Annotated in this window: 92 protein-coding genes and 1 riboswitch (1 of these 93 running past the window's edge); of the genes, 21 read left to right on the plus strand and 71 right to left on the minus strand. The window is 41.0% G+C overall.

Going from position 1 to position 115,343, the window contains the following annotated elements:
• Positions 1–293: 293 nt before the first annotated feature.
• The 16 genes from E0E36_RS00005 to E0E36_RS00080 form a co-directional block, all read right to left on the minus strand.
• Positions 294–695: a hypothetical protein gene (locus E0E36_RS00005; RefSeq protein ID WP_130854309.1), complete on the minus strand. Its 402-nt coding sequence runs from the start codon at positions 693–695 to the stop codon at positions 294–296.
• Positions 692–1,135: an RHS repeat-associated core domain-containing protein gene (locus tag E0E36_RS00010; RefSeq protein ID WP_130854310.1), complete on the minus strand. Its 444-nt coding sequence runs from the start codon at positions 1,133–1,135 to the stop codon at positions 692–694. The genes E0E36_RS00005 and E0E36_RS00010 overlap by 4 nt, the downstream gene beginning before the upstream one ends.
• A gap of 30 nt (positions 1,136–1,165) precedes the next feature.
• The gene (locus tag E0E36_RS00015; protein ID WP_130854311.1) at positions 1,166–1,450 is read right to left on the minus strand and encodes a hypothetical protein; all 285 of its coding nucleotides are present in this window, start codon (positions 1,448–1,450) and stop codon (positions 1,166–1,168) included.
• Positions 1,451–1,580: 130 nt separating this feature from the next.
• Complete coding sequence (locus E0E36_RS00020) at positions 1,581–1,916, minus strand: hypothetical protein (RefSeq protein WP_130854312.1); 336 nt, start codon at positions 1,914–1,916, stop codon at positions 1,581–1,583.
• Entirely contained in the window at positions 1,906–2,370 is a 465-nt protein-coding gene (locus E0E36_RS00025; RefSeq protein ID WP_130854313.1) for a hypothetical protein, read from the minus strand. Before E0E36_RS00025 ends, E0E36_RS00020 begins: the two co-directional genes overlap by 11 nt.
• Complete coding sequence (locus tag E0E36_RS00030) at positions 2,367–6,086, minus strand: DUF6443 domain-containing protein (protein WP_130854314.1); 3,720 nt, start codon at positions 6,084–6,086, stop codon at positions 2,367–2,369. Before E0E36_RS00030 ends, E0E36_RS00025 begins: the two co-directional genes overlap by 4 nt.
• Positions 6,064–9,027: a hypothetical protein gene (locus E0E36_RS00035; RefSeq protein ID WP_165446888.1), complete on the minus strand. Its 2,964-nt coding sequence runs from the start codon at positions 9,025–9,027 to the stop codon at positions 6,064–6,066. The genes E0E36_RS00030 and E0E36_RS00035 overlap by 23 nt, the downstream gene beginning before the upstream one ends.
• 77 nt (positions 9,028–9,104) lie before the next feature.
• Positions 9,105–10,061, minus strand: a complete 957-nt coding sequence (locus E0E36_RS00040) for a hypothetical protein (RefSeq protein WP_130854316.1) — start codon at positions 10,059–10,061, stop codon at positions 9,105–9,107.
• 33 nt (positions 10,062–10,094) lie between these two features.
• The gene (locus E0E36_RS00045) at positions 10,095–11,045 is read right to left on the minus strand and encodes a hypothetical protein (protein ID WP_130854317.1); all 951 of its coding nucleotides are present in this window, start codon (positions 11,043–11,045) and stop codon (positions 10,095–10,097) included.
• A 60-nt stretch (positions 11,046–11,105) separates the two neighbouring features.
• Positions 11,106–11,930 carry a hypothetical protein gene (locus E0E36_RS00050; protein ID WP_130854318.1) on the minus strand — a complete coding sequence of 275 codons (825 nt, stop codon included), beginning with the start codon at positions 11,928–11,930 and terminating at the stop codon, positions 11,106–11,108.
• A gap of 28 nt (positions 11,931–11,958) precedes the next feature.
• Complete coding sequence (locus tag E0E36_RS00055; protein WP_130854319.1) at positions 11,959–12,909, minus strand: hypothetical protein; 951 nt, start codon at positions 12,907–12,909, stop codon at positions 11,959–11,961.
• A gap of 1,047 nt (positions 12,910–13,956) precedes the next feature.
• Positions 13,957–14,172, minus strand: a complete 216-nt coding sequence (locus E0E36_RS00060) for a hypothetical protein (protein WP_130854320.1) — start codon at positions 14,170–14,172, stop codon at positions 13,957–13,959.
• 187 nt (positions 14,173–14,359) lie between these two features.
• Positions 14,360–17,806 carry a DUF6443 domain-containing protein gene (locus tag E0E36_RS00065; RefSeq protein ID WP_130854321.1) on the minus strand — a complete coding sequence of 1,149 codons (3,447 nt, stop codon included), beginning with the start codon at positions 17,804–17,806 and terminating at the stop codon, positions 14,360–14,362.
• A gap of 17 nt (positions 17,807–17,823) precedes the next feature.
• The gene (locus E0E36_RS00070) at positions 17,824–21,357 is read right to left on the minus strand and encodes an RHS repeat domain-containing protein (protein ID WP_130854322.1); all 3,534 of its coding nucleotides are present in this window, start codon (positions 21,355–21,357) and stop codon (positions 17,824–17,826) included.
• Between the two features lie 12 nt (positions 21,358–21,369).
• Positions 21,370–22,083 (minus strand): hypothetical protein, encoded by a 714-nt coding sequence (locus E0E36_RS00075; protein WP_130854323.1) that lies wholly within the window; start codon positions 22,081–22,083, stop codon positions 21,370–21,372.
• A 478-nt stretch (positions 22,084–22,561) separates the two neighbouring features.
• Positions 22,562–23,509, minus strand: a complete 948-nt coding sequence (locus tag E0E36_RS00080; protein ID WP_130854324.1) for a tail fiber protein — start codon at positions 23,507–23,509, stop codon at positions 22,562–22,564.
• A gap of 195 nt (positions 23,510–23,704) precedes the next feature.
• Here E0E36_RS00080 and E0E36_RS00085 point away from each other — a divergent pair, with 195 nt between their 5' ends.
• Positions 23,705–24,850, plus strand: coding sequence for a type II secretion system F family protein (locus E0E36_RS00085; protein ID WP_130854325.1), 1,146 nt, complete (start codon positions 23,705–23,707; stop codon positions 24,848–24,850).
• Positions 24,851–24,869: 19 nt separating this feature from the next.
• Here the strand turns inward: E0E36_RS00085 and E0E36_RS00090 are convergent, their stop codons facing one another.
• Both E0E36_RS00090 and E0E36_RS00095 read right to left on the minus strand, forming a co-directional pair.
• Positions 24,870–25,772 (minus strand): hypothetical protein, encoded by a 903-nt coding sequence (locus tag E0E36_RS00090; RefSeq protein WP_130854326.1) that lies wholly within the window; start codon positions 25,770–25,772, stop codon positions 24,870–24,872.
• Between the two features lie 11 nt (positions 25,773–25,783).
• A complete protein-coding gene (locus E0E36_RS00095) occupies positions 25,784–26,533 on the minus strand; it encodes a hypothetical protein (RefSeq protein WP_130854327.1) in 750 nt (249 codons plus the stop codon).
• Between the two features lie 382 nt (positions 26,534–26,915).
• On the opposite strand from E0E36_RS00095, the gene E0E36_RS00100 reads away from it, so the two are divergent.
• A complete protein-coding gene (locus tag E0E36_RS00100) occupies positions 26,916–27,638 on the plus strand; it encodes a hypothetical protein (protein ID WP_130854328.1) in 723 nt (240 codons plus the stop codon).
• A 38-nt stretch (positions 27,639–27,676) separates the two neighbouring features.
• Here E0E36_RS00100 and E0E36_RS00105 read toward each other — a convergent pair whose 3' ends face one another.
• From E0E36_RS00105 to E0E36_RS00145, 9 genes are all read right to left on the minus strand, one after another.
• Complete coding sequence (locus tag E0E36_RS00105; protein WP_130854329.1) at positions 27,677–28,276, minus strand: toxin-antitoxin system YwqK family antitoxin; 600 nt, start codon at positions 28,274–28,276, stop codon at positions 27,677–27,679.
• 135 nt (positions 28,277–28,411) lie between these two features.
• The gene (locus E0E36_RS00110) at positions 28,412–28,897 is read right to left on the minus strand and encodes a hypothetical protein (RefSeq protein WP_130854330.1); all 486 of its coding nucleotides are present in this window, start codon (positions 28,895–28,897) and stop codon (positions 28,412–28,414) included.
• A gap of 5 nt (positions 28,898–28,902) precedes the next feature.
• The gene (locus E0E36_RS00115) at positions 28,903–29,856 is read right to left on the minus strand and encodes a fibronectin type III domain-containing protein (RefSeq protein ID WP_130854331.1); all 954 of its coding nucleotides are present in this window, start codon (positions 29,854–29,856) and stop codon (positions 28,903–28,905) included.
• A gap of 37 nt (positions 29,857–29,893) precedes the next feature.
• Positions 29,894–30,430, minus strand: a complete 537-nt coding sequence (locus tag E0E36_RS00120; RefSeq protein WP_130854332.1) for a hypothetical protein — start codon at positions 30,428–30,430, stop codon at positions 29,894–29,896.
• The gene (locus E0E36_RS00125; protein ID WP_130854333.1) at positions 30,427–31,653 is read right to left on the minus strand and encodes a hypothetical protein; all 1,227 of its coding nucleotides are present in this window, start codon (positions 31,651–31,653) and stop codon (positions 30,427–30,429) included. The genes E0E36_RS00120 and E0E36_RS00125 overlap by 4 nt, the downstream gene beginning before the upstream one ends.
• Before the next feature lie 72 nt (positions 31,654–31,725).
• A complete protein-coding gene (locus E0E36_RS00130; RefSeq protein ID WP_242627096.1) occupies positions 31,726–33,699 on the minus strand; it encodes a type II secretion system protein GspD in 1,974 nt (657 codons plus the stop codon).
• A 4-nt stretch (positions 33,700–33,703) separates the two neighbouring features.
• On the minus strand, positions 33,704–35,149 hold the full coding sequence (locus E0E36_RS00135) for a GspE/PulE family protein (RefSeq protein WP_130854334.1): 1,446 nt from the start codon (positions 35,147–35,149) through the stop codon (positions 33,704–33,706).
• Positions 35,127–35,660, minus strand: coding sequence for a hypothetical protein (locus E0E36_RS00140; protein ID WP_130854335.1), 534 nt, complete (start codon positions 35,658–35,660; stop codon positions 35,127–35,129). The genes E0E36_RS00135 and E0E36_RS00140 overlap by 23 nt, the downstream gene beginning before the upstream one ends.
• A gap of 16 nt (positions 35,661–35,676) precedes the next feature.
• Entirely contained in the window at positions 35,677–36,099 is a 423-nt protein-coding gene (locus E0E36_RS00145) for a type IV pilin protein (RefSeq protein WP_130854336.1), read from the minus strand.
• A 317-nt stretch (positions 36,100–36,416) separates the two neighbouring features.
• Here E0E36_RS00145 and E0E36_RS00150 point away from each other — a divergent pair, with 317 nt between their 5' ends.
• From E0E36_RS00150 to E0E36_RS00160, 3 genes are read left to right on the plus strand one after another with little or no spacing between them, the layout of a single operon-like run.
• The gene (locus E0E36_RS00150; protein WP_130854337.1) at positions 36,417–37,703 is read left to right on the plus strand and encodes a hypothetical protein; all 1,287 of its coding nucleotides are present in this window, start codon (positions 36,417–36,419) and stop codon (positions 37,701–37,703) included.
• Entirely contained in the window at positions 37,691–38,074 is a 384-nt protein-coding gene (locus tag E0E36_RS00155; RefSeq protein ID WP_130854338.1) for a hypothetical protein, read from the plus strand. The genes E0E36_RS00150 and E0E36_RS00155 overlap by 13 nt, the downstream gene beginning before the upstream one ends.
• Entirely contained in the window at positions 38,061–38,561 is a 501-nt protein-coding gene (locus tag E0E36_RS00160; RefSeq protein WP_130854339.1) for a PulJ/GspJ family protein, read from the plus strand. Before E0E36_RS00155 ends, E0E36_RS00160 begins: the two co-directional genes overlap by 14 nt.
• A gap of 165 nt (positions 38,562–38,726) precedes the next feature.
• Here E0E36_RS00160 and E0E36_RS00165 read toward each other — a convergent pair whose 3' ends face one another.
• Both E0E36_RS00165 and E0E36_RS00170 read right to left on the minus strand, forming a co-directional pair.
• Positions 38,727–39,140: an OsmC family peroxiredoxin gene (locus E0E36_RS00165; protein ID WP_130854340.1), complete on the minus strand. Its 414-nt coding sequence runs from the start codon at positions 39,138–39,140 to the stop codon at positions 38,727–38,729.
• 79 nt (positions 39,141–39,219) lie between these two features.
• Positions 39,220–39,804 carry a TetR/AcrR family transcriptional regulator gene (locus E0E36_RS00170; protein ID WP_242627097.1) on the minus strand — a complete coding sequence of 195 codons (585 nt, stop codon included), beginning with the start codon at positions 39,802–39,804 and terminating at the stop codon, positions 39,220–39,222.
• A 242-nt stretch (positions 39,805–40,046) separates the two neighbouring features.
• Here E0E36_RS00170 and E0E36_RS27960 point away from each other — a divergent pair, with 242 nt between their 5' ends.
• Entirely contained in the window at positions 40,047–40,322 is a 276-nt protein-coding gene (locus E0E36_RS27960) for a hypothetical protein (protein WP_242627098.1), read from the plus strand.
• The gene (locus tag E0E36_RS00175; RefSeq protein ID WP_242627099.1) at positions 40,319–40,825 is read left to right on the plus strand and encodes a phytanoyl-CoA dioxygenase family protein; all 507 of its coding nucleotides are present in this window, start codon (positions 40,319–40,321) and stop codon (positions 40,823–40,825) included. Before E0E36_RS27960 ends, E0E36_RS00175 begins: the two co-directional genes overlap by 4 nt.
• Before the next feature lie 178 nt (positions 40,826–41,003).
• Here the strand turns inward: E0E36_RS00175 and E0E36_RS00180 are convergent, their stop codons facing one another.
• From E0E36_RS00180 to E0E36_RS00340, 33 genes are all read right to left on the minus strand, one after another.
• On the minus strand, positions 41,004–41,888 hold the full coding sequence (locus tag E0E36_RS00180) for a DUF4886 domain-containing protein (RefSeq protein WP_130854342.1): 885 nt from the start codon (positions 41,886–41,888) through the stop codon (positions 41,004–41,006).
• A 221-nt stretch (positions 41,889–42,109) separates the two neighbouring features.
• Positions 42,110–42,862 carry a tyrosine-protein phosphatase gene (locus E0E36_RS00185; protein ID WP_130854343.1) on the minus strand — a complete coding sequence of 251 codons (753 nt, stop codon included), beginning with the start codon at positions 42,860–42,862 and terminating at the stop codon, positions 42,110–42,112.
• Between the two features lie 261 nt (positions 42,863–43,123).
• Positions 43,124–45,034, minus strand: a complete 1,911-nt coding sequence (locus E0E36_RS00190) for a polysaccharide biosynthesis protein (RefSeq protein ID WP_130854344.1) — start codon at positions 45,032–45,034, stop codon at positions 43,124–43,126.
• 433 nt (positions 45,035–45,467) lie between these two features.
• Positions 45,468–46,601: an aminotransferase class I/II-fold pyridoxal phosphate-dependent enzyme gene (locus E0E36_RS00195; RefSeq protein ID WP_130854345.1), complete on the minus strand. Its 1,134-nt coding sequence runs from the start codon at positions 46,599–46,601 to the stop codon at positions 45,468–45,470.
• Between the two features lie 11 nt (positions 46,602–46,612).
• Complete coding sequence (locus E0E36_RS00200; RefSeq protein ID WP_130854346.1) at positions 46,613–47,266, minus strand: NeuD/PglB/VioB family sugar acetyltransferase; 654 nt, start codon at positions 47,264–47,266, stop codon at positions 46,613–46,615.
• Positions 47,244–47,975 carry an SDR family NAD(P)-dependent oxidoreductase gene (locus E0E36_RS00205; RefSeq protein ID WP_130854347.1) on the minus strand — a complete coding sequence of 244 codons (732 nt, stop codon included), beginning with the start codon at positions 47,973–47,975 and terminating at the stop codon, positions 47,244–47,246. The genes E0E36_RS00200 and E0E36_RS00205 overlap by 23 nt, the downstream gene beginning before the upstream one ends.
• A 4-nt stretch (positions 47,976–47,979) precedes the next feature.
• Positions 47,980–48,210, minus strand: coding sequence for a phosphopantetheine-binding protein (locus E0E36_RS00210; RefSeq protein ID WP_130854348.1), 231 nt, complete (start codon positions 48,208–48,210; stop codon positions 47,980–47,982).
• A gap of 18 nt (positions 48,211–48,228) precedes the next feature.
• On the minus strand, positions 48,229–49,242 hold the full coding sequence (locus E0E36_RS00215) for a 3-oxoacyl-ACP synthase III family protein (RefSeq protein WP_130854349.1): 1,014 nt from the start codon (positions 49,240–49,242) through the stop codon (positions 48,229–48,231).
• Between the two features lie 37 nt (positions 49,243–49,279).
• Positions 49,280–49,882, minus strand: a complete 603-nt coding sequence (locus E0E36_RS00220; protein ID WP_130854350.1) for a sugar transferase — start codon at positions 49,880–49,882, stop codon at positions 49,280–49,282.
• A gap of 7 nt (positions 49,883–49,889) precedes the next feature.
• Positions 49,890–51,125, minus strand: coding sequence for a glycosyltransferase family 4 protein (locus E0E36_RS00225; protein ID WP_130854351.1), 1,236 nt, complete (start codon positions 51,123–51,125; stop codon positions 49,890–49,892).
• Between the two features lie 4 nt (positions 51,126–51,129).
• Positions 51,130–53,013: an alginate lyase family protein gene (locus tag E0E36_RS00230; protein WP_207303704.1), complete on the minus strand. Its 1,884-nt coding sequence runs from the start codon at positions 53,011–53,013 to the stop codon at positions 51,130–51,132.
• 166 nt (positions 53,014–53,179) lie between these two features.
• Positions 53,180–55,297, minus strand: a complete 2,118-nt coding sequence (locus E0E36_RS00235) for a bi-domain-containing oxidoreductase (protein WP_130854352.1) — start codon at positions 55,295–55,297, stop codon at positions 53,180–53,182.
• Complete coding sequence (locus tag E0E36_RS00240) at positions 55,294–56,169, minus strand: glycosyltransferase family protein (protein ID WP_130854353.1); 876 nt, start codon at positions 56,167–56,169, stop codon at positions 55,294–55,296. Before E0E36_RS00240 ends, E0E36_RS00235 begins: the two co-directional genes overlap by 4 nt.
• Positions 56,170–56,301: 132 nt before the next feature.
• Complete coding sequence (locus tag E0E36_RS00245; RefSeq protein WP_130854354.1) at positions 56,302–57,327, minus strand: glycosyltransferase; 1,026 nt, start codon at positions 57,325–57,327, stop codon at positions 56,302–56,304.
• 66 nt (positions 57,328–57,393) lie between these two features.
• Positions 57,394–59,133, minus strand: a complete 1,740-nt coding sequence (locus E0E36_RS00250) for a DUF4838 domain-containing protein (protein WP_130854355.1) — start codon at positions 59,131–59,133, stop codon at positions 57,394–57,396.
• A 41-nt stretch (positions 59,134–59,174) separates the two neighbouring features.
• Positions 59,175–60,449, minus strand: a complete 1,275-nt coding sequence (locus tag E0E36_RS00255; protein ID WP_130854356.1) for an oligosaccharide flippase family protein — start codon at positions 60,447–60,449, stop codon at positions 59,175–59,177.
• A 7-nt stretch (positions 60,450–60,456) separates the two neighbouring features.
• Positions 60,457–61,605: an EpsG family protein gene (locus E0E36_RS28290; RefSeq protein WP_130854357.1), complete on the minus strand. Its 1,149-nt coding sequence runs from the start codon at positions 61,603–61,605 to the stop codon at positions 60,457–60,459.
• Between the two features lie 46 nt (positions 61,606–61,651).
• The gene (wecC, locus tag E0E36_RS00265; RefSeq protein WP_130854358.1) at positions 61,652–62,878 is read right to left on the minus strand and encodes a UDP-N-acetyl-D-mannosamine dehydrogenase; all 1,227 of its coding nucleotides are present in this window, start codon (positions 62,876–62,878) and stop codon (positions 61,652–61,654) included.
• A gap of 14 nt (positions 62,879–62,892) precedes the next feature.
• Positions 62,893–64,011, minus strand: a complete 1,119-nt coding sequence (gene wecB, locus E0E36_RS00270) for a non-hydrolyzing UDP-N-acetylglucosamine 2-epimerase (protein WP_130854359.1) — start codon at positions 64,009–64,011, stop codon at positions 62,893–62,895.
• Between the two features lie 7 nt (positions 64,012–64,018).
• Entirely contained in the window at positions 64,019–65,344 is a 1,326-nt protein-coding gene (locus E0E36_RS00275; protein ID WP_130854360.1) for a nucleotide sugar dehydrogenase, read from the minus strand.
• Positions 65,345–65,364: 20 nt separating this feature from the next.
• A complete protein-coding gene (locus E0E36_RS00280; RefSeq protein ID WP_130854361.1) occupies positions 65,365–67,737 on the minus strand; it encodes a GumC family protein in 2,373 nt (790 codons plus the stop codon).
• Between the two features lie 8 nt (positions 67,738–67,745).
• On the minus strand, positions 67,746–68,516 hold the full coding sequence (locus tag E0E36_RS00285) for a polysaccharide biosynthesis/export family protein (RefSeq protein WP_130854362.1): 771 nt from the start codon (positions 68,514–68,516) through the stop codon (positions 67,746–67,748).
• 178 nt (positions 68,517–68,694) lie between these two features.
• Complete coding sequence (locus E0E36_RS00290) at positions 68,695–70,374, minus strand: capsule assembly Wzi family protein (protein ID WP_130854363.1); 1,680 nt, start codon at positions 70,372–70,374, stop codon at positions 68,695–68,697.
• A gap of 42 nt (positions 70,375–70,416) precedes the next feature.
• Positions 70,417–72,114: a capsule assembly Wzi family protein gene (locus tag E0E36_RS00295; RefSeq protein WP_130854364.1), complete on the minus strand. Its 1,698-nt coding sequence runs from the start codon at positions 72,112–72,114 to the stop codon at positions 70,417–70,419.
• A gap of 109 nt (positions 72,115–72,223) precedes the next feature.
• Positions 72,224–73,132, minus strand: coding sequence for a glycosyltransferase family 2 protein (locus tag E0E36_RS00300; protein ID WP_130854365.1), 909 nt, complete (start codon positions 73,130–73,132; stop codon positions 72,224–72,226).
• A 5-nt stretch (positions 73,133–73,137) separates the two neighbouring features.
• On the minus strand, positions 73,138–74,208 hold the full coding sequence (locus E0E36_RS00305) for a GumC domain-containing protein (protein WP_130854366.1): 1,071 nt from the start codon (positions 74,206–74,208) through the stop codon (positions 73,138–73,140).
• Between the two features lie 78 nt (positions 74,209–74,286).
• The gene (locus E0E36_RS00310) at positions 74,287–75,102 is read right to left on the minus strand and encodes a glycosyltransferase family 2 protein (protein WP_130854367.1); all 816 of its coding nucleotides are present in this window, start codon (positions 75,100–75,102) and stop codon (positions 74,287–74,289) included.
• A 20-nt stretch (positions 75,103–75,122) separates the two neighbouring features.
• The gene (locus E0E36_RS00315; RefSeq protein WP_130854368.1) at positions 75,123–75,713 is read right to left on the minus strand and encodes a DapH/DapD/GlmU-related protein; all 591 of its coding nucleotides are present in this window, start codon (positions 75,711–75,713) and stop codon (positions 75,123–75,125) included.
• 1 nt (position 75,714) lies between these two features.
• Complete coding sequence (locus tag E0E36_RS00320) at positions 75,715–76,560, minus strand: glycosyltransferase family 2 protein (RefSeq protein WP_242627100.1); 846 nt, start codon at positions 76,558–76,560, stop codon at positions 75,715–75,717.
• Positions 76,554–77,735 carry a glycosyltransferase family protein gene (locus tag E0E36_RS00325; RefSeq protein ID WP_130854369.1) on the minus strand — a complete coding sequence of 394 codons (1,182 nt, stop codon included), beginning with the start codon at positions 77,733–77,735 and terminating at the stop codon, positions 76,554–76,556. The genes E0E36_RS00320 and E0E36_RS00325 overlap by 7 nt, the downstream gene beginning before the upstream one ends.
• Positions 77,728–78,837, minus strand: a complete 1,110-nt coding sequence (locus E0E36_RS00330) for an EpsG family protein (RefSeq protein WP_130854370.1) — start codon at positions 78,835–78,837, stop codon at positions 77,728–77,730. Before E0E36_RS00330 ends, E0E36_RS00325 begins: the two co-directional genes overlap by 8 nt.
• On the minus strand, positions 78,834–80,036 hold the full coding sequence (locus E0E36_RS00335; protein ID WP_130854371.1) for a glycosyltransferase: 1,203 nt from the start codon (positions 80,034–80,036) through the stop codon (positions 78,834–78,836). Before E0E36_RS00335 ends, E0E36_RS00330 begins: the two co-directional genes overlap by 4 nt.
• Positions 80,037–80,058: 22 nt before the next feature.
• Positions 80,059–81,519, minus strand: a complete 1,461-nt coding sequence (locus E0E36_RS00340; protein WP_130854372.1) for a flippase — start codon at positions 81,517–81,519, stop codon at positions 80,059–80,061.
• A gap of 233 nt (positions 81,520–81,752) precedes the next feature.
• On the opposite strand from E0E36_RS00340, the gene E0E36_RS00345 reads away from it, so the two are divergent.
• Positions 81,753–83,393 (plus strand): gliding motility protein RemB, encoded by a 1,641-nt coding sequence (locus E0E36_RS00345; protein ID WP_130854373.1) that lies wholly within the window; start codon positions 81,753–81,755, stop codon positions 83,391–83,393.
• A 379-nt stretch (positions 83,394–83,772) separates the two neighbouring features.
• The gene (locus E0E36_RS00350; protein WP_130854374.1) at positions 83,773–85,050 is read left to right on the plus strand and encodes a glycosyltransferase family 4 protein; all 1,278 of its coding nucleotides are present in this window, start codon (positions 83,773–83,775) and stop codon (positions 85,048–85,050) included.
• A 124-nt stretch (positions 85,051–85,174) separates the two neighbouring features.
• Here E0E36_RS00350 and E0E36_RS00355 read toward each other — a convergent pair whose 3' ends face one another.
• The gene (locus E0E36_RS00355) at positions 85,175–87,700 is read right to left on the minus strand and encodes an SLBB domain-containing protein (RefSeq protein ID WP_130854375.1); all 2,526 of its coding nucleotides are present in this window, start codon (positions 87,698–87,700) and stop codon (positions 85,175–85,177) included.
• 169 nt (positions 87,701–87,869) lie between these two features.
• Positions 87,870–88,040 (minus strand): hypothetical protein, encoded by a 171-nt coding sequence (locus tag E0E36_RS27625; RefSeq protein ID WP_165446889.1) that lies wholly within the window; start codon positions 88,038–88,040, stop codon positions 87,870–87,872.
• Between the two features lie 314 nt (positions 88,041–88,354).
• On the opposite strand from E0E36_RS27625, the gene E0E36_RS00360 reads away from it, so the two are divergent.
• The 6 genes from E0E36_RS00360 to E0E36_RS00385 all read left to right on the plus strand — a co-directional run bounded on the left by E0E36_RS00360 (position 88,355) and on the right by E0E36_RS00385 (position 96,743).
• A complete protein-coding gene (locus tag E0E36_RS00360) occupies positions 88,355–89,902 on the plus strand; it encodes a lipopolysaccharide biosynthesis protein (RefSeq protein ID WP_242627101.1) in 1,548 nt (515 codons plus the stop codon).
• 141 nt (positions 89,903–90,043) lie between these two features.
• A complete protein-coding gene (locus tag E0E36_RS00365; protein WP_130854376.1) occupies positions 90,044–90,622 on the plus strand; it encodes an RNA polymerase sigma factor in 579 nt (192 codons plus the stop codon).
• Between the two features lie 61 nt (positions 90,623–90,683).
• Positions 90,684–91,667: a FecR family protein gene (locus tag E0E36_RS00370; RefSeq protein ID WP_130854377.1), complete on the plus strand. Its 984-nt coding sequence runs from the start codon at positions 90,684–90,686 to the stop codon at positions 91,665–91,667.
• Between the two features lie 21 nt (positions 91,668–91,688).
• Positions 91,689–94,802, plus strand: coding sequence for a SusC/RagA family TonB-linked outer membrane protein (locus tag E0E36_RS00375; protein WP_130854378.1), 3,114 nt, complete (start codon positions 91,689–91,691; stop codon positions 94,800–94,802).
• A 13-nt stretch (positions 94,803–94,815) separates the two neighbouring features.
• Positions 94,816–96,255 (plus strand): RagB/SusD family nutrient uptake outer membrane protein, encoded by a 1,440-nt coding sequence (locus E0E36_RS00380; protein ID WP_242627102.1) that lies wholly within the window; start codon positions 94,816–94,818, stop codon positions 96,253–96,255.
• Positions 96,256–96,266: 11 nt separating this feature from the next.
• Positions 96,267–96,743, plus strand: coding sequence for a DUF4843 domain-containing protein (locus tag E0E36_RS00385; RefSeq protein ID WP_165446890.1), 477 nt, complete (start codon positions 96,267–96,269; stop codon positions 96,741–96,743).
• Between the two features lie 40 nt (positions 96,744–96,783).
• Here E0E36_RS00385 and E0E36_RS00390 read toward each other — a convergent pair whose 3' ends face one another.
• The 4 genes from E0E36_RS00390 to E0E36_RS00405 all read right to left on the minus strand — a co-directional run bounded on the left by E0E36_RS00390 (position 96,784) and on the right by E0E36_RS00405 (position 102,588).
• Positions 96,784–98,274 carry a RagB/SusD family nutrient uptake outer membrane protein gene (locus E0E36_RS00390; protein ID WP_130854380.1) on the minus strand — a complete coding sequence of 497 codons (1,491 nt, stop codon included), beginning with the start codon at positions 98,272–98,274 and terminating at the stop codon, positions 96,784–96,786.
• 143 nt (positions 98,275–98,417) lie between these two features.
• Positions 98,418–101,555 (minus strand): SusC/RagA family TonB-linked outer membrane protein, encoded by a 3,138-nt coding sequence (locus E0E36_RS00395; RefSeq protein WP_013665058.1) that lies wholly within the window; start codon positions 101,553–101,555, stop codon positions 98,418–98,420.
• Positions 101,556–101,652: 97 nt separating this feature from the next.
• A riboswitch (SAM riboswitch) is annotated at positions 101,653–101,758 on the minus strand.
• A gap of 109 nt (positions 101,759–101,867) precedes the next feature.
• A complete protein-coding gene (locus tag E0E36_RS00400; protein ID WP_013665057.1) occupies positions 101,868–102,143 on the minus strand; it encodes a hypothetical protein in 276 nt (91 codons plus the stop codon).
• Positions 102,144–102,261: 118 nt separating this feature from the next.
• A complete protein-coding gene (locus tag E0E36_RS00405; protein WP_013665056.1) occupies positions 102,262–102,588 on the minus strand; it encodes a hypothetical protein in 327 nt (108 codons plus the stop codon).
• A gap of 221 nt (positions 102,589–102,809) precedes the next feature.
• Here E0E36_RS00405 and E0E36_RS00410 point away from each other — a divergent pair, with 221 nt between their 5' ends.
• Entirely contained in the window at positions 102,810–105,347 is a 2,538-nt protein-coding gene (locus tag E0E36_RS00410) for a phosphocholine-specific phospholipase C (RefSeq protein ID WP_130854381.1), read from the plus strand.
• Here the strand turns inward: E0E36_RS00410 and E0E36_RS00415 are convergent.
• Positions 105,308–106,693, minus strand: a complete 1,386-nt coding sequence (locus tag E0E36_RS00415) for an alpha-L-fucosidase (protein WP_130854382.1) — start codon at positions 106,691–106,693, stop codon at positions 105,308–105,310. The genes E0E36_RS00410 and E0E36_RS00415 overlap by 40 nt on opposite strands.
• Positions 106,694–108,776: 2,083 nt before the next feature.
• On the opposite strand from E0E36_RS00415, the gene E0E36_RS00420 reads away from it, so the two are divergent.
• Complete coding sequence (locus E0E36_RS00420) at positions 108,777–109,844, plus strand: hypothetical protein (RefSeq protein WP_130854383.1); 1,068 nt, start codon at positions 108,777–108,779, stop codon at positions 109,842–109,844.
• On the opposite strand, the gene E0E36_RS00425 is transcribed toward E0E36_RS00420, so the two are convergent.
• Both E0E36_RS00425 and E0E36_RS00430 read right to left on the minus strand, forming a co-directional pair.
• A complete protein-coding gene (locus E0E36_RS00425; protein ID WP_165446891.1) occupies positions 109,845–110,957 on the minus strand; it encodes a polysaccharide pyruvyl transferase family protein in 1,113 nt (370 codons plus the stop codon). It lies immediately after the preceding gene.
• Between the two features lie 10 nt (positions 110,958–110,967).
• A complete protein-coding gene (locus E0E36_RS00430) occupies positions 110,968–112,482 on the minus strand; it encodes an oligosaccharide flippase family protein (protein ID WP_130854385.1) in 1,515 nt (504 codons plus the stop codon).
• 391 nt (positions 112,483–112,873) lie between these two features.
• Between E0E36_RS00430 and E0E36_RS27630 the strand changes: the two genes are divergently transcribed.
• The 4 genes from E0E36_RS27630 to E0E36_RS00445 all read left to right on the plus strand — a co-directional run.
• Positions 112,874–113,026 carry a hypothetical protein gene (locus tag E0E36_RS27630; RefSeq protein WP_165446892.1) on the plus strand — a complete coding sequence of 51 codons (153 nt, stop codon included), beginning with the start codon at positions 112,874–112,876 and terminating at the stop codon, positions 113,024–113,026.
• A 588-nt stretch (positions 113,027–113,614) separates the two neighbouring features.
• Positions 113,615–114,127, plus strand: a complete 513-nt coding sequence (locus E0E36_RS00435; RefSeq protein WP_013665051.1) for a GNAT family N-acetyltransferase — start codon at positions 113,615–113,617, stop codon at positions 114,125–114,127.
• Positions 114,128–114,405: 278 nt separating this feature from the next.
• Positions 114,406–115,302: an outer membrane protein assembly factor BamD gene (locus tag E0E36_RS00440; RefSeq protein ID WP_013665050.1), complete on the plus strand. Its 897-nt coding sequence runs from the start codon at positions 114,406–114,408 to the stop codon at positions 115,300–115,302.
• Positions 115,303–115,308: 6 nt separating this feature from the next.
• Positions 115,309–115,343: the beginning of a DNA-directed RNA polymerase subunit omega gene (locus tag E0E36_RS00445; RefSeq protein ID WP_013665049.1), read on the plus strand. Its footprint extends 298 nt past the window's final position; 35 of the gene's 333 nt are visible here — the first part of the coding sequence; it begins with the start codon at positions 115,309–115,311; its stop codon lies off the right edge, out of view.

The following is a 115,343-nucleotide window of genomic DNA, read 5'->3' on the forward strand; positions in this document are numbered from 1 at the left end:
AACAGGTTTAGTTGTTCGATGTAAAAGTATTCAACAGTTTTGATATTAAAAAATTTATTTTAATTATTGGTAGTTTGATTGTTTAAAAGTGACGGAAAAGTTTAAACAAAGCCCAATTACATTGTTCCAGCAAGTGCTGGATTGTAACAAGAGGCTAATTTTCCGTACGGTTTAGTGCTGGCTTTTCAGAAAAAGATTAAGCGAGTTCCTTTCAAGAGTCGATTTATTAATATTTTGTAAAGAATGAAAAGAACAGGGCTTTTAGAAACAGTAATATTTCCTATCGCCTCTCTTCAATTAGCATAGCCCGTGAAAAAGGTTATCCCGACAAAAAACATTAGCACGAAGCAACCTAGAAACATAACTAATCCATATATTCTATGTGATACTTTTTCCTTATCGCTAAGCTTTGAATACTCTCTAGAATAATCAAGGATTTCTATGGCAGTCTGAACTTTAGACTGTAGGCCGTACATAGTCAAAAGCATCAAACCACATAATATTGCTATAGCAAGACCTATACCAAATCTAAACGGCAAAAGTGTCAAAACAACAAAATAAACCGCAGTTATTAAAAAAGCTAATTTATTCAAGAATAAATTAGCTGCTCCTGGGATGATTGTCTGCTTGGTTTTCGGGAACCAAGCAGACAGACTATAATCGATTTTTAAAATACTATTTACGAATCGCATCATTCATCCTGTTTCCATATATTCGAGTTTCGCCCAATCTGAGAATCAATTGTACCTCCTATATCAAAAAAATAATCTGCTACGCCATAAGCAGCACCGACTACACCCAAACTTCCATTAAAATGTCTTTCACTTTCCGCAAAATAGCCCCAAATGTCATTACTTAGATTTGAACTATTGCTATTTATCTGAATCGAAGCTGTAACATTGACCTCGCTTAATCCCATTATATCTTCATTTGTTCTAAAGTTATGCCAAGTGTTCGGATCAATATTGTTTGCGTTTAATGTATCCAAACCAAATGGATCAATATAACTTGGTGGGTTATTTAACACATAATTGTATGGAGTAACGTTGAAATGCCTTTCTACAAAAGGATCCACACTGCCCCATCTACCAACCACCGCGTCATAGAACCTCGCTCCGTAATCATACAGCTTCAGCCTAGTTCATAGTACTCCTTGTTAGTAAATTTACATATTACATTTCTTTAAAAGAAGCGTGTCCTTTGTTGAAGTTACGATACCGACTTGTTTCGATAACAAATTTTCAATGCTATCCTCTGACAATAATCTATTTTCAATATAATTTGTATTGACCGTTAATAACAATCGATGATCCGAAAGAGGTCGTACACTCCACAAATCGAAGAAAGATCTGTCTTTGATTTCTACATTCTTAAAAACGACATCTTCGATTGTCTTTTTTTCCACCGTATCAAAACCGCTCACATAAAGTTCAATGTAATCTGGAGCCAATAGACTATCATTAGGATGAAAATTTAATTCGGAGAAACATACAGTTCTACATGGTGAATTGCATTTTCTTTACGCCGATGCTCAGAAGAACAGGAAATAAAAAGAAAAACTATTATAATTGCATATCTGATCATCGCTTAAAATATTTATTTAATTGGTCATCCTTTAAGTATTTGCCTTGATAAGTTCTAATGTGTTGTTTGAATTCAGGTGAAATATTTCGCCATTTGAATGATTCATTTGAAAGTAAAGTAGCACTTCCTTCCAACTCGTATTTTCTTCCACTTATACTAGGGTTGGACATCATATCCGTTATATGGCCTCCGTATTCATGAACAAATAAGTTTTTGATATCCGCTGCATTTCTCAAAGTTGAGCCTATCGAACCATAATTTACCTCAACAGCTGCCCTATAAAACAACAAAGCCCGGACATGCCGGGCCTTGCTGTATTTATTATATACCAAACATTTGCCAGCTCCAATACTTCCCGTAAATAACAATATACAATATTGAAAGTAATATTGGGACACCTATCATAGTAATTCTCACAATATTACTTAAGGCTTGTTCTCCTTTCACCTTAAGCTCCTTTACAGTATAAAACAAACTTAGTAAAACCAAGATTATAGGAACAAACCCTAATACTACACCCCAGTTAAAAAGACCGTCTTCAAAAACCCCGGCAGTAAACCCAATATCAAAAGGCAAGATCAACAAGCCCCCAATTAATCCAAAGACCAGCCCTAATCTCTTTTTTATGACAAGTAAAGGAGAAGCAATAGAAAAAAGTAATACAGTGCCCAACATCGCAATTATCGGAGCATAATTGGCAAAACCGGCAGAAACGCCAAACAAGAACAGCACAACCCAAAAAGTAATTAAGCTGGTAACAATATACATCAAATAAGTTCTTATCATTGCTGAGTAGGTTTTGAAGTAAATAATTTATTCCAATCTTCTATTGTATAATTTGTTTTACCGACCTGAACACCCGTGAAATTACCTTGCTGATCGGTCGTAATCGTAAAATTGAAACTAGTGATAGGTCTTTTATTCGTTCCTGGAAGTTCAGTAAATGGTCCCATATTCTTACCAACCCCCGAAGCTATCTGACCGACACCAACAAACACATTATTTCCATTTGGATCCGTAATAAACGCTTCCGTACTTGGAAAGTTATCACCTTTTAAATTTCCACTAACAGATAACGTTCCTGCTTTCTTATTCTCAGTAATAGAAAAATCAGAAAAAATATCAATATCAGGTGTTCCAGGGGGAGTCTTTGGATTTCCAGCTGCAACATGAGTGCCGAATTCAAATGTTTTAGAATCACCGTTACCAGCAATAGACATGTCCTTTGTAAACCACAAATCAGGTGTAGCAGTTTTAGCACCAGCTGGATTATTTGTTTTAAATGTTGGTGAGCTCCAAGCTTTAGCAGTCAATGATGTTTTATCAGTATCAAAATCTATTCGCTGATGCACCCTTGCTGACACATTGCCCGTAGAATATCCCCTACCATCGCCATGAAATCCGAAACCAAACTCTTTAAATGGAGCAAAAGCCCTTATGGTTATCGGATAAGGTATCATTCCCCCTATATCAATGAACCGAAGGGGATTGTCAAAAGCATAAGTATAAGGAGACCATGTTGGCATTTTCTCCGCCAACGGATCCACCGTTACCCACCTGCCGATCACCGGATCATAGAACCTTGCACCGTAATCAAGGGTCTTTAACTTATCCTGCCATTCCTTCCCGTTGTAAAGATAGTTGTTTTTTGGACTTGGCTGTGCAATCCTCAATTGATATGGTAATCCGAACGGGTAATAATCCGTACCAAAGTTAACAGCGGTAGCCGGAGCATTCGTTCCTTTGAAGCCGGAGCGGCTATTGCCCAGATGGTCCTTCAGTATATATTCGTAGGTGTAGCCACTCGTACCCTTCAGTATCCGGCCCTCTTCCATATGGATCAGCTCCAGTGCCGTGCCGCTGTACTCGATCCCGTCTATATAGTCCCTCGTCTGCCCGTTTACCGCATTCACGCTCCGCAGTTTTTTACCGCTGCCATCGTAAATGAAACTTACCGTGATACCGTTTGCCGTAACTGTCTGTGCCAGATTCAGGTAATTGTAAGTAGTTGCCGTGATGTTGTTTGCCGGGTAAGCCGTGTTTACCCGTGTCAGCATGTTTCCGTTGGCATCATACGTGAAGACGGTAGTCCCCGGCAGCTGATAGGGATTAAGATTGGGGTTGGCCGTTACCGCATCTACTATTTTCGTCAACTTTCCGCCCGCATATGTGTAGGCCAGATCGTCCACCAGTGCAGTTGTTGTCGAGTTTCTTTTCAGGCTCAGGATGTTCCCGAGTTTGTCATAACTGAGCTGCTCCTTCCCGAGATCGCCGGTCAGGTACCCATTCGTCAACCGGTTCAGTGCGTCGTATTTATAGGCATAGGTCCCGGCCGCCGAAGAGCCGTCGGTATGTTTACGGGTGAACACCTGGTATCCGATATTACCATTGTAGAATTTATCGGTGCCTGTATTGTAATGCAGCTCCATGTCGAAGAGTGTGCCATCGGTCCTGGCCGTGCGAAGCCAGCCCCGCTCATTATATGTATAGTTTACTTTCTGCCCGTATACACCTCCCCGGTCCTCACTGTGCAGGTTCTTTGCCTTCAACTGCCCCACTTCATTGTATTCATTCCGGGCAACCAGTGTTTTTGCCCCGCCCGTTACCGTCTTCCAGGTATCGATCGGGCGGTCGCGGTGATCATAGGTATATTCCGTGGTCACCGTTACCGCAACCGTGGTAGTTCCTGCATAATGGTTGCGGGTGCTCTTCTTCAGCTTGTGCGTAAAGGTATATTCGTTGATGATATCGTCATAATTGTTCAGGTTATAGGCCCCGCCCTTATAGTGCTGGCTCAGGGTCCGTACGTTGTCGCCCCGCTCGTCATAGTAGTACACCGTCCAGAGGTAAACGTTGTTTGAGGCCATCACTTTCGTCTTTTTGGCAACCAATAAACCCTGGGTCTTTGCCGAGTACTGCGAGCGTTTGTCCAGGTTGGACGGAAAGCCCGGTATACTGCCGTAATAGTCGTAGTAGTTCACCTCCAGCACATCGAAATTCGCCGAGGCCGTCGGGATGCTTACATTGGTATAACCGTGCAGGCTGCTGCTCCCGTCGGTCCGTGTCTCCCACTGTGTATTCGCCCTGCCAGGTTCTTTGATATAACCCTCGATCTCTTCCTGTGTGCCCGTCCGCCCCCATTCCATACCGGTCATGATCAACCTGCCCAGCCCGTCGTATTTGTAGAAATGGTGATTCCTTCCGGCATGGCCGTTATAGGTTTCCGCCGAATCCTTCGCCGTTTCGTGCAGGATCAGCTGGTCCATCATATTGTAATTAAAGCTTTCCCAGCGGCTCCTTCCGGGTAAATGCTTCCGTTTCATCCGGTTACTGCCGTCGTACTGGTACATATAGCACAGATCTTTCAGTTGTTGCTCTGTCGGCCGTGCGGTATCGGCATTCACTCCAGGCGTCAGCACGAAGCACAGGTTCCCGAAGTTATCGTATACATAATAGGTGCTCAGGATCTCGTTTACATCCGTCGTCCCGCTCTTATAGGTATTAAAGGTCCGTTTCAGTACCACCCTGCCCTGTTTATCCGTATATTCCTCCGTGGTGTTCAGCCGGGAGGCAAAGGTGCCGCTGCCACCTGCCCAGTTTTCGTCCTTCGTTACCGTTACATACAGCTGGTTCGCTCCGTAATTGCCCGAAAGGTTCAGCTTCGGAACTCCCGCGTCATAGGTGACCGTATACAGTTTGGCCAGCCGGGTATTAGCTAAGTCGGTAATGGCCGTTGTATTGTTGGTGGTATATTCCGTTACCACGGTACGGCCTGTATTGGTGCCTCTTGTGCCCGGTTGCCAGGCAGCGCCCGCAAAGCCCTGTTCCAGTACCCGGTTCAACGGACTGGCCTCGTATACCGGACGGCTGAATGAAGGGGTGGTGCCGCTTGCCGGTTTGGCGATGGTCACCACTCCTGTCGGCGGCGTATTATAGAAAGTAGCCTGTTCGGTTACCGCGGCCGATCGGTAGGCACCGTTCCCCGTTGCCGCCGTGGCATAGGGCAGGTAGCTCCGGTCTTCCCGGCCGAAGGCATCATAGCTCTGGGCACTGATGATATCCTTATAGCTCGGGCTTGCCTTGGTGCCGATTGTCAGAACAAGCCGCCCGAGCCCGTCATAGTAGCTGATATCCTCGATAATCTCACTGGTCTGCGGTGTTGCCGACACAGCGGGGCTTAGGTAGGTCCGCGTCCGGATATAGTTCTGGTTTGCACTGGGGCTGCTGCCCAGCGCCATGGGAGGTAATATACTCGTGATATAGGCATGGAAGTCCGTCGTGCTGAAACCCGGTTTCAGTGTAATGCTCACCAGGTCCGTCTTTACACCTGTTGTGGGCGTGCTTAGCACCAATTGTGCGGATACGGACAATGGTAGGGTCAGCGTTACAATTGCCCCGACGAAAAGCTTTTTGATCGCCCCCAAATTGATACGTTTTAGGTCAATATATGGTGTATGTTTATTTCCTGCTTTCATAGCTCTATTGCCTGTAGTGGTATTCATAGGTATCCGTTGTCTTGCTCTGGGTGTCTTTTATCTCTTCCAAGCGCCCAAAGCTGTCATAGTTGTAATAGGTAGTTCTGCCAGAAGGGTCGATGTTACTGCTTATGCCGAAAAGTGGTCTATAGGTGTAGGAATTCATAAGTCTTCCTCCGGTTGATATAGTCGACCGCAAAGGCAACAAGAAATTCGTGACTTCTGCATCCGTTGGATTAACTTTATTCCGGAAAGTTTCTATGGCAGAGTTACCGTTTAGAGCCGCTTCTACCGCACTGTATTCCAGGTTCTCGATCTTTGCTATCGGATACAGCCCGTTATAGCCATACACATACGATATATGTGGTGCTCCCGGCTTTGAAACACTTAAAACATTACCCAGATTGTCGTATCGCAAATAGTTTAATTTAGCTTCCATTATAGTGCTGCTACCCAGCTGAGTGTATTGTGTTTCGGGCAGAAAAAAGAAGTCTGACAATTTTTTGTAACCAACAAGATTACTGAACACACGTTTTCCTCCCTTTTCGAGAGTCTGCTGGATAACCGTCGTTTTATAGTTCGCTTGATCCATTTGTGCTATAACCTGGTTTTGGGCCGTAGTAAGAGCAGACCTATTAGGAATCGTATTGTTGGTATAATAATAGCTTTCCTTATAAGTTCCCTCATCGCTAGTCAATGTTGTTTTCTCTGCCAGATTGTAAGGTCTTGCAGCATCGTATGTATAAACTATTTTTTCAACTGTACTATCAGCTGCACTATAAGTTGCGGTGAGCGTCTCGGTCAACGAGGTATTGTCAGTAGTGATATAATACGCACTATATGCTATTGGAGAACCAAAAACATTTAATAGTGTACCCGTTGTAGTGGAAGGTCCCGATGCTGTAAAATCAGAATTCCGCTCGTTATCGATCGTCTTAAAACGTTTAAATGGCACTGCAATGTATCCCTGGATATTAGATACGTATGGTTGTGCGGGAGAATAAATATTATTGATTGATTTTACAGGTTCATAACCGCTTCCAACTCGCTTGAAAATCTGTTGCCGAAGGAGTCGTGGAGCTGAATATACAAGTCTATTTACACGCAGTACGTGAAATTCCGATATTGGTACAAGACTTAACCGATTGTTGTTTGCATCGGGAAAATACTCGTAATGGTATTCGGTTTTACCTTCATTGCTGAACTCTATTACTTTCCCATACCAGACGGGTGTACTGTTGTTCGATATATTCGCATTGGGGGAAAACGTACTAATCGTACGCGAACGTATCGAAAAATCCAGTCGATCAACAAACGGGTCCGGCTCGCGATAACATAATTCCGTTTCCTTAATAAAATCGTTCCCAATTGGATAGTTACCTGCTGTATAATGTGCGTCTTCGTATTGGTAGCTCTTTACAATCGTTTGTCCAGCGACAGGGTCAAAGGATTCTGTTGACGTAACCCGTAAACCGGCGCCGATTTTTTCAGTTCCGTTTATGATAAACTTATGAGGTTCGTATTTTAAGGTGAAAATACCGCCCGTGGGATAGGTGATAGATTTAAGCGATTTGGCCTCCATACTTGTCGCACTTGGTTCGCGAAAAGCTCCACCCACCATCGTGGTAAAACTCGTACTTCCAAGCGTTCGCATTTGCAATTGAAAGCGTGGTATATTATTCTCGTTCCCGGCATTATTAAAGAATCCCCACCAATCAATGGACGTTTGTGAAAACTGAGAGGGTTGGTTATAATAGTCTAGATTATAGGCTCCTTCTCCACTGATAGCAACCTGTCTGAGAAAATTAGACGCATCGTTCGAGAGCGTTACAGTTCGGTTTGTTGCCGGTATCGCAATAGAAGACAGCCGCTTTCTGCTTCCAATATCTGTATAGTTGAATGTTATGGTTTGATCTTTTGATCGAATAACCGATGGCACTTTCAGTTCCCTGGCCGGGTCAGCGGAAGGCGAAATGTTATATGCAACATTATAGCCCGCCCCTCCTGTTTTTTGATTGACTTTGGTACGTATTTGAGTAAGGTCTCCGAAATAGACCTTTCCATTATCCAAAACACTACAATAGGACGGAGTAATTGTCGGGTACTCCAGTATAGTCGTATACTCTATGGATATCTTCTCCCCATTCGGTAGAAGGATCTCCTTTAGCATCCAACCTGTTATTACATTTGTAGTACGGGCATCCGAGAATTCTTGAAAGTTTGCTTCATTTCCAAAAATATACTTCACACCTTTATCATCCATTACCTCAAAACCCGAGAAAAGAGCACTTGTCCCTGAATTCACATTGACGACTATAGGCTTGATAGCTAGCGGATTGTCCGGTATACTTTTAGCTTGGAAAACGCCATTAATGTATTGAACGATGAAAGAGCCATCCAGATTTGGCAAATGGATCGAAAAAATATCATATTGCCCGTCTTCGGTAGTATTCACATCCAGATAAGACGCCGGAAGGGCTAGATTTACCAATCTTTGTTGAAGCTGATCAAATGTTAAATTACCAGGATCAAACCCACCCTTTACCGGATATTTATCATCTGGCTTTCCCATAATGGTTCTGGAAATTTTGAATCCGGGAAATAATGACCAGCCATAGCCAACTATACCCGGATGATCCTGTATTTTTATACCTGACGAATGGTATCGCAACGAAATAGGGATTGATAGATTTCTCAACTTCAATTCATAGAGCGGTATGGTTATATCGACCAGACCAGTTGCATGGGAAACAGGATATCCTAAAAACTTTTGCAACGCCTTGGAGGTGGGCGCAGGCTCGATAACATTGGGAAACAAGGATTTATACGGATCAACTACACTTTGGGCTACAGCGTGTAACAGCGTAAACCAAGTTAGAATAACCGTTAAAGACCATCGGCTTAATGCTCTCTTTTTCCTTTTTCTACCTTTCGGCGGTAAATTGGTATCTATTAAGCTAGTTAACATATTTAATATATTATGTTTTGATATTATTTGGTATTGCATTCGATCATTTTTAATTGCGAATCTGCCCATTTCGCTCGCTATTTGATCAAAATGCTTTTCAATGCGTTCACTTCCCGCCGCAGCGTTTCCTGCCTGCTAAGCAACACATCAATCTTCTTCTGTTGTTCGATAAGGTGTAAAGTCTGTTCTTCTACCTTTTTAAGAAGAGCCAAGTTCATCGCTGCCAAATCCAACCCTTCCTCTCCAATTTCCTTCGCTGAGGGAATTTCAGGTAAATGCTTATGTTCCTTTACATAATTTTCAATTTCGGAGAGCGATCGCATTTTATAATCCGGTTCAAAGACATAATCCGGAACGGAGATATCGGTTTTTACCTTGATTTCTTTAGCGAGGATATTACCATTTACGGCTAGTTTGGCTTGGGGATTTGTTGTGCCTATGCCGACATTACCCATGAAGTTGCTAGTTCTTAAGAATTGCGTAGAGTGCATCGTTCCCTCGTAATCTGCCAGATTGGATATCAACGATTGATTTACGGCCTGGCCATTCGTTTCATAGGCCACATAAAGCATATTTTCGCCTGAAGAAATAGTCCATCCACTGAATTTATAGCTCTCGAAGCGAGGTGCAGCATACGGAACATCTACAGCTAAATATTTTTTTCCGCTATATATACACGTCTTCAATTTCCAAACAGCTCCATCTGTTTGTGATGTTAAAGCGGCGGCAGTACTTTGATAAGCCGATGAAGTATTAAGTTCCGCTACGGCGATTCTATTTACAGAAGCGACCGTCCCCCTCCGGGCGGTCAATGTACCAATGGCATAATTATTGGCAAGATTGACTCCGTTATACATTTCATGTAGCAAAATGACTCCTCGGGTATAGTCGTTACTGCCATTCATGTTAATAACAATACTTTTATGGTCTCCAGGCGCTAATGTGGTGACCGTTTGTGACAGTGCGTTCTTTTTTAGCAGCAACAGACATATAGCGGTAACCATTAAAATCTTTGCAATAGGATAGGTTCTCATATATGCGTAATTAGGTACCTGATTTTTCAAATTTTATTTATAATCCGGTTCGTCAGCTGATAGATTTTTCAACTTCTCTTCCAAAACCATTATACGTTGGTTACAATATCTTGCCAGCTCTTCTCGCCCTTTTCTCTCTTCTATCAAATGTAAAGTCAACTCCTCCACTTTTTTCAAAAGCAGCAGGTTCATTTCTGCTAAATCCAACCCCTCTTCACCTATTTTTTTCGCTGATGGAATTTCAGGAAGATGCTTATGCTCCTTGACATAATTTTCGATTTCGGCAAGCGATCGCATTTTATAATCGGGTTCAAAAACATAATCCGGAACGGATATATCCGTCTTTATCTTGATTTCTTTAGCTAAAATGTTTCCTTCAACAGCCAATTTTGCTTTAGGCGTAGTGGTACCGATTCCCACGTTACCATTCCCTGCTATGCGTATCCTTTCCAAAGCGCTTGAATAAAGCGCCAGTCCTGTTGAATTACTATGGAGGTCTTCGGCCGTCGCCACTACAGCAGCCCATTTGTTGGTATCATTTGGATAACCCGTAAGTAGTTTAATACCGTTATATTCACCTGCGTTCGTGACCGTCGCTTTACTTGACAATACCCATCCATTTGTAGGAGTATTTAAGCTTAAATGCCCTTCTTTCAATGTCATATACGTTTCTGCGCCTGATCCCCATGATTGTATACCGAGGTAAGGATTACGTTCCCACCAAGTTTTTGACGTGGACATTGGAACATGAAAAGATCCGTCTATGGCTATACCATCATGCAAGCTTGCTGTAAGCCAATCCGGGCCTGCCGCATTCCTTACGAGCCATTGTTTATTATAAAATGTATTACCACCGGCATTCCCCGTGAAAGCATTGATCTGCAGATAATTTCCTTTTACTGCTCCAAGCGTTTGCCCGTAACTGATTCTCTGGACAAGAATAAATAGCAAGCTGAGGAGTATAAATTTTATAAATTGCTTCATATTTGGAGTACTTTTGTTTTCATTATTATGGTTCGACCACAACAGGCTATTAAAACTATTTCATTGCTGTTCTATTTTTTGCAATCGCTTCAACACGTCATCCAATAGACTTTGCTGATTTTCTAAAGCTTTATCTTTCTCGATTAAATGTAACGTGAGTTCCTCTACCTTCTTAAGTAGTAATAGATTCATCGCGCCCAGATTCAATCCTTCTTTACTTATTTCTTTGGCAGACGGTATCTCAGGAAGATGTTTATGTGTTTTTACATAATCTTCAACTTCAGATAATGAGAGCATTTTATAATCCGGTTCAAAAACATAGTCGGGTACGGAGATATCTGTCTTCACTTTGATCTCTTTAGCCAGAATATTGCCTTCGACGGCTAATTTTGCCTGTGGGTTAGTCGTGCCTATACCGACATTATCCAGAAACACTGATTTTCCCCTTACGGCTATACCGGCGCCACCCACTTTAATACCATAGGCAGCGCCCGAATGCGGGTCCACAAAGCTTTGGTAAGAAAATCTGGATTCACTGCCTAGGGCATAAATATTACCATCGATATGCAGTTTTGCTTCCGGAGTAAGGGTGCCCAGGCCAATTTTTCCACTAACCAAAAGATTGTTTCCAATCGGCGCATTGTTGGGGCCATATCCAACCATCAGGTTTGTATTCCGAACCCTAACCGGTCGTCCGGCATCACCATAGATATTTATGCCGAAATTCTCCTGAATTGAAGTGTTCTGATTCCCCGATTGAAAGAGGATCCATGAACCGGCCCCCGCAGGCCCTCCGTTTGATACCATGGGTATATTTACCTGCGTGTACGCCGTGAATGTCGATAGGAGCATCACCGCCAATAGTGTGTAAAAATTCCTTATCATATCTAAGAATTGAATTTGATCGTATTCGTTACTGTTTTGAAAAGGCTTTCTCTAAGAGAAGCAGCCGATCCTTTACATCAGTAAGCTCTTTATCCTTCTCAATTAAGTGCAAAGTCAATTCTTCTACTTTTTCCAACAGCTTACGGTTCATGTCACCCAGATTAACACCTGCTTCTTCCGCTTCTTTTTTGCTCGGTATACCTGGTAAATGTTTATGTTCATTTACAAACGCTTCGATTTCGGCGAGGGATTTCATCTCATAATTTTCATCGAAGACATAGTCAGGCCAATTGCTTGTGGTTACCTCTACTTCTTGAGCTGAGATCTTTCCCTTTACGGATAATTTGCTTCCTGATTTCAATGCTCCACCGACTGAAAGTGTGTTTGAAATATGAGCGTCGCCAGTCTTGTTTAACTGCATAACGTAGTTTGCTCCTGTACCCCAATAGAAACTTCCGTTGGTATGAAAGCCGAACATCAACTCAGTCGCTTCACGTGGATTGAAAATAATGGCGGCATGGTCGGTCGCTTTAATCTGAAATACATTCTTAAACCCGTTGATACCCGCTGTAGGGTTTGAACCGCCAATAGAAAGGCCACCGCCCTGAAGATCAAGTTTAGCTTGAGGAGAGGGTGTACCAATACCCACGTTTCCTTCGACGATTAAATCATTCTTTCCGGGATTGGCATATGCGTAATTGCCTGCTACTAGCACACCTCCTGCTTTTAGACCCGAGGCCGAGCGTGCTGCAGCAGAATTTAGTAAAAGGAGATACCGACTCAGATCTGTAGTTCCTAAACCTGTGTAAATTGCAGCGTCACCCCCATTGTCCATGGTAATGGTACCTCTGATATCTAATTTGTTGGTCGGACTGGTAGTACCTATCCCCACGTTACCTGTAGTAGGAAAAGTATTTTGGGCATAGGATATCCCCGAAGCACCCATTAATAAAATGAGTACAAGAAATTTCATTCTCATAGTTTCAATTATTTATTACTATTATTTACTAATAAGCAAATCCGCTAATTAATCTTTGATTACTGAATAGCCTTATTGATAAGTGAAAATACCTTCGGTATCAGCTCTTTTGAAAAAAGTGCATAAAAGCGCCTTTATCCCGCTTAATCAAAAAATTACCTATAAAAGATAGAATATCGGTTCAAGTTGTATTCTGCATATCAAACAGATTTAGTTGTTCGATGTAAAAGTATTCAACAGTTTTGATATTAGAAAATTTATTTTAATTATTGCTAGTTTGATTGTTTAAAACTGACGAAAAGTTAAACAAAGCCCAATTACATTGCTCTGGCAAATTCTGAATTGTAACAAAGGGCTAATTTCCCGTACGGTTTAGTGCTGGCTTTCCCGGAACGCTAAGCGAGTTCACTTTCGGCAACGCCCTAATTAATACTTTCGAAGGGATGAAAAAGTTTAAAACACGAAATTAGGCTTATCGAAAATAACTTCCCAAAAAACTTTTTAATCCCAAATTGGTCAAAAATATACAGGAATTCGTAGAAAAGTATAAAATGAATATGGTATTGTCTTTTATCCGAAATAAAAACCGCTCCTTATTAGGAGCGGTCAATTTCTTTAATACCACCAGCTACGACCCATTCGAGCTTTCACTAGTTCAATACAAAAATACCAAAATAGCTTTAAAATGCCAAACTTTAAAACACGAAAATTAGGCTCATCGAAAAATAACTGAGAACAGGTTCATCGAGCAAGCCTGAGATTTTGATACCCTTGACCAGTAATACCGGAATTCGATAACCAGGCAATATAATAGAAATTATTCATCAAAAACCCTATTGGGAGTATTCAAAACGCATGTTTTTCTGTTCTCCAATTTGTTCAAATAGTCAATTCGCGATGGAATCTAGTGGTCGATTGACCACGGATTTCTAGATACGTAAAGGACGAGATAACCCGTGGAAGTAGCCTTCAAACTGGTCAATGCACAATAAAGAGGCCCACCGTTTGTACGAATGGGCCTCCTTAAACAAGTAGTTACTATCTCGACTATTCCTTTTCTTTCTTAAAGACTAGATACTTACATAACTGAAAGCCCAGAAAAAGCCCCAGACTCAACCAGAACAGATAAGCAACAATCTCTACAGGGATCCAATAGTGCAATAACTTTTCATTGATTACATCTAAAAATATATTCACCATAAAGAAAACTGATATTATTTTGCCATAAAGACCTATCTGCAGCCATTTCTTTCTCGTCATCATTTTTCATTCCTTGTTATATATTTCATGACTTCAGCAACTAAAAACAATACGCTAGCTATTATTGCCATCAAAAAAATGAAGTCCATAACATTGCCTAGATATTGTCTGAAAAACATTTTTGAGACAATCATAATTCCGATAATGGCAATGCAATAATTGGAAATTTTATTCCAAATCACTCTCTTTTTCATCTCCTATTGCCTTTTTTTATTTGAGGGTTTACTACCCTAGTATTGTCACTTGCTGTTTGTTTCAGTTTTTCCATATGACTATTGTATTCGTCATAGAGTTCGTATAATCCTTTTCCGTAAAGCAACCATCTGATAGGTTTTGTCACATCTTTAGGAGGTTCATTAGGATCGAATCCTTTCGGAGGATTATTTATAGGATCCAGTGATGGTGGTCTATAAGTATATCCCCATTTGGACGGATCTCCAAACCCGGGTGCAGGAGGTAAATTCTGAGGTAAGTTCTGCAATATAGGAATCAACGCAACAGCGCCCACAACTACCGCTCCTATGGGGCCCGCCCTGAGGCCAAAGGCCATACTGCCCGCAATACCCTCATCCGCATTTCCTGACAGATTACTATACTCATTAAAATAAGCAACGTGCCGGTTTACGTTTGCCGTAACCGGTATTTCACCCTGTGAAGCTACAGTAGAGCCTCCGTTTTCAAGCAGCCTGGTGTCTCCTGCTTTAACAGGTGTGATATTATCATTTGCTGATATCGTATCCAGCCCCATGAAATCCGCGTACCTTACCGGATTGCCCAGTACATAGTTGTACGGTGTATGCTCATAGTGGTTTTCCGCCAGGGGATCCACACTGCCCCATCTACCTATCACCGGGTCATAGAACCTTGCACCGTAATCATACTGTCCTATTCCGTCCTGCAATTCCTTCCCGTTGTAAAGATAGTTATTTTTCGGTGATGGTGTAATGGATGTTGCATCTGCATGCTCCATACCAAACGGGTAATAGTCACGTTTTAAATTCGCTTCTACCGTTCCATTAGTATTCACGCGAAAACCTGCACGACTGTTACCTAAATGGTCTTTCAATACGTATTCATAGATAAAGCTGCTTCCATTTTTTGAGATACGTCCTTCTTCCGTATGGATGATTTCCAAGCTACCATCTTTCCATTCCGTTCCCTTTACATAGTCACGTACTATACCTGCGTTTACGGAACGAAGTTTCACACCTGCGCCGGTATAGGTATACGTTATCGGTTTAGCTCCAGTTATCTTTTCGGGTAAATTCAAGTAATTATAAGCGATGTCATTAGCATTGCGACCATCACGCGTCATATTCCCACTTGCAGGATCATGCGTATAGGAATAAGTAGTTGTACCGAACTTAATATCCAATAGTTTGCTACCCTCATAACGGTATACCCACTTTGCACCTGCGTCACGTGTCAAGCCTTTAATGTTACCCATGACATCGTATTCCAGTAGCTCCTTCTTTCCGTCACTCGCCGTCCCGTTTACAAGTCGGTTAATTTCGTCATAAGTATATTGATAACTGCCCGCTGCCGCATTATTTCGCTTCCATTCCTGTCCGCTTATATTACCATTATACTGCGCGGTTCCCCCAGCCAAAGCATCATTGTATCGAAGTGTTTGACTGAATAGTTTTGATCCGATAGTAGTAACCCAACCTCGCGAATTATAGGCGTAATTAACGGCCTCTTCAAAACTACCATCGGTTTTCCCGTGCAAGCTCTTTGTCATTAGCTGGCCAACACCGTTATAACTGTTACGTGCGATCAGGACTTCTGCTCCAGCCGCTGAAGCTCCATCTTTTACCTGCTTTCTTGTGTCAAGGAGGCGACCTCTATGATCGTAACTGTATTTAGTAGTTACCGTGAGTGCAAGTGCATTTGCTGTATACACTTTTTGAATGGTCTGCGTAGGCTGACCATTAAAGTTATAAGAGTATTCTAATGTATTGTAATTTCCACTCAATGTCGCTCCTTTATAATGCTGGCTCCATTCCATCTGCACACGCCCTCTGCTATCGTAGTAATAGACCGTCCAGAGCCAGGTTTCTGTTGATGCACCAATTACACGTTCCTTTTTTGCTGTTACCAACCCCTGCACTTGCTGACTATAGCTAGCAGGTTTTGTATGACTAGGCGGAGTGAAGCCCGAATAGCTATCGTAATAATTTACTTCCATAATCTCATATTTGACAGGCGTAGCTGTAGGCAATATGGGCATACTACGATTGGTGTAGCCATGTAGGTTACCAGTAGCAGTTGAGCGTTCTTCCCAATGCGTTGGGAAAGCCTGCCCATCAACAGCATGCTGTGTTTCCCACCAAGGAATAACACCATTCTTTTGTGTCCCCTTCATAACCAATCGCCCTTGCCCATCATATTTATAAAATAGATTATAGTCTGCCCCGTCCGCTGCTTTTTGTCCATCCTGATGGATCACCGTCAACCCTTGGCTGTTATATATCATTTTCTGCCAAGCATTGCTACCAGGGAGCTTTTTTTGCGACAACATATTTCGCTTGTCATAGCGATATTGATAAGCGAACTTCGTAATATCATCCAGGGATATAGCACCCGATGTACGATCGGGCAATAAACCTGGAGGGAGGACATAGCACAGATTGCCAAAATTGTCGTATACATAATAAGTGCTGAGCATTTCGGTATTTGCTCCATTCTTATTAAAAGTACGCCTTAGCACTATCCTTTCTTGTTTATCGATGTACTCTTCCACCGTTCCAAGTCTTCCTTTTGTACTTGTCCAATTTTCATCTTTTGATATCTTCACAGAAAGTTCACCCGCTGCGTAAACCCCATTAAGTTGAAGGACCGGATCGCCATATTGATCGTAACCTACTCCATAATTGCTGACTAGTCGCGTAGTGGCAACGGTAGTGAAGGCCACTGCGTTATTTACCGTGTATTCCGTACGGATGCTATGCCCTCCACCTGTGTAGCCAGCAGTAGATGGCTGCCAAATTGCACCGGCGAACCCCTGTTCCAGTACTCGGTTTGTCGGAGCCGCTTCATACATAGGTCTATTAAACGAAGGTGTTGCCGTAGTCCCAGAGGTAGGTTTAGGAATGACAACTACTCCGTCCTTACCCCCATTATAATAAGCTGCCTGAGCAGTTATTGCATCTGTTTTGTAGGCTCCGTTCTCGCCTGACACATAAGGGAGATAAGTTCTGTCTTCCCTTCCGAAAGCGTCATAAGTGCGATGAGTTACAATATCGCCATACCCGGAACTTGCCCTAACAGACACCGTCTGTACAGATCGTCCAAGCCCATCGTAGTATTCGATATCTTGCATTTTCTGTGCGGCAGTTGTGGCCGTAGATGCAGCATCTAAAGGCATTGTATAGACAGTTTTCAACACATAGTTTTGCGATGCAGGAAAAGTTGCAGGCATAGGAATCAAAGAAGCATCCTGTACAATATATATTCGTACATTTTTTCCTGAAGGGATATAAAAGCCGCTTTTAAGCGTAATACTCTTTGTGGCTTTAAGCTCAGTTGAATTACCATCATAAGTGCTTAGCACCAAGTCCTGTTGTTGCCCTTTAATAACAACGGTTACTAAGAGGAATCCAATAAACAGCATTGTTGTTTTAATTCGTATGTTCATTTTATTTATCCTCCTGCTTAGTTACGGTAATTGTAATTATAGCTTTCCAGTAATTTACCCTCCATATCTCTACTTTCCGAAAGTCTGCCTAGTCCATCATATACATAATAAACTGTTCTTCCTGATGGGTCTGTCACGCTAGTCATTCCGAAAAGCGGGTCATATGTATAGGTTGTCATTGACGCTTCAAGGGGATGCAAGCGAATTTCATCAACCACCACCGCTCCACTTAGCTCAACGGAAGTTACACCTTTAAATTGCAAACGATATTGGGTCCAACCCTTGTACGTTGAGACTGCTGTAGATGCTGTATTTACGGTACCACCAAGTTTCAAAGTTGGCCGAGTTGCGCCCTGAACCCAATAAGTCATTACATATTCTCGTGCCGCTGTTAATCCACTTTTGCTGAGTGCTCCGCCCGATAAATTATAGACTTTTCTGCCAGCTGGATTATTAGTCGCAGCAACGGGCGCACCTGCATAATTCCAATTCCCTTTCCCTTCGGCTTCAAAGCCTGCATAGGCAATATCGACCTGACTTGCATTCTTGACTTCAGCGACCGGGTATTGTGCGTTGTAACTCCATAAATAGCTGACCAAAGTTCCTTTTTCTAGTGAAGACGTTAGCACATTCCCTCTGCTGTCATACGCATGATGCCGTACCCTTACAACATTTCCCTGACCGGGCTTATCGGTAGAAACTGTTTGGGGCACATAAATATTTGCGGTTGAAATGGGTTTAAAATAATTTGTTATCACATTATAAATCATGTTATTTTGCGTATTAACAGATAACCTATTTTCTAATGGATAATCCATCATATTCTTGTCCACCATCGTTTGGTATACCCCGTTAGGGTCCCTACCTTCATCGACCATATCCTTTGGATATTTATAAGTGTGGATTTCTTTAACACTTTTGCTATCGGTGAGCGTATCGCTCTTTAAATAATAATAGTTTCCGTCATAACCGTAACCTCGAACTTCCGTAACTTGTCCGCCACCATCATATTTTGTATTCGTTACTTTTATTAATTCAGCTCTTCCAGCATCAGGCGTGAAATCCCGCATCCGAAAATATCGTGGTGAACCGTTGGGATCAATTTTTTGAGCATAATTCAAGAATACGACAGGCGCAATGGATATCGATCTAAAATTGTTAAGCCTGACCGGATCTCGATAGTAAGTATCTTGTACAAAGCGATAGTTGTTGACCGTTTTTGTTACAGGCTGGTTGCTTGCATTAAAGACCTGCTCTTCCAACATTAAACCATAACTCCAGTCCGTATAATCTGCGGGAGCAAAAGGAAATCCGGTAATAATGGGTCGTGAATGCTCAAACGTCGTGAAATACCTTACAATTTTTCCATTACTGACACTATTATTCGTCAGTTTTTCTACAACACGACTATAGGTAACAGGGCTTCCGTTAATATTAACCAAATCGGTAACAGATGAGCTGTTTCTAATTATCACGTTAGGAGATCCAGGATAATAAGCAGGGATGCCGTTTGCTTCGATATAATCATAATCCGTTTCAAACGAATAAATGGGATAGACGCCCAGTATTCCGGAAGAGGTTTTTCCGTCATCAAGTGTATATTCAAATTCCCGAGTATTGACCGGTGTGGATGATATACCATCGTAATCTTTAATTGCGGCAACGCGCAAACCTCCCACATGCGTTTGCTTGTTACTATAGGTTTTCGTTGTAGATCCGGCTTCGCCTTTTTCCTGCCATGAAATTCCGATATAACTCGAGAAATTTTGTAATCCACTGGAATACATAACAATACGATAAGCATTTCCCTTTATCAGATTAGATACCGAAAACGTCGCCGAAGATCCGTTACTAGAATAGGACATCGTGCCGCTTGCTAGAATGCGCATGGTAGACGGATTCGTTGAATTATAAAATTCAGCTGTTATGGTACACCCACCGTTACATGTTCCACCAACTCCGGAATTCAATGTAATTTTAAAAGTTGTTGAGCTATTATTCTCTCCATTATAGGTGATATCTCGATAATCCGATTTATAAGGATCTGCGCTATTAACATAGCACGACGAGGTTCGTTCAATATACGGCGGATTAGGAATAGAGACGGTAAATTCTTGGTTAAGCCAACTATCCACCGCTTTGTTAGCCTCCATTTCAAAAGTTGTATAGCCACCCGAAGGGTACGTAATTTTTGTTAGCGAACCTGTTTTTATATAAACTGAGTCAGTATGTCTGTTAGAACCCGGCAATTCATACCTAGGTTGAACAGCGTTTCCTGCACCAACCTCCAAGCCTATTCCTTGAGGGAATATTTCCCGAGGTATCCAACTATCTACATGACCTTTATAGTAGCCCCAATGATCGGGCCTTTCTGCATTTCTATTTGGGAACGGTCCTCTTTCACTAAAGTAATTCAGAATATACGATTTTTCTTTCGTTTCATTGACACCTTGTAGCGGTACTACTTCGGTCAATGTAGCTCGGTTCAACGAGTAATCCTGTTTAAGCTCATATCCCCGTTTATTCAGCCCATCAGTTATACTGATTTTCTTCAGGAGATAATCGCCTGGTAGATCCGTCCTTTGGACATTATCGTAAGTAAAATCTGCGGTTACACCGTTCGGAAAGATAATTTTATTAAGCCGCTTAGCTGTTATACTTTGTGATGATGTGGATGAGTTAGTACCGTTTCGTGTTACCCAATTCTCGGCGAAAGCTTCGAAGCGGGTTTCCGAAGTACCTACATAATAATTACTTATCCCATAGGGGCTATATTGCAACGTAATTTTGTTGCTATTAGTAGGATCTATAATTTCCGTTAGATACCATGAAGAGGAGAAGGTTTTCGTCCCCGTCCAAACGGCTCCTATGTTTGTGGTAACCTCTGCTTCATTGAAAACATAAGTGAAACCCTTTTCATCTATGATTGTAAATTGGACAATCATGTCACGATTTTCCAACCTCCCCATTTGCTTAGTAATTTTTAGATTTTGTTGCTTGAGCATTAAAAAATCACCATTTTTCCCAAACATGAATTTGCCTGACTTTCCACAAAAATTGAATACGAATATATCGCTTTGTCCATCGCGTACGCCAGCATAAATATTGTTGAACGGTCTTAAGCTAATATCGACCGGCGAATTACCTTCCGTCTCATTCGCAGGCAACGGTCCGTTGTTAATGAAGCCGTTAGAAGGCTCCTCATCATAACTGCCCCTAACTATTCGTGTAATTACACCTCCTGCATTAAGAGCCCAGCCCAATCCTACACTAGACGCTAGCTCCTCTAACTTTACCCCACCCGCATGATAGTCGAGAGAAACATCAAGCTGGAGATTATTGGAGGTATTCTTATAACTATAGATCGGTATGCTCACTTGAGGAATGCCTGTGCTGGGTCCAACGGGAATATTCCCAAATTTGGTTAAGGCCGAAGCATTAGGTGATGGTCCTACGATTTGATTTAACGTTGGGTTTAGTGGCTGATTTGTTTGTGCAAACGTAACTTTAGAAACCGCCAATAAAATTACTATCCATCTAAATTTATTCATTTGAACTACTGCTTATTTTCTGTTATTTTGTTCTATTACCGAAAGTCGTTCTTCTAATTTTTGACGCTCTTTCTTTTCCTCAATCAAATGCAAAGTCAGCTCTTCTACCTTTTCCAATAATTTCCGATTCATCTCTCCAAGACTGACTCCGTTCTCCTCTACTTCCATCTTATTGGGCACGCCAGGTAAGTGTTTATTTTCTTTGATAAAAGCTTCGATTTCCGCAAGTGATTGCATTTTGTAATTATCTTCGAAAACATAGTCTGGCCAGTTGGCACTTTCCACCAAAATTTCCTTTGAGCGTATTGTTCCATTTACTTCCAAAAGATTGGAGGGTGTTGCCGTTCCGATGCCTACATTTCCGGCTGTGGTGATGGTGAGTCGTGATTGTGTAGTGCTGAAGTTATTATCGGCAATGTGGTAAGCTCCGCCTTTTACATAGGTATCCCACCGGCGGGCGATATTGCCATTGCCATCTCCTTCTGCCAAGGCCAGACCAGGCGCCGAACGAGGACTAGTCAAGGTAATCCAGGATCCATTAGGAGCACTCCCGGGATTCTGGATCTGAAGTCCGCCGCTGATGCCACGGATTAGGCCATTCACCAATAGCGGAACATCAGCCGCCGGCGCAATGCCAATAGCGGCATTACCGCTGGATGGAAAGGTGTTTTGTGCATAGGCGCCCATACCGAATAATAATAGGGCAAATAGGAGTAGATGTCTCATTTTAGTACTGTTTTATTTATAAATTCGTTTTATTTTAGTTTTATATAGTATCAATCGCAACGGAACATGGGTAGGCCTTTACTGCTTGGTCCAGACAATACTGAGTTATGCGCAACAATAGTTAAAAATTTCAGGTCATTAGTTATAAATTGATTCCCGATTAATCATAACATCTAGGTTATAGCCAATAAGAGTCCTTTGGTACTCAAAAGTACCCATACATAAACTGATCGCCACTAGGCAAAATATGCCCTTGTTAGCGCATAAGCGTTAAAATTTATTCTGAGGTTTAAAAAACACCTTTAGGCATACAAAAACAGGTTCGGTTATTTTACCATATCAAATAGATTTAAGTTATTGTTAATCAAGATAAAAATATGTAAGAAAAATGAGATATCAAAAAAATGTTGATAAAATTATAATAAGCTTGTATAAGACGATGAGGCTAAGGCTTTAATTAGATCAGTATCCCTTTATGCTATTTATTATGATTTTCATTCAGGTGATTACTCAGTTCACTTTTCAATTGCTGTAGCTCTTTCAAAAGGTCAATCTGATGTAGAGTGAGTTCTTCTACTTTTTTCAACAGTAACAGGTTCATTTCCGCTAAGTCCAAGCCGTCTCTCTTTATCTGTTTAGCCGATGGAATTTCGGGCAGGTGCCTATTTTCTTTTACATATTTTTCAACTTCGGTCAATGGAAGCATTTTATAATCCGGTTCGAAGACATAGTCGGGTGCTTCAATGTTAGTAACCACTTTTATTTCTCGAGCTACGATATTACCCTCCACGGCTAGCTTGGCTTTGGGTGTACTGGTACCAATACCTACGTTACCATTACCGGCAATCCGTATCCGCTCGGCAGCACTGGAATAGAGCGCCAAACCTGTATTATTGCTATGCAAATCTTCTGCGATTGCTGCAATCGCAGCCCATTTATTGGTATCATTTGGGTAGCCATTGAGTAATTGAATTCCATTGATATGATCTTTCTCTACCGCCATTGCTTTGCTGGCAATTAACCAGCCATTGCTGATACTGGCAATAGAAAGCTTTGAAGTCGGATCGATTGTACCAATTCCTACATGGCCGTTTTTTAGCGTCATATAGGTTTCGGCTCCATGCCCCCATGATTGGATATTGTGATAGGGATCACGTTCCCACCAGGTTCGGGTATTGGACATAGGAGTTAAAAAAGATATATCAATACCAATTCCGTCATGCAACCTTGCCGTTAGCCAATCTGCACCTGTCGCGTCGCGTACCAACCAACGCTTATTATAAAAAGTATTGGAGGAACTACCTGAAACGGAATTGATTTCCAGAAAGTTTCCTTGGGCAGAACCTAAGGTTTGTGCTACGGTCGCATAATGGAATCCTACTAATAAGAAAGCCACGGCAAAGGCGTGTTTTGTAAAATTTGTCATATTAATGATACTAGTTTCGGTTTGACTTAAATGACGTCCTATTTAGATTATCCGGTTTAGGAATAATTCTTACAATAAAAGTAAGAATAAAATCTAAATTTAAAATAAATTGCAAATTAATTTTTAAACTTACGGAACTAAAAAGACACTCTTTGTTTTCCTATCGATAATGAATATGTTTGTATACAGAAAACTATGGCCGGAATCAACATCAACCAGTTCAAACAAGTTCCTAACAGAACGGCGGTTTCGAAGGAGCCCGCAGCCAATGTATTTGAATTCCTGAACAAGGACATCAGCCTTTTCGCCATCATGGGCGATAAACAAAAGGAATCGCTCTACCATGAATTATCTATCTTGCTTAAAGCCGGTGTTGATCTCAAATCAGCCTTGGAGTTACTTATTTTACAACTACAAAAACACAAGGAAGCAGACCTATTAGAGCAGATTAAGAAAAATATTGTTGAAGGCGGCTCGCTCTCGGGGGCATTACAACAACATAAAGATTTTACGCCTTATGAGTATTACAGCATCCAAATTGGGGAAGAAACGGGGAAGCTCAGTGAGGTATTGGAAGAGTTGGCACTGTTCTACCGTAAGCGGTTAAAGCAGAAACGTCAAATTACCGGAGCGCTGATGTATCCGGCGATCGTTACCGCCACTTCCATCGGTGCTATTTTTTTCATGATGAATTTCATTGTGCCCATGTTCGGTGATATTTTCAAACGATCAGGAAGCGATCTACCGGCCATTACGCAGGTAATCGTTGACGTCTCTAACTTTACGCGAAAATATGCCTTTTTGTTTTTGCTGATTGCCATCGGTGTGATTACCTGGCTATATTTACAGCGGAAGAAAGAGTGGCTACGAAAAGCTAGCGCCTCGGTGCTTTTGAAGTTGCCTATTTTTGGCGTGATGATCCGTAAGATTTATTTAGCCCGTTTCTGCAATTCGATGTCTTTATTAACAGGCTCGAAAGTTCCGCTTATTCGCGCTATTCAGTTAAGTCGACAAATGGTTGGCTTTTACCCCATCGAGATTTCGCTGGAAACGATAGAAAAAGACATTCTACAAGGCAAAAGTTTACATGAAAGCCTGCGTAATTTTCCAATCTACGACATTAAGCTCATCTCGCTGATTAAAGTAGGCGAGGAAGTTAATCAGTTGACCGACTTCTTTGGTAAAATTGCGACGCAATACAGTGACGATATTGAACACCAGTCCGCTTTGATTTCTTCCATGCTGGAGCCGTTTATTATTATCTTTTTAGGTTTCGTAGTAGGGATTATTTTAATCGCCATGTATCTCCCTCTCTTCCAAATGGGCGGAAGTTTTGGATAGAGAAAATAGGCAATAAAGCCTACTTTTCCCGTTCCTTAAGTTGTTGCTTTACTTCGCTTAATTCCTTGTTAAGTGTGATCACATGCAAGGTCAGCTCCTCGATCTTCTCCAACAGCTTTTTATTCATTTCTCCTAAACTGACCCCTTCTTCCTTGACTTCTTTTTCGCTTGGGATACCTGGCAAGTGTTTATTCTTTTTAATGAATTGATCGGTTTCGGTTAAGGACATGAGTTTATAATTTTCGTCGAAAACATAATCGGCCCAGCCACTTTCTACTTTGACCTCTTTTGCACGGATGGTGCCGTTGACTGCCAACTTGGTACTGGGAGTAGTAGTTCCGATACCAACATTTCCATTCGCAAGTAAGCGCATCACACTGACATCTCCTGAGAGTTGAATATCGAATCCGTTAGCAGAGCCTACACCTGTGCCACCTATGCGGAGTCTAGGAACGTTATTCAGCCATCCCAAAAAAACAACCGCTTCGTTGTTGTCTGGGTTTTGGGAACGGATATAGTCAGACGCATTGATGCTTCCCCGTACATCCAGTTTGGAGACAGGACTCGTCGTACCTATTCCTATGTTTCCATTGATATCTTCTGCTAAGATTTTTCTCCAAACTTCCCAACCGCTATTAAAACCGGAACGGTAATAAAGGTCGCTATTGGAAAAAGCTAACTCATGTGACTTCCCTCCGGAATCGTTGTACCAACCTCTGAGCCCCACGACCGTTGAAAAGTTTCCGACCGGAAGTCCTAGCGTTGTGCTTTGTTTGAAATTGACTTCGAAGCTCTGTGCATAGGAAGTCGGCGTAGTTACAACTGCTCTGGTATCTGGAACAGTTAACTTATTTTGAGCATATGAATAAGAAAGTATCCCAAAAAGCAATAATGAACTGGCAATCGATTTAATATCAAACATATCATTTACAGTTAATTTAAACCCTCTAATTTAGCTTCAAGCTGTTCTATTTTTTCCTGCTGTTGAATCATGTGAAGTGTCAGCTCCTCGATCTTCTCCAACAGCTTTTTATTCATTTCTCCTAAACTGACCCCCTCTTCCTTGACTTCTTTTTCGCTTGGGATACCTGGCAAGTGTTTATTCTTTTTAATGAATTGATCGGTTTCGGCTAAGGACATGAGTTTATAATTTTCGTCGAAAACATAATCGGCCCAGCCACTTTCTACTTTGATCTCTTTTGCACGGATGGTGCCGTTGACAGTCAGCATTTCGGAGGGAGCAGTGGTTCCGATACCTACTTTTCCGTTAACGGCAAGATAAGTACCATAAGACACCGCTGTTTGTGTGCTATAACCTATTGATACTCCTTTATAATAGGTCTTATTTCCAATATCGGGCTGAAGATGTAGATCGCTATAATACATTCCATATACACCCGTTAAATCCGAATGTCTTGCTAATATCCAAGAGCGCCTTGCATTTATGCTTCTTGCCGTACCAAATTCCAAAGCATTATTAGACGATTCAACCAGTATAGCTCCATCACCTCGGCTCGTGACAGACGGATAAGTAGTAGTAGCGGTACCATTTAGAATGTGCAACGGCATTTCCGGATTAATCGTGCCAATACCAGCATTGCCTGTACTTTGAAGTTTATTTGTTTGAGCATAGGATGAGAATTGCCACAAAAAAGCGAAGGCTAACAAAAAGACTTTTTTCATTATTGATAAAATTGTATGTAATTAGAACTAAATGCTCCTCAAAGCAATGAAAGTAATTCTTTATTGTATCAAGACAGTAAGCCTACAGTTTAAGCTCCCCTGAGAGACTGATTTTGAATCATGTAAAATAGATTTAAGTTAATTTTAAAGTAAATGTAATATAATAAGTAAATATTTCAAACAAGAATTATACTTGAATTTTCCACACTACTAAGAATTGAGACAGCATTAGATGTCGGTTGTTCTCATTTCTATTATTTCATATTTTTTATAGCTTTGCTATATAGTTGTGTAATTTATTGAACCTATTCCTTGAATCCGTGATTGCACTAACAGAATCGTCAGACAGCTAAAAGATTAAACACCATTAACTATTAAAACAATGACAACACCTAAACTTTTTATCAGTGCCTTATTACTGCTGCTAAGCATAAAAGGCTTCAGCCAAACCAACACTGTTACAGCCGCTAAAATAGGTATCGGCACTACCACTCCGGGCTTTTTACTGCATGTTCTCGGGAGCAATGCATCCCCTAGCACCAATCCTGTGATTCGTATCGCTTATAACGGCAAAGCAGAAGATTATGTCGGTGAAACCGGGAGTATCGTATTTTCCAAACATTATGACCTCAACGCTACTGCTAAGATTTATGCATTTTCAGAATGGGGTAAAACATCATTCCACGAATCTGACTTACGTTTTGCAACCGGTACTAGCTCCGGATTGGTTGACCGTATGGTGATTAATCAATTTGGTAATGTACTGATCGGTAAGCTCTATCAACAGTTTAACGGTTATAAACTGGATGTGAACGGGCCTATACGGGCAAACGAGGTGGTCGTTAATACGACCGGTGCCGATTTTGTGTTTGATAAAGACTATAGCCTGATGCCTTTAAAAGAGGTGGAAAAATTCATTGCACGGCATGGGCATTTACCGGAAATTCAACCAGCTGCGAAAATGCAACAGGATGGTGTGGAACTGGGGCTTCTTAACACTAAATTATTACAAAAGATAGAGGAAATGACGCTCCATCAGATTCGTTTAGAGAAAGCACTGGAGCAGGCGCTACAGCGTATTGAGATGTTAGAAGAAAAGAAATAAGGAGCTTATTTTGGTTGTTTTTAGGCTTTTAACTGTTCTTAAAAGCCTAAAAACAATTTAGCCTTATCAAACCAACTTACTGCTTTCTCCTGAGCGGTATTGTGCTTGAACTTGGTATATTGCTTCTGCACACTGTCTTGCGGATGAAAGGTAGTGACGACTCCCTCCTTACGCCCTTTGAACAGTCGCCCTTTTTCCTTTAACTGTCCCTGTTCATCATAGAGTGCATATTTCCCGTTTTCTTCTCCCAAGTACCAGGTCGATAACCGTCGAAGTGTACCGTTCGGATCCATGTAACGCCATTCGCCCGTTTTCAAGCCTTTATAATAAGCACCCAATACCTTTAAACTTTTGTCCGGATATAGCTCCTGATAGGCGCCGTGCAAAACGCGGCCCTTAAAAGCGCCCTGTGTATAGCGTATACTATCCCGCAGATACCAAGCATAGATCTTCTTTGGGTCTGCTTGTTCTACTTTTTCTTTTACATTGAGCTCCGCGACTTGAAAAGAACCATCTGCATGACGAATGGTCGCTTTATTTTTATAGGGGAGCGCCTCCAATAATTCCTTTTGCCCATAAGAAGGGAGGGAGAAGCATAGCAGGTAGATTCCGATAATCAGTGTAAAATTTAATTTCATTGTTTTTTGTTTAGTATCAGGACATAAGTATCAAGACCGTAGACTATGGTCGCGCTCACAGCTCGTAACGTACAACCCGACGATTTAACTACTTAACTACTTAACTATTTAACAACTCAACAATTCCTTAACTAATTATTTCGTCATTACATTCTCCTGTCCTTGATATTTTATCTTAATATAAGTAGGTGTATTTTGCAACAAGGTAACTCCCTCCCTTGTTTCACCTACTTTTATCATAAAATCCTTTTCATTCAGTCCCATCAAAATGACGCTCTTTTTTGCTTTTGCGTTCGTCACTTCTCCGAGATACTTAATCATGCCCCAATCGATATAAGGTTCTTGAGGTGGTGGATTATAATTTTCAACCACCTCGCCTGTTTCTATTACTTCCGGTTCGGCTTCTGCCCCGGCAGACAAAAACGGATCGCGGTAGCCTCCTTTTGGCTTAAAGCTCGTGATCGTATCCGTTAAATTCGTCTTGGGCATCGATTTTTTTTCTGCTGCCATTACCGGTGTCGGTAAAATAGGATCTTCTGTGGCTTGGATGATTTTATAGAAGATCCAGCCCCATATCAGGAGTACTAATAGTAAAAGTGGTATGGTTAGTTTCTTCTTCACCTTCATTACTGATTGATCATAAAACTTCGGTAGCTCGAATAGCCACTGGTATTCCCTGCTTTATCTGTCGCGCGTAAGCGCCATATCACCCGTTCGCCGATACTACTGCTTGTAAAATTATGACTGGTGCCTTCCAAGCTTAGGGGATATGTGGAGCTATACAGCGTGGTTGAATCGCTTTTATATACATACAGTTGATACTTCACTGCATCGCTTACCGCCTCCCATCGTAAGGTAACGGGACTTGGCACGGAAGCATTGTTCCCTGGCGCGGTCATTGTAGGCACCGCAGGAGGTGTTCTGTCGTATGTAAATTGGCGAACGGTTGACCACAGCGACTGCGAGGTGTCCGACTCCGCTCTTACCCGCCATTGGTATACCTGTTCTTTTGGTATAGTAAAATTATGCCCCGTACTTTCCAATACACTGTCGTATAAAAGATTTTCGGGATCGGTAAAGTTATTCGTATCGATCTGCAATCGATAACCTGTAGCACCGAATAGGGTTTGCCACCCAAAGCGCAAAGCGGTATTCGCGGTTAGGAGCTGGTCTGCAGGATCGGTTTGCACCACTACCTGCTTACTTAGGTCCGACTCATATATCACAAAAGCGCGCGTGGTATACACCGTTTCGCTGCTACCATTACGGGCCTGTACCCGCCACTGGTAGATACCCGGCTCTAAACTCAACGTAAACTTCGGCGCGGTTACCACTGTATCTGCATGGTATAGCGATACCGAATCAAAATCGGGCGATGCCACCTGCAAGCGGTATTCCAAGGCATCGTCTAGCTGCTCCCATAAGAAGGTAACGGTATAGGTAGGGATCTGTGCCTGGTTGCCCGGCGACAGGAGCGTTACCTGCCTATCTTTAATATCTTCTTCCAAAAACTCTTTACAACCAAAGGCTGTGAAAAGCAATCCTATGAACAGGATGAAAACGTTAATTTTACAGTTCATTATCTTAATTTTTTTGCGTTAACCGAATAACAAGCAACTAATCCCCCGCCACATAAGCCGTTGTTAAATACATCTTCAACTCGGCTGTTCTTGTAAGCGCATTCAATTCCTTCCGAAAAGCGACATTAACTAAATTCAGTTCCTTGCCTTTTTCGATCTCATACCAACATTGCAGGAGGTCATTATAACTCCCCACCAAACAATATTCATCATAGTTCACGGTCAGTCCCTCTGCAGTGACGGCCTTCGTAGGTGGTACGTCTTTAATCACCAACCCGTTGTTCTCTGCCGCAGAGGCCACAATATTTAACATGTTCACTTTCGCATTGCCTTTATCCGAAGCGTTCACGAAACCCGCGCTGCCAACCTTTTGCATCCGTGCCCTAAGCTGCGACAGCTCGGTTTCCTTCTGTTGTGAATTCGCCTGGGCCGCACGGGCTGTGTGATAGGCCGATCGTAACTCCAATGTTTTCTTGATGCTCATCTGATAGACGACGAACAAGAACAGCAGGGCACCCCACCATAGCCATTTGTTTTTCTGCTGCCAGGTATATGTTGTCCAAAATCCTTTCATCGCAAAATCAATTTAAGGTTAAATACCCCCCGCTCCTGCTTTTCATCGTATTTATAGTCTACCAAGGCAACCTCTTTGCTAAAACTCATCATGCTTATCACTTTTACCCAATGGTTGAGGGCGCCTATAGTTTCCGTTGTACCTGTAATGCGTATCAATCCGGATTGATATTTTGGCCTTCGTTCTTTTCTACTCGCAATTTCGTCCTGCGGAAAAAAGTTCAATTCATCTAAGCTGATATATTTGGGCACCGAAGCGCCCAGCTGATCGGCAATATAGCTCAGCGGTTCTTTATCGCCCCTTTCCGTGTAGTTAATCACTTCAACCAATTGCTCTTGACCCTTCAGCACATCCTTCAGCTGCTTAATCTCCTTATCTAGCAAAGAGACGTCACTCAAGCTGGTATCCGCCATTTTTCCATTATAGTGTAAGAAGTAGAAGGTGTTTAACAATAAGATCAATAAGAAAAAGACACCCAATAGAAGCGCTGATCGTTTAAAAAACCATTCTTGTCGTTTATCTTCTATTCTACCGGCAAGGCTATCTACGGCTAAGGTTGCCATAGGCATCTCGCTGAGCACGAGAAAACCGAGTGCAAAGGCAACCAAAAAGCGTTCGTTCATTTCCTCATCGCCAATCCGTATAATGCGTCCCGGTTGTTCCGCCTCTTCCCATTGATAGGCAATTATTTCATTTTCTTTTAGTTCAAAATGGTGCCGGGCCACTTGCAGCAATTCGCTCCTCTCTTTAACAACGGCAGGCAATAGACTTGCTATGTGAAAAGGTCCTAAACTTACAGAAAGTAGCTGCTCCTGTATTTTTGCAACGTGTAGTAATAGCTCATCCAAACGATCTCGGCGGATAACCGAGAGTACTTCCATCACGCTCTGTGAATTCCTTTGTAGATAAAAATCCTGCTTTTTAGCGTTTGGCAAAACCAAACGAAGTAGATCCATATCATCTTTGAGATCCACGCTTCTAACAAAGCGATGGATAATCCCCTTACCATTTAGCGAAAGCGCAATAGGCACTCCATTGGGCAGGATGCTTAGTAGTTTCTCCACGGTTGGAATATCGCCTTCTCTCCGTAAAACTTCAATGGCATTCCCTTTTCGCTTCAGCAGCACCAATTGCATGAGCAGTCCTTTCTCGGCAAAAGTAGCTTCCACCGCTGCTAGCAGCGGGATATGGCGGGCATATGAAAGGAGCTGTTCTTTAAACATTTTAGAGTTGTTAGCTGTCAGTTATCAGCTTTTAGTAATTTTTACCGTCCCTGCGGGAGGCAAGCTTTTTAATTACTGATAAATAATCGTCGGCTTAATAAACACCACCGACACCACTTTATTTTTTGATTTTGTTTTATTACTAAAAATCCATTTCAACACCGGTATACGGGACAGGAGCGGCACGCCACCACCTGTTTCGGCATTTTCATAGCGCTCGATACCACCTAATACCACCGTCTCTTCGTTCCGTATCCGGATAATCGATTCGAACTTACTGGTGGAGGTGGGTGGTGGCTGGTTGATCGGTGTATCCTGCGTAAAATCAGAAATGTCCACCGTAATATTTAATGTCACCTGTTCATCCCCCGATACTATCGGCTTGATTTTGATGGTGGTAGCTGCTTTAATCTCGTTAAATTGCTGGGTAACAATATTCTGTGGCGTCAAAGAACCTATCTGATTCTGGGTTGACACACTATAAAAACGCGAACTTCCGATACTTAGTACAGCTGAATGCCCATTGAGCGTTGAGAGTTTGGGCACGGAACGCATCTCCACATTATTGTTATTTTCCAAAGCCCTTAAGCGTACATAAAAATTGGGTGAAACCCGCCCGAGATTAAAAGATCCGGTACCGATCCGCGACAAGAAATCGTTAATGGAACGGGCACCAAAGGTAAAATCGGTACCATTGGATGAGAGCAATTCACCTCCTGTTCGAACGGAGTCGGAGACGCCCATGGTAATGCCTGTACTAATGGTATGCCCTTTCCGTACATCCAGCATATTGACCTCAATTAAAATCATAGGTACCAACACATCCAGTTGTTTTACCAAGGAAGCAATTTCATTGACCTGTGGAGCAGATCCGGCTAAGAGGAGTGTATTCTGCTCGCGAAACTCCTTTATCTCCACGCCTTGTTTCCACTCGGCCGGAATCATAGCCTGCACGGTATCGATCGAACGGTGTTGTAAATGTACGGCTTTAATTTCGCGAAGACCTTCTAAGCGCCTCTCTCCAATCAGGTAAATCCCATTATCGTTTTTAAAGGTATAGACAGTGCCCCTCAGAAGTGAGGTTAACAGCTGATCAAAACCTACGTTTGTCAACTTAGCGGTCGCATTCCCCTGCAAACCACTAAAAAGAAAGTAGTTGGCCTCCACCTGTGCGGCTGCATTCTTTATAATCTGATCGATGGGGGTATTTTGCGCCTCAATGCTCAGTAATTTAGCGCCGGAGCCATTATCGGTGGCATCAAGAAAAAACTGCGGATTACCATCAGAAGGCGTTTGCTGGATCGGCAGGCGACGCGTGCTCAGCTCTGACTGGCCGTTAATAAAGTTCTCCTCATTAGGCCCTAGCGGTAAGTATACAAAGGAACCACCGGCTGTTTCTGCCAGCTTCACCTGATTGCTAAATGCTAGCTGGCGTAAAGCGGCGCCTAACTCCATACCCTGCACAAATAAGCTTACCTGTTTGCCCTGTAGATCATTAGTCACAATCACATTCGTACCGGTTAATTGCGTAATCGTGCGGGCAACCACCACCAGGCTATCGTTCTCAAGCGACAAGCTGATCAGCTTATTGGCAGCATCATAAGTAGCTTGCACGGGGCGTGCAGGCTGACGTACCTTGGAGGGGTCAAGGGCCGTCACGGAGATGATGCTTCCGGTGAAACCTAAATCGAGGTTATATTCTTTGGCGATGAACAGGAGAATATTGATAGGTGTTTCTCCCTGAAAATTATTGTAAACCCGTAGTTGCAAGTTCGGATCCACATTGATATTGGTGTTAGAAGTTTCGGCCAAGGCTCGCAGGAATTCCTGTAAGCTGGCACCTGCAACCGATAGTGTGACCTTCTCGGCCAGACCGGGCGATAGTACGGCCAGTTCATGCAGACGCTGCTCGTAACGCGTCAAACGATCTGCTTGCTGCGCCCATAGGTTGGAAGGCCATGCCTGGAGCAATAGGAACAAAAGCCCCATCCCCAGCACATATGCAACCCAGCTTTTTCTTTTTTCGTGTAAATATTTCTTTCCCAAATGCTCAAAAATTAAAAAGTAAAGGATAAATCTCTTCTATAGTCGTTTCGCCCGCGGCAAATAATTCGAAGGCATTTTCTGCCAATGTTTTAAGCTTTCTTTCGTGCAACTCCTCGCTGACATCATAGACATTGTTTTTAATCTTTTCCGATAGATTTCGATCAATCGGAATAATCTCGTACACTGCCTTTCTACCTTTGTAGCCGGTATGAAAACAATGGTTACAACCTTTCGCCACACAATGCTTCTTCACCTCATAAAAAGCTTTGAATTGTTGCGGGTAGAGACTGGTATCGAAAGTTTCCTCCGTTTTACAATGCGGACAAAGGATCCGTAAGAGGCGTTGTGCCACGGAAGTATTCAAGGTATTTGCCAATAGAAACGGTGGCACCCCCATGTCGATCAAACGGGAGATCGTACCCCATGCTGAATTGGTGTGGATCGTAGAAAGGACCAAGTGCCCTGTTAAAGCCAAGCGGATGGCCATGGTGGCGGTGTCGGTATCCCGTATCTCGCCTACCATAATAATATCCGGATCTTGTCGCAAAAATGTTCGCAGTGCCGCACCGAATGTAAGACCGATACTTTCTTTCAACTGTACCTGGTTGATTCCTTCCAATGTATATTCAATCGGATCTTCAATGGTGAGAATATTCCGCGTATCCAGATTCAGTAGTTTTAAGGTTGCATAAAGCGTCGTCGTTTTACCCGAGCCCGTAGGCCCACTGATCAGCACAATACCATTCGGGCGCTTTACACCTTCCAAATAATTGCGTAAATCCGGTTCAGAAAAACCCAAGCTGTGTAAGTCGATATTCGTAGCATCATTGCTTAGCAAACGCATGACTACTTTTTCGCCGTGCAAGGTCGGCAAAATGGATACCCGGATATCAAACTTGAGGTCGCCATGCACAAAATTGATCCGCCCGTCCTGCGGTAAGCGCTTTTCCGCAATATCGAGCCCCGAAAGAATCTTTATTTTATTAACTACGGCGGGATATTCGGTTTTATCCAAGCTATAGCGCTCGATCATCTGACCGTCGATACGAATCCGCACCCGGCAGCGCTCTTCATAAATTTCCAAATGTATATCGCTGCTTTTCAGCTTCCTCGCCTCTGCGATGAGATCAACCAAAAAATCGTCGGAGCTCCCTGCATAAGCTTCTTCCTTTTGTGCTCCCTGGGCGGATTGCTCCTCCCGGAAATAGTATTTATGGAGGTAGTGATTCAATCTGGCAGTATCTATTACCTCAACTTTAGCAGGTAGTCCCAACACCATCTCCAGCTCTTCCAACAAGGCGGGTTTGTTTTCTAATTGATCTGAATAATAAAGCACATAACCGTCCTGCCCTTTGGGAATTGCCCGGTAATACCAAGCCTGCTCCACGCTTAACAGCTGGATATCCTTTGGAAGAAATACGAAGGTATCAAGGGAGGTTGACGTTGGCATGATTTAGGAAGTTGAATAAAAGATTATCATTATATAAATAAAGCCCCCATTGCTTTATATCGATCAGAAAGACGGCAATCAGGATGACGGCTTGTGAACCGGCTAACGGAATACTGTGTACTTTTCGGCCTCCCAGCGCTAAAATCAAAAAGAACAGTAATGTAAGTAGTAGACTGGCAATGTAGAATAGAATAAAATTAAGCGGCGAGAAGGCAAGGGTAAGGACAAGAAAAAAAAGAATATCGCCCCAGCCCAATAGCTGTTGCCCGGCAAATAAAAGCTGCCCGCGGCTAAGCTTAAAATAAAGGGCTACCAATACAAGCTGTACGCTTAGCAGTCCGATATTGACCAGCAAATGATTCCAGGCAAAAGCGCGCAGGAGAATACTATTGACTACCAGTAACGCTGCCACAACAGGAAACAAAAACCAATCGATCGCCCGATCGGCAAAATCCTGCCAAGCCATATAGAATAAGGCCAATAGAATCAATATCACAAAGAGGGGTTGCATAACTCAAGTTCAAAAGCTAGTCTTTAACCGTTTCCTTTAGGTTTTTATCCTGATCAATCTCCCAAACGTTGAAGGTGCCATTGCCGTTGAAATCTACGACGGCAGTGGCCCGGGCCAGAAAGGTAGTTGTACCGGCATCTACAATTTCGATCCGGTAGTTAGCCTGTCCGCCATCGGTTGTCAGTTTCTCTTGTTCAAAACCAATATCCGTTAAGTCGGTACTGTATTTTGAACGTTCGAAGAAATGATTTTTTTCTAAGGTATACACATGTTCCAGCTGCACTTTCGCTTCCGTACTTTTTGCACGGGTGATCAGCGGCATCAGATTGGGCAAAGCCAATAACACCAGGATACCGATGATGACCAATACCACCAGCACTTCTGTCAAAGAAAAAGCTTTTAGTTTACGCTTAAACTTAAAGGTTGATCGCTTCCGCATAGGTTTTTCCGTTGATTTTAACACAGCCGCTTCCAAATATTCGCTAAGTAAAGGTTATTTTTTAGACGCGGCATCCTTTATTCCGTGCTAAATATAGAGTAGAAAAATAACTCTCGCAAAAAATGTTAATAAATTAATTTGTTGATTATGGCTAATGGCCCTTTCTTATGGCTGCTAATTCATTTTTCACCTTATCCAGCTTTACCGCATAGTAATTATATGTAACATAATCTATTAAAAATATTATTTTTCTCCTAACGTCTGAACTCGTTTCTTCCAGACGTGCTTTGCTTATTGCTCTTTTTCTATATTTGTACATGCATCAACCTCGCAAACTAAAAGCCGGAGCCTTATTGAGCGTAGTAGGTATAGCGACTATTATGGCACTTCTATTGGGTTTGATGCTCCTTTTGTTACGCTATAACCGTAACGAAACTTCACTACTCCTCCGCAAATTGAAATTGGAACGGAATCTGGAGTCTGGCACATCACTGCTTCTCAGTCAAGTTTATGCCGAAAAAACTAGCGAAGAAGAATTAATAGACTTATTCAAAGAAGAAACAGATAGCATAAGTTTACAACATTATCCGTGGGGACTGTATGAAATTGCTATAATTAAATCTTTTGAGGGAATAGATACCCTGAAAAAAGTATTTTTAAAGGGCAATGCCATTCAATACGACAAAGCTTATGCCCTTTATTTAAAAGACGACGATCGCCCCTTATCTATCTCCGGTAAATCAGTCATTCGCGGCACAGCCTATTTGCCACCGGCCGGTATACGAAAAGCCTATATCGAAGATAAAGCGTATGAAGGCGACACCACCGTTTACGGCGATATCAAAAACAGTGAGAAGAAATTGCCCGCACTCAATACTGCATTGATTGAACAGATTAAACTGTTGAACTACGACAGCTTGAAAAACCGAAGCGATTCGGTCCTTTCCTTTTATACCCTAAAAGATTCCGTAAACAGAAGCTTTTACCAAAAGCCACTTATTCTCTCGAGCGAAGATTCGATTTCGCTGGAGAACCTGAGTTTGAAGGGGGCAGTGGTGGTGGTATCCAAGCGAGTTATATATCTGCCTAGCTCGGCCCAAATAGAACACGCCATCTTTATCGCACCTAAAATTAAGATTGCAAAGGATTTTAAAGGCACGTTACAGGCCTTTGCTCAAGACTCCATTCTGGTTGAAGAAAATGTCGAACTTCCTTATCCGTCGGCACTTGGACTTATTGAAAGGCGCACCGAAAATAGCGTACAGGAATTCACACCGGAAATAGCCATTCACAAAGATGCCAAAATCCACGGCGTGGTGTTTAGTGTAGCTGCCACTTCGGCCACCGACTTTATGAACCGCATTCGAATGGAACCGGGAAGCGAAATTCACGGTGAGGTGTATGCAGATGGTATGTTGGAGCTAAAAGGTTCCGTTTTTGGAAGTGTCACTTGCCAACGTTTCGTGCTGCAAACACCTTCTTCCCTGTATGACAATTTTTTGCTGGATGCCGTCATCGATTATACGAAACGTTCGCGCCATTATCTGGAAAGCGCACTCTTACAAACAGCGGGGAAAGGAGGAATTGTTAAATGGTTACACTAAACGCAAAACAAGTTGGGAAGAAATTACAGGGCTCCACAGTGGTGGAGGTTATTGTTGCCTTGGTAATTATTATGGTGGTGTTTGGTATCGCTACCATGACCTATGTACGCATCATTAACAGTTCCAGCAGTCCGAAGTTACGTTTACAGCAGCAATTAAGGGTCTTAGCAGGCGAGGCAAGTAGCGGGTTAGATGACCCGCAAGATCACACCTACCAGCTCGAAAACGATATAGAAATACAACAAAGAGTAACCGATTATGAAGGAAGTGATCAATTATTGCTGATCGAATTGGAAGCCTTCAATAAACAAGAGAAGTCATTAGCCAGCTATCGAAAAATCATTCAAAAGAAAAGCTATGAAACACCTTAAGTTAGCCGCTTTTACTATCATTGAGTTGGTGGTGGCTTTACTGCTGATGACGATTGTAGTGGCAGTTGCTTATGCGGCACTCACACTAACCGGCAAGCAATTGGGAGGCCTGCAACAACGTTTCGGGATCGATAATGAGCATCGATTGCTTCAATATGCTTTACAACAAGACTTTGAAGCAGCAGATCGCATCGTTCGACAAGAAGGGTTTTTAGTCTGCCTACGGCCGTCGAATACGGTCCGATATGAGTTATTAGATAGTACGATTGTCCGGCACGTAGATGATGAAACACGGGATTCCTTTCACTTCGCAGTAGACTCCGCTTTTGTAGGTTTTGAATCCCGCGAGCAAGTGGAAGAAGGTGGACTAATTGATGAACTACGTTTGCAATTACATGCAAAAAAAAACAGCTACCTTGTCTATGTACATAAAATGTATGATGCTGCGAATTTGATGAACGCTACAGCACAAATGTCCAGGCCTTAAGGTCTATAACTTTAAATGTTCTAAAAACGAAGTGACTCCATTTTTGAGTACACTTCGTTCAAGAGCATGTTATTTAAGCGATTCTTTCAATACTGCTGCCGCTTGTAGCAAGGCATTCTGTACAGCCGGCACGTGAGCAATGGGATTGAGCAAGCCGTCCTAATTTTAAGCCACCAGCGTTGCATTCAGTTTAATTTCGAAACTAAAAGCCCCACTTACCGGGCAGGTCTGTTCTGCGTTTTTGGCTATTTTTTGGAATTCCTCCTCGGTGATTCCCGGTACTTTTGCCTGCAGGTTTAGTTCCGACAGCGTAATCTTGCCGTTGTCAAGTGTAATGGTAGAAGTAGTTTCCAGTTCGTCCACGGTATAACCTGCTTGGGTAAGATCCAGGTCGAGCTTCATGGTAAAACATCCGGCATGTGCTGCTGCTAACAATTCTTCCGGATTGGTACCTACGCCCTCGGCGAACCGGCTATTAAACGAGTACTGTGTTTTGTTTAAGGTCGTACTTTGGGTAGTTAAATGACCTGCTCCTGATTTGATGTCGCCGTTCCATACGGCTGTTGCTTTGCGTTTCATTTTTGTTTGATTTTTGAGGTGAATATTAATTTTAATCTAGTTGTTTTGTACTATTTAGTACAGTTTTAATGAAATTTTTTTATTGAATCGGTTCCAAATTCATTTTCATCAATGCGAGCCGTTTTTCCGGATCAGTGACCATGCGTTTGGTAACATTAAAGCCATTCCATAAATTGATCAGGTAAGTTGCAAGCAAGGCTGGATCATAGCTGCTTTTTAATAATCCCAGTTCTTTTCCTCTCACCATAGCTTCCTGAAAAATAGACTCTAACAAACCAAGGCTTTCAGCCGCAACTGTTTTCAATCCGGCATCGCTCTCACTGATCTGCACCAGGGCGTTACCAAAATAACAGCCGCGTTCTCCAACCGGCGACTCGGCACCGGCCAACGAGAAGAAAAACTCCCTGATCAATTGAATGGGATTTTCACAGCTCATCACTGCCTTACGGAAATCCCGGAAATATTGATCGGCTACGCGCTTCATCGATTTTTCAAAGAGTTCCTGTTTTCCTCCTTTAAAGGCAAAGTAAAAACTCCCCTTTCCAATACCCATCGCTTTCAATAAATCGTCCGCCGAAGCGTTCTCATAGCCCTTTTCCCAAAAGACCCCAATCGCCTTATCCAGCACCGCTTCTTCATCGTATATTTTTGGTCTTCCTGCCATCTTATTTTCCTTTTGACTCTGCAAATATAAATACTTTACCAATTAGTACAAAATTATTTTTATTTTTTTTAAAAAGTCTAGTTCGTCAGGTGCCTATGCCGACTTTTATAATATTGACAAGAATTGTTACATTTGCCCTATGAGAATGACTGTAATGCTATAATATAAATTTTCAATCCTTGAAGTGTAATGCCTCACATCGGCACAAAATCTTTATTGTTTGAATTTTTATAATAAACATTATGCAAAACTTCTTAAATCCACAACAAATACAGTCATTTATTACAGACGGTTTTATCCGTATTGACAACGCCTTTTCTGCTGATCTTGCCCGTGAAGCGAGAAGTATCTTATGGAAAGATATTCCGGCCGATCCCAGTGACCGTAGTACCTGGACACAGCCGGTGGTTTGGCTAGGTATGTATACACAGGAACCCTTCATCGAAGCAGCCAATACCGCTATTCTTCACCAAGCGTTCGACCAATTGGTTGGTGAAGGGAAATGGCTCCCTGCATGAGCATGGGCGCCTTTCCGATTCGCTTCCCGTCGGAAGTTGATTCGGGAGACACTGGCTGGCATGTCGATGCAAGTTTTCCCGGTGATGATCCCCATGACTTTTTCTCCGCTCGTGTCAATGTATATTCAAAAGGCCGAGGCCTACTCATGCTATTTCTGTTTTCGGACGTTAGCGAGCGGGATGCACCTACTCGAATCCTAAAAGGTTCGCATTCGGATGTTGCCAGATTACTGGAACCGGAAGGTGAAAAGGGCTTCTCGTTTATGGAATTGGCAGGAAAGTTATCCGAATTATCGGCAAGAGAGGAAGCACTCGCCATTGGAAAGGCTGGCACGGTATATCTCTGTCATCCGTTTCTGGTTCATGCTGCTCAACGGCATCGTGGTTTGGTACCGAAGTTTATGGCACAACCACCGCTGTTACTTAAGAGCGACTTTAGTATCAGCAGCACCGACCCCTGTAGCCCGGTAGAAGAAGCGATACGGATTGCATTAGGTAGATAGTGAGTTGACCCAATAGATGTCCGGATAGGTTTTCATGTATTCGGACATCTATTTTTTCTATAATACGTCACTCTCAAATGGAACCAGCTTATACTCTACCCCCTAAAAGGGTTGCAGTAGGATGGCAGTAACGCAGACCCTTACTTAGAACTTACAACATATAACTTAAAACTTATCCCTACTTAGCAATTTCCTGTCCAAGTGCCTTAACTTTCAGTTTCGTGACCTTAAATGGCCTTTTTACCGCTGCATGGGCGGCTTCCTTAGCCACTTCCGCTTCCTCAGGCGTGACGCCTTCGGGACGATAGCGATCAGTTGGTGCCTCTTCGCCAAAAAGCGATTCAAACCAGGTACAAGCGGCAATAAACCGCCCGATATGCAGGTTTAGATGATAGCCATCTCTGGTGAGATTATCCCCCAGAAAAGTAGTGCGCGCATCTTGAATGGCCGTTCCTGATGGCACAAGTAGATCAAAACCAAACTGCTCCTTAGCTTCCGCAGAGGCTTTCATAATAGCGTCGTACATCTGTTGTTGATCTTTTCCATAATTAGCAAATCCGGCATGTGTAGAGTTAGGCGCATAAGCCCAAGTTTGGTGCCAAATGAATTTGACATCAGGGCCTTGTACGCTATCCAGGAAATGTTTGATACCGGCAAGCGGCTCCACATAAGTGTCGAACTTACCCGATAAGGGGCTGGCCTGTTGGAGGGAGACATAATCCCAGGGTTCACTTTGCAATGCCGTAAGGATACTTACCTGCTCATGCGTTGATTTAAGGCCATCGGCCGTAATTTTCCGATAGCGATAGGTTTCTTTGTTGCCTTGTATATTCTCCCAATGGAGTGATAGCGGAGCACCGCCAATATATAAATTACCAATAACGATCTTCTTCCCCGCCGCGTCAGCCAATTCATATAGGTACTGCTCTACTGCATCTTCCGAAAAACTATTGCCGATGGCTAACACCCGTAGGGTATCATTGTTAACGGACTGTCCATATACTACAGATAACGAGGTCAGTCCAATAAATAGGATCGTTAATAAATATTTTATTTTGTACATAATGGTAAAGGTAAAAATTATTTACAATTCGTTATAGATGCCGAGTAAATCCATATACTTATTGAAAGTTCATGGCTGGATTTCTCCGGAGACTATCTACTTTTTACGTACTAAAACAGCCCTCCCGTGTACAAAATGGCATCAAAAGGAGTACAAAAACGAAACGCTCAGCTTGCTTGCTGAGCGTCCACCTTTTAACAACAAAGGGACTGCGATACCCCTCATTCATTCAATACCGTTTTTAAGCTTTTATTTTTAAAAGCGGTTTTTTCCAGTAAATCGGCCACCTTCCGATCAATGACAAAATTAGTCAGCACCTTTAAGTGCCTTTCATGATGTATATCAGTTCCAATAAAATCCACCAGCCCCGCTTCCAGTAACTGAATAGCGGTATGCTTCTCGTGTTTACCATAATAACCGGTCAAGGATAAGGCATTGATTTGCAGTAAGGCGCCCCGATCTTTCATGCGTTCGGCCTTTGCCGGTTTATTAAAGACAAAATGATAACGTTCAGGATGGGCTACCACCGGCTTATAACCTGCCGTTTGCATATCGAATAACACTGTACTTAAATTGGGTGGTTCGGCCATAAACATCGTTTCCACCAACACGTAGTCATCTGCTAACTTCAATAGTGGTCCTTTTTCCATCAAGCCTTCAAACATCTCATCCATCATATATTCGGCTGCGTAATCAATATCGACATCCATCTGTTCGGCGAGTAAGGCTTGTTTTAATTGATGGAAAGCGGATTCAATAGTTTCTTTGGTATTTGGATGTAAATCGCTGATAATATGAGGTGTTGCAATAAACCGCTTATACCCTAAGGTTCTTAAGCCCCGAATCAATGCAATGGATGTTTCTACATTATCGGCTCCGTCGTCAATACCTGGTAAGATATGTGCATGCATATCAGTATGTAATATTTCCGCAATGGGAAATCGAACAGTCGCTGATTTAAATATAGAAAGCATTGTATCTCTTTTTAATAGTACATTGATATTAAAACAGCATATCAGTTGGCGGTCTTCTAATAGAAAGCTCTCCTATCACTTCGAATTCTACTTTCAAGCTTCATATGAGTTTTCTTAAAAGTCAATTAATACTTATTACGAACCGGGCTGATTGCAATAAAAATAATACAAAAATTTTATACTTTTGCAATTTCTCTCAACAAAAATGTAAAGTTCTTTTCACGCGTTTGCTTTGCTGATCTCTCTATAAAAGCAAGTACTCTATAAAACTTCTTGCTCCTCGTCCAACTCCTCGTAAGGTGAATTTTTACTTAAAAATTCCGGCACAATGGCTTTCATTTGTTTTACTACTGCCATGTTATCTCCCTCTTTTGACAAGCTCAACAGGCTGTCAATAGCTAGACATGCGTCTACGTAATCATGGTTAATCACGCGTGCAATACTAATCTTTTCATGATGGGTAGGTAAAGTAGACTCTTCAGAATTCAACAACTCCTCGTAGAGCTTTTCGCCAGGTCTCAAACCCGTGAATACAATATCAATATCAACACCGGGTTGCAATCCTGCTAGCTTAATCATTTTCCTTGCCAGGTTGACGATCTTAACCGGCTTGCCCATATCAAAAACAAAAATCTCACCACCCTTTCCCATAGTACCAGCCTCTAGCACTAACTGAACCGCCTCCGGAATGGTCATAAAATAACGAGTAATCTCCGGATGCGTAACCGTAATAGGCCCTCCTTTCTCGATTTGAGCCCTAAATCGTGGTATAACCGAGCCGTTAGATCCTAACACATTACCAAAGCGCGTCGTGATAAAGCGGGTATTTTTATTAAAAGGCGCACTATTTAAACTTTGCGTATAAATCTCTGCGATCCGTTTAGAGCTTCCCATTACATTTGTCGGGTTCACCGCCTTATCGGTAGAAATCATTACAAACTTTTCCACACCATATTGCACGGATAAGTCCGCCACTATACGCGTACCCTTCACATTAGTATGTACGGCCTCGCACGGATTGTTTTCCATCAGAGGTACATGCTTATAAGCCGCGGCATGATAAACAACCTGCGGGCGCAATTGCCGAAACATTTTTTCCATGCGGTGTCGGTTACGCACATCGGCAATCACAATCTCACAACGAACATCGGGAAAAGATTCCTCCACTTCTAATTGTATTTCATGTAAAGGAGATTCCGCCTGATCGCATAAAATCAACACACGCGGATGGTAGTTCATTACTTGCCGAACGATCTCTGAACCGATGGAGCCTGCTGCTCCCGTGACCAATACCCTACGGTCAAATAAGTCTGCCTTTACTTTTGCATTATCAATTTCAATAGGTGGGCGCTGTAGCAAATCTTCAATTCGCAAATTCTTGATTTGCAATTCGCCTATAGTACCCGACAACCATTTATCCGGAGTAGGCGCAGTAACCACCTGAATTTCGAGACGTAAACACCGTTCGATCACCACCTGTTTATCCCGTTCATCCAATCGGTCATTTAATAGCAAAAGTTTATCCACATTCTTGGTAGCTTTCAAACGTGGCAGGTCCTTGATGTGAAATACGCGCTTTTGTTCTACTAGACTGTTCAGTTTAGACCGATCTTTATCTATAAAGCCCACCACTATGAACTTCGAGGTTGCACTTCGTTCTAAGGCCTGCTTTACCAACACCGCCTTGTCATCTGATCCGTAGATCAATACATGAATCTTATCTCTTTTTGATAGTTTATCATGAAAATATTGAAAAGTGCCTTTCGCAGCGATCCGTAAAAAAATCAATAAAGTAGAGCCAATAAAAAAGTTAATCAGTAAAACCTCCCTCACTCGAAGGCTATGTATGTTGAAATAAGGCTCAACAAGTGTGAGTATTACGACGGTGTACAGCGTACTCGCGGCGAGCATCGCCGTAAATATTCGCAGCATATCACGCATATTTGAATAACGAATTAGGCCTACATGAACTTTAAAGAGGAAAAAGATAGGAATGCAAATAACTACGTAGAGATTGGTATAGATAAAAAAATGACCTCGTAAAATCTCTGGGAACTTAAACTCTTCTGAAATAAAATAAGCTAACACAAAAGACCAACTGGCCAACACCAAATCGATTAAAAAGATAATCCATCTTGGAAGTACCTTATTATCCAGTAAAATTTTCCTCATTAGCTAAGTTTTTATATTTGCTACTAAATAAGCAACCCTATTCACCGTCATACAACTAACAACAGCTACACATCAACTAACATTCAATCAATTAATTAGTTTTCAAAAATACGCAAAAATTATGGTAAGCCAAGTAATGAAATGGTTTACATAGCATAAAAATAATCGATCACAAAATTATTAGTCGTTCTCCCCTCTTGTTAATTCCCAATTTTCGGATTTTTGCACAAAAATACACAGTCAGCCGTATCTTGTGAAAAATACGTTAGTAGCAGCAAAAGTAATGCCGTAAATTAGGTTAATTTAATGAAAAAAGATCGTATCGATTAAAAAATAGTGAACAAAGTGGATATCTATAACATTTAACGTTGTCTTCATAAATATACATTTTTTGTTAGCAAGTAGGCAAAAAATGTATACAAAATTATACATATTATCCCGTTGGTAATAAATCTTTCATTCGAGACACAACTCGGGATAGATCTTTTTCTGTCAGATTGGATCCCGAAGGCAAACATAATCCATTGGAAAACAATCCTCTAGACACTTCTTGTCCGTAATAGGCAGCATCTTTAAAGACCGGTTGCATATGCATGGGTTTCCATAACGGCCGAGACTCGATATTGTCCTTTTCTAAGTGAACTCTAACGTCCTCTCTTGTTATACCAGCCACTTTTGGATCAATAAGAATGGTAGAGAGCCATCGATTGGAAATCATTCCTTCCGGTTCTTCTAAGAAGGAAAGACCCGCTATGTTTCCTAAATGTTCTCGATAGTAATCGAAATTCCTTCTTCTCTGTGTCACGCGCGTAGACAACACTCCCATTTGCCCTCTTCCGATGGCCGCACATACGTTACTCATACGGTAATTATAGCCGATATGGCTATGTTCGTAATGAGGTGCTGCGTCTCTAGCCTGTGTAGCTAAAAAGCGTGCTTTCTTAATATAGCCTTCGTTATCCGAAATTAATGCGCCGCCTCCTGAAGTTGTAATAATTTTATTCCCATTGAATGACAGCACGCCAAGTGTCCCAAAAGTACCCATTGCCTTTCCGTCTAAGGTAGATCCTAGCGCTTCTGCGGCATCCTCGATTACAGGTATAGCAAACTCTTCTGCTATAGCCATAATTTCCTTCATCTTAGCCGGCATACCGTATAAATGTACAGGGATGATGGCTTTTGGCTTTTTACCTTTGGATAAACGATCTTCGATTGCTTCTCGTAGCAGCTCGGGATCCATATTCCAAGTATCCCTTTCGCTATCTATAAAGATAGGAACCGCCCCTTGGTATACAATTGGATTAGCGGAAGCGGAGAAGGTCATCGACTGGCAAATCACTTCATCCCCCGCGCTCACATTTAATAAAATTAGCGCCAAATGTAGGGCTGCTGTGCCAGCACTTAAGGCTGCTGCGTGTCCTGTTTTGGTAAAAGCTACCAAATCTCCCTCAAAGCCATCTACATGTGGCCCTAGTGGCGCAATCCAGTTGGTATCAAAAGCTTGTTTGACATATTGTTGCTCCATTTCTCCCATATGAGGAGAAGAGAGCCATATTTTTTCGTTCACTATATTACACTTTAAAATATTCTCTTCGCAGGGTTTCCAAAATAGGTACCTATCTCTTTGATGCTTTTAACGACCACAGCACCCGCTCCAATTATTACTTTATCGGGAATTTTTACGCCTGGTAAGACAACGGCGTTCGACCCTATAAACACCTCGTCACCTATTACTGCACCTCCACCAACATCTACGTTTGCCATAATGCTTGTGAAGTCACCTATTTGCGCATCATGTCCGACTTGGCTACCTAAATTCAAGAAAACCGACTCTCCAATTTTAACATTGCAGGTTATTATTACGTTCGGACATAGCACGGCCCCTCGATTGATTATATTATTGTCACCTATTAAACATGAACTATGCTTAAATGACAATATTGACGAGCCCAGTGAAATGATTTTAGACACTAGATCCTTTTTAATTCCTGGATTCGCAATGCCCATCAAACAATTCTTATACTTTTTTATATTTCTATCCGAGATTGATCCTAAAATAGTATATTGATTTGCAAATCCGTCTAGTGCACCCTTATTGTCATCCAAGTATCCCTGCAATAGGAGTTTCTCTGAAAAGTTAGAAGAATGGGAAACCCAACTCTGCAATTCTCGTCCGAGGCCACCAGCTCCAATGATTACAAACTTAGATTTACTTGATCGAATATCCTCCATCTATTTTAAAATTCTGTCCTGTAATCCATTTACTATTATCTGAAAGAAGAAAACTAATAAGAGAGACTATATCGTCAACTTTTCCAAATCCTAACGGGTGCATGGATTTAATCTCTCGTTCTTTTTCTTTGCCAATAATCGAAAACAAGTGTGCCGTCATAGGAGTTTCTACCACTCCAGGAGAAACTGAATTAACCCGTATTCCTCGCGAGGCAAGCTCTAGTGCTGCTGCACGTACTAAACCTATTATAGCTGCTTTTGAAGAGCAATACGCTGTTTTACCAGGTTGGCCAAGTTCACCCATTATTGAGGAGAGAAACACAAATGAAGCACCGTCATGACACGATTTTTTCTTAGAAAACATACGCAACAACTGAAATGCACCGTGAAAATTTACGTTGAAGATATCGTTCACTTTTTCGTGAGAATATGATGATAAAGGTAACGTCTCTTCCTTTCCTGCACAGTATACCATTCCGTGAATTTTACCAAAACCATTTAACAAGGTATCGATTTCCGATATATTTTCAAGTGGCAAGTTTAAGTCGATTGAAACAAAATGAAAAGAGCTTTGAAATTGCTCAAGTACGTCGGAAACTTTTGTAACATCTCTACCGATCCCAATAACCCTCTCACCTTGCTGAAGCAAGGAGATACAAATGCCTTTTCCAATACCTGATGTTGCTCCAGTAATTAAAAAATTTCGCATGGGCTTAATCAAATTTCTCTTCGCCAATCTTTTTTATGAGGGAGGCTATATCCGTTATCCCATCTAAATCTTTAGCGGAAATAGTTACATTAAAGTTATCGGCCACATAACCCACTAAAACCATTGCAGTCATCGAATCCCACTCATCAAGCTCCTTGATCATAGTATGCTCATCTAAATTTGCTTCGACTTCTAACTCGTCTTTTAAATTGAAAAAAAATTCTTTCTTTGTCATTTTTTTATCGTTTTTGCACTATAATAGCTTCCCAAGTTTTACTAATCCGCCCGACCAAGACAACCCTACACCAAATCCCGCTAAAATAACGTTATAAAGCTTAAGATCAACTATATTTCTCTCAGCAAATCTCTTTAGCGCTATTGGTATTGTGTTTGAGACAGTATTACCTCCATCTTCCAAAGATATGTAAAATTTGCTTTGATCAATTTTTAGCCGCTTTCTTATAAGGTTTAACATAAAAGCATTAGCTTGATGAAAAATATACTGATCAATCCTATCTTTGTTAATATTATTAGCCGCTACGACCTCTTCAATAAACGGTGGGATTACTTCTGTAGTGAAATTAAAGATTGCGGGCCCATCCATATATAAATCGTTGTCTGTATATATGTTATCAGAACCGTACACCAATTTATTTGCATTTGGTGTAAAAGGTGTCTTAGAAGCACCATTACGCACTATAAGCTTATCGTAGCCTGAGCCATCTGTCCCGAACAAGAACTGTCCTATTTGTTCATCATGTGTTTTAGATATAAGAGTTGCTGTTGCCGCATCTCCAAAAATAGCACGGTTCGATCTATCTTCTTTGTTTATAAACTTCGAATATGTTTCCGCCGTCACTAACAGAACATTATTAGCCTGTCCTGACAATATTAATCCATTGGCAAGACTCAGTCCATAAGTATAACCAGAACAACCTAGGTTGAAATCCAAGGCTCCAATATTTTTTCGTAAGCCCAACCTGTCCTGTAAAATACAGGCGGATGTCGGTAAAAAGTACTCTGGACTTTGCGTACAATATAGAACATAATCTATTAATTCCTTTTCGACTTTGCATAATAATTTCTGACAAGCCTCGACAGCCAAGTCTAATGCCGTCTGATTTTTATCTGCTATATACCTACACTTAATGCCAACTTTAGTCTCAAATTTAGAGATATCATACTCTTGGAACTCCGTTTGGAGGTCCTCATTCGTTACTTTTATATCTGGAAATAAATACTCAATTCCTAAAATTTTTGCACCCATTGTTGTCTGTTTATACAAATGTAACAATAACAATCGATCAATTGCCCTTAAATCTCTCAACAGTCGCTTCTCCTTCAGCATTGATGCCTTCTCGCCTAAACACCTTCATGATTGTCATCCAAATAATCCTTAAATCTAGTGAAAAAGATAAGTTATCCACATACCAAACGTCATAGGCAAATTTCTGCTGCCAGGAGATTGCATTTCGTCCATTTACCTGTGCCCAGCCTGTAATACCAGGCCGTACGTCATGTCTTCTCTTTTGCTCCGCATTATAGAGCGGTAGATACTCAACCAATAAAGGGCGCGGCCCCACTAAGCTCATATCGCCCTTAATTACATTTAGCAATTGCGGAATTTCGTCTAACGATGTTCTACGAACAAAACTTCCAATCGCAGTTAAACGTTCGGCATCCGGCAAAAGATTTCCGGCCTGATCCCTTCTGTCGTTCATGGTCTTGAACTTAATGACTTTGAAAATTTGAGCATTTTTTCCAGGACGAGATTGCAGAAAAAAGGGTTTTCCGCGGTTGGTAAAGAAAAGAAATACAGCAATTAGAACAAAAATTGGAAGGGCAATCACAAATGCGATTAATGATAGAATAAAGTCGGCTAACCTCTTTATGAAAAATTTGTACATTATTTTGCTACTTGACAATTTGTTTTATTCTCTTAATATATTTTTTCGCCAGAATTTCACGATCAAAGTTTTCTCGAGCATACTTATATCCGTTCTCTCCCTCTACTTTAAGACGACCGGGATCGGATATATATTGTCTTATAATTCTATCGAATTCTGAAATGTTCTCCGGTTCAACATAAGATCCAGCTTGCGCAGTTTCCACAAGCTCACGAGACACTCCATCTATCGCCATCAAAATAGGCGTTTTACAAGACATATAATCAAAGGTCTTGTTGGAATAAACCGTCTTAAAGGTATCGACCTTTTTTAACACAGATGCTCCCATATCTGATGCTAATATGTACTTAAAGACGTCCGCCTTCGGAACAGGATCAACAAACCTTACATTCTTAACATTCATTTCAGTAGCCAATTGTTTAAGCCTCTCCTTCTCCATCCCTTGACCAATTAACAAAAATAATACATTCGTATCTTCTAGAAGCTTTCCTGCCTTAAGTATTTGCTCGAGGTGATTTGCAACGCCATGGGCTCCAACATAAGTAATGATGAATTTTCCAGACAACTCATGAATTTCTCTAAAAGCCTCTCTATTAAAATTTTTTAACAACGTTTCTGACAAGCTAAAGTCAGACGCATTGGGAATCATCAGAAGCTTATCTGGAGAGACACTTTTCTTTTCTAATAAGGTTTTATAAAAAGCTGGCGTAAGAACGTTTATTAGTTTAGCTTTGCGATAGATAAAGCTTTCAAACCAGTAAGCAAATCTAATAATAAATTTGTTTGTCAGAACACCAGTATCGATTGCGGACTCAGGCCATAGATCTCGAATTTCAAATACAAGGGGTATCCGTCTAACACGGGAGATAATATACCCACTAAAGCCAACGAAAAGCGGTGGTGATGTAACAACTACAACATCAAATTTCCCTTTTGCTTTAAATATGCCTGCCCAAAGTGCCGAAAACATAAAGGAAAAATAGCCCCAAAGCCTGCCAGTAAACCCTTTGTTATATGACTCGGAAACGTGACTTCGCCAAACCATTACATCTCCCTGTTGTTTTTTTACAAAATACTTCCCCTTGTATTCCTGCCTTTTTCTATGACCATTTGCGTGAACCATCCCGGCTAATACTACTACCTGATGACCTTCTTTCGTCCATGTTTTTGTCATTTCATTCCACCTTGACCCGCCAGCATCGTCGTCTTCGAGATAATATTGATGTAATAGTAAAATTTTCATGGCTTTAGTCTTCTAGAGCAAATTTAGTAATGATGTTGTTTTTAAAGCGAAAAGAGGTCCCCTTACCTTTGAGCATAGATCCATAAAAATCCGAATTGTATGATTCAATAGCTTCCCCTTCGATTACATTGCCATTTTCATTAGCCGTTATATTAATCGGACTTCGATCGTGATGCCATAATTGGAACTTTAACAAATCCGGGGCATTCTCAACCATATCGTACACGGTCCACATGTTTTTCCCCTTTTCCTTTCTTATCACTCGATGATGTGTTACTTTAGGATTTAAAAAACGGAACGCACTGATCGTTCCCTTGAAGGTGTAGGCTTCATTCGTTTCCTCCCACATTCCGCCTTTTGCTTGAGACCAATAATACCAAATAAACCTTGAGCCTTTCTGCATCTGTGAATGACTTCCAATCATGACAGTATTGTGTCCGCGTGTACCGGAAAAATAATCTTGAAATTCTTTTGTCGTATTGTATTTGTATGTGCCCGAATCTCTAAGAACGTTGATCCCCCTGCACCAGACGTCGAGATGCAAATTGTCTGCATGCCCTGGCCTATCCTTATGTCTACCACATCGAATAAGCATAAACAAATCGTTCTCTCGCAAAAGATAATATCCGCCCTTTTTAAATGAAAGTACTCCTTTATGCTTCTCAATCGGATCAAATTTATATCGATGTCTACTGTCATGATGTAAGGTAGTCCAATATGAATCTTCAGCGATATGCGTTTGACTTGGATAAATATGACGGCCAGTGAGAAGCTTGTGGAGTGTATTTAACTGAGGCCTATAATCCCGATAACCACAATTAGTGAGTGGAAAAAAAAGCGCTCCATCATTTGCACCATAATTTGGCAGAAAACCATTTTCTTCCTGTATGCATTGATATAGAAAATTTAACGATTTATAAGCTCTATCATATACTACTTTAGCAAAAGGGACATTCTTCCATTCAGCAATCGAGACACCTAATGAAAGAAGCTGTACAACTACACGATGATAATTCATACTAAATTGTAAAAAAGTACCGTCTTCATATATTTGATAAGCAATCTCCTGTTCAAACCATTTCCTCCCATTTGTCGCCCACATTTCAGTATCGGATATAAAAGGGAAAAGGAGATTGCTCAAGCTTAGCATTAGTGTTTCTGTTATTGCATGATTATTTCGTACTGCAATTCTAGAAAAATCAATGTGATGATATACATGATGTAGCGACCAATAAATTACATTTTGAATTTTTCCCCAACGTTTTTCTGTTAGATTTGGAGAATTTTTATAGTAACATAATACGTAATACCAATTGAAAAGTCGAAGAGAAATTTCTTGACTACATCGCCAATTTGGCCCTTTATTGACTGAGTTTGTGTCAATCCAACTTTCAATCTCTGAGAAAACAAAATCTGAATGATCCTCTTGAAAATGATAATCATGTCTCAGGACGACGAGAATCCAAGAAAATCTCGATTTCTCCCAAACATATTTTATATCTCCAGCCGTTGAACTGAAATCATTGATTTTAGACCAATGGGTATTCTTATCGTACTTGAAACCGGTTTCTGGATTGGTGAGCCAATCGTAATCTAGTCCCAACATTTTCCACTTATGATTAAAAAAGCAGATCTCCCCTCTTTTTATTTTCTGAAAATCCTCGTTAAGCTTTGCGTTTCTTTCTCTTTTTAAAACGATGTTTTCAGGTTGGAAGTAGAGCGTATTATTACTACGCCAGCTATCTAGGCTTGTAAAAAATTTCGGTGATACATTTGAAGGGTGCCTTTTTTCGAGTACACCCAACCGCTTTTCCAATTCGTGCCTAACACGGTAAATCGTATACCGAAAGCCCATGTTTTTGATAATCTGAAATGGTGTAAACCCCATGTAATTTCGCTTTAAAAAGATATATGTTAAATGTATAGGCCTAAAAATTTGCCATATATTCCCCTTATTTTGACAACATCAGAGGTGTTTCGCCCCTATCAATTTTCTTATTTTTAACTTTTGGAGAAACATCTTTTAATCTAAAACTATTATAGGCTACATAATATTATTTGATGGCAATCCATTTACCATCCTTCAAACTATCTATTGCAGCAAAGGATGCTTTTGTAGTATTAACGATCTCAACAAATGGAATTAGCGGTTCTCCTCCGTTCCTTACTTTTTCAATTAGTTGACAGAATTGATGTCGATGCCCTTTATCAAGTGGTGTTTTTAACCTCGAAAAATCCTTAAAGCCAAATCCTTCTGTCCTTCTAAAATTGTCCATAACAAGCGTCCGCTCTTGTGAAAAGACCTCAACTCTCTCCTTAGAATAGGCCTTCGATCCATTTGAAAAGTAGTTGATAACGCCGGTTGAGCCGTTTTCATATTTTAAAAGAATACTAACGTTATCCGAATTTGTTTCGGGATCAGTTCCAAGTGCATTTGCACATACTGCCTTCACTCTACTTCCAGTAAGGAAGCTTATTAAATCAATAAAGTGGCAAGCTTCGCCTATAATTCGACCTCCCCCCACCTTTAAGTCATGTACCCAAACGTTATCTGGAATATGTCCCGCATTCATAGTGGCAACGACATTCATCTGTGCCGTCCCCAATAACTTTTTCATCTTTATAATGTGCGGCGAAAAGCGCCTATTAAATCCAACCGTGATTGATTTACCTGTACGAGACTGAATCTCTATTATTTTATTGAGTTCGTCCAAATTGAGTGCTAATGGCTTTTCTACAAAAACATGTTTACCGGCTTGTAAAGACTCAACAACCATTGGGGCGTGTAGATTATGTCTTGTGGTTATCAAAACCATATCAACCTCTGGGTCATTTAATATCTCTTTATAATCGGTGGTAGAACAGGATATTTGATATTTTTGGGCCAAGGCGGTTCCACTAACACCACTTTGACTAGCGATATACTTTAAATTAACGGCTGTTCCCTTAAGAGCCGGAAGCATTGTCATTTTCGTGAAATTCCCTGATCCAACGATTCCAATGGTACCGTTTGAAGGCAGGAGGGCAATATCGCGTAGCTTAACGGTATTATTCGGCTTATCTGTATTATTTGTATTATATGCAAGGAGAGAAGCAATTGCGTTACTAGACCCTATTTTCCCGTATACTTGCAAATAATCTTCTAGCTGTACTATTTCCGTTATCATCTCACGTACCTGCAGCTTACCAGAAGATATCGCCTGTAAGATTGCCTCAAAGTTCCTCTTTTCAGTCCACCTTACAAAAGAAAGCGGATAATCAATTCCTTTTTGTTCATACTGATCGTCATATCTTCCGGGACCGTAAGAGCAAGACACTTGGAAAGTAAGCTCCTTTTCGTAAAACTCAGCGCGGCTTAAATTAAGACCAATAACTCCCACCAGTATGATCCTACCCCTTTTTCTAGACATCCTTGCGGCTTGAGAAATAATTTCATCTGACTTTGTTGATGCTGTAATTAAAACCCCATCAACACCTATTCCGTTGGTTACCTCTTCAGCAAACTTCACTACATCCCCTGTTTTGGGATTAAACGGTATTACTCCCCAAGCGGCAGCCATTTGAAGCTTACGATCGTCGATATCTATACCTACAACACGACAGCCATTTGCTATAAGTAGCTGTGCCGTTATCAATCCGATAAGGCCCATTCCTATTACAGCTACGGTCTCGCCTAAAGTTGGATTAAGAAGCCGTATGCCCTGTAGCCCTATAGAGCCTATTACGGTAAAGGTGGCTTCCTCATCGGTTACAGTCTCCGGAATATGTGCAACCAGATTTTTCGGAACACATACATATTCGGCGTGTTGTCCATTGGAAGCCACACGATCGCCAACCTTGAATTCGCTTACACCCTCCCCTACTGCTATGACTCTACCCACATTGCAATAACCTAACGGTAATGGTTCTCCAAGTTTATTAAATACAGCCTCCAAAGTCGGCAATAATCCTTCCGTTTTAATCTTGTCTAATACTTGCTTCACTTTCTCCGGTTGTTGACGAGCTTTAGAAAGGAGGTTTGATTTTCCAAATTCAACTAACATTCGTTCAGTACCTAGTGACACCAGGCTCGTTGTGGTCTGTATCAGGACGTTGCCCTTTCGTATTAAGGGGGCGGGTACTTCTTCTAATATCGTTTCTCCAGTTTTAAATGATTGGATAATTTGTTTCATAAAGTATTAAGCTGTTTGTAAAGATTGAGCAAATCACGTGAGCCAGTATCTTCGAAGATAGGAGAAGAATGATTAATATGAAAACTTGTCAACTTATTTTCAAGATCGTTTAAATCGCTCACCAATATCACTCCTTTTGGGCGATCCACAACGTTACTGGCAATAACCTGCTTTCCGGTAGACAAAGCTTCTTTTACGGAAAGAGAGTCACCGTCAGTTGACGTAAATCTAATAAAGCAGTCCGCCTCATGAATGACCGCATTAAAATCATGGGGAAATGCCAAGAAAAGTACATTCTGAGGAATTTCTATATTAAGGCTTTTGAGATAAAGTTTATAATTACCTGACGGATCCGATATTATTAGAGCCATATCTTGATATTTACCAAAAACTCGCACTAAATCAGATATACGATATGTTTCATTGCCATCCCTATCGAAAGATACATTAAACGCATTTGTACAAAATAACCTTCTTTGTTGTTTAAGGTTTGAGATTTTGTCGATTGTAGCAAAATCTAAGCTTTCCACCTTTTGTGGCGGAATAAATGCAGAAATCATCTTTACCTTCTTATTTATAGCATAAGCAATATCATAACTTGCATGATTCAAAACTATCGGAAGTGCCGCTAAGTACAATGTCAATTTATCTAAGATATCTTTTACCCCACCATATCGACCTAAATTCCCGTGAAAAGTGACGATCAACTTCTTAAAAAAGAAAAAACATGCAAGCGAAAGAAGAAAGCGAAGGTATACACTGGAAGTATGGAGATGTATGACTTTATGTTTTAAGAAAAAATACACCAATATTCGCTTTTTCTTTACTTGTAAATCGAAAAAATCGAACGATATACCTTCTTTTCTCAGCAATATTAATAATCTCGAAACGTGCACAGTGACTCCTCCAATAGGAGGGGGTACCTTTCCTATAATGCCAATGTTGCTCATCTTTAGAATTGTCTTTTTTTAGTAGCTTGATATTTGGTGTCTCCCCCACCTGAATTAAATACCTTTTCTTGTGAGGTTTAGAAAAATCTCTCTCGTAAATTTATCTGTTCTTTTAACAACTTTCAATGTTGTTTTCCAAAATCTAAGGAATTTTATAGGGGAAATAGACGTATCTCTTCTGAGCACAATGTATGAACTTGCGATATGCGCAAAAACTGTAATATACCAGTTTATTAAGCTTTGATAATCTTTCAAATCCGATAATCTCATAGCATAGTGATAACATATTGGACCTAATTTATCGCTCGATACTTTTTTCCTTGAGGTGCCCACTTTATGCAAAATTATTGAATTAAGTACACATAGCTGCTCAAGTTTTGCTTTTTTCAACCGTAAAGACAGTTCAAAATCTTCTTCACCAAAGAAAAATTTCTCACTTAGCAAGCCCGTCTTATCTAAATCCATCATTAAAGCACACCCTGTAGCATAATCTACCTGTAATATCTCCTTTTTGGAAACTTTTGAAGTATGCTCTCTAAAATAATAATACCTTCTAGCGCCATACCATGTAATTTTCCCGCCACAATTCCAAATAATATCTGAGGGATTAAAATACCTTATTTGGGGTATCACTGTCGCTGGCTTTTTATTCAACATGACCTCGAACATTTTAGACAAAGAATCCTCCAAAACTTCCGTGTCATTATTTAAGAGCATAGCGTACCTTCCGCCAATCGCTTTTATGAATCTTAAAGCTACGTTGTTACCTGGCGCAAACCCGAGATTACTCTCATTTTTGATTATTACAATTTTATCGTTACTCTTAATTTTTTTTAAACTTTCCCCAATAGGTAGTGGTTCAGTCATCAAGACATCATTCCCATTGTAGTTCACTATGTGTTTAAATTTCTTCTGACAATATACATTAAGTCGATTTAATTGTTCCAGTTCAGAACCGTTATCCACGAGTACAATAGTATACTTGTCAAATGAGCTATTTAATATACTGTCAATACATAGGCAGGTATCCTCATAGCCATTCCAATTTAACACAACGATGTATAAGCTTTCTTCGTTCAAGATTGATTCAGTCTATTAACCAATATTCATCATTATTAATATCCAAAACGCCATATATAATCGACACTAGTTAATAACTCGATTGATATTGTCTACCGTATGTCGATGCAATGGGTTCTCTTTTAACTGCTGTAAGACCTTCAAAAACTCTTCCGACTTCTTAAAGTCCTTTAAATTTGAGAACTTGCCAGAACTATAAAGTTGAAGACCCAGTTTGTATAAGCTCCACATATCGTATATCGCCTGAGCTCTCTGCTTTTCTTTATTCCCTTTAGCCTTAGCGCAAACGTTTTCAAGAAGGGTCTCTGAATCTCTTATCATTTTTTCATCAACAAGTTTTAAGTAATCGACATTATTAAATGGTAAAAACGTACTATTAATAGCAAACCATGGTGTTTTGATGAGCTTTTTACTCCAATAGTTTTCCCAAATAGTATAATACTGCCTCAAATAGGTTGCCGCATCTTTTCCAACACATTTTTCGTACCACTCATTTAAAAGATTGTCAACATTTTGGTTCGGATTCCATAACAATTTTGTCAGTAACCAATATTTGGGTCCTTCTCCCCAGTTTGGATAAATTTCACCATAAAAATGCTTTACTTTATTTGCATTTCCCCATTTTAGATATTCTGCCATAATATGAGGATAAGCTCTAGGAATTAAATATGTATTCCCGTAAAGATAGTCATACCAACCGAGTTCCGGAACATGTTTCGCCCATTTTGCAGTTCTTACTTGGTCATTTCTTTTTGCTTCTAAATTCGACCATCGAATTCGTTCGTAAGTTAGGTAAGGGACTACCTGATCGCTTACACCAACTGAAGTTGAAGGAGGATCAGCTACATTATAATAAGCAAGTAAACCATATTTTTTATTTGGATACTTCTTATTTACCTCGGCTATAACGCCATTAACCCAAGAATAATATGCGTCAGAACTGTTCTCAAATCCCAAGTAGTTCTTTCCACTTTTCGACTTAAGCTGATTGGCTCCAACTCGGTGTGTATCGTTTATACCAAGAGAAAAACTGCTGGCATTCTCATTCTTACTGAAATATTCAATAATCTTTTCAGCACCGATCTTTTTAAATGCCGGAGAGCTAAAATTCGGTTGCCAAGTATGGTCAGAGGAACTTTTAGGATAATACCTTTTGCCGCCATATATTGGAAAGATATCAGCATCGTACTTTTCCAGGTTCTTATCACCGACGAAATAATTCATATTATGATGAAAACTGATTTTACTAACTAACCTATTTCTTCTACCCCAAATATTTAGGTCGCTTGACCCATTAATATCTATCGGGGAAAGTTGGCGCGATTTATAAGAGGGATTTGAAACAACATTAATTTGTGGTAGAGATAAATTTTTCTTAGTTGGAACATATGTTCCAAGATCAGTTGGCATCAACCAAGTGACTTCTAAACATCGTTCAATAAAATCATATATACCGAATTCTGTTCCTAAGTCGGTGCTTCCAACAATCAAAAACTCTCCATTGCGGTTTGATCGCAATATATAGGCATCACTTTCTTTGCCCCGGAAGTCACTGCGATAATTATCAGAAGATGTAATAATCCTGATTACGTTGCCTTTTGAACTGGCAACCAAGGGAAGTGTAGCGCCAGAAATTTCTTTTACATATTTTTGCAGTAATAGACTTGCTTTTTTTACATTTTCTGAAGCATTTTCATTTAATACAATTTTTGCTTTAGGTGAACCATTTGTTACAATAGGAATCTGCTGAGCTAGCAAACGGTTGCAAAAAAGGAAAACAAACAAAAGTGACATTCTTTTTATCATAACCAACTGATTAAAAATTTTATCCTATAGCACTTACGAACTTAAGAGAGTCGTTTTTCTTTCAACCCAAAAAAGTCTTTTTTATAAAAAGCTCTGGTAATCAAGCAAAAAAGCAGAGCCTCGGCAATAACCATTGAAACAGCTGCGCCAGCATCTTGGAAATAAAGAGATAAGGCCAAACAAAAAACTACACTAATGCCTCCTGATATCCATACAAATTTGGTAAACTGACCACTTAAATCGAAATTTACCATCCCTATAATACCATAATAGAAATTCATTCCTCCAAACAATATTACCAGCGAAAGTATTCTCAAATCCAAAACCGATCCAGAAAAGTTTGTACCGATCATTATTTCAATAATATGCTTTGCAAATAAAAACACAATAACAGAAAGCAATAATAAGACCATATTGTAATATTTTCCAATCTTAAAAAAAACATTATGACTATTTTTATCATGACTAAACTTTCTACTAAAATATGGGTACAAAGTATTCACAAAAGGGGCAGTAACAGACTGCACTGCCTTAATTAACTTTTCAGCTGGGGCGTAATATCCGACTATTGTATAATTCGTCAACATACCGAGAATAAGAATATTAGAGTCTCGATAAAAATTGATCCCGACAGTTGATAAGAAAATTTGAAATCCTTCATTGACCTCCGTAGTCATCTCCTTTAAAGAAGGCCAGACAAATGAGATCTTCAAATGACAAAAGATGATAAAATAAGAGAATATAGCGCCGGTGAGAAAACTAACCGATTGGATCGCCATTGCTAAACCGTAATCTGATGAACTCTTCACTAATATGAAAATAAGAATTACAGACACAGCGCGAGCGACGAAATTAATTACAGTTATATACCGCATATTTTCTAACCCCTGTAATAACCAATATGGCGTCAGCGACTGGCCAACAAATATTCCAACACCTAAAATGTATAAAGAAAACTCCGCTTTAAATATGGGAATAAAAAAAAGACAACCGAGCAAAACTGCTATGCCAATAATATTAAAAACAAGTCGTACCACGGTAATAGCACTAAACACTCTATTTAATGAATCGGCATTATCTCGTATTATTGATACCTTTTTTGTCCCTGAATAAAGGAATCCGTATTGTATAAAAAGATTGAAGTAATTTAAGATTGAATACGCAAAGATGTAAGTGCCGTATTTTTCCACACCTAATACTCTTGTTAAATATGGAATTATAAGCAAAGGAAAGATATAGTTCGTTACATTCAACAATGATAAGGAGAAAAAATTCTCTATTAACTTTTTATACCTCAAGTAAAAATTTTTACACATATCCTTCTTAGTAATGATAGTCTAAATCCATCATATTAATATAAATTCTCTCTCTATTTAACTCTATTTGAGGATCGAAAACTGTATGGTATGGAAAATAAAGCATATAGAATCGTGTCCCGATTCTATATTCCGAAGTATCTCTTACGTAGTAATATATTTGATGGATTAGTAACATTACTATGGCAAAATTGGCCAATTTTGATGAATAATTAGACGATTTTTTTAACGTCTGAATTGAACAAAAAGTGTCTGCTAAGTAGACAACATTTAGCAGAGCTAAGTAGTTTAAAAACCGATAAAACCCACCGAGTATGAGCGATAGTATGCCTATTATAAGATACGGGCTGACGTTATTTTGAAATACATGTTGTCCAATATCGTTCTTTTTTCGCACAAAATGAAACACTAATGTAGGTAATACCACCAATAATTGCATAAGCACACCGAAAATATTTATTTCACTCGACATGTACGATTTTATCTTTATTGCTATTTGATCTGTAAAAGAAAAAATCATTAGGACGTTTTCTATATTTATAATTGGTAACAATATCAAAAGTAAGCACATCAACAAAATGTACTTCCGACTAAGTCTTTTATACAGAATAGGCAAAAAAAACAGCATCATGGCCGAACTGTGAAGAAATACTGCAATAAATGCTAAAGTATAATATTTAAACCATTTTTTTGCGATGAGCGAAGGAACCGATAACAAAAAGACGGCTATTGCAAGCGACTCACGCAAGATTTCCATATTAAAGTACGTGTAATAAAGAATATAATAGAATAAAACAGCAACATACTTGTATTTACAATACTTGTTAAAGAACCAAAAAACGGCTCCATTGACAATGGCAGCGTGAATTAGCTGAAAAAAGACAAAATCATTCCAAACTGCTTTAACAAAGGCATTAAAAATGTACCAAAGGGGGTTATAGGGCGCATTCAAATAATCAAACCTCGGTAGATCAGCGAATTGCGGTAATTTGTTGAAATCATTAATATAGGCCAATGTGTCGCCACCAACTCTATATCTCAACCCAGCAACAAGCGTTAAGATAAGGTATAAGAAAATATAACTAACTACACCCTTCTTTCGCTCTGGAATAAGAGCTGTACATAAAAGTAGTATAAGAATAGCTAAATAAATCATTTCTCACCCATTTCCTAGACTATATTTTATAGAACCTCAATCATTCCTACAGACCTTGTTTCTTATTGTTAACTCCGCAGAAGTCTAAAACAATTTTATCTTCGGAGAAAGAAAGCGCTTTAAATTCATCATGTGCCACTAAAAAAGCGATGATATCTGCCTTTTCAACCGCTTCTTGATAAGAAGTCAATTTAAAAACATGATGAGAGTCGATATTAGGTTCAACTATAAAATACTCTTCGTCATTAGCATCCTGCATAATACGCTGTGCAATGTACTTGGCAGGTGATTCTCTTAGATCATCAATATTAGGTTTAAATGCGAGCCCCATAATAGCAATTGAAGGCTTCCGTCCATGTTTTAATTGAAAACCGAGACGGGCGTTTTTCACCTTCTCTGCACACCAAAAGGACTTGTAATTGTTAATTTCTCTTGCTGAAGCTATAATTTTTGATTCCAACGGAAACTCAGCCACTATAAAATAAGGATCGACCGCTATACAATGTCCGCCAACCCCACAACCCGGTTGTAGAATGTTAACACGAGGATGCTTATTAGCTAATCTAATCAACTCCCAAACGTCTATTCCAGCTTTGTCGCAAATTAATGAAAGTTCATTCGCAAATGCAATTTGAACATCGCGAGACGAATTCTCCGTGAGTTTACACATCTCTGCTGTACGCGCATTGGTTGAGTGAAGTTCACCTTTAACGAATTTTTGGTAGAAACTTATTGCCTTTTCGGTTGACGCAGTATTGACACCGCCGATCACGCGATCATTATTCACAAGCTCATACATGACATTTCCAGGTAAAACCCGCTCAGGACAATAGGCTAAGAAAATTTCACCTTCTAGTTCTGGACGCTCCGAGAAAATCAATTTCATCATTTTTTCTGTAGTGCCTACAGGAGATGTCGACTCTATTATATACAGATCTCCCGCCTTTAAAAGTGGTATTATGGATCTGGTTGCTGCCTCAACATAAGATATATCAGGCTCATAATTTCCCTTAAATGGCGTTGGAACAACAATAAGATAGGTATCAGCAACTGTTGGCTGAGTATCTGCCCTTAGAAATCCCGAATTAACTGCCTTAGCCACGGCTTCATCCAAGCTGGGCTCAACAATATGTATTTTGCCTGCATTGATCGTATCCACTACTCGTTGATTTACATCAACGCCATGTACGAAGATTCCATTATTTGCAATTAACGCCGATGTGGGCAATCCTATGTATCCCAAACCGACCGTAACGACTTTAGTAATATTCATTATATATGTCTTCTTTATAACTGATCAATAAAATCAACAATTCTTTTGCAAGCAAAACCGTCTCCGTACGGATTGTGTAATGCGCTCATAATTTTATATTTGCTATCTGAAAGCAACAGACTTGCACATTCATTAACGATTTTTCTTAAATCTGTCCCTACCAATATGACCGTTCCTGCTTCGACAGCCTCTGGTCTTTCGGTTGTATCACGCATAACCAATACCGGTTTTCCCAAACTTGGCGCTTCTTCTTGGACACCACCCGAATCCGTAATGATCAAATACGATTGATTCATCAACCACACAAATGCTGGGTACGCAAGAGGTTCAATAAGTGTTATGTTACTAATATTTGATAAAATATTATATACCGGTTTCTTCACATTTGGATTCAAGTGGACGGGGTAAATAATTTGTACATCCTTATGTTTCTTCGCTATCTCTTTCAGTGCCTCACATATATTGATAAATCCTTGTCCGTGGTTCTCCCTTCTATGTCCTGTTACTAAAATAATCTTTTTATTCTTGTCAATAACATTCTTTAGCGCTACTATTTCTTCATTTTCCAAATCAGCTACACGTTCAGAACTTTCAATTAACGCATCTATAACCGTATTACCAGTGATTAAAATATTATTTTCAGCAATATTTTCCTTTAAAAGATTTCTTTTAGAGGCCTCAGTGGGAGCGAAATGGTAGTCAGCAATTCTCCCGGTCACTTGTCTGTTGATCTCTTCGGGAAAAGGAGATATTTTATTGTGCGTTCTTAAGCCCGCTTCAACATGACAAACTTTTGCACCTGAATAAAAAGCTGCAATACTTGCTGCCATTGTAGTTGTAGTATCACCATGTACATATACATAATCGGGATTAAATTCATCTAGAACATTTTTAAGCCCGGTGATGATATCTGCCGTAAGCGAATGAAGGTTTTGATTCGGTCTCATTAGATTTAAGTCGAAATCTGGAATGATTTCAAAAAACTCGAGCACTTGATCTAACATTTCTCGATGTTGGGCTGTAACGCACACTTTTGTATGGAATCTATCCTCATACTTCTTAAATTCTCTTACCAAAGGAGCCATTTTTATGGCTTCTGGTCTAGTACCAAAGACTATTAGATTTCTTTTCATTTTATTGTTACAATCTGCAATCGACTATTGCTCTATCCAAAAAGGCTTTAGAATCGAAGACAATGGCATTTTTCTCTTTTAACTTAATAATATTTAATCTTCGGAATTCGTCATGAGCTACCGTCAGTAATATCGCCCCATACTTTTTGTTAGGAATAAGCTTAGAGAATATATCGATATTATACTCGTCCTTCACCTTAGCTGCGTCAGCCCATGGATCAAACACATCTACTTTAATTCCATATTGAACAAGTTCAGTGTAAATGTCTACCACTTTAGTATTTCGGATATCTGGGCAATTTTCTTTAAATGTTATACCTAAAATTAAGGCATTAGCATCTTTTATCGTTTGCCCCTTAGCTATCATTAATTTAATAACTTTGCTTACAATGAATTCTGACATACTATCATTAACGCGTCTTCCAGATAGTATTACCTCCGGATAGTAGCCTAGTTGTGTTGCCTTATGGGCTAGGTAATACGGGTCTACTGAAATACAATGTCCTCCAACAAGCCCCGGTTTATATTTTAGAAAATTAAATTTCGTAGCTGCTGCTTCTAGAACTTCATTAGTATCTATACCCATACGGTCAAATATTAACGCCAATTCATTCACAAATGATATATTTACATCTCGTTGCGCATTCTCTATAGCTTTAGCAGCTTCTGCAACTTTAATAGTTGGTGCTCTGTAAGTACCCGCTTTGATAACGCTTTTGTAAAGACTGTCAATTTGGTATGCCGCGTCGGCACACGAACCAGAAGTTACTTTTATGATTCTTGTTACTGTGTTGATCTTGTCACCCGGATTAATCCGTTCAGGCGAATAGCCTACATAAAAATCTGTATTAAGACAAAGACCCGAAATTCTTTCTAAAACAGGAATACAAACTTCTTCGGTACAGCCTGGGTATACGGTAGATTCATAAATCACAATATCCCCTTTTTTCAAAATTTCGCCTAACATTTCGGAAGCATGTATTAACGGTCTCAGATCGGGAACTTTAAACCGGTCGATGGGTGTTGGCACAGTAACAATAAATACATTATATTTTATCAAATCTCTTTTGTCACTAGACAGACTTAAACCGATATGCTCACCGTTTTTTCCCGGTGCTTGCTTCCTTTTTAATACCGAAAACAGGCTTCGAATATTCGCCTGCCTTGTGTAGTCTATACCTTCTCTTAACTCATTAACACGAGATTTATTAATATCAAATCCTAAAACATCATATTTTCTGCCAAACTCAATAGCTAATGGTAATCCTACGTAGCCCAAACCAATTATGGCAATTTGATAATTAGAAATTGAATCGAGATGTTGTTGATCCATTATCTGGAAATCTTGTCTTTTTATCCTCGCTTTAAATATCTTTTTATTCTCGCTAAAATATTGTCTTTTTCATCCAGCTCTGCTCCATATCCATAACCATAACCGTAGCCATAGCCGTACCCATATGCATTCTCCTCTTTAGCATCATTCAATACCACATTTAAGTGTGGGATTTTGTTGTTTTCAAGAACGTCTTTAACAATATTCAGCTGTTGCTTCCAAGTGTAGTTATAACGAACCATATATACCCCCATATCGGCTTGCTTCGCTAATGTAAACGCATCTGCTACCTGCCCAACAGGAGAAGTATCCACTATTATATAATCGAACTTGCTTTTCAAATCATGAAATAGACTATCTATCCGCGAGCTTAACAATAATTCGGCTGGGTTAGGGGGAATTGGCCCTGCGGAAATTACAAAAAGGTTTTCAATCAGCTTGGTATCAGTAATCAAGTCTTCAGGTCTAAGCGATTGATCTACCAAATAATTTGTGATACCCTTGCTTGGAATCGGGATTTTTAAATCTTTGATTAATTTGGGTTTCCTTATGTCAAATTCTAATAAAACCACTCTTTTCCCGGTAAGGGCAATGCTAGCACCTAGGTTAATGCTAAAAAATGTTTTACCTTCTCTTGTCATACTCGAAGTGACTAAAATCACCTTGTTTTCCTTTCCTAGCGTGGCAAATTGCAAATTGGATCTTATCAGCCGGAACAACTCTGCAAGCGGGGTACGTGCAGACTTCTGCACGACAAGGGTATGTTCTTCATCTTCACTGTGAATAAGCTCGCCCAGTATCGGAACTTTAACGGCATTTTCTACGTCGCTCATTAATGTAACGCGATCGTTTAATAAGTCTCTAACATATAATAATGCTACGGGTAATGTGAGTCCTAGAAATACGCTCAATAGCAGAACCAAAATTTTCTTTGGTTTAACAGGATTATCGTCAGCCATGGCTTTATCGATTATTCTCGTATTTGAAACCGTCGAAGCTAGCGCAATTGCGGATTCTTCCCGCTTTTGAAGCAAATATGAGTATAGGGCCTCTTTAATCCCCTGTTGCCGTTGGATCTCAAGTAAGTTGCGTTCTATGGAAGGAACGTTTTGAATACGTGAGCGAAATTGGTTTGATTTATTCTCTAAATTACTCAACGAAATAATTAAGCCACTTTTAATATTCTTCAAGTTCTCTAAAATGTTAGACCTTAAATTGACTAATTGGGACTCAATACCCACGACAAGTGGATTTTCTCGCTCCGTAGTTCTCAGCAACCGCTGCTTTTCTAACTGCAAATCATTAAACTTAGCAATGAGCGCATTGAGGGTAGGGTCTTGTATTCCAAGTGTACTTGGGACGACTTCATCCTTTGTTTCCTGTTTACCAAGGTAGCTTTCAATAGCTTCTAAAATACTTACTTGAGTCTGCGATTCTGCTAATTTCCGGCTGTATTCGCCCGATTCTTGTAAATACAATTCTGACTCCGCACTTACGTTCGTTATCTCGTTTTCTTTTTTATACTTTTCAACGCTTTTCTCGACATCGGTCAATTCTGTTAGCAAATAGCTCAATCTTTCGTCAATAAATTGAACGGTTTTAGCGGCTAATTGATTTTTATCCTCTACAGCTTCCAGATTATACGCTTCGACTAATTTGTTGAGAATATCAACTCCTTTTTCTACTACGGGCGAAACCAATGACAAAATAATGACGCTTGCGTCCTTATTAACCGGTGTAATACTAATATCCTTATTGTACTCATTTGCAAGTTTATAAGGGTCATTGAAAAAAATGCGAATCCGATCCTCAAATTTCACTTCCTTGGTCTTTAAAACTGTCAATGTCGCAAAAGGCAATTTTATCTGTTTTCCGAAATCCGATCTAATCGTTTCAAAGTCAGCCCCACTTATTTCATACTGATTGTTGCCCGTTATCTTCAATAGAACCCCGTCATCAAGATCAAAAGCAGCAGTATCAATATTTTTAACAACTATTCGTAAGGGTAAATTTTCACCATACAGTTCGGAGTTTTTTAATGTGCCTTCTGCAAAATACGACACATCCAAATTTAAATCTTTCAACACCTTATATAACAAGGTTTTACCACTTAAAACTTCTATTTCATTGTTTATATTTTGATTCGAAGCAAAGAAATTTAAGTCAGAAAACACTCCATTACCAGTATTTAGATCAGGAGATCCACTCTCATCTTTTATTAGGATTTTTGTCGTAATGTAATATTCCGGAGTCGAATATCTTAAGTAAAGAAAGCCAATTATAAAGCAAAATAGAATTGAAAAAGCAAACCACTTCCAGTTCCTCACGTACTTAAGCAAAAGTGCTTTCAAATCAAATCCTTGTTCTTGTATGGTATTTTGAGGTGTATTCATTCTTAATATTATAGACGAGATATTGCTACAATGGCCAAAGATGCCAAACTGCTAATAAGAGTTATGGTCCTGATGTCAGTACGAGATTGTTTCTCTTTCATTTTGTCCGGTTCTACATAAACAATATCGTTCTGCTTTAAAAAAAAGTACTTAGAATCCATTGTCTCTTTTTTATTTAAGTCTAATCTTACCATTGTCCTTTTCCCCTCTTCCTCTCTAATCAATAGTACATTCTCTCTTTTTCCATACATAGTCATGTCGCCCGCTAAACCTAAGGCTTCTATTAAGTTGATTTGATCACCAGTAACTGTAAATGTAGACGGTTTATTTACTTCCCCTACTACTGTGACTCTAAAGTTTAAGAATCTTAAATTTATTATTGGATCTTTTACATACGGTTTAAGTGTACTTACTAGGAAATCCGTTGCTTCCTCCTTCGTTTTTCCAGCAATAGCGATCTTTCCAACAACTGGAAAATTTATTTGCCCCTTTGAATCGACCAAATATCCTTGGCTTGTTGCTAAATTGCCTGAAGATTCTCTATTCGCCTCAATGGACTGCAACGTCCCAGTATTGAATAATATATTAGATTCGGGATTTAATGTGCTTACGCTAATAGAAAGTATATCTCCAGATTTAATTTTTATATTACTAGCTTCTATAATTCTACTTTCATATGCAATGCTATCGCGAAGATCGCTAAAATAAACCAAATTTCGCTTTTGCCCGCACGCTCCTAGCAAAAGTGCCATTATTAACAAAAAACCTACTTTTTTCATGTCGTCCTGATTGTGGAATCCCTGTCTCCTTTGTTTGCTTCTCTTTAATGCTCAGTCATTGAAGTCGCAAATATGCGAATTAATTTTTAAACTTATATCTATGTGCTTATATAACGTTATATGGAAAAAAATTCGAACCATGATAGGTTTTCCAAAAGGTTTCAGTTTGTTCTGCGCATCAAAACCTATACATCATTCCAAGTTGGAAGTGAAGATTACCACTGTCTTTTTTCCGAAAATTCCACAGATTCGTCGCCTCTCCGATTTGATATTGGTAGTTATATGATTTAGTAGCGGTTAATCTTCCACTGAAAATAAATCGCTTATAATCATATTCTCCGTACGTCCCAATATTAAAGTCTACCCAGTTACGCCGTCTATCGGCAATCAAATCATAAAACAAGGCATTGTTATGAACCACTCTCTCCAGCTGAACTCCTAATTGTTTCATTCCTCTTAACAATGAAACATTCAATATCTGAGCATTATTGCCAAAACCTATGCCGCTTCCTAGTATCTGCCCTAAATTAGTATACCCATCTCTGACGGACGTGTGCATGTACCAGTTGGCACTCGGCCTTAATTCCTCATTTTTGCTAGGTTCTTGCTGCGTCATTTCAAAGCCTATTTGTATTAGATCGTCAAATCTATTATTTATTTTTACTAGTTTTCGAAGCCCGAATATATAGGCTCTGCTGTGCATTGGGTTTACAATAAGATCCCTCATATTCCAAGGATTATCATTTCTTCCATATTCAGCATAAATTTCGAAGTGAGATTCCGGAATTGTCCATTTAGCAAAAAAAGTGGCGATCTGATCTTGACCTTCAACTCCTTGTTGTTCACCTTCTTGATTTGGATCTTGGAAATTCTCCTTAAAACCAGATTGGGAAAAAGGCAAGTATGCACCTATTCCACTGGACATATCATCTCGATATATTGTAAATACCCTTATGAGGCCCAAGCTTAACCCCGGCACCCACTTAGGTTGATAAGATAAAACTAATCCCGACAGGTATCTCCAATCATCTGGCTTTGGCCAATAATATTTATCATAATGATCTGGATTCCCTAAAGGTGTTGGTGTAAATCCTGAAGCCTCCAATTTACCACCTACTAACTGTCCTTCAAAGGATCCTATGGGAGTACGGATGGGGCGTGTTGTATTAATGGTAGCATGTAAAAAACCGGGGGCATTATTACTCATTAATAAACTATTCTTCATGCCGGGTCCCCACCATAAATTTTCTGTAGATATACCAATCGAAACAGGGTGAAAATTGAGTCGAATACTACTTTGTCCAGGAAAAAAACGGGTGTATGAGCCCATTCCAAAGCGCTCCGGAGCATCTATATAATTCATAAAACGATACCATTTTGCCCAAGCATTTTCGTCCAATCCTTGATATCCTTCAAAATCACTATTCTGTGCAAAAACAAATTCGGGCCTAAACTGGATACTCAAAAATTTATATTGCGCATACACCCCGGCGGAGGCCATGGTTTGATAACCTGCTGCGGGAATCATCCCCGCATCATTCCAGCCGTAAGGAAAATTGCTGTTAATCTGATTTTGCCACACTAGGGGCATTAGCTGCACCATCCCCTTTCCATTCCGTGATCGATAAATGCTATTGCTGTGCTCCTGTGACCCCTCAGGATCATAGATATTCGATTGCTTTAAGGCCTCATTGCTTAAAGGCCTTACGTTGAAAGAAATGGTAGAGTCGAGCTTGCCTAATAATTGCAGGCGACGGTAATAATCTTCTAATACCGGTGTTCCAACGGGAAGTACCTGCGCTTTTAAACTCAAAGTCGCTATTAAAAAAAAGACTAAAAGTATATTTTGTTTCTTCATGTGCATTCTTTACTGCTTCAAAAAAATATTGCTGATCATTAGCTAAAACCGGTACATCGTGCCCAGCTGCCCCTGAAAATTGAACTTATCTTGAGGAATAAAATCCCAAAAAGTTCCACCGGGTTTTAACTTGATGTCATAATTGAAGTTCAATCCGTTCATGAATTTCATCCGCGCGATAAAAAGAAAATTTTTATAATCCCATTCGCCATTTATGGTAGCTGATAGATTCACCCAATTACGTCGATAATCTCCACTGTAGGAAAGTAAGCCATAAAATAGATCTGTTTGCTGCTCCTGTCGCTCTAACAATAGCCCTAACTGCTTCAACCCCTTTAACCAACTAATCGTTAAGGACTGTACATTGCTGCCGGGGCCAATACCTGCACCTAAAATTTGACCTAAATGGGTATAACCATGGCGCACCATGGAATTACTATACCAAGTCTCGTATTCGCGCACTTTATAAGTTCTGGTTTTATCTAACTGCGTAAATTCAAAACCAACTTGAAGGTGCTCTGTTCCTCCTTTCATAGGCACTAATTTTCGGAAACCAAGTACATAGGCTCGTGAATGATCCATCTCTACCATCTTATCGCGGCCATTCCAAGCGGGTTCATTGCGTCCGTATTCGGCATAAAACTCGGCTTTACCTTTCGGTAAGGCCCAACGAAGGAAAAAGGAAGAATAGCGGTCGCGGTTACGTCTTTCTTCTCGGCTCGTTGGCCCATTCGCTGCGCTGTTTTTTGAGGATGGCCCCAAAAAAGGCAGATAATCATTGAGACCACTTCCCATGGAGTCGCGGTATACAACAAAGCTTTGCGACACACCTAAGGATAGTCCCGGCACCCACTTAGGCTGATAGGAGAAAATAGCACCACCTATATATCGCCAACTGTCAGGTTTTGGCTCGTATAGATAGTCAAAATCCGTCGGCTGATCGGCTTGCCTTGGCGCAAAACCGGAAGCGTTAAGGCCACCGGCAATCACCTGTCCTTCGAAAGAACCGATATTGCTCCGTATGGGTTTACTACTATTAACGGTAATATGTGGAAAACCGGGAGCTGTATTACTCATCAAGAGCGAATTATGAATCCCGGGGCCCCACCATAGATTTTCTGTACTGAAACCAACCGATACGGGATCAAAAGTAGCCCTTATGCTACTTTGTCCAGGGAGAAAACGGAAATAGCTACCGTCACCAAAACGGGTAGGCATATCGATATTATTGTAGAAATCATACCAAACGCGCATCGCATTTTCGCTACCGCCCGTAAAAATAGGGTAAGATTTATTTTGCGCATATACTATCTCTGGCCTGAATTGAATGCTTAAAAACTTATACTGTGCATAAAATCCGGCACTAAAAAGAGTTTGATAGCCCACATTGGGAATCATGGGGCCGTCGTTATAACCTGTTGGAAATCCACTGGTATATTGGTTTTGCCAGATAATTGGTAGGATCTGAACCATACCTTGTCCTTCTTTTTGCCAAACAATGCTATGAGAACTCCCATTTAAGCTATCAGGCCAATAAATATCTCGTACACCTAAAGCACCAGCGCTAAGAGGGCGTATGTTGAACGAGATGGTTGAATCTACTTGCCCCAGCAATTGCAAACGGCGATAATAATCGTCTAATGCGGGAGTGCCCAATGGAAGTCCTTGTGCTTGTGCTTGTTGATAAAAACTACTTAAAAAAAGAAGCGAGAAGGTTATGTTGTATAGAAATGTTCTCATTTAGTGCATTTTTGTTATGCTTGTGAAGCTGCTCTCTCTTGCAGCAAAAATTATGCTAATTCTTTTTTATCTTTCTAACGAAGGAAATAAGCAGATCCGCTACAGCCTGTTAACTAAAGTGCTGGCCTTTTACTTCAGTTAGTGGCAGCAAAAATCCATCCCAAATTGCTTTCCACAACATTTTCCGTTGTTTATTTTGATAATGTTTAAATAAGCGCAAAAAGTCAATACCGGCTTTCATTATTGCTTTTAGTTTACGTACTCCCTCCATGTGTTTACGGATGAAAAAAATACGATTTCTGTTTATATAGTAGACAAAAAAAGGTGAACGCTGTCCACCCGTCAGCGAGCTCTCTTTATGTAAAATCACTAAACTAGGCATATAATAGATTTTATAACCTAATTGTGTCGCTCTAAATATTAGATCGGTATCTTCGTAATAAGCAAAATAACGTTCGTCCATTGGCCCCACTTTTTCCAAGACTTCTCTTGCCAATAACATAAAAGTTGTAGGCCCATAGTTTACATAATGAGCTTGATCATATTGCCCTCGGTCTTCTTCGCCGGCACCGATATGCACCGTTACGGCCGTAGCAGTATTTAAATGGGCCCCTGCCATGCAGATTTTCCGGCTGTCATAAAAGAGCATTTTGGGGATTATAATCGACTCTTGATCAGCCCTTGCTTTTTGAACCAAATGCTGCAGTAAGTTAGGTGATACAAGCTCAATATCATTGTTTAATAGGAGTATATGGCTATAATGCTTTTGTAAAGCAAGTTCGATACCCTGGTTATTACCTTTGGCAGCCCCGTAATTGGCGGGATTTTTTATATGGGTATAAGCAGGAACGGGATAAGCAGCTAGTAATGTTTGCAATAATTGGTCACTTGTAGCACTGGGAGAATTGTCGATCAAATAGAGATGATATTGCTTAAAACTTTGCAGCGAAAGCGTCTTAAAAAAACCTGTTAATACGGCATCACTCTTATACAAGACAGTTACAAGCGCAATCTCCATAGCTTTTAATGGATTGATTTTAGCAAAACGCGCGCAATAAGCGCACTAGCCGTTAAAAATACCAAAAGAAAAGCGCCAATAAGGGCTCCTTTTATAGGCCCCATGACATCGCTCTCAAGGGGTAAAATAGGCCGATCAATAATCTGTAATATGGGCATCTCTTTTCGCAAACTAATTTTGGCGAGCTCCTGGTTTTTAACTAGCTCTTCTAAAATCGCTGAATTCGCTTGCACATCTACCCGCCGTCGTTGGGAGGAAACACCTAATTGCTGTAAAGCTCTGTTTGGATTAGGGTTGGCATCTGTAGCAGCTGCTACCCCTCCAATAGCCGCATATAGTTCTTTTCGCACAGAATCTACTTGATGCGTGAGAATATTAAGGTTATCCTGTTCTTTTTTTGTTTTAGTTTCTACATAAAAGTTCATGACCCGATGAATGAGCTGTTCAGTAAATGTTTTCGCAAAAAGCTCATCTGTGCTTTTGGTGCTCACTTGAATAATATTCAATTTTTTATCGGGCTTTACCACCGTTAAGCTTTTCTTAACGATATGCCTGTACAATACTTGGATTAAGCTATCTTGAAGTGGATTTCCTGACGGCAAAGCCGTAGCAGCAAAAGAGAAATCTTTTAGCTGGGATTCTTCGTCCCAGTCAGCACGAAAGCCACTTGCCATAGCGTATCGATTGGCCAAAACTACTTGTTCTCCTTCTAAGTCGACTTTGCTTAATAGCGTCTGCGTGATCATTCGTTGAGAACGAATAAATTCTAAAATATTATCGCCTTGAAATAGACTGCTACTTTCCCCAACGCCTCCTAAATCAATCCCAAATTGCGATGCGATGCCAGCGTAAGCGCTGAGGCCTCCTCCTCCTCCTCCTTGCTCGGCCAGGACGAAACTGAGGGATGCTTTATATTGGTTTTTTTTAAAAAGAGCATAGCAAATGCCGATGACGCTTCCGATTATTAAAGCACCAACTAATAGAAGCCATTTATTCTTTACATAGGCAGCTACCTCTTTACCTTTATGTACCAGCTCATGCAAGGTTAGCTGATTATCTTGGTTTGTTTGGTTCATTCGCTATTTTCTATGATGATATATTATACTATTAGTAATCATCGACTAGTCAATTATTCCCTGCGAAGATAACGCTTTTTACTTTTTTCCTGTTAATTTCTTCAAGGTGTCTTGATTGATCTGCTTCCGTTCTCGATCAAATAGCCAGCCCCATTTGTTGAAATATTGAATAGCCGACTTCATATGCATGCGAAGAACCTTGCTATTATGATACGATTCTTTTTGATAGCCGTGGCTGATGGATACATGGGGATAAAAGACGGTACGAGCAATATGCCCAATACGCCGTACCAGATCTACATCTTCCAGGTAGAGAAAAAAACGAGTATCAAAACCACCTAAGGTTTGCAACACGTTATTACGAACAAACATAAAGCAGCCGGATAGACATGGTATATCGGCGATTTGATCGTATTGAAAAAATGATAATTCGTATTGTTCGTTCAACTGCCTTGCCCAGCGTCGGTTTGGTGCGAAACGACGACCAAATAAGTTAAAGGGTGTAGGCAATAACTTACACAGTCGCTGCAATTGTCCATTCTTGTATAGAACTTTTGGCATCACGAGGCCTATATCCGGATGTTGATCCATAAATGCCGTCAAGTGTTCTATCACACCTTCATGAAAAGCGATATCCGGATTTACAATTATATGATAGTCCGACGTCACACAACGTTGTATGGCCAAATTATGTGCTGCGCCGAAACCGATGTTTTCGGCGTTGGAGATATACTCGATCCGTTCGTTATTAGCTAAGCTTCGAAAATTATCCTCCGTTGAATTATCCACTAAATATACCTTATTGATCAAGGGGGAGGAAAGGCAGCTCCGCACAGCTTCTTGAACCTCTAAAGGATCATTATGATAGAGAACGATGGATGCCGTAATTGTCATGTTGTATTATCAGATGCACTTTAGGCCAGCTCCCACCGACCGGATTCTAAATTGAATTTTTTATATAATCGAGCGGGGTTGCCCATCAGCAGCGAATAGGAAGGAAAGGATTTTGTGACCACCGAGCCTGCTCCAACAACGCAACCCTCGCCTAAAGTTACCCCCGGCAAAATAACCACATTTTCACCTAGCCAACAACGATTACCTATATGCACAGGTCTGGACCGTAAGGGCCGGTCGATCGGCGCAGCCATCATTTCGTGGCTATCGCATTGATTATCGAACGAGCCGTGATTATGATCAGTAATAAATACTTTACTGGCAATGAGTACCTCGTCACCAATTGAAACCTGCTCCACGGCACCGATATGAACATAATCATTTAATTGAACCCGTTTACCAAACTGAATACAGGTATCTATTTTTTGAATAGGTAAAGCCTCTAACCTGCACCCAACGCCTGTGGTAAGACCTTCACCTAGATGGATGTGACGAGCGTTACGAATCTCAAATGGAAACCGTATGATACGAGCTTTCGGATAAAATAGCTTTGTACGAATCAAATGTATTAGCAGCTTGATGCTGCCTCCAAAACCATATTTTTTCAGCATATTATCTTCTTAACTTGACAATGGCCAATCGACGAATATACTTGATTAAGGAATAAAATACCAAAAATACATATTCTAAAAAGCCGACAACACCGAGCTGATAACCTAATCGCATATTCTTAAGCTCGCCCTTTTCCATTTCCTTTAAATTGGAGGATAAACCGGAAAAACCAAAATTGGGTTTCCCGTCTCCGGTAATCACTAAACTTTCGTTTAATAAAACACAATGATGCTCGTTACACACACGAATCCAAAAATTCCCTTCTTCTGCATAGCGCTGTTGTTCGTCAAAGTAACCGGTTTTGTCCAGTACCTCACGCTTAAAAATCACGGTAGGGGTAACGAAAAAGGTTTTGTATAATAGTAAATGTGCTGAAATAGGCGTTAGATGTTGAAACTTTTTAAACAACCATCTTTTCCAATACTCGCCATTCCGATTGGTACCTAAAAAGTCGATCGCCGGGTTGGCACGCAGAATACCTATTTGTCTTTCTAATTTAGTCGGCAACCATTCATCATCGGCATCTAATAACGCGATGAAGAGGCCCTTTGCTTGACGCATACCTACGTTTCGTGCACAAGAAACACCACGGTTCGGTTGGTTGATCAACTTAAAGGTAATATAATCTGTATTTTGTGCTGCGATAAAACGCTGAACTTCATCTATTGATCGGTCACGGCTTCCATCGTTCACGATGATTACCTCCAGCGGTCGGTACTGCTGATTGACAACGGACGTTAGCGTTTTTTGAATACTCTGCTCTGCCTGATACATCGGAATAACCACGCTAACCAATGGCATTGTTGCTGTCGCATTTAGATGCGTTTCTCCCTGATTTGTTAACATAGAACTCGTTTTAGTTGTATTCTTAGCTCTTCTGCCACATTTGCCACGCCGAAATGTTCCTGTAGCATTTTAAATGCTACTTCCCTGTCTGTTTGGGATGGTGTTTTTAAATGTATAATGGAGCGAATGTATTGTTCCATCTCTTCTAAGGTATCAAATAACACTCCGGGAGGTTGCGCAACAATGGCAAAGATTTCGGAAAAGGATGGATTGCGTAATCCTAAAATGGTTTTATGAGCGGCAATAGCGTCCATAAGTGCACCGCTACCGGTTAATTCGTAACTATCCGTCCCATAACAAAACAGGGCATAATCAGCAGAGGCTAACGCCTCTTGGTATTCGGCAAGTGGCAACATTTCGCCTTTCTTGGGATAAACAACGTAAGAATTAACATAGGGAGCCATTTCGGGCAAAAGGTGCCCGACTACTTGAAAAATAAGCTTACGCTGCGCTATTTCTTCTTTAAACTGTTTAGCCAGCTCAAAAAAGTGTTGAGACCCTTTGGATAAACGCGCGACACCCAAGTGAACAAAGGTGACTACATTTGCTGATTTTTGCCTAGCTACCGGCTGCGGAAAAAGATAAGGATGCGGTATATAAAGTAAATGTGCAGGAGGTATCAACTGCTTTTCTTGAAGATAGCTTCGCGCCCGCCTCTCCAATACGATATAATATAAACCGCTCCGCTTCCTGCTAAAAGCATTTCGAAGCAGCCATGCGTATAAACGGTCAACAGCTTTATTTTGCGCTGAACTTTTTAGCAATTCCAATCCATGTAGTTGTACAATAATATTGCATTTTTTAAAGAAAAAGACACGGTAGCAACTCAGTAACCACTGAGCTGGTGGCGATAAAAAAGCAAAATAAACCAAATCTACAGCATCGCTGTGTGCCTGTATTAAAAGTTTTGTTAAAATCCAACACTCTGCCGCATGCTTGTAAAACCATCGAATTTTATTAGCTGTCTGCAGAGCCGGCACGTTTAAGGGTTTATGGGTAATTTGAGCACTCAATGGGCTCTGTTCTTTTAACGCTAGCAAATGATCCGGAGAGCACCATAGTGTAACAGCAGCCTCTGGATAGACGCATTGAAGCACCTGAAGCATGGCCGCATTGAAAGGCGCATGTTGATTACCCCGCATAAAAGGCTCGATATAGAACAATTGCTTACTCACGAATAATATCTGTTGGTGCAAAAATCGTTTCAAAAGGTACGTACAAATCATAGTACACAGAAATCAAGTTATAGAGTCGGAAAGCTCCAAACAACAATAACACTAAAAAAGTAACCAAACGTAAACCTTTATCTTTTAAATAAAAGACCAAATAGGCTAATACAAAAATTTCGAATAATAAAAAGCCGGTCGATAAGCGTGCCATAACGGGTAAGCTTACCATAAACAGAAAGTAAATTATATTACCAAATACAAGCAGGTTAAGATATCCGGTGTATTTTGCCCGATCTATTTGCGCAACATGCGGTTGAAAAGCGATAAATAGGGGTAAAAAAATGGCCCGTTTGGCGACACCAATGGCAAAGGCTACATAGAGATTGCCAGACATATCAAGTGTCTCTTCGTTGTAAAACAATAATTTCTCACCTACTCGGGAATCGACCCCGGCCAAGTGCATGGCTAGACGCGCCAGTAGACCGCCAATATCTACAAAACCTAAAATAAGCGATACTGATAACGAAATATAAATTAATTGCGGCGAAAAACGCATTGGATAAATCCAATAGGCAAAAATAAAAAATACCGCGGTGACATGTATGAGGGAAGCGATGGTAATGATGAAGACAAACGGGATGAAACGCCGCTTGATAATGGAAGGAATAGACCAAAGCGTAATGGAAATGGCTAGATATTGCCTTACAGCGAAGATATCGGCCATATAATAACAGAAATACAAAAAAAGACTCAGCAGCATGATGTTTTCATGCTTATAAATGAACCGCGCCTTTAAACCAATTGTTAAGATCGCAATGAGTGTTAGCAGTATGGAGTAATTATCCGTAAATACTTTTACTATATAGTTTAAATAGGTAAAGCCTCTCTCCATCATATTGGTTTCGGGCTTTTCAACATAGCTTTCTACTTTACTGAAATAATCGGTATATGAATACCAGTCGGTACCGACATTCCAACGTATCGAACTGATAAAAATAAGAACCAACACGAAAAACCAGAACAGGATATGCTTGATTTTCTCTGCATTTTTAATAAGATCTAAAAGTGCAAAGGTACCGAGAACCATATATAGGATAATGTAAATCAAAGCCTGGTGGTGTTGATGGTTTGTTTAACAGGAACAAAATCCGCTAAAACACGGGCAGCTGTCACCTTATTGTTTCTCATTTGATCGTTAAGTGCGCTCCGTGCCGCCGCAAGTGCACTGATATGGTTCGCGATTTCCTGTGGATAGGCAATGATTCTTCGTTTAAATTCGGCCATATCGTTTACAACAAAATAGTCGGCCACACCCTTGTACCCCTGTGCACTTGATTGATGTACAAGTAGAGGTATCCCCTTTTGAATGGCCTCCATCACTTTAATCTTAACGCCACCTCCTAACGAAACCGGTACTACCATCAGATCGCATTGCTTAATATAAACGTCTATATCTTCAACAGCTCCCGTTATATGAATATTGGCCGATTGCAGCTGTTGGATCTCTATTACGGGATTTTTCCCGACGATATAAAAATGATAGCTTGGGTCTTGCTCGATTAACGGGTGGAATACGTCTTTTACAAAGTGCAAAACACCTTGGATATTGGGGTACCAATCCATCATACCGATAAAAAGGAGATGGCTACACTGTTGTTTATAGTGATCTTTTACAGGCTTCAGCGGTAGCGCGGGGGATAATAGATAACTCTGCTGATCATTATTTCGAATCTTATTAAATAATTGCTGATCATATTCGGAAATTGCAATAAGCCCATCGGCTTCCCGTACTACACGGTGCTCTACTGCCCGATAGCGGAAATTGGCCAAACGATATAGCTTTCTTTTGAGCGGATGGGCGATACGGAATTGTATATACTCGAGATGATTCTCATATTCATAATTATGTTGATTGAGCACAATGTTAATTGTTGGACGGAGCCGGCGGATAGCCGGAAGAAGATAAGCCGAGTAAAGTTCTAATATAACGATCGCATAATCATTTTGCTGCAATTTTTTAATAACAGCGCGACGCAATGCCGGAGATTCACGAAAAATATTGTGCCCTCGTTGTAAGAGTCTAATCCGTTCGCGGGTAGGATGAATAGGCTCTACCTGCACCTCCTCGATACTGCACGGCAGCTTACTAAGCAACTCTTGGCCGTAAGCGGTGCGAGGCCCCTGAAGGGTAAGGACATCCGTGGGTACTTGCGAAGCAAAGGTTAATACATTGTTCATCGCATACATAGATGCACCATCGCCCGTAATATCGATACGTAGAGCTATATATAATAGTTTTGCTGCCATTGCGTGCCCAAAAATACAATTATTAACGTTTTAATGAATTCTTTGCTTTACCTAGTTTTGCCTGAAGCATTTCCAAGAGTGCTGATAAGTGAGGATTATGAAAGGCAAAGCATTGAATACCTGCATAAATCAATATGGTGGCAGATATAATTAGGACCAATTGCAACGGGACTGAGGAGATATTAACCACAATTAACCGACAAACTACAACAACAGGTAGCGATGCTAATAATGCTTGCCAGAGCAATTTCCATGCGGGCCGAAAATTTACTTTCCTCAAGGCATAAAAAATCAGTAAGGCTAAAACGGAAAACTCGGTAATGACAGACGAAAGGGCTGCACCTACCTGGCCTAAAAAAGGAATGAGGCTAAAGTTGATGAGCAAACTGATAAGCATTCCTGTGATAGCGGCTTTGAAAAACAGCCGTTCATTATTAGTTGGATTTAGGATCTGCATGCCGAAGACGTTACTTAAGCTGATAAACAGGATAGAAGGGGCCAAGATTTGCAGCGACCTAACCGCTTCTGTGAATTGCGAACCAGCATACAACTCGATGACCATAGGAGCCACTATGTATAAACCAATGCTGGCCGGTACACTCAACAATATGGTGTATCCAAATGATTTTTCCAGTAATAAGTTCGCGCTTTGTTCATTTGCTTCGTGGAATGCCTTGGAAAGCGGGGGAATCAAGACGGTGGAAAATGCAACGAAAATCATAACGACCAATTTAATAAGACGAGCAGATGTTGCATAATAACCAACCTGCGCAGGTGTTGACAAAAAACCCAGCAAAGCGGTATCCAACACGGTATAAACACTGGTCACCAAACCTAGTGAAAAAATATATAACAAAGCCTTTCCGTGCTTTTTAAAGATATTTCGACTTCGACGAAGGTGAATAAAGCGTTTTGCATAAGTAATATTAAAAAGCACATTAATCAATACAGATATACAGGATATCCCATAGTACCATACTTCATCACCCGGTTTATTTACCAATAAAAAGATAGCCAATATGGAGAAGGCACGTACCACCAAGGTTCTTTTCGTAATATAAGGAAACTCCTCCAAGCCTTGAAATAGCCACTCAATCGCCAAGCTCTGAAAAAACAATGCACCTGCGCCGAGGTAAAATAAGGGGCGATACACTTCAAAATGTGACGAGGTGAAAAAGATGCCCACATACAGCGAAACAGCAAGTGCGGTGGTTGATAGATGGATAATCAGTAGTTCGCTAAAGACTTTTGATCGCTTTTCCGGGTTGCCTTTACTTTTAGCAATTTCTCTTACACCGTATATGGGAATGCCTAAAGCTGCTGCTAAAATAAAATATTGTGTAACACTGTCTACAAAACTTACGTTTCCAATACCGACAGGTCCTAAGACCCTCGAAATATAGGGAAAAGTGATCAGGGGAAATAAAATCTGACTGATAGATAAAAGAATATTATAAAATGCATTCTTTTTAATGGTGCCCATGGTAAGGACAAACTTAGATAAATTGCTTTTATATACAACAAAATAGTTTAGCAATTGCTAGACAGCAGACAACTATATAACGTATGCCTTGAAGGGTAAGGGGTAAAGTAAATAAATGGAAATATAGCCTTTTGTTGAATAAGCTTTGACAAAAGGGCTTTAGATAAATGTCTTAAAAAAACTACCTTTGCCATCTCGGCATGCATCTTGCTAGGAGCACTTATTATTCTAATATGAGAAAATACGTATTTGTTTTTTTAATCGCCTTCATTTCCCTGCACATCTTTTCGTCTTTTGTACATGCGCAGGCTCAATACATACCGTTTTCTCATCAACTCTATCAAAAACTTGATCGGACACTTTATAGTAAAGATACCCGGTTGCATACGAGTATCAGGCCACTTGTGCTGGATTCAGTCTTACAGCCAGCCTATGACTCGATCATGGCTTTAGGCGTTCGCGATCGACATACCTGGCTTGGACGGAAGCTGTTTAATGAGCACTTGATTGATATAAAAAAAGCGGATTATACCTTTTATGCCGACTTTCTTCCAGATTTTCAGATTGCTCGGTCATTTAATGAAAAACGAAATCCATGGACTAACACACGTGGATTTCAAGCAGGTGTCACCATCGGTAATAATTTTTCATTCTATACTAGTTTTTATGAGAATCAGGCTTTGTTTCCTGATTATGTAACCGATTATATAGAAAGAAATAAAGTGATTCCCGGGCAGTTTGGCAAGCTTTATGACCAAAGAACCGGCCGTAGCCAAGATTGGGCCTATGTAACAGCCAATGTATCTTATACACCGATCAAGTATTTAAATATTACCTTAGGGTATGATAAAAATTTTATTGGGGATGGCTATCGCTCCATGCTACTGTCAGACGTTTCCTCTCCGTATACGTTTTTGAAATTAACCGGCACGTTAGGAAATGTTAAGTATATGAGTATGTGGACTTATATGCTTGACCCCTTTGCCTCAAGAGATAGCAGTACGGTGACTGATATCTACAACCGAGAGAATATGGGTGACCTCGGGAAATGGGGTGCTTTCCAATACCTAAGCTGGAATGTAAATAACCGACTTTCGATTGGCTTATTTCAATCCATTTTATGGGCACCAAAGAATGCCGGAGGCAGGCGTGGTTTCGATGTCAACTACCTGAATCCGATCATCTTCTTGCGCCCTATAGAAACAGCAAATACCAATTCGCCGGATAAAGTACATATCGGCGCTACCGCGAAATATAAAGTGCTAGACAATATGTCGGTTTACGGGCAACTATTGCTGGGTGAGCTCTATACCAAAGAGCTATTCAGTGGCAGCGGTTACATCAATAACAAAAATGCTCTCCAATTGGGCTTCCGAGGCTTTGACGCATTTGGCATTAAGAACTTGAACTTTTTGGGCGAGTACAATAGTGCAAGACCTTACACCTATCAGCACTTTACGCCGATAACAGCTTATACGAATTACAACCAGCCATTAGCCCATATATTAGGCGCTAATTTCAGGGAGTTTGTGGGACGCCTTCATTACTCCTTTCAGAAATTTGATTTTTCTTTTCATGGAAATTTTGCCAGATATGGTTTGGATCCGAGTAATAGTATAAACTACGGGGGAAATATTTTTAAATCATATGAAAATTACGTTCAGTTGTATGGTAACCGCATCGGCCAAGGGCTGACAACAGATCTTACTTATTTAGATCTTCGGGCAGCCTATTTAATTAATCCTAAATATAATTTACGCTTCGAAGTTGGTGGCGTCTTTAGACAGGAAAAAAATGACAGCTGGACGAACAAAACGGCTGTTTTGAATATTGGCTTAAGAGCTTCATTTAGGAACTGGTATCAGGATTTTTAGCGCGATCTGCTAATTGGCCAAACCGAATGATCTTTTTTTTTGTTGAAATTGCAGGAAAAATAAATTAATCAGTTTAATTTGGCAGCATTGTTGTAGCAAAATATCCTAAAAGGCCGTTATTAGAAAACCTTTTATTTACAAATATTTTTGACAGATGATTTTAATACCAAGGCGAATTTGGGTATAGAGCAAATAAGAGAATCGACGTAGATAGGTTGTGAGTTGGGATAGCTTTGCCTAGCGGGTTGACCGTTCGCAAAAGCATATTGCATATTAAGTAATTTATTTAACAAAAAAATCCATTGATTGATCACCGTCTTTGGTGAAATATATAAATTCACTTACCTTTGGTATTGAATGTTTAACTAAAACGATTCGTATGCTAACATCATTACTTCCTTTTATACTTGCATTCCTAACTGCCTTAGTTGCGATTCCTGCGATTATTAAGATCGCTTATTCGAAAAGGCTGGTGGATGACCCCTCGCTTGAGTCTAGGAAGATACATAAACATTCAGTACCTAATTTGGGTGGCGTAGCGGTATTTAGTGCTTTTGCTTTGGTTAGTTGTCTTTTTATTAATGACAACATGTTGCCAAAAGCGAACTTCATTTTTGCCTCAGGCATCATCATCTTTACCATTGGCCTTAAGGACGATCTAATTGCATTGGATCCCTATAAAAAATTTATTGCCCAGTTTATTACCGCCTTTATCGTAGTTTATTTTGCCGATATCCGTTTTACTAATTTCTATGGCGTAATGGGGATTCATGAGATTGGTCCTATTTTGAGTTATACCTTTACAAGTTTCGTTGTGGTATTTATTATTAACGCCTTCAACTTGATTGATGGAATCAACGGCTTGTTGGGATCGATCTCTGTTTTTGTTAGTTTAGTTTATGGAGCACTGTTCTATTTTGTAGACGAAAAGGGTTTAAGTATTCTTAGCTTTAGTATGGCAGGTGCGGTTTTGGGTTTCTTAAAATACAATATGAGAAAACGTGCCCAAATATTTATGGGCGATGCCGGAGCTTATTCCATTGGCTTCATTATAGCGATCTTAAGCATTCGGTTTGTAGAAATCTATAAATTTGATGCTATAACAAATCCTTATCCCTGGGTGCACGCCGCCCCTGCGGTGGCCATAGCTTTATTGATTATGCCTATTTTTGATACCTTCCGTGTCTTTACCCTTCGGATATTACGAGGAAAATCTCCTTTTATGGCCGATCGAAACCATTTACATCATCGATTATTAGATTTGGGTTTAACACATTTACAGGCTTCCGGCATTATTGTGACCACGAATGTACTCATTGTTTCTTTAGCACTCTCTATTCAAAATCAAATGCAAACTGCTGAATTAATGATGTTAATCGTATTGGCCACCATATTTTTCAACATGATGCTATGGATTTACGAGGTGAGAAACGTAAACAGAATCCATGTTATTCAAAGAGCACGATCCATTGCGTCTAAAGCAAATAAAAATTTGGCATCTAACTTAGAAAAGGTAAACAATACGGCTATAGATTCAAGTTTAGCGGAAGTACGCATGCTTGCAGCAAAGGAATACTTAAATGGCCACCGTGAATCGGAAGCCGCAAAACGTTTTACTCAGGAAGTGTTGGATAATCTGGAAAGAAGTAAAAATTAGCTCTTCAAAGCGCCATTATATCTCGTATCCGAATAAACTTCTCAAAATTTTGCGACTATATATATTCACTAGGATGATGTGATTGATTTTTACGTCAAAGTATTGCGCCTCCTGCTTCTTTATTTTAACGGAATAGCGCAACAATAACGCCAACCGTAGTAGCTAGACTACCCCCGAGGCCTATCCATTGAGCGGCACTTATTCGACCCCTTGCTTCTCGCTGAGGAACAAAAATTTCTGCTCCTGGCTTAATCTTTGGATAATTATTAAAAAAGAGAAACTTAGACGTACTGCGGGCTGAACCATTAGCATAAACAACGTATGCTCTCTTCTTTAATGCACGCTCCGAAAATCCCCCTGCCTGAGAGATATATTCCTTAAACCCTTTATTTGATGAATATATCACTGTTACGGGTGAAAGCACCTCACCGCTTACTCTAACGGTTTGCAATTGTTTAGGAATATGCAAAACGTCACCTTCTTCAAGAATTAGATCATTACTTCCTTCGGGATGCCGAAGAATCTCATCCATATTGATGCCAACATAGCTGTTATTGACCGCAGACCGTTGTACGGCTCCCAATTCGTTCGGATTAATTGTGCTCTTTTGCAATGCATTTAAACGCTCAACTCGTTCTTGAAAACGTTCCTGCTCCAATTTTGATTTACGTTCAAACTGATTTCCCGTTGAATCCAGCTCGTCTTCCAAGATACTTTTGCGTTTTAGAGAAGCTCCATCAGTGTAAGCATAAGCCGTAAATCCTCCCGCTCTCTTAATCAAATCAGATACACGCTCGTCTTTACGGGTAAGTATATATTGACCGGGATAAAGTACTTCGCCCTCAATACGCACGGACCGTTGTCTTTGATATCCTTTAGCTAGTCGAACATTGATAACGTCGAATGGCTGTAATACAAAATCTTCTGCTCCTGAGAGATCTCGTTCAATATTAACATGATAAATTTCGGAGGTATGAGCCGATTGTGACATTACATTGCTTTCTTTAATGCGTCTGGCAATTTCGATTCGCTTGGCCGAGGCGGCTTCCGTAAATCCTCCTGCCTGGACAATGAGCTCTTTTAAAGTCATCCCTTCAGCAAAGTCGTAAGTTCCGGCATTGCGTACTTCACCATCGATTTGAATCTTATAGGCAGTTTTTAGATCAAAAATGGATGATATTACCACCTCGTCCTCTCGTTTTAAAGGTATATCGTTTTGGGTCCCCGCTAAAATGTCAGCAACAGAGAACGCCACTTGCTCTTTTTCAAGATTTTCTTTGAGCCGCGTTATGTAACCGCGATTCATAAACGCATCTTCTTTTACTCCATCAGCTTTCTTAATAAGCATACTTAAGGTTAAGCCCTGACTCAATTCGTAAACGCCAGGACGAAAGACGGCACCTGATATACGCACTCTGTTCGTATACCGATCCAATATCTTGCCTACACGATATTTATCACCACTCTGAGGCAAATAGACCCCGAACTGAGATGCCAGAACATCCTCTACCCTACGTTCAGTTGCGGTATTTTTAAAGACAGTAATACGCGTCCTATAAGCTTCTTCATCAAAACCTCCGGCATACGTCAGTAACTGATTAAATGTTTCGCCTTCCTTTAATTCGAAAATAGCGGGTCGTTTCACCCGCCCTCTTATTTCGACGCGACTAAGATAAGGCGCAACCTGGATAATATCCTGATCTTGTAGGACAATATTATTGCGAAGACTTCCATTTAGCAAAAAGTCATAAACATCAATTATTGATTCTTCTCTGTCGTTGCGAATGATTTTAATTTGTCGCATGGTACCCTTATCATTGGGGCCGCCTGCCGCATACAGTGCGTTAAAGGCTGTGGCTACAGAAGGTAAAGTATAGGTTCCTGGTTTTACAACTTCTCCAGTTACAATAACACGAATACTGCGAATATTACCTACACTCACGTTTAATCGAGTGCTGCCATTTCGTAACCCACTATAAATTGCTCCCATTTTGTCCTTAATGCGAATAATAGCCTGTTCAATAGTTATTCCAGCAATAGGCACTACTCCCACATAAGGAATGTTGATAGCTCCTTCAGGGCTAACTGTTAATGAATAACTTGCCTCCGAATTGCCATATAGCTCCAACAACAATTCATCATCTGCCCCGATTACATAATTTTTAGGTGTCGCCATCCGTAAATTCGGTTCGAATTTGGTATTCGATCCCTGAAAAATATCTGCTCCGAAAATTCTCAGTTCTTCTCTTGGTGATTTTAGATTATCTTGATGAAGCTTCAATAGGGTATCAGCTTCGTTAGTCGCTCCTTGTACCTGCCTTCCTACTTTACGCTTATCGCCAGTAGAAGGATTTGTGGCAGGGGCCTGTAGTGCTTGATCCTGTTCTTGGATTGTCTGTAAGCGTTGTGTTAATTTCTCAATTTCCTCGCTTGGCATCCCAGAAGAAACAGCCATTTGCATCAATTCCTCCTGTGTCATACCAGAAGCATTGGCTTGCTGCAAATACGCGCGAAGCTGATCATCAGTAAGGTCATCCACCTTGATCATGCTTAGGTCAGTAGCGCTCAAGTTTTGCGCATAACCATAACTAGGAATCAACAAAAAAAAGCAAAAAGAAAGGAAGCAATATAAGATTATTCGTTTATACATAAAGGTAGTACTCTTCAATGAACGCCTACAGAAAAAATCGTTCAATAAAACCTATGCAAATAAACAGTTTTATTTATATATGTCATAATTTTAAACCACCAATACGAATAAATAAAAAACTCCTGTCGTATTCGGCAGGAGTTTTGGCGTGTTTTATTTTTAAGCACACTCATACTTTCGATTCCGTATCATACACTTCCGTGTAAGACGATCTTCGCAATTGTTCATCCAATTCTATTTCTTCCTCCAACGAAATAGTCGCTGCATGTTGGTATTCATAAGCGATCCAACCCCAAAGCGCTATAAAAAGGACTACCGTAAAAACAATAAAAGACATCATGTGTTTGGTTTGTTGATTTGAAAAAAGTTTAATAATCTGTTAGCTACTCCATAAACACCCGGAACACAATCCGTGCATCAAGTCCCTCACAACACGTAAAAAACGATTTGTGCTTGCTAGCCCCTCTAATGGTTTATATCACATCTTGTTAGGTATAAACAAACCTAATTGTTTGCTTCGATATTTGCAACAGTAAGTTCATTTTTTTTTAAACATTATTTAATGTCCTGAAATGTATACAAAAATACACAATAACAAACCACCTCTTGCAATAACGAATCTTTTGAGGGAGCTTTGGCTGTTATCCATCACACATGTCGCTTAAAACAAAAGCATTTAAAGGTTTCGCCTGGAATTCTTTGGAAAATATGCTGGTAAGGGGAGTAAGCTTTATCATCAGCATACTGATCGCGCGGGTGGTCAGTCCGGAAGCTTACGGTCTGGTAGGTATGCTAAGCATATTTTTAGCCTTATCAACGCTTTTTATAGAAGGTGGTTTTAGCAAAGCCCTTGTACAACGAAAGGATTGTTCACAGCTGGATTTTAGCACGGTTTTTTATTTTAACATCGTGGTTAGTCTGCTGATCTATGTTATTCTTTATTTCTCCGCACCTTTTATTGCCCGGTTTTACCATCAGCCGGTGCTGATAGCCTTAACAAGAGTTATGGGCTTGCAATTCATTATTGCGTCTTTTATTGTAGTACAGCGCGCCAAGCTGCTTATTGATATCGATTTTAAAACACAGGCAAAAATCAACGTGATGGCCGTCATTATAAGCGGCGCGGTGGGTTTATATATGGCATATGATGATTTCGGTGTTTGGGCGCTGGTAGGACAAAACCTATCGCTCACCTTAGCCACCTCTATGCTCATGTGGTTGCAAGCCAAGTGGCGGCCAAGTTGGGCTTTCTCATGGCAAGCTTTTCGCGAAATGTTCGGTTATGGTTCCAAAATTCTCGCTGCGGGCCTGTATTCTACGGTTTTGACGAACGTATACACCATCGTGATCGGTAAATGGTATCACTCCAAGGCCTTAGGTTTTTATGCACGGGCCAACTCATTGGCCGAGCTTTCTTCGGGGACGATCAACCTCATTATCACGAATGTTACTTTTCCTCTTTTTTCTGCTATTCAGCAAGATCGGGAGAAGCTTATTAGCATCTATAGCAGAACGGTAGCCATGACGGCTTTTATTATTTTTCCGAGCATGACACTCTTCGCCGTGATATCGAAGCCTTTTATTTTGCTTTTCCTGACAGAAAGATGGTTACCTGCAGCGCCTTTATTGCAGTGGTTATGTCTGGCGCGCATGTTTACCCCCATTAGTTCGCTGAACCTGAACCTACTGAATGCCGTGGGACGTTCGGATCTTTTTTTAAAGACGGATTTATCTAAACTACCGATTATCATCGCTGCCATGTTCATCACCTTACCGCTCGGTACAAAAGCTGTGGTGATTGGAAGTTTTATAGTAAATACCCTAAGCTATTTTATCAATGCCTATCCTTCCGGCATTTTGTTCGGTTATGGCCCTTTGAAACAGTTGAAGGACTGCTATAAGGTTATTATTGCGACAATAGGCATGGCATGCTGCAGCTACGGAAGCATGCTGCTGGTGAACCGCCCCTTTATGCAGTTGATTCTAGGGGTACTGACTGCGATCATCAGTTTCTTCGGAATGGCCTATCTCCTTAAAATAAAAGAGATGGATGAGTTAGGCTATGCCTTAGCTAAATTAAAAAAATCGAAACAAAAATACGTCGTTGGCGGCTTAGCTCTTTCACCACTTTTACCGCAATGCAATGAAGTGCGGAAATTGACACGAATTATGCCCTGTCCTCTAAGAAGGAAACCAAGATAAAAGACGAGAATCCCAGAAAATACAAAGACAAAACCCAACAACAACTACAGATAACGATACGGTAGTCCGAAAAAAAGACAAAAAAACAAAAAAAGATCATTTAAAAACAAAAAAACGCTAGTTTTACATTGTTTTTCCGCAATGACTCAACCGAAGACTATACATATCGATGAAATCAACCGAATAAAACGCTTAAAAGAAGGATGTACACGAACCTTTCAAGATATTTATACGCACTTTAGACATCCGGTTTATTCATACCTCGTTAAGAAGACACAATCAGAGGAGAACGCCAAAGAGATAATGCAACTTACCTTTATCAAATTCTGGCGATATTGCAGCCATCTCTCACCGGAACTTCCTATAACTACACAACTATTTAGAATAACGCGAACTTGTTTAATTGATTTTTTACGTGAAAAAGCGCATGAGCGTGCGGTAAAATTGTCCTTATCGCACGACTTAAGCCATCGAATCGACCCAGAACTTCCACCGCTTTCCAATTTGGCCTATGAGGACCTGATAAAACATTTGGACAACTTGCCTCCTATCAGAAAAAAAGTTTTTTATTTAAGTAAAGTAGAAGGTTATTCGAACAAAGAGATTGCCGCTCAAATGAACATCTCGGTCAAAACAGTTGAAGATCATATGACAAAAGCGCTTAAAAAATTGCGCTCTAGCATTGTTTTCCCTATTCTTTTGATAATTTCTCAATTTTAATTTCCAATGAGCAGGGGTTTCTTCCCTTCTAAACCGTATTGCTTCAATAGAATGATACGGTATGCTAGATAAAGACTTATTCAAACGCTTTCTCGAAAATAAATGCAACGCTGAAGAAGCGGAACGTGTAGCAAATTATCTAAAAACTCATCCCGAGGCTTTTGAGCTGTTATTACCCGAAACAGAGTGGGAACAGACATTACAGGAGTATAGTTACGATAAAAAACACCGTGTTTATCGCCTAAGTCCATGGATTTATAAAGCAGCCATCGTCCTGCTTTCACTGGGGGCCATTCACCTGCTTTATGAAAGGCAGCGAGACCAAAAGAAAGTCCTAATCCAAAATAAGGAGATTGCTACAATAGGCAATAGTGAAGTGAAAGAGAACATAAGTGATAAAACCTTATTTTTTACCTTGGAAGACGGCAGCGATATTCAGCTGGAACCAAACAGTAAAATCGAATTCCCTATTGATTTCACGTCTAATCGTACCATTACCCTTACCGGAATGGCTGTGTTTAATGTAGCAAATGATCCGGAACATCCTTTTAAAGTATTGGCAAAAGACGTAGAAACTACGGTGTTGGGTACCCGATTCGAAATAAGTGCTTTTCCAAAGCAAGATCAGGTATCAGTTCGGTTACTAACAGGCAAAATAAGCGTTCGCAATAAAAACCATCAGAAAAGAACGATTCTTATACCAGGTCAACAATACACCTTGACACCTACAGGTTCCAGTGTAACGAACTTCCGCCGTAAAGAACTTAAAAAAACGAATAAACCACTTATCAATACAACATCAACGGTAACACGCAAAGGAGATAGCCTACTATTTGATAAACAACCATTAAGCTTTGTGTTCACCGTGCTTAGCAAAGAATTTGATACCCCAATCAATTTTAATAAGGATGCCGTTCGTAAGAAATTCTTTACGGGATATGTCATCAAAAGTAGATCGCTGGAAAAAGAGTTAACAAACATCGTATTAATGAACAAGCTAACATTGGAGAACGACACTACACACCATAGATTACTCATTAAATAAAACAATTTAACCCAATCAAGCATGAAGAAAACACCTACATTTTTAAAATGCCGATTACCGGTCATGTTGCTGCTTACCATCCTTTTTAGCCATCTGTTCGCGACAGCGCAAAGCGGTCGAAGTATCAGTGGAGCTGTATCGGACGCAGACGGCGAGATCATTCCGGGAGTATCGGTGCAGCTTAAAGGAGCCAACAACTACACAGCGGCTACCATGACTAACGCAAGTGGCATTTTTAGTTTTGAAAATTTGCCGACCAATGGACCTTACACACTTACGTTCAGTTATATTGGTTTTGAGAAAAAAACACTTACCGGTTATGAAGTAAGGTCGGGGGAAAAGATATCTATTTCGGTAAGTCTGACCGCTGACGTAGCCGACTTGGATGAAGTGATCGTAACAGGCTATAGCACGCAACGTCGTCGGGAAGTGACTGGGGCAGTTGCAACCGTAGGCGCGAAGGAAATCGAGAACATTCCGGTTCAATCTTTTGACCGCGCTATGCAAGGACAGGCAACTGGTGTACAAATAAACGCAGCCAGCGGGGTACCCGGTGCACCGGTGCAAATGAACATCCGTGGTGTAGGCTCAATAACCGCAGGCACCCAGCCCTTGTTTATTATTGATGGTGTACAGATGAACAGCACCACCACCACAACTACCACTGCCAGCAACCCACTCGCCTTTCTGAACAATAATGATATTGAATCGATTACGGTACTTAAAGATGCTGCCGCGGCTTCCATCTATGGCGCACAGGCGGGAAATGGTGTGGTGGTTATCACTACGAAGAAGGGGAAAGCCGGACAAAGCCAAATCAATTTCAACACGTATGTTGGATTTACGGCACCCATGCCGAGCATAGATATGATGTCTACACAACAGTTCTTGCAGGCACGCATGGAAGCGGTGAAAAACAGATACCCAAATCGGACGGACTCGGTAAATCGTCGAAATGTGCTGACAGGCCTTGGCTTAGATCCTACACTTTCCGATGCTGATTTAGCGGCTTTACCCACCTATGATTGGCAAGATGCAGCGTTTAGAAATGGTTCTTCTCAAAATTATGAGCTGTCTTTCAGCGGCGGTACGGAAAAGACCAGCGTCTTTTTATCGGGATCTTATAACAAGCAACAAGGAGCTGTTATCGGACTGGATTTTAACCGAGCTACCGCGAAAGCTAATATTAGTCATAAAGCAACTGATTGGCTAACGGTCGATTTTAACTCAAGCTTTGGATCGGTGGTACAGAACGGGATTTCGGGCAGCGGCGGAAGTACAGGTAATTTTGCTGCACCGCAATACGCGGCTCCGATGATGTTACCTTTTGTGCCAATATATAATCCGGATGGCTCTTTTAATGCTCCAACTAGCGGGCTGCCGGGCGATATGCGCCACAACCCCATCTTTGCAACAGAGGTCAATGAGATTAAAAGTCGCACACGATCCTTAGTTGGGAATACGGCTTTTACGGCTAGGATCACCAAGGATTTATCTTTCAAGTCCTTCTATGGCCTCGACTATCGGACGGTCTTCGCTGCCAATTATACAGATCCGCGTACCATTGACGGTTTTGCTCGTAGAGGTTTACTTCAGATCAGAAGTTATGAAAACATCAACTTTATGACGAATCAAACTTTTAACTATAATAAGGTCATCAATAATAAGCATTCACTTTCTGGAATTCTGGGAGTCGAATATAGAAGCGAAACGCGCGACTATAACTTCTCTTCGGGTGAAGGTTTTCCTACTTTTCAATTTCAAACTATGGAAGCAGCCGCAGCCCCGGTTAGTGTAACTGGTACTTGGAGTGGCTTTAAACGCCTGGGATTTTTTGGACAGGCCAACTATGATTATGATAAAAAGTACTTTGTGAGCGCAGTACTTCGATATGATGGTTCTTCCCGATTTGGTGCCAACAATCGCTTTGGTTGGTTCCCTTCTATTTCAGGTGCTTGGGCAATTGATCAGGAGGATTTCTTGAAAGGAACACCTTGGATCGATCAATTGAAACTGCGTCTAAGTTATGGTGAAACAGGTAACGACCAGGTAGATAATTTTGCCTCACGTGGTCTATACAGTGGCAATGGCCCATATAATTCATTACCTGGCATACGTCCGAGCAGTGTAGAAAATCAAGATCTTAAATGGGAACGTAATGTTACGTATAATATCGGCTTGGATTTGGCTTTCTTTAATAGCCGAGTGGCTTTTACAGCAGAAGCCTTCAGAAGGACCAGTAAAGATCTGCTATTGGAACAACCCTTACCCTATACCAGCGGATATGCTAACATTGCACGGAACCTCGGTGAATTGAGAAACCAAGGGCTTGAATTCTCCCTGAACACACATAATATCAAAAGTAACGATTTCAATTGGACATCTAGTTTCAATATTACCTTTATCGATAATCAGGTGACGAAACTGTATGATGGCTTGGATGTATTACCGGGCGATCAAACCATTCGGGTGGGATCGCCTTTGTATTCTTACTTTCTTGCTCAATATGCCGGTGTAAACGCAGCTACAGGAAAGGCAATGTGGTACGATGGGGATGGTAATATCACCTACAACCCGGTGAGCCCGGCCGATTGGAAAGTTTATGGTAGCCAACTGAGTGATGTGTACGGTGGTTTCACTAATACGTTTAGCTATAAAGGGATTGAGTTATCGGCCTTTTTCCAATATGATTATGGACGCGATCTATACAATTCGCAGAACACTTTTTGGATGCGCAATGCGGCGACCTTACGCAACGGCTTAGAAAGCAATTCTCTTGATAGATGGACCACACCCGGGCAAGTAACAGATAGCCCGCGTCCGATTGATGGGGGTTCCGAATCCAATATGGCGAGCCAATACCGTAGTAGCAGTCGCTTTTTGGAGGACGCTTCGTACATTCGGTTAAAGACGTTGACCCTGGCCTACGCCCTCCCCGCCCATGTAGCGGCTAAAATCAAAGCGCGCCAAATCCGTATCTACGCACAAGGCGTTAATTTAATTACTTGGACTAAATGGTCAGGCTATGACCCCGAATTTTATATTGATCCATCGCCTAACGCGACCTTTACCTCGAATCAAGGAGCTATTCCACCCTTAAGAAGTTACACCTTTGGTTTGCAAGTAGGTTTTTAATAGAAATTGAATCATGAAGAAATTTATAACTATAGTGATGCTAGCAGGACTTGTTCTCGGTACCGTATCCTGCAATAAACTTTTGGAAGTTGATCCTAAACATGCCATTGACTCAAACACAGCCTTAAGTAGTCAGGAAGCAATTGATGCGGCTGTAAACGGTGTTTATTCACGCTTGCGTGAAGTAGGCCTTTATGGCCGTGATTTAATTGCTATACCGGAGTTATTGGCCGACAATGCCATAAACACCGGTGCAGGAAACCGCTTGGTAGGACAGGGTATCAACCAAGCTGGGTCGCACATACAGACAGAAACTTGGCAGTATTGTTATTATATAAACAATCAGGCCAACTTAATTTTAGAAGCTCTGGAGGCCTATGATGGTGACGAAGCTTATGAAAACAATATTGCCGGACAGTTACATTTTCTGCGTGCTTTGGTATATCACACCTTGATGAAAGCCTATGCTTATGATCCAACGGCTATCGTGGAACCTTCCGATCGAGGAGGTGTTCCCATCATCAATAAAGGGGTCCTCAATACGGCACAAATAGAATATTCATCGCGCCCTACGGTTGGCGAAGTATATGATTTTATTTACGGTGAACTGGACAAGGCTGTTTTATTGTTAGCTACCAATAACAACAGGATCACGGATCAAACGTTTGCTTCTTTAGCTGCTGCCCATGCTTTGTATTCACGTGTTGCTTTATACCGCGGAGATATGGCCAAAGTAATAAGTGAAGGGGAGCTGGCTATCAGCACCAGCGGTTTGTCTTTAGTCCCGACGGAACAATTTGTTAATACTTGGAGAACGGATAAAAACCCGGAATCTTTTTTTGAAGTAGCTTTTGTGCTGGCAGCGGATCATTCCAATACAACAAACGAATCTTTACGAGCTACTTTCACCACCCGCATGACCGCTACATCGACAACAACTGTAAGCCATGGCAACGTGGTTGTGAGTGATGAACTTTATAGCCAATACAATGCGAATGATGTACGGAGAGAGTTAATTGTGCGTGGATTGGGCGGTAATAGCAGTCGTTGGGAAATCACCAAGTTTGTGAGTAGAAGCGGGATTAATAATATCGACAATGTTCCGGTTATACGTCTTCCTGAAGTAATTCTGAATATGGCTGAAGCTTATGCAACGCCGGGTAGTGCGGTTTATAACGAAGCTGCAGCACGCGAACAACTCAATAAAATCAGGGAGCGTGCCGGTATTGGGTTAGCAAGCTATAGCGGTGAGGCCCTTTTTAACGACATTATTTTGCAACGCCGATTGGAACTGGCTTTTGAGGGACACCGCTTTTTCGATCTTAAACGTTTGGGCAGAGATATTATAAAAGAATCCGGAAATGTCCAACATAGTGATTTTAGAATCTTAGCCAACATCCCGGTAAGAGAGGCGGTACCGAATACGCAAGTAACACAAAACCCAGGTTATTAAAAATGATTAAAATGAAAAAATTGATATATCTATTAAGTCTCGTACTTCCGATGATTTGGACAGGATGTATGAAAGATCATAAAGAGGATTTCCAGTTCCGCGAGGCTGTTGTTGAATTTGAAGATGCCACTACCAATAATAATGTAGCCGGTAAAGATTATCCATTATTAACGGCTTTAAGGAATGGCTCGGGCGAAAAGACTTATCGGGTCAATCTACTTGGAGAACAACTCAGAGATGATCAGGCCTTGGCTTTTCGTGTAGTAAGCGAGGAATCAACGGCTGTAGAGGGTATGCATTACAGTCTTCCGGAAGGAAACATTACCACACTACCAGCAAATAGCAGCTTTGCGCTATTAAAAATTAATGTGCTGGATTTTACTCCAGCAGCCGGTACAGTACAGCTTGTTCTTGAGTTAACCGGAAATGAGCGTGTAAAAGCCAGCGAGCGTTATAAGCGAATTGGTATTCGAATCAACTTACAATAATAAGAAAGGCGGGATTTCCCCGCCTTTCTTATTACTATTATTATAAATTCGGATTCTGCTGGGTCTCTTCCAATGGTATGGCAAAGAGATAGTACCTACTATTGGCAACAAAATCACTGCCATCGGGAAAACGTAAAATACGATGCCCTTGGGCATTGACGGTCTTGCTGGTTCCATCGGGGGTCGTTACATTAACTTTAATGGGGTTCCCTTGCGCATCAACATAGGCTTTTCGCTCTACTTTACCTTGTGTACGTAAGATATCGGACAACGAGAAGCCTTCTCCCCACAGTTCTTTCCGACGTTCAATTAAAATGGCTTGAAGCAAGTCGTCAGCCGAACCGCCCGTGAATAAAACGGCTTGCCTGGCTGCTCGTAAGGTGTTCAAGGCGGTAATCGCTTGTTCTGTTTGACCGGCTCTTGCATAACCTTCGGCTTCAATCAAGTACATTTCCGCTGCACGCATATACACGATGTCGCCAATCAGGTTCGATTTGAATTTGAATTTCTTATAACGGAGAAAGCCTTCTCTACCGGGTAAACCATCCCACTCAAACAAGCCGTTGCGGATATCTTGTTCGTCAAAAAAGTTCTTGAAGTATGGATCAGCCATAAAGCTGTAGTAATACGAACCGGATGAGGATACATCCAGAAAATGAAATGTGTAACTAGCCGTATTCTGCTCATTGGTTTGCCCATGTCCCCATATCCACTCAACGTTCTGCATATCATTAAACCCATCGCTATAATTTGCTGCCGGCATCAAACTGTAATCTGCACGTGCTGCTGCTGCGGCCTGCGCCGCCTGTAGCCAGTCGCCTGTGTTTAAATAAGTTCGCGCCAACAAGCCATTGACAACGGCACGATCAATGCGATATTTTTCTGTGCTTGGTCTTGTATATTCAGCTAATAAGCTTAGTGCGTCCTGTAAATCACTTTTGATAAGGGTGTAGATTTCCTCCAACGTAGCCTTTGGTTTCCCTTCGGTTTCAACGGTTGTTGGCTCAGTATAAATAGGCACCGTCAATGCCGTTTGATCTTTGAGATAAGAAAACTGGTAATAGGTAGCCAAATTGAGGTAACAGAAAGCCCTCAAGGCCTTGGCTTGCCCTTTTAATTGCGCCTTTTTCACTTCGTCCCCCGCTGCCGCATCTACTTTAGCGATGACGTTATTGCAATTGTCAATCACTTTATAAAGCAGGGTCCAGAACGATTTAACTCGATTCGTAGTGGCATTATACAGTTCGGTAAAGGCGTAAGCATCTCGATAACCGTATTTGGTGGTGACAGCCACATCACTCCCCATCGCATCACCGGTACGCATAAAAGCGGTGTAACCTGGATTGGCATAGGTAAAATAGGTATCATTTAAATAACTCCAGGTACCGTTGATAACGGTTTCGATATTATCGACATTTTTATAAATCTCCGAATCGGCAACCGCATCGGTAGGTGCCGTTTCCAAATCCTTGCTGCAGGCGGTCAGTAGTAAGCTGAGCACGCTAAGGATATATATTGTTTTTCGTATCATATTTTTTTCTTTTGATTTTAAGCTATTAGTTTTGGTACTGAATCAACACAAAACCAAAAACTAACAACAAGTAACCAATAACTAATAACCAGTAACCAATAACTAACAACCAATAACTAACAACGAGCACCTAACCCCCACAACTACAAAGTAAGCTGTAATCCAGCGGATACGGTACGCATTGCCGGGTATCTGAAATAAGTTGCTCCGTTAACGGTTTGTTCCGGATCCATCCCTTTATGGCCATAGAAGGTCAATAAGTTCTCCCCTTGTAAAAACACACGTAAGTTGGCAATACCCAACCGTTCGATTAAGTGTTTGGAAAAGTTATACCCTAAGCTTACATTCTTTAAGCGCGCATAAGTAGCGGAATAAAGAAAGCGTGTTGATGCAGATGTCCAAGTTAAATTATCCGTTGTTAAGCGGGGGACATCGGTTTGTGTGTTTTCGGGCGTCCAACGGTTCAGGATTTCGGTACTCCAAGCGCGTCCCGGACTACTACCATTGTGCATGAGCTGAATATAGTCGTTATCCAATATTTTACCCCCTAAGCTAAAACTTAGCAGCGCGGATAAATCAAAGTTCTTATAGCTAACAGTGTTCGAGAATCCGCCTACTAGATCAGGGAGGGAATTATCTTGAACAAAAAGTCCAGCCTGGCCATACTCGGAAGTCGTTTCGGCTGTTTGGTTGCCATTTGCATCGGCTTTGTACCATAGCGGGCTGCCGGTAGCCGGGTCTACACCGGCCCAGGTTGGCAGATAAAAGTCGTAGATAGAACCTCCCACCGCTAAGAGCTTGTTACCATTAGGGATAGGTTTGCCGCCATTGGGCAATTCGGTAATCTTGTTTTTGTAATGTCCCAAATTAAGATCCAGATTCCACCGAAAATTATCGTTCCGAACCGGTACGGTTTGCAGGGTAAGTTCGAATCCGGTATTTTGAAGTGCACCGATGTTGGCATCATAACCTGGAAAACCGGTAGAAGGTGCCTTTGGCATGGTATACAGCAAATCTTTACTTTTACGGTTAAAATACTCGAAACTGGCGGCTACACGTTGATCTAAGATGGCGATATCGAGGCCTGCATTGAAGTTCAGGTTGCTTTCCCATTTCAAAGTTGGCGTGGGCAGACGCTGCGTAACCGTTCCGCCTTGGCCAAGGTTATTGGAAATGCTATATAATCCTTGGTAAGCATAATAGATGGGATTGCCGTTCGATAATAAATTATCATTTCCCTGAGCTCCGTAACTTGCACGAACTGTTAACTGATTAATTAAGCTGTTATTGCGCAGAAACTCTTCTTCGGCAATTTTCCAGGAAGCGCCTACCGACCAGAAGGTTCCCCAACGGTTATCCGGTGAGAAACGGGAAGATCCATCGGTACGCAAGGACCCCGAAAGGAAGTAGCGGTTTTTGTAATCATACTCTACCCTACCTAAAAAGCTCAACATGCTGTAATCTACCGAAAAGCCATTGAAGGAATTGAGTTGAGACGCCGCATCGGGCTCATAGAAACCGGGCAATACAAAGCGCTCCCGACTGCCATCCATATCGGTATTTTGAAACTTATAGAATTCCTGTCCGGCCAATACATTCAGATGATGCTCGTTAAAGGTTTTTTCGTAGGTTACGATATTATTCCAGGTATAAGAAGTTCTCCGGCGATTGGATTTAGCCACAGATCCTTGGTATTCTGCGCCGTCGCCAAGTACGGGGTTCACATAATCGTGCGTATTACGATTTATATAATCAATACTGTAAGTCGTGCGGAATTTCAATTCAGGTGTGATAACCGCTTCGAGGAATGCTCTACCGGACAGATTTTCGCTACGGATTTCATTTTTATCCAAAGGGAGAGAAGCTGCGAGGTTATTACGCGGAATAGCTGCGCTTGGACGGTATTCGCCGAAGTCATAGATCTTGTTGCCATTTTCGTCCAAACGATAGGAACCGTCTGCATTGCGTTCGTAATATGGGTAGAACGAAGGTACTAAGCGGGTAAAATTAATGATGTTGGCGGTATTGCTATCTTCTGATTGCGGGTACTTTTGTAAGCTACTGCTAACAGCTACGTTTAAACCGGCATTGAGCCATTTCTTGGCCTGTGTGTTGACGTTGATGCGAGCATTATAGCGCTTAAAGCCTGATTCAATGGCTATACCTTGATCATTGAGGTAACCACCGGAGAAGTAGTAGCTCGATTTTTCGTTGCCGCCGCTAAAGCTTAAATCGGCCTGGGTGCGACGACCGGTGCGTTGTAGCACATCTGCCCAATTGTCATTCCATAGCGGTGTAGCGCCTGGAACGATTTTACCATCTAAACCCACCGGCTGCGGATAATTGCTCCCATAAGGGTTAATATTGAGGTCGGTTAAGAGCTGATTGCTGGCATTCTGTGCTGCTTGTTCAGCAGCAAGTCCGTTGGATAAGTTCTTATTACGCAGGGCTTCCCAATATAACTCGAAATACTGGTTGGTGGAAACTTGCTCATAATCCTTTACTGCCCTGTCGGATATTCCTTGGGTAAAATTGAAATTAATCGTGGTTTTTCCGTCCTTTAATCCTTCCTTCGTCGTAATGATGATCACACCATTCGCACCACGTGACCCATAAAGCGCGCTGGCCGCCGCATCTTTGAGGACACTAACGGATTTTATGTCATTGGGATTAATAGCGTTAATATCTCCACTGTAGGGGTTTCCATCTACTACGTAGAGTGGTGCACTTGACGCGTTGATCGATCCGATACCGCGAATGCGTATTTCGGCATCGGTACCCGGTTGTCCGGAAGAAGATACTGATTGTAAACCGGGAACCTGTCCCTGCAGGGCTTTGCTGACGCTCGAAACCTGACGATTGGCGATTTTATCCTGCGAAATTGCCGCTACTGAACCGGTGAAACTGGATCGCTTGGCGGTACCATAGGCTACCACTACAACTTCGTTTAAATCATTACTGGCCGGCTTGAGGGCTACAGAAAGTTGATTGCCGCTCACCGGTAAATCCTGTGGTTCATAGCCCACATAGCTAAAGCGCAAGGTTGTTTTTCCTGCCTGTACTTGGAGGCGGTAAGCTCCGTTGGCATCGGTATGGGTTGATTGAGTTCCTCCTACCACGCTGATATTCACGCCCGGTAGTGGTTCTTGATTAAATGCGTCAGTCACGGTACCTTGTACGGTGGTTGTTTCTTGCCCCCAAACACTGCCTGCAAAAAACAGCAGCATAAACAAGAAACTTAGTGGTGCATAACAATTGTTTAGTAGTTTTTTTTCGTTCATATGTAACGTTTTGTTCTACGCATCGCAATACCTACCTATGCCTTTTCAGGCGGTGGTGCGAATGAACCATATCGTTCCGGAATGGATATGATTGTTCGACTTATCAGCTCTGCATATAGCAGAAAGGAATGAGCACCTTGTAACAGAGTTTACAGGTTGCTAAGACTTCTTCGGGCCTTTCCCTCCGTCTTTCTGGATAAGTATGCATCGTTAGCGTTTTGATGCGGCAAATATATCAGATATTACTTAAAGTATATAGAGTTACTAGATTTTTATTACAAAAAGAAGACCGTTCAGATAAAAATTGCTGTTTTAGTCTTCCCACCCTTCTTTTGCGGGTGGCGGCACATATTTGCCTTCCGCATTTCTATAGGGATTTTGGAAACCATAGCGGCCGCGTCGGCTACGGAACTGAAAGAGGATATTCAAAAGGGCACCGCTCATTAGCGCAATCATGGGGAAAGAGAGCCCTCTACGGACGATACTATAGAGACCGAACATAAAAAGTAAGCCCCAAGCGATGGTAATGGAATCGGCCAAATGATTACGGGCAGTGGGTATCAGTTTAAAACGTAAAGCTTTCATCATAATGCAGGTATTTCGAGTTAAACAACGACTTATTGCTAAGTTACAAATTATCAGTCATTTAAAAGAAAGAACGCATTATTTTTTTGAAATAGCAATTGCGCCTCTAGCATCAATCGTTTTAATACTTTGGAATAAGATGTCGATTTTCATCCCCATTTTTCATCAGTATGGATAGATAACTGGAGGTTGGGGTCTTAATGTTATATTCCAAAGCGCCGGCTTCCGGACAAATTCGTTTAATTGTAATTAAGTCGCCGTCTAGCATTTGTAGGGTCATTGAACCTTGTTTTTTGGTCAGTGTATCAATTCTATCGGGTGTATAATGGATTTCCAATATACCACTTTTACTAACGATGGTAATCTCGACGGGCACCAAAGGAGCAGATTCTTTGGTGCAACTAAAGCAAACAACAGCTACTAAAGCAAGTAGAAATTTAAACTTCATAAGCTCGATTTAAGTATAAAAAAATAAGTTTAGCGTATCTAGCAATCTCTTTTGAATTGCTAGACAAACTTAAGGGGAATCTGCACAGTGTGCATGCACGAAAGGCGTAGCAAAAACATGGGGTATTCATCACGCTTTGTTGTAAAAAAAATGAGATAATAATGTAATGAATAGTATTTGTTGTACTTTAAGCCTGTAGATACGATTATAAATCATACAAAATGGATAACCGTCGGGATTTTCTAAAAAAACTGCTATTATATGCGGGAAGCACCGGTTTGGCAAGTACGATTCCCCCTTCCATTCAACGGGCTTTAGCAATTGCTCCGGCACCGGGAACGACCTTTATGGATGCGGAACATGTGGTGATATTAATGCAAGAAAACCGTTCTTTTGATCATGCTTTAGGTACGCTTGCAGGGGTACGTGGTTTTAATGACCCACGTTTTATCCGCCAAGCCAACCACTGTCCCATCTGGTTCCAGTCGGACGCTAAGGGCAATACCTATGCGCCCTTTCATTTCGATCTTCGGGATAGCAAGGCCACTTGGATGGGGGCTGTACCGCATTCACGCCAATCGCAGGTAGACGCTTACCATGAGGGGCGGCACGACCAATGGATTGAGGCGAAGAAAAAGAAACCCTATGAACACATCCCTTTAACAATGGGATACTATAACCGCCTCGACCTTCCATTCAATTATGCACTCGCAGATGCCTTTACGGTATGTGATCAAAATTTCTGTTCGGGCATGACCAGCACTTGGCCCAATCGTTTATTTTTCTGGACCGGGACCATTCGTGAATCGGCCGATCCGAAAAGTAAAGCTTGGATAAGGAATGAACTGCAACGCGGCGAAGCGAAGTGGAAAACTTTTCCGGAACGACTGGAAGAAGCCGGGGTATCTTGGCGCGCCTACCAAAACGACGTGAGCTTTGGCGGTGGGTTTGAAGGGGAGGAACGCTCGTGGCTGAGTAGTTTTTCCTGTAATCCCCTGGAGTTTTTTGAGCAGTATCATATTCACTTCGCGTCGCGCTATACAAAGAGTTTAAAAAAACAAGTGGACGAGCTGCCTAAGGAGATACAGGCGCTACAAGAAAAGCTGCAATCCTTAAAGCCGCACGATCAAACTTATCAAAAAACAAAGGAAGCGCTGAAAAAAAAGGAAGCAGTATGGCAAGAGGCCAAACAGGCGATAGAGCGGTGGAGCCAACGGCATTTTGAACAATTGTCATCTCGAGAGAAAAATCTATTCAAGAAGGCTTTTACCACCAATGCAGCAGATCCTCATTACCATGATCTTGAGCGCTTGTCTTATCGGGATAACCAAGGTGTTGAACGTGAATTATCGGTACCTAGAGGTGATGTGCTTTATCAATTCAGAAGGGATGTAGAAAGTGGTCAGCTACCCGCGGTTTCCTGGATGATACCGGCTGAAAAATATTCTGATCATCCGACCTCGCCTTGGTACGGCTCCTGGTATGTATCGGAAATTATGGATATTCTCACCAAAAATCCGGAGGTATGGCAAAAAACGATCCTTATCCTTACCTATGACGAAAATGATGGTTATTTTGATCACATTCCTCCCTTTGTGCCGCCGAACCCTTATAAGAGTAACAGTGGCAAATGCTCGGAGGGCATTGACACAAAAATAGAATACATTACCCTGGAGGAAGAGCTGGCAGATGGTAAATCCACAAAGGAAGCACGCGGAGCGGCTATCGGCCTTGGCTTTCGAGTGCCTCTAATTGTGGCATCGCCTTGGACGCGAGGCGGTAAGGTTTGCTCGCAAGTGTTTGATCATACGTCTACCCTGCAATTTCTGGAAAAATGGGTTTATCATAAGTTTAAGAAAGAATTGCACGAAGAAAATATCAGTAGCTGGCGGAGAACCGTATGTGGTGATTTGACTTCAGTATTTACTGTAGCAAAAGCGTTGCCCGCGAATGACAAGCTTCCCTTTATCCAGCGTAATCCGTATGTTGAAGGGATTCATCAAGCGCAGTATAAAGAAATTCCGTCAGGTTTTGAGGCCCTGAAACCGGATGAACTGCAAAAAGGGATGGATAAACCGCATCAACTGGTCCGAATGCCACGCCAAGAGCCTGGCATCAAGGCAGCGTGTGCGCTGCCTTATGAGCTTTATGCCGAAGGTGAAAGGGTTCAGGATTCTTTTCAATTGAATTTAAGAGTCGGTGATGAGCTTTTCGGAAAAAAAAGTGCCGGTGCACCGTTTACCGTCTACACTCCTCATGCCATTCGCTCTTACGCGGTGAAAGCCGGTGATCAGCTTAGCGATCGATTTGAAATGGAGCAAGAAGCTTTTGACTTACAGGTACACGGACCGAATGGGTTTTATAGAGGTTTCCAAAATCAAGGAAAAATGCCTGCCTGTACCATCAGATTAACGAACGAGCAAGTCGGCGAAGGATTTACCGGCAATGCAATTCTCTTATTCGAAAACAAGGGAAACCAGTCGTTGCGCGTAGCGATCCGGGATATGGCTTATGGAAAGGCCCCCGTTCACCTGGAGGTAAGGGCCAATCAGCAGCTGTCGCAACTCATCAACTTAAGCGACAGCCATCAATGGTACGATATGGAGATTTCCATTGAGGGCTATCCGGGTTTTCGCTGGGCTTACGCCGGTAAAGTTGAAACAGGCAAAGCGGGTTATACGGATCCCCAAATAGGGAATCCGCAGGTCGAGAAAACGCTTTATTCCAATACGCCTTCTAATTTGTATACCCAAGCATAATTACAGGGCGCTGTATTGGGATTAAAGGGAGGTGCTTCGATGGTGAGCTGCTGCTTTTGAAAATCGGATGATATCGCACCTGAATGTCCTAATAAACTGACTCGTACCGGCTTCCGTGGCAAAGGAATATGAAAGGTCCCATTTTGCCATTCGGTACAGATGAGGTAAAGATCTTTCCCTTTGGCGGTAAAATAGCGGTGTGTATCCTTGCTATTATTCGGTCTTGACACCCAAGCCCGAGTGCCGTAAATTGCTTCACCATTAACCGCTAACCATTTGCCCATGTCCAACAAACGTTCTTGCATGATAACCGGGATCCTACCATCGGCCGTTGGGCCGACGTTGAGCAATAAATTTCCGCCGTTGCTCACCTTATCAATCAAGAGATCAATAAGCTGCTTTGACGTAAAATAGTCTTCGGTTGTTTCAAATCGATTGTAACCATAGGAAGTACCGATACCGCGGCTCTCCTCCCAGGGATGGGAGGCTTGATCGCCTATACCTTTTTGATCGTGTACCAAATCATACTCTGTCGTGTAATAACCACCGTGCTTGCTCCGTGTTTCTTTGCCCCATCGGTCGTTTACTACCACCTGTTGCCTGACGGGCGACTCATTATAAAGCCAAGATAAAAAAGTCGTGCTCTTAAGTGTTTCACTCGGGTAGTCCCACTCACCATCAGCAAAAATCACTTCGGGTTGGTAGGCATTCACGAGTTCTTGCATTTGGGGGATCATGTAACGATCCACCCATTGTTCGATACTTTCCTTTTTATAAAGTGGATGGCTCCACTCGAGCAGCGAATAGTAAAAGCCCATCCGTAAACCGGAGGTCCTTACAGCCTTCGTTAAATCACCGGCCAAGTCGCGATGGGCACCGATATCGACGCTATTCCAATTAGGACTATACTTACTGGGCCATAAGCAAAAACCATCGTGGTGTTTCGATGTCAATACGACATATTTGGCTCCTGCTTTTTTAAACAGTTCAGCCCATTGTTCGGGTTTAAAATGTTCTGCTTTGAATAGCGGAGCAAAATCCTGATAGGTAAGATTGGGTCCATACGTCTTGTTATGGAAATCGAGAAACAGTTTGTTCTTAGTTTTCAATCGATTTTCATAATGTTCGGCATATTTTTCATACACCCCTTCCACTTCTTTTATAGGCGCATAAGCCGGAACGGAATAAGGACCCCAATGAATGAAAATCCCAAATTTGGCATCTTGCCACCACTGTGGAATTTCTCGTTGATCAATGGATTGCCAATTGGCTTGATAGTTTTGGGCTCGTAGGGATTGACTGATCAGAAACATACATAAAAGCAGGTATTTAACGATTTTTTTCATGGATTAGCTTATTGGTTTTTATACTTATTCAACTAAATTACAAATTTTGGGCGTTCTTTGTCTATTTGTTAAGTAGTTAAATAGTTGAGTAGGAAAATAGTTAAGTAGTTTAGTTATTGGTTACTAGTTATTTGTTACTGGTTGTGCCTGCTGGTAGGCAAGGGTTGCCGGTTACCGGATGTGCGTGATGAAATCACACGGGGCTCTAGCGCGCAGGGAAACAACGGCCTCATGAAATTGAGCGTCAAAAAGATTTAGGGTAGCTCTGGGTAAAAATCATGTGAAGAAGCGAAGGGTGGCCTAGCGTGCGGGAGCGGCTCCGCAGGATTGAGCTTCGGGCCTAAATCTTTAGCGAAAGTACATGCAGCCTTGACTGTTTGGTTCTTTATGGTCAAGCATAAAGAACATGAAATATGGCTTAGCGCCTATAGCTTATGGCCTTATTATACCTTACACCGTATACCTTATACCCTAAAGCCTATTGCCTATACGTTAAGTAGTAGAGCAATAGAGTAGGAAAATAGTTAAATAGTTTAGTTATTGGATACTAGTTATTTGTTATTGGTTGTGCCTGCTGGTAGGCAAGGGTTGCCGGTTACCGGATGTGCGTGATGAAATCACACAGGGTTCTAGGGCATAGGAAACAACGGCCTCATGAAATTGAGCGTCAAAAAGATTTAGGATAGCTCTGGGTAAAAAATCATGTGAAGAAGCGAAGGGTGGCCTAGCGTGCGGGAGCGGCTCCGCAGGATTGAGCTTCGGGCCTAAATCTTTAGCGAAAGTACATGCAGCCTTGACTGTTGGTTCTTTATGGTCAAGCATAAAGAACATGAAATATTTGCTTCAAGGTAAATAGGATTAGTTGAGTAGTAGAGTAGGAAAATAGTTAAGTAGTTTAGTTATTGGTTACTAGTTATTTGTTATTGGTTGTGCCTGCTGGTAGGCAAGGGTTGCCGGTTACCGGATGTGCGTGATGAAATCACACAGGGTTCTAGGGCATAGGAAACAACGGCCTCATGAAATTGAGCGTCAAAAAGATTTAGGATAGCTCTGGGTAAAAAATCATGTGAAGAAGCGAAGGGTGGCCTAGCGTGCGGGAGCGGCTCCGCAGGATTGAGCTTTGGGCCTAAATCTTTAGCGAAAGTACATGCAGCCTTGACTGTTGGTTCTTTATGGTCAAGCATAAAGAACATGAAATATTTGCTTCAAGGTAAATAGGATTAGTTGAGTAGTAGAGTAGGAAAATAGTTAAGTAGTTTAGTTATTGGTTACTAGTTATTTGTTATTGGTTGTGCCTGCTGGTAGGCAAGGGTTGCCGGTTACCGGATGTGCGTGATGAAATCACACAGGGTTCTAGGGCATAGGAAACAACGGCCTCATGAAATTGAGCGTCAAAAAGATTTAGGATAGCTCTGGGTAAAAAATCATGTGAAGAAGCGAAGGGTGGCCTAGCGTGCGGGAGCGGCTCCGCAGGATTGAGCTTTGGGCCTAAATCTTTAGCGAAAGTACATGCAGCCTTGACTGTTTGGTTCTTTATGGTCAAGCATAAAGAACATGAAATATTTGCTTCAAGGTAAATAGGATTAGTTGAGTAGTAGAGTAGGAAAATAGTTAAGTAGTTTAGTTATTGGTTACTAGTTATTTGTTATTGGTTGTGCCTGCTGGTAGGCAAGGGTTGCCGGTTACCGGATGTGCGTGATGAAATCACACGGGGCTCTAGCGCGCAGGGAACACGGCCTCATGAAATTGAGCGTCAAAAAGATTTAGGATAGCCGCGGGTAAAAAATCATGTGAAGAAGCGAAGGGTGGCCTAGCGTGCGGGAGCGGCTCCGCAGGATTGAGCTTCGGGCCTAAATCTTTAGCGAAAGTACATGCAGCCTTGACTGTTTGGTTCTTTATGGTCAAGCATAAAGAACATGAAATATGGCTTAGCGTCTATAGCTTATGGCCTTATTATACCTTACACCTTATACCCTAAAGCCTATCGCTTATCGCCTATACCCTATAGCCAATATTTAACGAATAAAAGCTATCTTTGAGAAGCCTGACGGCCTAAGGGCTTTGTAGATAAATTGCTAGGAAGATGAGTTTAAAAGTAGAAGGACCGGTCCCTACAGGAGATGTTAAAATATCACGGAAAAAACCTATTTTTCCAGTGAAACCTGCCTTACGTAAATATCTAAGAGAGTATCAACGAGAGTCAAAACTACCGCTTAGCTACAGCGAATTACGTAATTTTACAGATAGTGTACCCGTTTACGATAAAGAAGGAAAGGACACCCTTTGGGAAACACCCCTCTATCCGCCCCACGAGGTAGCGCATATCCACGAAGGGCTGAAGCAGATTTATGCCCTTCTAAAAGCTTCCGGAAATAATCGCATAGTGGAGCATAAATTTATTGATCGTATAGATTACTGTACATTCGGCAATACACATCCATTTCGTATCCGTATTGTGAATCGTTTAAATGATGTATATGATTATTTTTATATTAAACAAGCAGACGCGTCCCGCATTTATGGACTAGAACTGGAAGAGATCATGTCGCCTAATCGCGTGAACTTTACTGTGGACGGTGATACTTTAGTGGAGGAGCATATTGTAGGCTTGCCCGGAGACGTGTTCGCGAAGCGTTTACTGGAGAATCCGGATTACAATCCCATTCGGATTGCAAAAGAGTTCGTAAAATTTAATGAACGTTGCCTTATTATGCTTTTGGGAGATATGCGTTCCTACAACTATGTAATGCAGATAACGCCCGACTTTGATGATTTTCAATTCAGGATCCGCGCTATCGATTTCGACCAGGAGTTTTACGAGGGCAATATGAAAGTATATATGCCCCAGTTCTTCAAAGAGAATTTACCTTATGTAAAACTATCCATGGAACACCTCACCGAAAAAACAGTGTTGCAATACCAACAGGAAGAACGCTCTTCCATTGTACATCGGGTACGCATTGAGCGCCATCGTTTGGCGGCACTTCGAGATGTATCACAAAACGAACAGCTCTCTCCGCCGGAAAATATCGCCATGCTGAAAAATCAACTGGCAGCCCATTACAAAAATCAGGATTACCACTTATGTAAAAGTATGACTGACATTATTGAGCTGAATATCAAAAATGTGATTAGACAGGTAAAACTGTGATTATCGAAAGACTCGTTCCAAGAGCTCTTCAGTAATCTTTCTATTTTCTTTGCACGCCCGAATAAAAGGCTTCAAGATAGAGTTTTCATCATCGACGCCTTTTTGAATAATAGCAGTATTTTCCTCAGGTGTTGCATTGATGTCTAAGATTGCATCGCTCATTTTATTATCTTCCCAAATGTGATAAATCTTCTTATTACCGATAGGATCGATTAAAGGAAAAGAAGCCGTATGGCACTGTAGTGCAAATAACAGTACGTGGAGACGATTACTAATGACGAATTTGGCTTTACTATAAATTTGTGCTGCCTCGTCTAATAGGAGCTTTTTATCGATGAGCTGTACCTCAAAATCATTTTCTAATGCTCTTTTTAGAATAAAAGAAGCCTCACGGTCGTATTTAACTTGATATGAAATCACAATCCGAAATTTTCGGAAAACCAGCGCTGTCAGAATCATCTTCAGCCGATCGACATACGGTTTAAAGTAAGCTTCATCATACTCCTTACCATAAACGTTCGACCGAAAACTTAAAACGATGTAAGAATCATCTTGGATGGGGGGAATAGCGATAGAGGGCTCGTAGTTCCAAGCCAGGTCTGGAAATAATTGTGGATTTTTAAACTTACCTCGTATGGCTGTATCCAAAGACCCTTTATCTCTTAGCCCATAGAAATAGCACAGTCTTGAACGGGCGGCCTCCGCATCTAAATTGGCCTGATCAAACGGGCCTATGGAAAATCCTAAACGGACGATTCGCACGCCAAATGTTTTGAAGAGTGTGAGTCGTTTATTTCTTTGGATGACTATTTTAGCCATATCCTTACCCTGACGAGCAGTATGGCCAGGTGGAAAAACCACATATATCCTATCCTTTCGAAAAAGTGATTTAATCAGGCGTCCCAATATATGGCGATTTAAAGACATTTGATTCACTTCGGAGAGCTGCCTATCATTTGTAAGCTTGACCTCGTCTATAAACCAACGATCCGTTTGATTATCGACGATGATAAGTTCACCGTATTTCTGTATCGCTTGTACGGCTACTTTGTTAATCAATAGATCTCCGGTATTTTCAATCTGAGAAGCGGGAATAAAATAGATGCTGTTCATTGGAAAATTTTTATTTCTTCTTAATAAATTTATTGACAACCAACCGCCTTTCCTCTTTACTAAGGAAAGCATAAGAGAGCATGCTAAAAAAGCCAAACAGGATCGCTGCATGTAGCAAGATTCCTGGCCAACTATGAATATGAAGGATTTTAGGATAAAAATAGCCGATCGCAACAGCTATACTTAATAAGATTACAGCTGACCTAGAAGACCTGAAGAAAGTCCATTTGCTGATGCCCATATGCCGGGCTATGTAGATCGGCATAAAAACGAAATTTTTGACCGTTAATACAAACCCACTTGCCACAGCTACGCCATAAAGTCCCAAAGTGGTGTATTTTACGAGGGTAATAGCCAACAAAAGGTTTAACATACCCATTAAAACTGTAAAAATCCCCGGAACTTTTACTTTATTATAAGCCCTGTTTAAGGAGAAAAGAGGTTGTATCCCTAGGTTGATGGGTAATGGTAACAGTACTAATAGGAATAACCATTTCATTCTCGCAAACTCTTCACCAACCCAAACAGTTAATAAATCACCAGATAAAATACAGAGAGGCGCTACTATACAAGTGACAAAAAGTGTTAGCGCTTTATTTGATAACAGCGTAAGCTTTGTCATTTGTAGAATCTCTCCTCGCGCGTATAGGGTAAGTATCAATGGACCCAAAACACCAGAAAGCGAGATGGATAATGTTCTGATCAGATTACTCCATTGCAAAATAACGCTATATTGACCAGCGGCTTCGTTGCCAAGTATCTTGTTAACTACCAGCAAATCAATTTGTAAAAAAAGAATACTTCCCAATTGAATGATCACTAGCCATCCACCCATAGATAATAGGGCTGACAAACGGGCCGTCTTAAAATCTTTTATTCGAAACTTAATATTAGGAGAGTAGCGTCGGAAAAGATAAAAACTATATCTGCTTGCTGCAATGCTTCCCAATACCACCGCAATACCATAACCAAACAATGAAACATCGATAAAAAGGAAAACGCTTACAATGATCACTACCCGTATAAGGGTATTGATTACCGTTACTTGGTTAACGAGGTCAAGCCGGTTAGCCACATAGGCAGACACATTAAAGGCGGAAGTAACACAGGTTAAAATAAAAGAACAACTAACGCACAAAAACAGTCTCACTGTATCTTTGGCGTATGCAGCTGGCACCGAAACGAGCTTGTCTATATGTGTTGAGACGATGATAAAGAAGGGAATTAAAAGAAGCAATAAACCACTTATCGCTATGAAGGCTGTATTAAAGACTTGCGAACTTCCCTCGTCTCCCTCCTGTTCTTTACTCAACGCCATGAACCGGGAAAGAGCCCCATTGATTCCTACCGTAATAACGGAAGCGTAGCCAATAATGGTTGTTGCCAGTGGAATCATACCATAGGCACCCACTCCTAACTTTTTAATAAGATAGGGCGGAAGCCAAAAACCTATTATTCCATTTAAAATAAATAACGCACCATTTGATAAAAGATTTTTTTTGAGAGCTGTAGTATTATTCATCATAGGTTCACAGGAATATGGCTTTTAGATCGTCTTTGAATGCAACCTCATCTGTAATCAATATGACCACCATCAAACAAGCTTATCAAAGGCTCTCTAACCATCTAATATACAAGGTTTAACAAGATACCGTTGGCACCAAATGCTTATTGTAACATAAACGTTAAATCCTGTGCAACAATGTGCAATAGGGGCAGGTTGAGCATAGTAGGAAGAAACATATAAGTTGGGGGCGAAAGTGAAAAGGGAACGGAATGTTAGCCCATAAATAGAACAACTATTTTGAACGGTCTAACCAATTATTCTTTTGAAATAGAATAAAGGTGTATTTGGCATGATATTAGCTATTGTATGTTCACAATTTTTAATGTTTAACTGATAAGTCACATATACTATGAAAACATCGATGAAAAATACGGCTAAAGTTCAAAAGTTATCTGATTTAGCAAAGAAAATTGACAGACAATTAATGGATTTATTGGTGAAAGAATTGGAAAATTTCCGCAGTAATAGCGGTTCAGGTTCAGCAAATGTAAGAATAGCATAAAAAAACCATCTACCTATCACAAATACATTCATCTACCTATGTAAAAACTTCCCCGAGGGCGATTACCTCGGGGATTTTTATTTAGGGCTTTAGGTAATAAGCAATAAGCTTTAGGGTATAAGGCTTAAGCGAGCGTACTGCTACTAATAAGGCCGTAAGCTATAGGCGCTAAGCCATATTTCATGTTCTTTATGCTTGACCATAAAGAACCAAACAGTCAAGGCTGCATGTACTTTCGCTAAAGATTTAGGCCCAAAGCTCAATCCTGCGGAGCCGCTCCCGCACGCTAGGCCACCCTTCGCTTCTTCACATGATTTTTACCCAGAGCTATCCTAAATCTTTTTGACGCTCAATTTCATGAGGCCGTTGTTCCCTGCGCGCTAGAGTCCCGTGTGATTTCATCACGCACATCCGGTAACCGGCAACCCTTGCCTACCAGCAGGCACAACCAATAACAAATAACTAGTAACCAATAACTAAACTACTTAACTATTTTCCTACTCAACTATTCTACTACCCAACAATTCAACTAAAAACTCCCAAAATTGGCTAATTTTATCTTCTTTTGCCATAAATTCACTTTAGGCAATGAATATCCAAAAAGACATACTAGTCTACCGCGACGCACAACTCGTTGATCTTCCAACCATTGTATCTATATACAACAGTACAGTGGCCAGCAGGATGGTCACGGCAGATACGGAAGCTGTGACCGTAGAGAGCCGACTACCTTGGTTTAATCAACACAATCCGCTCACGCGCCCGCTTTGGATGGTAGAGACGACGGGCGGCGAAACGATTGGTTGGCTTAGCTTTCAATCCTTCTATGGCCGCCCGGCTTATGATGGCACCGTCGAAATCAGTATTTATATAGATGAAAGCCAACGAAAAAAAGGATATGGAAAAATGATCCTTCGGGAGGCTATCAAAAGAGCGCCCGACTTGCAGGTGAGTACCATTTTAGCCTTTATCTTCGCCCACAATATTCCCAGCATCCGGCTTTTCGAGAAAGAAGATTTCCGGGAATGGGGTAATTTTCCGGACATCGCTGTATTGGATGGCATACAACGGAGTCTCGTCATTTTAGGACGGAAAGTTTGAGAATTCGTCCGTGAGTCGTAAGTTTTAAGTATTACGTTCTAAGTTGTAGGCGGAGGCTCGGAAACAGGCCTATTTGAAGTCTCTTTTACGGAATGCCTGAACTTTAGAGAGAAAACAGGAAGCTTAAAGCTTATAGCTTAGGACTTACAACTAAAAGGTTAATGTTTGTTAAAATTTTTGCAAATGCCTTACGATGCTATTACTTTGCGTCAAGCAAAACATTTGCTACATATTTTTAATTAACTTATCTTTGCAGAATGTTTATAAACAAGCGTTTAATGATTTGGGCTTCGGCGCTGCTCTTTTCAATTGGGATGATCGGATGTAAGAGCAAGTTTGAAAAGCTACGCACCGGTAATGATAATGTAGCGAAGTACCGGGAGGCTATCAATTTGTACAACAACAAAAAGTACTCAAAAGCGCTTATTTTATTTGAAGACTTATCCAATAAATACCGGGGAAGGCCGGAAAATGAGGAGTTGATGTATTATTTTGCTTACACCAACTATCGTTTACGAGATTATACATCGGCTCGATTCCACTTTAAAAATTTCACCGACCAATACCCTCAGAGCCAACGAGCGGAAGAATGCCGTTTCATGGGGGCTTACTGCTATTATTTAGAATCGCCGGTATATACGTTGGATCAGGAAAACACGTTGAAGGCGATCGAATCACTTCAATTATTCATCAACTTATATCCAAAGAGCGACCGCGCGGAAGAGGCCGCTAAATTCATTCAGGATCTGCGAGATAAATTAGAGCATAAATCATATGCCAATGCCAAGCTTTACCTGGATGTTGGTGATTATAAAGCCGCGGTTATTGCCTTTCAAAATTCCCTACGGGATTATCCCGACACTAAGTACGCTGAAGAAATGGAGTACCTAGCCATCGAAGCGCAATATCTTTATGCGAAGAACAGCCAACTGCCTAGTCAGGAAGCACGTTATCAAGAGGCCGTTGAATTCTCAAATCGATTCATCGACAATTATCCTGAGAGTAAATACAAAAAGGACGCAGAAAGCTTGAAGAAAAATTCGCAGCGCGATATGGAATCGGTTAAAAAACTCATTGCGTCTTTAACACCGAGCCAAAAGAAAAAAGAAAAAGAGAAAGAAGAAGAACTGAATAATCAACCAAGAGGATCGTTACCTCAACAGACATTACAATAAGAAGATATGAGTAATATACAGAAGCATACCATTCCTAACAC

The organism is Olivibacter jilunii (genome assembly GCF_900607235.1).
GTDB classification, from domain to species: Bacteria; Bacteroidota; Bacteroidia; order Sphingobacteriales; family Sphingobacteriaceae; genus Olivibacter; species Olivibacter oleidegradans.

What these genes read in the sequence shown, in the direction of transcription:
- E0E36_RS27960 (WP_242627098.1), top strand. Translation starts at nt 40,047, where the DNA reads ATGCAAAACTTCTTAAATCCACAACAAATACAGTCATTTATTACAGAC.
- E0E36_RS00070 (WP_130854322.1), bottom strand. Translation starts at nt 21,357, where the DNA reads ATGAATAAATTTAGATGGATAGTAATTTTATTGGCGGTTTCTAAAGTT.
- E0E36_RS28290 (WP_130854357.1), bottom strand. Translation starts at nt 61,605, where the DNA reads ATGATTTATTTAGCTATTCTTATACTACTTTTATGTACAGCTCTTATT.
- E0E36_RS00230 (WP_207303704.1), bottom strand. Translation starts at nt 53,013, where the DNA reads ATGGGGTTTACACCATTTCAGATTATCAAAAACATGGGCTTTCGGTAT.
- E0E36_RS00105 (WP_130854329.1), bottom strand. Translation starts at nt 28,276, where the DNA reads ATGAAATTAAATTTTACACTGATTATCGGAATCTACCTGCTATGCTTC.
- E0E36_RS00375 (WP_130854378.1), top strand. Translation starts at nt 91,689, where the DNA reads ATGAAGAAAACACCTACATTTTTAAAATGCCGATTACCGGTCATGTTG.
- E0E36_RS00200 (WP_130854346.1), bottom strand. Translation starts at nt 47,266, where the DNA reads ATGGAGGATATTCGATCAAGTAAATCTAAGTTTGTAATCATTGGAGCT.
- E0E36_RS00055 (WP_130854319.1), bottom strand. Translation starts at nt 12,909, where the DNA reads ATGAGAATGAAATTTCTTGTACTCATTTTATTAATGGGTGCTTCGGGG.
- E0E36_RS00235 (WP_130854352.1), bottom strand. Translation starts at nt 55,297, where the DNA reads ATGAAACAAATTATCCAATCATTTAAAACTGGAGAAACGATATTAGAA.
- E0E36_RS00285 (WP_130854362.1), bottom strand. Translation starts at nt 68,516, where the DNA reads ATGAAAAAAGTAGGTTTTTTGTTAATAATGGCACTTTTGCTAGGAGCG.
- E0E36_RS00405 (WP_013665056.1), bottom strand. Translation starts at nt 102,588, where the DNA reads ATGAAGTTTAAATTTCTACTTGCTTTAGTAGCTGTTGTTTGCTTTAGT.
- E0E36_RS00100 (WP_130854328.1), top strand. Translation starts at nt 26,916, where the DNA reads ATGACAACACCTAAACTTTTTATCAGTGCCTTATTACTGCTGCTAAGC.
- E0E36_RS00420 (WP_130854383.1), top strand. Translation starts at nt 108,777, where the DNA reads ATGAGTTTAAAAGTAGAAGGACCGGTCCCTACAGGAGATGTTAAAATA.
- E0E36_RS00295 (WP_130854364.1), bottom strand. Translation starts at nt 72,114, where the DNA reads ATGAGAACATTTCTATACAACATAACCTTCTCGCTTCTTTTTTTAAGT.
- E0E36_RS00320 (WP_242627100.1), bottom strand. Translation starts at nt 76,560, where the DNA reads ATGTTAACAAATCAGGGAGAAACGCATCTAAATGCGACAGCAACAATG.
- E0E36_RS00150 (WP_130854337.1), top strand. Translation starts at nt 36,417, where the DNA reads ATGCATCAACCTCGCAAACTAAAAGCCGGAGCCTTATTGAGCGTAGTA.
- E0E36_RS00155 (WP_130854338.1), top strand. Translation starts at nt 37,691, where the DNA reads ATGGTTACACTAAACGCAAAACAAGTTGGGAAGAAATTACAGGGCTCC.
- E0E36_RS00425 (WP_165446891.1), bottom strand. Translation starts at nt 110,957, where the DNA reads ATGAACAGCATCTATTTTATTCCCGCTTCTCAGATTGAAAATACCGGA.
- E0E36_RS00345 (WP_130854373.1), top strand. Translation starts at nt 81,753, where the DNA reads ATGAGAAAATACGTATTTGTTTTTTTAATCGCCTTCATTTCCCTGCAC.
- E0E36_RS00300 (WP_130854365.1), bottom strand. Translation starts at nt 73,132, where the DNA reads ATGGAGATTGCGCTTGTAACTGTCTTGTATAAGAGTGATGCCGTATTA.
- E0E36_RS00390 (WP_130854380.1), bottom strand. Translation starts at nt 98,274, where the DNA reads ATGATACGAAAAACAATATATATCCTTAGCGTGCTCAGCTTACTACTG.
- E0E36_RS00045 (WP_130854317.1), bottom strand. Translation starts at nt 11,045, where the DNA reads ATGAAGCAATTTATAAAATTTATACTCCTCAGCTTGCTATTTATTCTT.
- E0E36_RS00335 (WP_130854371.1), bottom strand. Translation starts at nt 80,036, where the DNA reads ATGGCAGCAAAACTATTATATATAGCTCTACGTATCGATATTACGGGC.
- E0E36_RS00050 (WP_130854318.1), bottom strand. Translation starts at nt 11,930, where the DNA reads ATGATAAGGAATTTTTACACACTATTGGCGGTGATGCTCCTATCGACA.
- E0E36_RS00170 (WP_242627097.1), bottom strand. Translation starts at nt 39,804, where the DNA reads ATGGCAGGAAGACCAAAAATATACGATGAAGAAGCGGTGCTGGATAAG.
- E0E36_RS00350 (WP_130854374.1), top strand. Translation starts at nt 83,773, where the DNA reads ATGCTAACATCATTACTTCCTTTTATACTTGCATTCCTAACTGCCTTA.
- E0E36_RS27630 (WP_165446892.1), top strand. Translation starts at nt 112,874, where the DNA reads ATGAAAACATCGATGAAAAATACGGCTAAAGTTCAAAAGTTATCTGAT.
- E0E36_RS00125 (WP_130854333.1), bottom strand. Translation starts at nt 31,653, where the DNA reads ATGTTTAAAGAACAGCTCCTTTCATATGCCCGCCATATCCCGCTGCTA.
- E0E36_RS00075 (WP_130854323.1), bottom strand. Translation starts at nt 22,083, where the DNA reads ATGAGACATCTACTCCTATTTGCCCTATTATTATTCGGTATGGGCGCC.
- E0E36_RS00355 (WP_130854375.1), bottom strand. Translation starts at nt 87,700, where the DNA reads ATGTATAAACGAATAATCTTATATTGCTTCCTTTCTTTTTGCTTTTTT.
- E0E36_RS00135 (WP_130854334.1), bottom strand. Translation starts at nt 35,149, where the DNA reads ATGCCAACGTCAACCTCCCTTGATACCTTCGTATTTCTTCCAAAGGAT.
- E0E36_RS00210 (WP_130854348.1), bottom strand. Translation starts at nt 48,210, where the DNA reads ATGACAAAGAAAGAATTTTTTTTCAATTTAAAAGACGAGTTAGAAGTC.
- E0E36_RS00180 (WP_130854342.1), bottom strand. Translation starts at nt 41,888, where the DNA reads ATGTACAAAATAAAATATTTATTAACGATCCTATTTATTGGACTGACC.
- E0E36_RS00315 (WP_130854368.1), bottom strand. Translation starts at nt 75,713, where the DNA reads ATGCTGAAAAAATATGGTTTTGGAGGCAGCATCAAGCTGCTAATACAT.
- E0E36_RS00115 (WP_130854331.1), bottom strand. Translation starts at nt 29,856, where the DNA reads ATGAACTGTAAAATTAACGTTTTCATCCTGTTCATAGGATTGCTTTTC.
- E0E36_RS00215 (WP_130854349.1), bottom strand. Translation starts at nt 49,242, where the DNA reads ATGGGTGCAAAAATTTTAGGAATTGAGTATTTATTTCCAGATATAAAA.
- E0E36_RS00290 (WP_130854363.1), bottom strand. Translation starts at nt 70,374, where the DNA reads ATGAAGAAACAAAATATACTTTTAGTCTTTTTTTTAATAGCGACTTTG.
- E0E36_RS00140 (WP_130854335.1), bottom strand. Translation starts at nt 35,660, where the DNA reads ATGCAACCCCTCTTTGTGATATTGATTCTATTGGCCTTATTCTATATG.
- E0E36_RS00085 (WP_130854325.1), top strand. Translation starts at nt 23,705, where the DNA reads ATGGCCGGAATCAACATCAACCAGTTCAAACAAGTTCCTAACAGAACG.
- E0E36_RS00415 (WP_130854382.1), bottom strand. Translation starts at nt 106,693, where the DNA reads ATGAAAAAAATCGTTAAATACCTGCTTTTATGTATGTTTCTGATCAGT.
- E0E36_RS00065 (WP_130854321.1), bottom strand. Translation starts at nt 17,806, where the DNA reads ATGAACATACGAATTAAAACAACAATGCTGTTTATTGGATTCCTCTTA.
- E0E36_RS00165 (WP_130854340.1), bottom strand. Translation starts at nt 39,140, where the DNA reads ATGAAACGCAAAGCAACAGCCGTATGGAACGGCGACATCAAATCAGGA.
- E0E36_RS00310 (WP_130854367.1), bottom strand. Translation starts at nt 75,102, where the DNA reads ATGACAATTACGGCATCCATCGTTCTCTATCATAATGATCCTTTAGAG.
- E0E36_RS00275 (WP_130854360.1), bottom strand. Translation starts at nt 65,344, where the DNA reads ATGGATCAACAACATCTCGATTCAATTTCTAATTATCAAATTGCCATA.
- E0E36_RS00090 (WP_130854326.1), bottom strand. Translation starts at nt 25,772, where the DNA reads ATGTTTGATATTAAATCGATTGCCAGTTCATTATTGCTTTTTGGGATA.
- E0E36_RS00370 (WP_130854377.1), top strand. Translation starts at nt 90,684, where the DNA reads ATGCTAGATAAAGACTTATTCAAACGCTTTCTCGAAAATAAATGCAAC.
- E0E36_RS00340 (WP_130854372.1), bottom strand. Translation starts at nt 81,519, where the DNA reads ATGGGCACCATTAAAAAGAATGCATTTTATAATATTCTTTTATCTATC.
- E0E36_RS00255 (WP_130854356.1), bottom strand. Translation starts at nt 60,449, where the DNA reads ATGTGTAAAAATTTTTACTTGAGGTATAAAAAGTTAATAGAGAATTTT.
- E0E36_RS00060 (WP_130854320.1), bottom strand. Translation starts at nt 14,172, where the DNA reads ATGATGACGAGAAAGAAATGGCTGCAGATAGGTCTTTATGGCAAAATA.
- E0E36_RS00035 (WP_165446888.1), bottom strand. Translation starts at nt 9,027, where the DNA reads ATGTTAACTAGCTTAATAGATACCAATTTACCGCCGAAAGGTAGAAAA.
- E0E36_RS00430 (WP_130854385.1), bottom strand. Translation starts at nt 112,482, where the DNA reads ATGATGAATAATACTACAGCTCTCAAAAAAAATCTTTTATCAAATGGT.
- E0E36_RS00440 (WP_013665050.1), top strand. Translation starts at nt 114,406, where the DNA reads ATGATTTGGGCTTCGGCGCTGCTCTTTTCAATTGGGATGATCGGATGT.
- E0E36_RS00145 (WP_130854336.1), bottom strand. Translation starts at nt 36,099, where the DNA reads ATGCGGAAGCGATCAACCTTTAAGTTTAAGCGTAAACTAAAAGCTTTT.
- E0E36_RS00120 (WP_130854332.1), bottom strand. Translation starts at nt 30,430, where the DNA reads ATGAAAGGATTTTGGACAACATATACCTGGCAGCAGAAAAACAAATGG.
- E0E36_RS00005 (WP_130854309.1), bottom strand. Translation starts at nt 695, where the DNA reads ATGATGCGATTCGTAAATAGTATTTTAAAAATCGATTATAGTCTGTCT.
- E0E36_RS00030 (WP_130854314.1), bottom strand. Translation starts at nt 6,086, where the DNA reads ATGAATACCACTACAGGCAATAGAGCTATGAAAGCAGGAAATAAACAT.
- E0E36_RS00360 (WP_242627101.1), top strand. Translation starts at nt 88,355, where the DNA reads ATGTCGCTTAAAACAAAAGCATTTAAAGGTTTCGCCTGGAATTCTTTG.
- E0E36_RS00225 (WP_130854351.1), bottom strand. Translation starts at nt 51,125, where the DNA reads ATGAAAATTTTACTATTACATCAATATTATCTCGAAGACGACGATGCT.
- E0E36_RS00365 (WP_130854376.1), top strand. Translation starts at nt 90,044, where the DNA reads ATGACTCAACCGAAGACTATACATATCGATGAAATCAACCGAATAAAA.
- E0E36_RS00190 (WP_130854344.1), bottom strand. Translation starts at nt 45,034, where the DNA reads ATGAGGAAAATTTTACTGGATAATAAGGTACTTCCAAGATGGATTATC.
- E0E36_RS27625 (WP_165446889.1), bottom strand. Translation starts at nt 88,040, where the DNA reads ATGATGTCTTTTATTGTTTTTACGGTAGTCCTTTTTATAGCGCTTTGG.
- E0E36_RS00435 (WP_013665051.1), top strand. Translation starts at nt 113,615, where the DNA reads ATGAATATCCAAAAAGACATACTAGTCTACCGCGACGCACAACTCGTT.
- E0E36_RS00205 (WP_130854347.1), bottom strand. Translation starts at nt 47,975, where the DNA reads ATGCGAAATTTTTTAATTACTGGAGCAACATCAGGTATTGGAAAAGGC.
- E0E36_RS00175 (WP_242627099.1), top strand. Translation starts at nt 40,319, where the DNA reads ATGAGCATGGGCGCCTTTCCGATTCGCTTCCCGTCGGAAGTTGATTCG.
- E0E36_RS00385 (WP_165446890.1), top strand. Translation starts at nt 96,267, where the DNA reads ATGAAAAAATTGATATATCTATTAAGTCTCGTACTTCCGATGATTTGG.
- E0E36_RS00305 (WP_130854366.1), bottom strand. Translation starts at nt 74,208, where the DNA reads ATGAACCAAACAAACCAAGATAATCAGCTAACCTTGCATGAGCTGGTA.
- E0E36_RS00080 (WP_130854324.1), bottom strand. Translation starts at nt 23,509, where the DNA reads ATGACAAATTTTACAAAACACGCCTTTGCCGTGGCTTTCTTATTAGTA.
- E0E36_RS00410 (WP_130854381.1), top strand. Translation starts at nt 102,810, where the DNA reads ATGGATAACCGTCGGGATTTTCTAAAAAAACTGCTATTATATGCGGGA.
- E0E36_RS00280 (WP_130854361.1), bottom strand. Translation starts at nt 67,737, where the DNA reads ATGAATACACCTCAAAATACCATACAAGAACAAGGATTTGATTTGAAA.
- E0E36_RS00395 (WP_013665058.1), bottom strand. Translation starts at nt 101,555, where the DNA reads ATGAACGAAAAAAAACTACTAAACAATTGTTATGCACCACTAAGTTTC.
- E0E36_RS00160 (WP_130854339.1), top strand. Translation starts at nt 38,061, where the DNA reads ATGAAACACCTTAAGTTAGCCGCTTTTACTATCATTGAGTTGGTGGTG.
- E0E36_RS00185 (WP_130854343.1), bottom strand. Translation starts at nt 42,862, where the DNA reads ATGCTTTCTATATTTAAATCAGCGACTGTTCGATTTCCCATTGCGGAA.
- E0E36_RS00040 (WP_130854316.1), bottom strand. Translation starts at nt 10,061, where the DNA reads ATGAGAACCTATCCTATTGCAAAGATTTTAATGGTTACCGCTATATGT.
- E0E36_RS00380 (WP_242627102.1), top strand. Translation starts at nt 94,816, where the DNA reads ATGAAGAAATTTATAACTATAGTGATGCTAGCAGGACTTGTTCTCGGT.
- E0E36_RS00400 (WP_013665057.1), bottom strand. Translation starts at nt 102,143, where the DNA reads ATGATGAAAGCTTTACGTTTTAAACTGATACCCACTGCCCGTAATCAT.
- wecB (WP_130854359.1), bottom strand. Translation starts at nt 64,011, where the DNA reads ATGAAAAGAAATCTAATAGTCTTTGGTACTAGACCAGAAGCCATAAAA.
- E0E36_RS00220 (WP_130854350.1), bottom strand. Translation starts at nt 49,882, where the DNA reads ATGTACAAATTTTTCATAAAGAGGTTAGCCGACTTTATTCTATCATTA.
- E0E36_RS00250 (WP_130854355.1), bottom strand. Translation starts at nt 59,133, where the DNA reads ATGATAAAAAGAATGTCACTTTTGTTTGTTTTCCTTTTTTGCAACCGT.
- E0E36_RS00025 (WP_130854313.1), bottom strand. Translation starts at nt 2,370, where the DNA reads ATGATAAGAACTTATTTGATGTATATTGTTACCAGCTTAATTACTTTT.
- E0E36_RS00095 (WP_130854327.1), bottom strand. Translation starts at nt 26,533, where the DNA reads ATGAAAAAAGTCTTTTTGTTAGCCTTCGCTTTTTTGTGGCAATTCTCA.
- wecC (WP_130854358.1), bottom strand. Translation starts at nt 62,878, where the DNA reads ATGAATATTACTAAAGTCGTTACGGTCGGTTTGGGATACATAGGATTG.